The organism is Streptomyces sp. NPDC048514, assembly GCF_043199955.1.
Classification (GTDB): Bacteria; Actinomycetota; Actinomycetes; order Streptomycetales; family Streptomycetaceae; genus Streptomyces.
Map to the genome: position 1 here is coordinate 569,173 of NZ_JBICWT010000003.1, position 99,179 is coordinate 668,351.

Annotated in this window: 78 protein-coding genes and 2 pseudogenes (1 of these 80 running past the window's edge); 39 read left to right on the top strand and 41 right to left on the bottom strand. The window is 73.1% G+C overall.

What is annotated here, in order from left to right; genetic code table 11:
• Positions 1–531: the 5' end (the start) of an FAD-dependent oxidoreductase gene (locus ACGFT2_RS08425; protein ID WP_393274788.1), read on the bottom strand. The gene continues 711 nt to the left of window position 1, outside the view; 531 of the gene's 1,242 nt are visible here — the first part of the coding sequence; the start codon lies at positions 529–531; its stop codon lies beyond the left edge, outside the window.
• 372 nt (positions 532–903) lie between these two features.
• On the opposite strand from ACGFT2_RS08425, the gene ACGFT2_RS08430 reads away from it, so the two are divergent.
• Positions 904–1,911, top strand: coding sequence for a Ppx/GppA family phosphatase (locus ACGFT2_RS08430; RefSeq protein WP_393274789.1), 1,008 nt, complete (start codon positions 904–906; stop codon positions 1,909–1,911).
• Between the two features lie 168 nt (positions 1,912–2,079).
• On the opposite strand, the gene ACGFT2_RS08435 is transcribed toward ACGFT2_RS08430, so the two are convergent.
• Positions 2,080–3,186 carry a GNAT family N-acetyltransferase gene (locus tag ACGFT2_RS08435; protein ID WP_393274791.1) on the bottom strand — a complete coding sequence of 369 codons (1,107 nt, stop codon included), beginning with the start codon at positions 3,184–3,186 and terminating at the stop codon, positions 2,080–2,082.
• Positions 3,187–4,130: 944 nt separating this feature from the next.
• Between ACGFT2_RS08435 and ACGFT2_RS08440 the strand changes: the two genes are divergently transcribed.
• The 4 genes from ACGFT2_RS08440 to ACGFT2_RS08455 all read left to right on the top strand — a co-directional run bounded on the left by ACGFT2_RS08440 (position 4,131) and on the right by ACGFT2_RS08455 (position 9,081).
• A complete protein-coding gene (locus tag ACGFT2_RS08440) occupies positions 4,131–6,302 on the top strand; it encodes a TIM-barrel domain-containing protein (RefSeq protein WP_393274954.1) in 2,172 nt (723 codons plus the stop codon).
• A 130-nt stretch (positions 6,303–6,432) separates the two neighbouring features.
• Complete coding sequence (locus ACGFT2_RS08445; RefSeq protein WP_393274793.1) at positions 6,433–7,647, top strand: carbohydrate-binding protein; 1,215 nt, start codon at positions 6,433–6,435, stop codon at positions 7,645–7,647.
• Between the two features lie 111 nt (positions 7,648–7,758).
• Positions 7,759–8,535: a polysaccharide lyase family 7 protein gene (locus ACGFT2_RS08450; RefSeq protein ID WP_393274795.1), complete on the top strand. Its 777-nt coding sequence runs from the start codon at positions 7,759–7,761 to the stop codon at positions 8,533–8,535.
• A gap of 93 nt (positions 8,536–8,628) precedes the next feature.
• Positions 8,629–9,081, top strand: coding sequence for a hypothetical protein (locus tag ACGFT2_RS08455; RefSeq protein ID WP_393274797.1), 453 nt, complete (start codon positions 8,629–8,631; stop codon positions 9,079–9,081).
• 126 nt (positions 9,082–9,207) lie between these two features.
• On the opposite strand, the gene ACGFT2_RS08460 is transcribed toward ACGFT2_RS08455, so the two are convergent.
• Both ACGFT2_RS08460 and ACGFT2_RS08465 read right to left on the bottom strand, forming a co-directional pair.
• The gene (locus tag ACGFT2_RS08460; RefSeq protein ID WP_393274798.1) at positions 9,208–12,582 is read right to left on the bottom strand and encodes a pyruvate carboxylase; all 3,375 of its coding nucleotides are present in this window, start codon (positions 12,580–12,582) and stop codon (positions 9,208–9,210) included.
• Between the two features lie 190 nt (positions 12,583–12,772).
• The gene (locus ACGFT2_RS08465) at positions 12,773–13,615 is read right to left on the bottom strand and encodes a hypothetical protein (protein ID WP_393274800.1); all 843 of its coding nucleotides are present in this window, start codon (positions 13,613–13,615) and stop codon (positions 12,773–12,775) included.
• A 479-nt stretch (positions 13,616–14,094) separates the two neighbouring features.
• Here ACGFT2_RS08465 and ACGFT2_RS08470 point away from each other — a divergent pair, with 479 nt between their 5' ends.
• The 8 genes from ACGFT2_RS08470 to ACGFT2_RS08505 all read left to right on the top strand — a co-directional run bounded on the left by ACGFT2_RS08470 (position 14,095) and on the right by ACGFT2_RS08505 (position 23,108).
• Positions 14,095–15,882, top strand: a complete 1,788-nt coding sequence (locus ACGFT2_RS08470) for an ATP-binding protein (RefSeq protein ID WP_393274802.1) — start codon at positions 14,095–14,097, stop codon at positions 15,880–15,882.
• The gene (locus ACGFT2_RS08475) at positions 15,879–16,286 is read left to right on the top strand and encodes a roadblock/LC7 domain-containing protein (protein WP_393274804.1); all 408 of its coding nucleotides are present in this window, start codon (positions 15,879–15,881) and stop codon (positions 16,284–16,286) included. Before ACGFT2_RS08470 ends, ACGFT2_RS08475 begins: the two co-directional genes overlap by 4 nt.
• On the top strand, positions 16,283–16,660 hold the full coding sequence (locus tag ACGFT2_RS08480) for a DUF742 domain-containing protein (RefSeq protein ID WP_393274806.1): 378 nt from the start codon (positions 16,283–16,285) through the stop codon (positions 16,658–16,660). The genes ACGFT2_RS08475 and ACGFT2_RS08480 overlap by 4 nt, the downstream gene beginning before the upstream one ends.
• Positions 16,641–17,267 carry an ATP/GTP-binding protein gene (locus ACGFT2_RS08485; protein ID WP_393274808.1) on the top strand — a complete coding sequence of 209 codons (627 nt, stop codon included), beginning with the start codon at positions 16,641–16,643 and terminating at the stop codon, positions 17,265–17,267. Before ACGFT2_RS08480 ends, ACGFT2_RS08485 begins: the two co-directional genes overlap by 20 nt.
• Positions 17,264–18,475, top strand: a complete 1,212-nt coding sequence (locus ACGFT2_RS08490; protein ID WP_393274810.1) for a cytochrome P450 — start codon at positions 17,264–17,266, stop codon at positions 18,473–18,475. The genes ACGFT2_RS08485 and ACGFT2_RS08490 overlap by 4 nt, the downstream gene beginning before the upstream one ends.
• A 103-nt stretch (positions 18,476–18,578) precedes the next feature.
• Positions 18,579–19,805 carry a cytochrome P450 gene (locus ACGFT2_RS08495; RefSeq protein WP_393274812.1) on the top strand — a complete coding sequence of 409 codons (1,227 nt, stop codon included), beginning with the start codon at positions 18,579–18,581 and terminating at the stop codon, positions 19,803–19,805.
• A 179-nt stretch (positions 19,806–19,984) separates the two neighbouring features.
• The gene (locus ACGFT2_RS08500; RefSeq protein WP_393274814.1) at positions 19,985–20,974 is read left to right on the top strand and encodes an aldo/keto reductase; all 990 of its coding nucleotides are present in this window, start codon (positions 19,985–19,987) and stop codon (positions 20,972–20,974) included.
• An 886-nt stretch (positions 20,975–21,860) separates the two neighbouring features.
• Positions 21,861–23,108 carry an MFS transporter gene (locus ACGFT2_RS08505; RefSeq protein ID WP_393274956.1) on the top strand — a complete coding sequence of 416 codons (1,248 nt, stop codon included), beginning with the start codon at positions 21,861–21,863 and terminating at the stop codon, positions 23,106–23,108.
• Positions 23,109–23,164: 56 nt separating this feature from the next.
• On the opposite strand, the gene ACGFT2_RS08510 is transcribed toward ACGFT2_RS08505, so the two are convergent.
• From ACGFT2_RS08510 to ACGFT2_RS08525, 4 genes are all read right to left on the bottom strand, one after another.
• Positions 23,165–23,896, bottom strand: coding sequence for a metallophosphoesterase (locus ACGFT2_RS08510; RefSeq protein WP_393274816.1), 732 nt, complete (start codon positions 23,894–23,896; stop codon positions 23,165–23,167).
• Entirely contained in the window at positions 23,893–24,171 is a 279-nt protein-coding gene (locus ACGFT2_RS08515) for a hypothetical protein (RefSeq protein ID WP_393274818.1), read from the bottom strand. The genes ACGFT2_RS08510 and ACGFT2_RS08515 overlap by 4 nt, the downstream gene beginning before the upstream one ends.
• On the bottom strand, positions 24,168–24,854 hold the full coding sequence (locus ACGFT2_RS08520) for a hypothetical protein (protein WP_393274819.1): 687 nt from the start codon (positions 24,852–24,854) through the stop codon (positions 24,168–24,170). Before ACGFT2_RS08520 ends, ACGFT2_RS08515 begins: the two co-directional genes overlap by 4 nt.
• A gap of 108 nt (positions 24,855–24,962) precedes the next feature.
• A complete protein-coding gene (locus ACGFT2_RS08525) occupies positions 24,963–26,513 on the bottom strand; it encodes an APC family permease (protein ID WP_393274820.1) in 1,551 nt (516 codons plus the stop codon).
• A 286-nt stretch (positions 26,514–26,799) separates the two neighbouring features.
• Between ACGFT2_RS08525 and ACGFT2_RS08530 the strand changes: the two genes are divergently transcribed.
• Positions 26,800–27,978: a PP2C family protein-serine/threonine phosphatase gene (locus ACGFT2_RS08530; RefSeq protein ID WP_393274822.1), complete on the top strand. Its 1,179-nt coding sequence runs from the start codon at positions 26,800–26,802 to the stop codon at positions 27,976–27,978.
• A 252-nt stretch (positions 27,979–28,230) separates the two neighbouring features.
• Here the strand turns inward: ACGFT2_RS08530 and ACGFT2_RS08535 are convergent, their stop codons facing one another.
• From ACGFT2_RS08535 to ACGFT2_RS08550, 4 genes are all read right to left on the bottom strand, one after another.
• Positions 28,231–28,731: a hypothetical protein gene (locus tag ACGFT2_RS08535; protein ID WP_393274824.1), complete on the bottom strand. Its 501-nt coding sequence runs from the start codon at positions 28,729–28,731 to the stop codon at positions 28,231–28,233.
• 178 nt (positions 28,732–28,909) lie between these two features.
• Positions 28,910–29,386, bottom strand: coding sequence for an SRPBCC domain-containing protein (locus ACGFT2_RS08540; protein WP_393274826.1), 477 nt, complete (start codon positions 29,384–29,386; stop codon positions 28,910–28,912).
• 96 nt (positions 29,387–29,482) lie between these two features.
• Entirely contained in the window at positions 29,483–30,298 is an 816-nt protein-coding gene (locus ACGFT2_RS08545) for an SAM-dependent methyltransferase (protein ID WP_393274828.1), read from the bottom strand.
• 69 nt (positions 30,299–30,367) lie between these two features.
• Positions 30,368–31,243: a helix-turn-helix domain-containing protein gene (locus ACGFT2_RS08550; RefSeq protein WP_393274829.1), complete on the bottom strand. Its 876-nt coding sequence runs from the start codon at positions 31,241–31,243 to the stop codon at positions 30,368–30,370.
• Positions 31,244–32,288: 1,045 nt separating this feature from the next.
• On the opposite strand from ACGFT2_RS08550, the gene ACGFT2_RS08555 reads away from it, so the two are divergent.
• Positions 32,289–32,432, top strand: coding sequence for a hypothetical protein (locus tag ACGFT2_RS08555; RefSeq protein WP_393274831.1), 144 nt, complete (start codon positions 32,289–32,291; stop codon positions 32,430–32,432).
• Positions 32,433–32,534: 102 nt separating this feature from the next.
• Entirely contained in the window at positions 32,535–33,191 is a 657-nt protein-coding gene (locus ACGFT2_RS08560) for a GNAT family N-acetyltransferase (protein ID WP_393274832.1), read from the top strand.
• Positions 33,192–33,309: 118 nt separating this feature from the next.
• On the opposite strand, the gene htpG is transcribed toward ACGFT2_RS08560, so the two are convergent.
• Together htpG and ACGFT2_RS08570 are read right to left on the bottom strand one after the other, a co-directional pair.
• Positions 33,310–35,154: a molecular chaperone HtpG gene (htpG, locus tag ACGFT2_RS08565; RefSeq protein WP_393274834.1), complete on the bottom strand. Its 1,845-nt coding sequence runs from the start codon at positions 35,152–35,154 to the stop codon at positions 33,310–33,312.
• A 163-nt stretch (positions 35,155–35,317) separates the two neighbouring features.
• A complete protein-coding gene (locus tag ACGFT2_RS08570; protein ID WP_393274836.1) occupies positions 35,318–35,776 on the bottom strand; it encodes a flavodoxin family protein in 459 nt (152 codons plus the stop codon).
• Positions 35,777–36,047: 271 nt separating this feature from the next.
• On the opposite strand from ACGFT2_RS08570, the gene ACGFT2_RS08575 reads away from it, so the two are divergent.
• Both ACGFT2_RS08575 and ACGFT2_RS08580 read left to right on the top strand, forming a co-directional pair.
• Positions 36,048–36,689, top strand: a complete 642-nt coding sequence (locus ACGFT2_RS08575; RefSeq protein ID WP_393274838.1) for a class I SAM-dependent methyltransferase — start codon at positions 36,048–36,050, stop codon at positions 36,687–36,689.
• Between the two features lie 170 nt (positions 36,690–36,859).
• Positions 36,860–37,549 carry a lipoprotein gene (locus ACGFT2_RS08580; protein WP_393274840.1) on the top strand — a complete coding sequence of 230 codons (690 nt, stop codon included), beginning with the start codon at positions 36,860–36,862 and terminating at the stop codon, positions 37,547–37,549.
• Between the two features lie 442 nt (positions 37,550–37,991).
• Here the strand turns inward: ACGFT2_RS08580 and ACGFT2_RS08585 are convergent, their stop codons facing one another.
• A complete protein-coding gene (locus tag ACGFT2_RS08585) occupies positions 37,992–40,091 on the bottom strand; it encodes a DUF1996 domain-containing protein (protein ID WP_393274842.1) in 2,100 nt (699 codons plus the stop codon).
• A gap of 403 nt (positions 40,092–40,494) precedes the next feature.
• On the opposite strand from ACGFT2_RS08585, the gene ACGFT2_RS08590 reads away from it, so the two are divergent.
• The 4 genes from ACGFT2_RS08590 to ACGFT2_RS08605 all read left to right on the top strand — a co-directional run bounded on the left by ACGFT2_RS08590 (position 40,495) and on the right by ACGFT2_RS08605 (position 46,155).
• Positions 40,495–42,270, top strand: a complete 1,776-nt coding sequence (locus ACGFT2_RS08590; RefSeq protein WP_393274844.1) for an NlpC/P60 family protein — start codon at positions 40,495–40,497, stop codon at positions 42,268–42,270.
• A 185-nt stretch (positions 42,271–42,455) separates the two neighbouring features.
• On the top strand, positions 42,456–43,820 hold the full coding sequence (locus ACGFT2_RS08595) for an FAD-dependent oxidoreductase (protein WP_393274846.1): 1,365 nt from the start codon (positions 42,456–42,458) through the stop codon (positions 43,818–43,820).
• 724 nt (positions 43,821–44,544) lie between these two features.
• Complete coding sequence (locus ACGFT2_RS08600) at positions 44,545–45,819, top strand: hypothetical protein (RefSeq protein WP_393274847.1); 1,275 nt, start codon at positions 44,545–44,547, stop codon at positions 45,817–45,819.
• Positions 45,820–45,867: 48 nt separating this feature from the next.
• Positions 45,868–46,155 (top strand): DUF1232 domain-containing protein, encoded by a 288-nt coding sequence (locus tag ACGFT2_RS08605; RefSeq protein ID WP_393274848.1) that lies wholly within the window; start codon positions 45,868–45,870, stop codon positions 46,153–46,155.
• A 79-nt stretch (positions 46,156–46,234) separates the two neighbouring features.
• Here the strand turns inward: ACGFT2_RS08605 and ACGFT2_RS08610 are convergent, their stop codons facing one another.
• Positions 46,235–47,620, bottom strand: coding sequence for a hypothetical protein (locus ACGFT2_RS08610; RefSeq protein WP_393274849.1), 1,386 nt, complete (start codon positions 47,618–47,620; stop codon positions 46,235–46,237).
• Between the two features lie 647 nt (positions 47,621–48,267).
• On the opposite strand from ACGFT2_RS08610, the gene ACGFT2_RS08615 reads away from it, so the two are divergent.
• Positions 48,268–50,850 carry a SpoIIE family protein phosphatase gene (locus tag ACGFT2_RS08615; RefSeq protein ID WP_393274851.1) on the top strand — a complete coding sequence of 861 codons (2,583 nt, stop codon included), beginning with the start codon at positions 48,268–48,270 and terminating at the stop codon, positions 50,848–50,850.
• A 237-nt stretch (positions 50,851–51,087) separates the two neighbouring features.
• Positions 51,088–53,712: a SpoIIE family protein phosphatase gene (locus tag ACGFT2_RS08620; protein ID WP_393274853.1), complete on the top strand. Its 2,625-nt coding sequence runs from the start codon at positions 51,088–51,090 to the stop codon at positions 53,710–53,712.
• Positions 53,713–53,985: 273 nt separating this feature from the next.
• On the opposite strand, the gene ACGFT2_RS08625 is transcribed toward ACGFT2_RS08620, so the two are convergent.
• Together ACGFT2_RS08625 and ACGFT2_RS08630 are read right to left on the bottom strand one after the other, a co-directional pair.
• The gene (locus ACGFT2_RS08625) at positions 53,986–54,273 is read right to left on the bottom strand and encodes a hypothetical protein (RefSeq protein ID WP_393274854.1); all 288 of its coding nucleotides are present in this window, start codon (positions 54,271–54,273) and stop codon (positions 53,986–53,988) included.
• A complete protein-coding gene (locus ACGFT2_RS08630; protein ID WP_393274855.1) occupies positions 54,239–56,077 on the bottom strand; it encodes a glycoside hydrolase family 15 protein in 1,839 nt (612 codons plus the stop codon). Before ACGFT2_RS08630 ends, ACGFT2_RS08625 begins: the two co-directional genes overlap by 35 nt.
• 197 nt (positions 56,078–56,274) lie before the next feature.
• Between ACGFT2_RS08630 and ACGFT2_RS08635 the strand changes: the two genes are divergently transcribed.
• Positions 56,275–56,481, top strand: coding sequence for a hypothetical protein (locus ACGFT2_RS08635; RefSeq protein WP_393274856.1), 207 nt, complete (start codon positions 56,275–56,277; stop codon positions 56,479–56,481).
• Positions 56,482–56,641: 160 nt separating this feature from the next.
• Here the strand turns inward: ACGFT2_RS08635 and ACGFT2_RS08640 are convergent, their stop codons facing one another.
• Complete coding sequence (locus ACGFT2_RS08640; protein ID WP_393274858.1) at positions 56,642–57,130, bottom strand: DUF5709 domain-containing protein; 489 nt, start codon at positions 57,128–57,130, stop codon at positions 56,642–56,644.
• Between the two features lie 532 nt (positions 57,131–57,662).
• On the opposite strand from ACGFT2_RS08640, the gene ACGFT2_RS08645 reads away from it, so the two are divergent.
• A complete protein-coding gene (locus tag ACGFT2_RS08645) occupies positions 57,663–58,046 on the top strand; it encodes a BlaI/MecI/CopY family transcriptional regulator (RefSeq protein WP_393274860.1) in 384 nt (127 codons plus the stop codon).
• Between the two features lie 95 nt (positions 58,047–58,141).
• Here the strand turns inward: ACGFT2_RS08645 and ACGFT2_RS08650 are convergent, their stop codons facing one another.
• Together ACGFT2_RS08650 and ACGFT2_RS08655 are read right to left on the bottom strand one after the other, a co-directional pair.
• Positions 58,142–60,484, bottom strand: a complete 2,343-nt coding sequence (locus tag ACGFT2_RS08650) for a glycoside hydrolase family 65 protein (protein WP_393274862.1) — start codon at positions 60,482–60,484, stop codon at positions 58,142–58,144.
• On the bottom strand, positions 60,481–61,221 hold the full coding sequence (locus ACGFT2_RS08655) for a beta-phosphoglucomutase family hydrolase (RefSeq protein ID WP_393274864.1): 741 nt from the start codon (positions 61,219–61,221) through the stop codon (positions 60,481–60,483). The genes ACGFT2_RS08650 and ACGFT2_RS08655 overlap by 4 nt, the downstream gene beginning before the upstream one ends.
• A gap of 127 nt (positions 61,222–61,348) precedes the next feature.
• On the opposite strand from ACGFT2_RS08655, the gene ACGFT2_RS08660 reads away from it, so the two are divergent.
• The 5 genes from ACGFT2_RS08660 (at position 61,349) to ACGFT2_RS08680 (ending at position 68,655) form a co-directional block, all read left to right on the top strand.
• Entirely contained in the window at positions 61,349–62,044 is a 696-nt protein-coding gene (locus ACGFT2_RS08660) for a nucleoside/nucleotide kinase family protein (protein ID WP_393274865.1), read from the top strand.
• 475 nt (positions 62,045–62,519) lie between these two features.
• Positions 62,520–64,190, top strand: coding sequence for a phospholipid carrier-dependent glycosyltransferase (locus tag ACGFT2_RS08665; protein WP_393274958.1), 1,671 nt, complete (start codon positions 62,520–62,522; stop codon positions 64,188–64,190).
• Between the two features lie 78 nt (positions 64,191–64,268).
• Positions 64,269–65,186: a MurR/RpiR family transcriptional regulator gene (locus ACGFT2_RS08670; protein WP_393274867.1), complete on the top strand. Its 918-nt coding sequence runs from the start codon at positions 64,269–64,271 to the stop codon at positions 65,184–65,186.
• A gap of 459 nt (positions 65,187–65,645) precedes the next feature.
• A complete protein-coding gene (locus tag ACGFT2_RS08675) occupies positions 65,646–66,026 on the top strand; it encodes a hypothetical protein (protein ID WP_393274869.1) in 381 nt (126 codons plus the stop codon).
• A 238-nt stretch (positions 66,027–66,264) separates the two neighbouring features.
• Positions 66,265–68,655: a SpoIIE family protein phosphatase gene (locus ACGFT2_RS08680; protein ID WP_393274960.1), complete on the top strand. Its 2,391-nt coding sequence runs from the start codon at positions 66,265–66,267 to the stop codon at positions 68,653–68,655.
• Between the two features lie 51 nt (positions 68,656–68,706).
• Here the strand turns inward: ACGFT2_RS08680 and ACGFT2_RS08685 are convergent, their stop codons facing one another.
• Positions 68,707–69,189, bottom strand: coding sequence for a flavin reductase family protein (locus ACGFT2_RS08685; protein ID WP_393274870.1), 483 nt, complete (start codon positions 69,187–69,189; stop codon positions 68,707–68,709).
• Between the two features lie 109 nt (positions 69,190–69,298).
• Positions 69,299–70,303 carry a peptidoglycan-binding protein gene (locus ACGFT2_RS08690; RefSeq protein ID WP_393274872.1) on the bottom strand — a complete coding sequence of 335 codons (1,005 nt, stop codon included), beginning with the start codon at positions 70,301–70,303 and terminating at the stop codon, positions 69,299–69,301.
• A 198-nt stretch (positions 70,304–70,501) separates the two neighbouring features.
• On the opposite strand from ACGFT2_RS08690, the gene ACGFT2_RS08695 reads away from it, so the two are divergent.
• A complete protein-coding gene (locus ACGFT2_RS08695) occupies positions 70,502–72,916 on the top strand; it encodes a polysaccharide lyase 8 family protein (protein ID WP_393274874.1) in 2,415 nt (804 codons plus the stop codon).
• Here ACGFT2_RS08695 and ACGFT2_RS08700 read toward each other — a convergent pair.
• The 7 genes from ACGFT2_RS08700 to ACGFT2_RS08730 form a co-directional block, all read right to left on the bottom strand.
• Positions 72,903–73,745, bottom strand: coding sequence for a hypothetical protein (locus ACGFT2_RS08700; protein ID WP_393274875.1), 843 nt, complete (start codon positions 73,743–73,745; stop codon positions 72,903–72,905). The genes ACGFT2_RS08695 and ACGFT2_RS08700 overlap by 14 nt on opposite strands.
• A 124-nt stretch (positions 73,746–73,869) precedes the next feature.
• Positions 73,870–75,336 (bottom strand): HAD-IA family hydrolase, encoded by a 1,467-nt coding sequence (locus ACGFT2_RS08705; protein ID WP_393274877.1) that lies wholly within the window; start codon positions 75,334–75,336, stop codon positions 73,870–73,872.
• A gap of 39 nt (positions 75,337–75,375) precedes the next feature.
• Positions 75,376–76,362 (bottom strand): hydroxyacid dehydrogenase, encoded by a 987-nt coding sequence (locus tag ACGFT2_RS08710; protein WP_393274962.1) that lies wholly within the window; start codon positions 76,360–76,362, stop codon positions 75,376–75,378.
• A 47-nt stretch (positions 76,363–76,409) separates the two neighbouring features.
• A complete protein-coding gene (locus ACGFT2_RS08715) occupies positions 76,410–77,336 on the bottom strand; it encodes a carbohydrate ABC transporter permease (protein ID WP_393274879.1) in 927 nt (308 codons plus the stop codon).
• Entirely contained in the window at positions 77,333–78,346 is a 1,014-nt protein-coding gene (locus ACGFT2_RS08720) for an ABC transporter permease subunit (RefSeq protein WP_393274881.1), read from the bottom strand. The genes ACGFT2_RS08715 and ACGFT2_RS08720 overlap by 4 nt, the downstream gene beginning before the upstream one ends.
• A gap of 409 nt (positions 78,347–78,755) precedes the next feature.
• Positions 78,756–80,072 carry an ABC transporter substrate-binding protein gene (locus ACGFT2_RS08725; protein ID WP_393274883.1) on the bottom strand — a complete coding sequence of 439 codons (1,317 nt, stop codon included), beginning with the start codon at positions 80,070–80,072 and terminating at the stop codon, positions 78,756–78,758.
• A 146-nt stretch (positions 80,073–80,218) separates the two neighbouring features.
• The gene (locus ACGFT2_RS08730; protein ID WP_393274886.1) at positions 80,219–81,313 is read right to left on the bottom strand and encodes a substrate-binding domain-containing protein; all 1,095 of its coding nucleotides are present in this window, start codon (positions 81,311–81,313) and stop codon (positions 80,219–80,221) included.
• 188 nt (positions 81,314–81,501) lie between these two features.
• Between ACGFT2_RS08730 and ACGFT2_RS08735 the strand changes: the two genes are divergently transcribed.
• From ACGFT2_RS08735 to ACGFT2_RS08745, 3 genes are all read left to right on the top strand, one after another.
• Positions 81,502–82,248, top strand: a complete 747-nt coding sequence (locus tag ACGFT2_RS08735; protein WP_393274888.1) for a TetR family transcriptional regulator — start codon at positions 81,502–81,504, stop codon at positions 82,246–82,248.
• A gap of 160 nt (positions 82,249–82,408) precedes the next feature.
• Positions 82,409–82,825, top strand: a complete 417-nt coding sequence (locus tag ACGFT2_RS08740) for a Zn-ribbon domain-containing OB-fold protein (protein ID WP_393274890.1) — start codon at positions 82,409–82,411, stop codon at positions 82,823–82,825.
• Positions 82,826–83,147: 322 nt separating this feature from the next.
• The gene (locus ACGFT2_RS08745) at positions 83,148–85,901 is read left to right on the top strand and encodes an alpha/beta hydrolase family protein (protein WP_393274892.1); all 2,754 of its coding nucleotides are present in this window, start codon (positions 83,148–83,150) and stop codon (positions 85,899–85,901) included.
• Between the two features lie 21 nt (positions 85,902–85,922).
• Here the strand turns inward: ACGFT2_RS08745 and ACGFT2_RS08750 are convergent, their stop codons facing one another.
• Both ACGFT2_RS08750 and ACGFT2_RS08755 read right to left on the bottom strand, forming a co-directional pair.
• The gene (locus ACGFT2_RS08750; protein WP_393274894.1) at positions 85,923–86,309 is read right to left on the bottom strand and encodes a PPOX class F420-dependent oxidoreductase; all 387 of its coding nucleotides are present in this window, start codon (positions 86,307–86,309) and stop codon (positions 85,923–85,925) included.
• A 26-nt stretch (positions 86,310–86,335) separates the two neighbouring features.
• The gene (locus tag ACGFT2_RS08755) at positions 86,336–87,514 is read right to left on the bottom strand and encodes a MalY/PatB family protein (RefSeq protein ID WP_393274896.1); all 1,179 of its coding nucleotides are present in this window, start codon (positions 87,512–87,514) and stop codon (positions 86,336–86,338) included.
• 270 nt (positions 87,515–87,784) lie between these two features.
• Between ACGFT2_RS08755 and ACGFT2_RS08760 the strand changes: the two genes are divergently transcribed.
• Together ACGFT2_RS08760 and ACGFT2_RS08765 are read left to right on the top strand one after the other, a co-directional pair.
• A complete protein-coding gene (locus ACGFT2_RS08760) occupies positions 87,785–88,615 on the top strand; it encodes an SAM-dependent methyltransferase (RefSeq protein ID WP_393274964.1) in 831 nt (276 codons plus the stop codon).
• Positions 88,616–88,922: 307 nt separating this feature from the next.
• Positions 88,923–90,299 carry a S1 family peptidase gene (locus ACGFT2_RS08765; protein WP_393274898.1) on the top strand — a complete coding sequence of 459 codons (1,377 nt, stop codon included), beginning with the start codon at positions 88,923–88,925 and terminating at the stop codon, positions 90,297–90,299.
• Positions 90,300–90,440: 141 nt separating this feature from the next.
• Here the strand turns inward: ACGFT2_RS08765 and ACGFT2_RS08770 are convergent, their stop codons facing one another.
• From ACGFT2_RS08770 to ACGFT2_RS08800, 7 genes are all read right to left on the bottom strand, one after another.
• Complete coding sequence (locus ACGFT2_RS08770) at positions 90,441–90,632, bottom strand: hypothetical protein (RefSeq protein ID WP_353602310.1); 192 nt, start codon at positions 90,630–90,632, stop codon at positions 90,441–90,443.
• Positions 90,633–90,984: 352 nt separating this feature from the next.
• On the bottom strand, positions 90,985–91,680 hold the full coding sequence (locus ACGFT2_RS08775; protein ID WP_393274900.1) for a L,D-transpeptidase family protein: 696 nt from the start codon (positions 91,678–91,680) through the stop codon (positions 90,985–90,987).
• A gap of 211 nt (positions 91,681–91,891) precedes the next feature.
• A complete protein-coding gene (locus ACGFT2_RS08780) occupies positions 91,892–92,683 on the bottom strand; it encodes an SDR family NAD(P)-dependent oxidoreductase (RefSeq protein ID WP_393274902.1) in 792 nt (263 codons plus the stop codon).
• Positions 92,684–92,741: 58 nt separating this feature from the next.
• On the bottom strand, positions 92,742–93,656 hold the full coding sequence (locus tag ACGFT2_RS08785; RefSeq protein WP_393274904.1) for an SDR family oxidoreductase: 915 nt from the start codon (positions 93,654–93,656) through the stop codon (positions 92,742–92,744).
• A gap of 185 nt (positions 93,657–93,841) precedes the next feature.
• Positions 93,842–94,471, bottom strand: a complete 630-nt coding sequence (locus ACGFT2_RS08790; protein ID WP_393274906.1) for an MBL fold metallo-hydrolase — start codon at positions 94,469–94,471, stop codon at positions 93,842–93,844.
• Positions 94,471–95,559, bottom strand: coding sequence for an S-(hydroxymethyl)mycothiol dehydrogenase (locus ACGFT2_RS08795; protein WP_393274908.1), 1,089 nt, complete (start codon positions 95,557–95,559; stop codon positions 94,471–94,473). Before ACGFT2_RS08795 ends, ACGFT2_RS08790 begins: the two co-directional genes overlap by 1 nt.
• A 370-nt stretch (positions 95,560–95,929) precedes the next feature.
• Complete coding sequence (locus tag ACGFT2_RS08800; RefSeq protein WP_393274910.1) at positions 95,930–96,232, bottom strand: hypothetical protein; 303 nt, start codon at positions 96,230–96,232, stop codon at positions 95,930–95,932.
• Positions 96,233–96,404: 172 nt separating this feature from the next.
• On the opposite strand from ACGFT2_RS08800, the gene ACGFT2_RS08805 reads away from it, so the two are divergent.
• Positions 96,405–96,770: a nuclear transport factor 2 family protein gene (locus ACGFT2_RS08805; protein ID WP_393274912.1), complete on the top strand. Its 366-nt coding sequence runs from the start codon at positions 96,405–96,407 to the stop codon at positions 96,768–96,770.
• 323 nt (positions 96,771–97,093) lie between these two features.
• Here the strand turns inward: ACGFT2_RS08805 and ACGFT2_RS08810 are convergent, their stop codons facing one another.
• Both ACGFT2_RS08810 and ACGFT2_RS08815 read right to left on the bottom strand, forming a co-directional pair.
• Positions 97,094–98,188 carry a CU044_5270 family protein gene (locus ACGFT2_RS08810; RefSeq protein ID WP_393274913.1) on the bottom strand — a complete coding sequence of 365 codons (1,095 nt, stop codon included), beginning with the start codon at positions 98,186–98,188 and terminating at the stop codon, positions 97,094–97,096.
• Positions 98,189–98,390: 202 nt separating this feature from the next.
• Positions 98,391–98,894, bottom strand: a pseudogene (locus ACGFT2_RS08815) (RNA polymerase sigma factor); the annotation flags it as partial.
• A gap of 106 nt (positions 98,895–99,000) precedes the next feature.
• Here ACGFT2_RS08815 and ACGFT2_RS08820 point away from each other — a divergent pair.
• Positions 99,001–99,179, top strand: a pseudogene (locus ACGFT2_RS08820) (cytochrome ubiquinol oxidase subunit I); the annotation flags it as partial.

The window sequence follows — 99,179 nt, forward strand, 5'->3', positions numbered from 1 at the left end:
GGGCCGGACTCCGGGGGTGATGAGCCGGCGCACCGTCGAGTTCAGCCCGTCGGCGCCGATGAGCAGGTCCCCGGTGGCGGTGGTGCCGTCGGCGAAGCGGGCGGTGACGCCGTCGGGGCCGTCCGTCACGGACTCCAGCCGGGCACCGTGCCGCAGCGGGATGCCGCGCCGGAGCGCCTCGCCCTGCAGGGCCGCGTTCAGCTCGCCGCGGCACAGGCAGCGGTAGCGCAGGGCGGGGTCGGCGGCCTCGCCGAGCGGTGCCCGCCCCTGCTCGGTGCCCCGGCTGTCCAGCAGCCGCAGGGAAGTCAGCGGAAAACCGACGGCCGTGACGGCGTCGGTGGCGTCGAGCTGCGCCAGTGCGCGCATGCCGTTGCTCGCGAGGGTCAGGAAGGCGCCGATGTCCTCGGCCTTGTCGGGGTGCGCCTCGCACACGGTGACGTCGTGTCCGGCCTTGTACAGGCCCAGCGCGGTCGCGGTACCCGCGATGCCGCCGCCGATCACCAGCACCCTCGTCGCATCCGTTCTGGTCAAGAGCCGCTCCCCGGGCCGAATGTGGTCACGGCCATCTAACGGCAGCGCAGGCCGTACGGGGCTCCGGTGGGGCCGGGATCCGGACAGAGCGGACCCCGCGGGGCACTCGCCCGGACCACGCCCGCCGTCTCGGGCCGTCGCACGGCGGCAGCGGTCGCGGCACGGCGGCGACAACGCTCCGGGCCCCGGCACGGCGGAGACAACGCTCCAGGCCCCGGCACGGCGGAGACAACGCTCCAGGCCCCGGCACGGCGGCGGCCGCACCCCCACACGCGGCACGCCCGCGCAGCGGACGCGGGGCGGCGACCCGGTGTGCACCGGCGCGCCCCTCGTGTGAAGGGTGGTCACCGGTGAAGTGGGTAGTTGCGGGCCATGCGGGTGAGTGTGGTGGATGCGGGGTCGAACACGGTCCGACTGGTGATCGCGGATGTGGAGGGTGGCGTTCCGCTGCCGGTCCACACCGTCAAATGGAAGCTGCGCCTGTCCGAACATGTCGGTCCGGACGGCACGATCGCCGATGAGGCGGTGGAGCGGTTGGTCAAGGCGGTGGCCGCGGCGGGTGAAACGGCCCGCAGCTGGCATGCCGCGGGCCCGCTGGCCTTCGCGACCACGGTGGTTCGCAGCGCCCCCAACCGCCAGGACGTGCTGCACCGGGTGGCATCCGGAACCGGTATCCGGATGTGCACCCTGCCGGGTGAGACCGAGGCCGAGCTGACCTTCCTGGCCGCCCGCCGGTGGCTGGGCTGGAGCGCGGGGCCTCTCGCGCTGCTCGACATCGGCGGCGGCTCGCTGGAGGTGGCCTTCGGCAGGGGCCGGCTGCCCGACTTCGCCGCCTCCCTGCCACTCGGTGCGAACCGGCTGACCCGGGAGTACCTGGGCGTCCAGGACCCGCCCGGCCCGGCCGAGTTGAAGGAGCTGCGCCGCCGGATCCGCCATGAGCTGCGGGACGTGGCCTCACGGATCCGCTGGGAGAGGCCGCGCACCGCCGTCGTCACCTCCCGTACGTTCCAGCAGCTGGCGCGGCTGTGCGGGTCCGCGCCCGGACGCCACGGCCCGTTCGTGAAACGCGAGTTGGTCTGCCGGGAGCTGCGCAAGGCGGTGCACGACCTGGCTTCGCTGCCCGTCGCCGAGCGGTCCCGGCTGCCCGGGATCTCCGCGCCGCGGGCGGCCCAGAGCCTGGCCGGTGCCGTCGTCGGGCACACGGCGCTCAAGCTGATGAGCCTGCGCCGGGCGGTGGTCTGCCCGTGGGCGATCCGTGAGGGGGTCATGCTCCGCTACATCGAGGACGGCGCCGACTGGTGGACGGACGCCGCGCAGAGCGCCGATCCGGCGGCCCCGGCCCCGTCGGCCACGCTGCGCATCGCGAGCCCGCCCGGGTAGCCGGCCCGACGCCGGTGGCGACCGCGACGCCGGTCCGGCGCACCACGCGCCCAGGCCACCACCGGCCCTCTCCTTCGCCTCCCGGACGGCCGCCACCGGTGAGGCCCGTCCGGCTCGCACGCACGAGCGGTCCGCCGAGCCGGAGACCACCGGTCAGGCCCGTCCGGCTCAGGCGCCGCGCGTACGGGCGGCCTCCTGGGCGCGCGTGCGCAGGGCGCCCATCGTCCTCAGCAGCCGGTCGGCGGGCCGGCGCAGCCGCGGGTGGGCCAGCACCGTGTTCCGCAGGCCGCGTACCGGTCTGCGCCACAGCCGCTGGGCCAGGGCCACCGGGTGCGTACGGTCGGCGAAGCCTTCGGCGACCCGCAGTTCGCGGGTCTTCAGCCAGTCCTTGTACTCCTTGTCGCCGCGCCCGAGGTCGACGAGGGTCACCCCGTGCCGGGCGGCAGCCTCGGCGGTCCTCAGGTGCATCATCAATCCGGGCGAGTAGTAACGGAGTTCGGGATCGTACGCGGTGAACCAGGCCGCCAGCACCGTGCTGGACCGGGGCCCGAAGTGGGCGGCGACCGGGCGCTCGCCCGCGTACAGCACGGACAGCACCCCGGTGAAGTGCTCCTCGCGGACCTGGAAGAGGTGGTCGGCCAGACCGACGATCCACGGCCGGGAGAACCGGTCCATACGGCCGGTCCTGCGGTACTGCGCGGACTTCCACCGCATGAGGGTGCGCAGCATCGCGGGATCGCGCTCGTCGAAGACGAACCGCACGTCGCCGATGTCCCGGCCCAGCCGGCGTTCCTTCTTCAGGGTCGTCTTGGCCAGCCCCGGATAGGCGCCGCGCAGCCACTCCGGATAGCCGCCGTCACCCGGTTTCACATCGATCACCGGTGAGGCGAAGGTGCCGGTGACGTGGGGCGCGAACGGCCGCTGCTCCTGGACGAGATGGTCGAACTCGAAGATGCTGAGCCCGCAGGCGCGCAGCAGTTCCCCCGGGTGCCAGGTGACCCCGGGCCGGTGGACGAGGGCCTGGCAGTCGGACAGTCCGAGCCCGATCGCCCGGCCGGTGCCGAACGGGCCCCGTTCGTACGGGAGGAAGCCGGCCGGCTCCCCGTCCTCGTGCAGCACCGCGACCCGGGCGCCGCGCCGGAAGCGGCCGACCCCGATCGCGAACTCCGGTGCCAGAAAGGGGTTGGCGTACTCGGGCGACTCGTCCATCGCGCGGTGCCAGGCCGCGCGCAGCTCGGACGTCAGCTCGCCGGGTCTGTGCACGGTGATCCGCACGTCAGCTCCACCGCCCTTCCGCCCGCTCCCGGGGCGGTCTGCCGCCGGGGCCGGCGGGTGACGTGTGTGGTGCATGGCTTCTGGATCGCATGGGCGATCGCTCCCCCCACGACGCGCCGGGCGCGTCATGCCATCGGTTCCGGTGTCCGCGATCCCCGCCGCGCGTGTCCGTTCCGCGATCGGCGGCCGGGATCCCGAACCGTGGTACAAGGATCAAACCTCGCGAAACAGTACGCACGCTGTCAAGGGTGCCGCACACGGCGGAACGTCCGCCCAGGCATGCGGCCAGCGGGGGCGGGCGCGGATGCGCCGCCCACTTGGGCCGGCGGTCGCGGTATTGACATGAACCTGCGCCAACCACGAGGCTTCGTGCGTGAAGTTGCTCGATTGCTGCTCGTTTCGAGCGTCTCCGAGCATTCTCAGCTAGGACAGTCAATCCGCAAGGGTGCGAGGGGAGCTGTTCCGCCGTGCAAAGACCACGCAGACTGCGACATCGTGTGCCGTGGCCGGCCTGGGTTCCGCTGGGGCTGGCGACCGCCCTGGCCGCGACCGTGCTGGCCGGGCCGGTGCCCGCCGAAGCCTCCACCGCCTCCGGCGCCGTGCTGGACGCCGCTCACAGCAGCCTCAGCTGGCAGAGCCCGGTCTACGCCAAGGGCACCGGCGGCGGCGTCGAGAGCTGTCCCGCCGCCGGCGCCGATCCCGACGGCAAGGTCTGCGGCCGCTTCGACCTGACCGTCTCGGTACCGGACGGCTATTGGGACGACAACCCCGAGGGCGGGGTCCCGCTGTCGATCAAGTGGGAGCACCCCTCGGACGACTTCGATCTGTACGTCTACGACGACCACGGCAAGCAGGTGGCCTCCAGCGCCGGCACCGCCGACCCCGAGGCCACGGTGATCCCGCGGGCGTCGGGGACGTACCACGTCCTCGTAGTGCCGTACGACGTGCACGACGGCTCCTTCACCGGCACCGCCTATCTGCCCGCGACCACCGACGCCGGTGACCTCACGTCCTTCTCGGGCCGCGACGGCAGTTACACCATAGGGGCCGGACCGCTCACCGCCCGCGCCGACTTCCTGAAGGGAGGTCGGCTGCGCATCCAGGCCGACCCGTCGGGCTCGCTGAGCGATCCGGCCGGTACCGCCATCGTGCGTGAGCGGCCGGCCGCGCAGCGGCACACCTCGTCCTTCGACGCGGGCGACTACTACGGCATCCGCTCCCCCGAGGCCGTACTGCGCGTGTACAAACAGCCGCTGCGGTTCGGCCTCTACAAGCCCGACAACCGCACCCGGATCTGGCAGGAGGACAAGCCGCTGCGCTGGTCGACCGGGGGCATGCGGCAGAGCCTGACGCGCGGCACGGACGAGCAGTTCTTCGGCGGAGGCGAGCAGAACGGCAGCCTCTCGCACCGCGGTCGGACGATGTACGTGGCCAACAGCTTCGACTGGAACGAGGGCGGCTACAACAACTCCCAGCCCTTCTACCTCTCCAGCGCGGGCTACGGCGTCTTCCGGAACACCTTCGCGCCGGGCGTGTACACCTTCGGCTCACCGGTCACCACCGGGCAGCAGGAACGGCGCCTGGACGCGTACTACTTCCTGGGTGACGCCAAGCAAGTGATCGGGAAGTACACGGCATTGACGGGCAGACCGTTCATGCCGCCGGTCTACGGCCTCGAACCGGGCGACTCCGACTGCTATCTGCACAACGCCAACCGGGGGGAGCGGCACACCCTGGACGCGCTGAAGGTCGCCGACGGCTACACCGAACACCGGATGCCGCTCGGCTGGATGCTGGTCAACGACGGCTACGGCTGCGGGTCCGAGAACCTGGAGCAGACCGCCGAGGGGCTGCAGGACCACAACGCCCAGCTCGGCCTGTGGACCCAGGACGGCATCGACAAGCTGGCCGACCAGGTCAAGGCGGGCCAGCGGGTGGCCAAGCTGGACGTGGCCTGGGTCGGCAACGGCTACAAGTTCGCGCTGGACGCCTGCGACGCCGCGAAGAAGGGCATCGAGGACAACAGCGACGCACGCGGTTTCGTCTGGCTGCCGGTGTCCTGGGCGGGCGCCCAGCGGTGCGGGGTGCTGTGGAGCGGCGACCAGCAGCTGTCCTGGGACTACATCCGCTGGCAGATCCCGACCTACGCCGGCGCGACCATGTCCGGCATCGCCTACAACACCGGCGACGTCGGCAGCATCTACCGCCACGACGCCAAGATGTACGCCCGTGACCTGCAGTGGAAGGCATTCCTGCCGACCATCATGACCATGGACGGCTGGGCCACCGACGTCACCACCAAGATGCCCGCCGACCAGCAGCCCTGGCTCGACGGCGAGCCGTACACCTCCATCAACCGCAAGTACCTGCAGCTGAAGGAGCGGCTGCTGCCGTACATGTACACCCTGTCGGCCGAGGCGGCGAAGACGGGCGTGGGCGCGGTGCGTCCGCTGTGGCTGGAGTACCCGGACGACCCCGACACGCTCGGGGACCGGGCCAAGTACGAGTTCCTGTCGGGCCGCGACCTCCTCGTCGCCCCGGTCTACCAGGACTCCGACACCCGCGACGGGATCTACCTGCCCAAGGGCACCTGGACCGACTACTGGACCGGCCGCACCTACCGGGGGCCGACCACCCTGAACGGCTACCACGCGCCGCTGGACACGCTCCCGCTGTTCGTGCGCGAGGGCGCGATCGTGCCCATGTGGCCCAAGGGGACGACGAGTTGGCAGACCCGCGACCGGCACGAGCTGGACTGGGACCTGTACCCCGCAGCCCACGGCACGAGCCGCTACACGCTGTACGAGGACGACGGTGTGACCCGTGACTTCGCCCGGGGTTCCGCCGCCACGCAGCGGGTGTCGATGCGCGCCGACCGCACGGGGACGACCGTGGCGATCGGGGCGAGCAGGGGCGACTACGCGGGGAAGGTGGACGCGCGGACGTACCGGCTCACCGTGCACGGTGGCACCGCGCCCGGCCGAGTCCTCCTCGACGGACGCCGACTGCCCCGATCGGCCTGGTCCTACGACGCGGACACCCATGTCACGACGGTCTCGACGCCCGGCCGGCCACTGGACCGGGCCTTCACCCTGCGCCTGGTCGACAGCAGGTAAAGAGATCGTATGGTCTAGTCCAAAGAGCAGGTTGGTCTAGTCCAACTCATTGACGTGACCGCAACACCTCCCAGAGGGTGGGGCTCCCCCGCTCCGGGGCTCTCCCCACCCCACCCTCTGGAGGCACGCAGTGAGACGTCTTCGGGCATGTCTGGGCGCGGCGGCCGCCGTCACGGCCGCCGCCGCCGGCACGACCGCGCTGGTCGCCGGCAGCGCCTCGGGCGCGGCCGGCGCGCTCGACAACCGCTGGTACGCCGCAGCCCCCTATCTGATGCCGCTGGACAACGACCCGCCGGACCCGGCCGCCATCATGGACGCCACCGGCCTCAAGGCCTTCCAGCTGGCCTTCGTCCTCGCTCCCGACGGCGGCGGCTGTTCCCCCACCTGGGGCGGCACGGCGCCGGTCTCCTCGGACACCGCCGTCCAGTCGGTGATCAACACCATCCGCGCCAAGGGCGGTGACGTCTCCGTCTCCATCGGCGGCTACGGCGGCACCAAGCTCGGCCAGGCCTGCGCGAACGCGGCGTCCACGGCGGCGGCCTACCAGCAGGTGATCACCAAGTACGGGCTGCACGCCATCGACTTCGACCTGGAGGAGCCGGAGTACGAGAACACGGCCGCCATCAAGAACGAGATCGGCGCCGCGAAGATCCTCCAGCAGAACAACCCGGGCCTGTACGTGTCGGTGACGACGGCGGGCACGGCGGACGGCACGGGCTGGTTCGGCAAGCAGATGCTGCTGGAGGCCAAGTCGCAGGGGTTCACCCCGAACAACTTCTCCATCATGCCGTTCGACGGCGGCTTCAACGGAGCCGCGAGCCAGACCGGCGCACTGACGAACTTCAACTCCGTCCTGCAGTCCACCTTCGGCTGGGACCAGGCGACCGCGTACGCCCATGAGGGCTTCTCCGGGATGAACGGCCGCAGCGACACGGGCGAGTACTTCACCCAGGCCGACTTCCAGACGGTGCTGGACTACGCCACGAGCCACCACATGGACCGGTTCACGTTCTGGTCGCTGAACCGGGACCGGCAGTGCACCCCGGCCGACAACGGGGGCCGCACCTCCGGCATCTGCTCCAGCGTGGCCCAGAACTCCTGGGACTTCGCCAAGTACTCGGTGAAGTTCGCCGGCGTCACCCCGCCCACCGGCACCCCCACCCCCACCCCCACTCCGACACCCACTCCGGCCTCCTGCAAGGCGGCCTGGTCCGGGGCGTCGGTGTACACGGCCGGCAACGAGGTCTCGTACGGCAAGCACAACTGGAAAGCCAAGTGGTGGACCCAGAACGAGACGCCCGGCGCGTCCGAATGGGGACCCTGGCAGGACGAGGGCGCCTGCTGACCCTCTTGACGTGTCTGGTTCAGACCTCTAGCTTCACGGGTCATCAGTGACCAAGGATGCGTTCAGCGTTCACAAGACTGAACGCATCCTTCTCGTGAAGGGACCCCCCACGTGAACCGCTCACGCCTACTCGCGGCACCGGCCGCCGCGGGCCTCGCCCTCGCCCTCACCGTGCTCACCGCCCACAGCGCGGGCGCGGCCGATCCCGGCAAGGCTCCCGGCGGCAACTTCGACCTCTCGGTCTGGCAGCTCCAGGAACCGGTCGGCTCACCAGGCTCCCCGACCACCATCCCGTCGTCCCGGCTGCAGGGTGCGAGCGGCTACCAGGACGCGTACTTCTACACCGACACCCGCGACGGCGCGATGACCTTCTGGGCGCCCGAGAAGGGTGTGACCACGCCGAACTCCAACTACGCGCGTTCCGAGCTGCGGGAGATGAACCGCAACGGCAGCGCGGCCGACTGGTCGCTCGACGGCTCCCACCGCCTCGGCGCCACCCTCCGGGTGGTCTCCGTGACCAAGAACGTGTGCGTCGGCCAGATCCACCTGGGCTCCGGCGGGTCCTCGACGAAGCCGCTGGTGGAGCTGTACTACCACGCGAACGGCGACATCGTGCTGGGCACCGAGGACTCGCCGTCCGGCGGTCAGACCCCGCACACCGTCGGGCATGTGTCCCTCGGCAAGACGTGGACCTACACGATCGCCGTCTCCGGCGGGAACACCATCGACCTGACCGTCAACGGCACCACCACGCACTACGCCATCCCGTCGTCCTTCAAGCCCTACAAGCAGTATTTCAAGGCCGGCTCCTACAACCAGTCCTCCTCGGACAGCACGGCCAAGGGCGCCCGGGTCGCGTTCTACGGGCTGACGGTCTCGCACGGCTGACACGTGCTCCGAACTGCGCGACTGGTGCATTCGGGCGAGCGGTCGTAGCGTCGATGTGCAGCCCTCGGGGACATTCGACGGGTGGGAGCGACCATGCGCGGATCTTTGACGGGTACGGCGGTCACGCTGGCGGCGGGAGCCCTGCTCACGGCGACCATGAGCACGGCGTCGGCCGGTACGGCGACCACGGCCGCGCAGGCCGATCCCCCGCCACCCGTGCTGGTCGACTGTCAGTGGCAGCGCGACATCCGCCCGACCGACTTCATCCTCGCCTGCGGTGACGGCAACAGCCGGCTCTCCGGGCTCGAGTGGAAGCAGTGGGGCCCGGAGTCGGCGACGGCCGTGGGCGTGAACCTGGTCAACGACTGCAAGCCGTACTGCGCGGCGGGCAAGTTCCGCTACTACCAGGTGACCGTGCGCCTGGACAGCCCGCAGGTGTGGAAGAAGGACCCGAACGTCCGGCACTTCACCCGGATGAGCCTCACGTACGCGGGAGCCCGCCCGGAGGGCTTCAAGCAGGTCATGACCTACCCGCTCTGGAACTGACGGCCGGCACCGGCTCCGGCCGGACGTGGATCGCGCTCGCCGGCCGGACGTGGATCGCTCACTCCGGCCGGACGTACCTTGCGCTCGCCGCGGCCGACGGAACACGGCCGCGGCGAGCGAGCGGGCTCAGGCCAGCTCGGCCAGCAGGTCGCCGCCCTCCACCTGCTGGATCCGGTTGATGGCGAGCCGGGACACCCGGCCGGCCTTCGGCGCCGTGATGGTCGCCTCCATCTTCATCGCCTCGATGGTGGCGATCGTGGCTCCGGCCGCCACCTCGTCGCCCTCGGTCACGGCCAGGGTCACCACGCCGGCGAAAGGTGCCGCGACATGGCCGGGGTCCGAGCGGTCGGCCTTCTCCGTCACCGGGATGTCGGAGGCCGCCGCCCGGTCACGTACCTGGATCGGGCGCAGCTGGCCGTTGAGGGTGGACATCACGGTACGCAGCCCGCGCTCGTCGGCCTCGCCGATCGCCTGCAGCTCGATGAGCAGCCGGACGCCGGGCTCCAGGTCGACGGCGTACTCCTTGGCCGGGCGCAGGCCGTAGAAGAACGCCTTGCTGTCCAGCACGCTGGTGTCGCCGAAGGACTGTCGCTGGGTCTCGAACTCGCGGGTCGGGCCGGGGAACAGCAGCCGGTTGAGGGTGGCCCGCCGGTCCTTGGCCAGCCCGTCACGGTCCTCGGCGGACAGCTCGGCGACGGGCTTGGCGGCGGCGCGGCCCTGGAGCGCCTTGGTACGGAAGGGCTCGGGCCAGCCACCGGGCGGGGTGCCCAGTTCACCGCGCAGGAAGCCGATGACCGAGTCGGGGATGTCGAACTTGTCGGGGGTCGCCTCGAAGTCGGCCGGGGCGACTCCGGCGCCGACCAGGTGCAGGGCGAGATCGCCGACCACCTTGGACGACGGCGTGACCTTGACCAGACGGCCGAGGATGCGGTCGGCCGCGGCGTACATCGCCTCGATGTCCTCGAAGCGGTCGCCGAGACCGAGGGCGACGGCCTGGGTGCGCAGGTTGGACAGCTGGCCACCGGGGATCTCGTGGTGGTAGACGCGGCCGGTCGGGGAGGCGAGGCCCGCCTCGAACGGGGCGTAGATCTTGCGGACGCTCTCCCAGTACGGCTCCAGGTCGCCGACGGCCTGCAGGTCGAGACCGGTGGGCCGCTCGGAGTGGTCGGTGGCGGCGACGATCGCCGACAGCGACGGCTGCGAGGTGGTACCGGCCATGGAGGCCACCGCGCCGTCGACCGCGTCCGCGCCCGCCTGGACCGCGGCCAGGTAGGTGGCGAGCTGGCCGCCGGCGGTGTCGTGCGTGTGCAGGTGCACCGGCAGGTCGAACTCCCGGCGCAGCGCGGAGACGAGCTTGGCCGCGGCCGGGGCGCGCAGCAGTCCGGCCATGTCCTTGATGGCGAGGACGTGGGCGCCGGCCTCGACGATCTGCTCCGCGAGGCGCAGGTAGTAGTCGAGGGTGTAGAGGCGCTCGGCGGGATCGTTGAGATCGGCGGTGTAGCAGAGGGCGACCTCGGCGACCGCGGTGCCGGTCTCGCGGACGGCCTCGATGGCGGGCCGCATCTGGCCGACGTCGTTGAGGGCGTCGAAGATGCGGAAGATGTCGATGCCGGTGGCGGCGGCCTCCTGTACGAAGGCGTCGGTGACCTCGGTCGGGTACGGGGTGTAGCCGACGGTGTTGCGGCCGCGCAGCAGCATCTGCAGGCAGATGTTGGGTACGGCCTCGCGCAGGGCGGCCAGCCGCTCCCAGGGGTCCTCGGCGAGGAAGCGCAGCGCCACGTCGTAGGTGGCGCCGCCCCAGCACTCGAGCGAGAGCAGCTGCGGCAGGGTGTGGGCGACCACCGGGGCGACGGCGAGGAGGTCCTTGGTACGCACGCGGGTGGCGAGCAGGGACTGGTGGGCGTCGCGGAAGGTGGTGTCGGTGACGCCGATCGTCGGGGACTGGCGCAGCCGGCGGGCGAAGCCCTCCGGGCCCAGTTCGACCAGCAGTTGACGCGAACCGGCGGGCGGCTCGCCCGCGCGCACCGCCGGCAGCTTGGTCAGCGGGTCGAGCACGTCGGGCCGCTCGCCGTGCGGCTTGTTCACCGTCACGTCGGCGAGGTAGGTGAGCAGCTTGGTGCCGCGGTCGGCGGAGGAGCGGGCGGTCAGCAGCTGGGGGCGCTGCTCGATGAACGACGTGGTGATCCGGCCCGCCTGGAAGTCCGGGTCGTCGAGGACCGCCTGCAGGAACGGGATGTTGGTGGCGACACCGCGGATGCGGAACTCGGCGACCGCGCGCCGGGCCCGGCCGATCGCGGCCTTGAAGTCCCGGCCCCGGCAGGTGAGCTTGACCAGCATCGAGTCGAAGTGGGCGCTGATCTCGGTACCCGCGTGGGTGGTGCCGCCGTCGAGCCGGATGCCGGAGCCGCCGGGCGAGCGGTAGGCGCTGATCCGGCCGGTGTCCGGGCGGAAGCCGTTGGCGGGGTCCTCGGTGGTGATACGGCACTGCAGGGCGGCGCCGCGCAGGGTGATGGTCTCCTGGGCGAGGCCGAGGTCGGCGAGGGTCTCGCCGCCCGCGATGCGCAGCTGGGCCTGGACCAGGTCGACGTCCGTGACCTCCTCGGTCACCGTGTGCTCGACCTGGATGCGCGGGTTCATCTCGATGAAGACGTGGTTGCCTTCGGGGTCGAGCAGGAACTCCACGGTGCCCGCGTTGCGGTAGCCGATCTCGCGGGCGAAGCGCACGGCGTCGGCGCAGATCCGGTCGCGCAGTTCGGGATCGAGATTGGGGGCCGGGGCCAGCTCGATGACCTTCTGGTGGCGGCGCTGCAACGAGCAGTCACGCTCGAACAGGTGGATCACGTTGCCCGCGCCGTCGGCGAGGATCTGCACCTCGATGTGGCGCGGGTCCACGACGGCCTTCTCCAGGAAGACGGTCGGGTCGCCGAACGCGGACGCGGCTTCGCGGGAGGCGGCCTCGATGGACTCGCGCAGCTGGGCCGGGTCCTCCACCCGGCGCATACCGCGCCCGCCGCCGCCCGCGACCGCCTTGACGAAGACGGGGAAGCCGATCTCCTCGGCGGCGCGGACCAGTTCGTCCACGTCGTTGGAGGGCTGGGACGAGCCGAGCACGGGCACGCCAGCCGCGCGGGCGGCGGCGACCGCGCGGGCCTTGTTGCCGGTCAGCTCCAGCGTCCGGGCGTCGGGGCCGACGAAGGTGATGCCCGCCTCCTCGCAGGCGCGGGCCAGTTCGGGGTTCTCGGACAGGAAGCCGTAGCCGGGGTAGACGGCGTCCGCCCCCGCCCGGCGGGCGGCGCCCACGATCTCCTCCACGGAGAGGTAGGCCCGTACCGGGTGCCCCGGCTCCCCGATCTCGTACGCCTCGTCGGCCTTGAGCCGGTGCAGCGAATTGCGGTCCTCGTGCGGGAACACGGCGACCGTGCGGGCGCCTAGTTCGTAACCCGCCCGGAACGCGCGGATCGCGATCTCTCCACGGTTGGCGACCAGCACCTTGCGGAACATCCTGGATTCCCTTCAGCTGCCTGCCGGCGACGAACACACTGGTGTCAGCCACGCCCTGCCCTGCCTCGCGGCCACCCTAGGGGGTGGCCGTACGGGTCGACGTGCGAAAACCATCACATCAACGGGGTGGGCGGCGCCACACAGGCGCGCCGGGCGGAGCGGGCCGGGCGCTCGGAGACGCCGTCGGGGCTCAGGTTCCGCAGTCGGCGGGCCCGTCGGCGCACGCCGCCGGGGCGGGGACCGTGCGCGGCTCGGCGGACGGCGCCGGGGCAGTGCCCATGGGCGCGGGAGCCGGGGCCGGGGCCGGCAGCAGGGGCCGTACGGCGGTGCGCAGCCGTCGTGTGCGGCCGTGCAGGAGCCCGAGGACGATCGCCGCTCCCACCGCGATGAGGTGCTCGCGCCCGGCCAGGTTGGGGACCGCGACGGACTCCCACACCATCGAGCCGCCGGTCAGCGCGAACACCACGGGGGCGCGCCGGACGACCGCGAGATAGGTGAACAGGCCCACCACGGCGGCCGAGGGCCCGGTGTCGAGCACATGCCCGCACTCGGACGGCAGTCCGAACCCCCACCAGCCGGGCCCCGCCGCGATCATCAGGCGGGCGGTGAGGGTGCCGGCCAGAGTGGTGACGTAGGCGATCACCAGGGTGCGGGCGCGGCCGAGGATCAGTTCGGCGAGCGCGAACGCGAGGAAGAGCTGGGTGATGCCGGCCCACACCGGCAGGTCGAGCGCGGGGACGTACAGCGACACGGGGGTACGCAGCAGGGACAGCCACAGCGGCAGGTCGGCCATGACGCCGCCGAGCCGCCGCACCCAGACGGCGCCGGTGGGGTGCTGGGCGATCCCGTGGAAGAAGATGACGCCGAACGCGGCGACGAACGCCAGCAGCAGCCCGGACAGCCCCCGCCGCGCGAGCCGCCGCACCGGATCGACGACGATGAGGTGGTACTCGGCTCGCAGCGTACGCCCGGTGAGCCGGCCGATTCGCGCGAGCGGGGACCCTAAGCGCGTAAGGCGCCCTTCAGCGCTCATGACCCACGGCAGCCCGTCGCCTGCGGTTCCCCCGTCACGTCCGTCGCCCCTCCCACCGGCCTGCCGGTCGGCACCCCTGACCGCGATCCCCGCCGCGGCGGCGAGCCCGGCGGGAGACAGTTCAGCGAGCCGGGAAGCGGGCGTCAAGATCCATTACGGGTGGGAATGCCCACAGCCGACATACAGCGGAGATCGGGCACCGAGAGGCAACCTTCTCCCCCTTCCGGCCGTCTTCCAGGACCGGCTTCCGGGCGCGGCCGGGAGGACACTCGGTCCCGCCCGTCCCACTCGCCCCGTTTGCGACCAACGCGCTTATTTGACCGTCCAGTTCATGGAACGGCCGCGGATCCGTTCTTTTTCGATCAAGAACTCTCGTATAGTGACCGCCAGTTCACGATCGAGCGTCACGTCTCACCATCCGACGCTCTTTCAGCAGACTGCCCCCCGCCCGTCTTTGCCGCGAGGACCAGACCGGACCGATGACCGCGCCCACCCACCCCGGAGACCGACCCTCCCCGCGTACGTTCGTCTCCGCGTTCGCCGTGACCGCAGTCCTGTCCGCGCTCGCGGTCTGCGCCGCCGTGCTCCTGGCACCGGACTCCGCGCGCACCGCGCTCGTTCGGGCCGGTGTCCCGGCGGCGATCGCCCTCAGCGCGGCGGTCGCCACCGCCGTACACGCACTGCGATCCGCACGCGGCACCCGGAGCCGGCTGGAGAGCGCCGGCCAGGAGATCGGACGGCTGCTGCATCAGCAAGTCCGTACGGCCGAGGACACGCGCCAGGAGCAGCAGCGGCTCATCGACCAGCTGGCCGAGCAGCGCGCCGAGCTCACGGAGTCGTTCACCACCGAACGCGACCGGCTGGCGGAGGAGAACGCGCGCGAGGCGGACCGGCTGGGCCGGGAGAACGCGCGTCTGGCGGGTGAGCTGGCGCGGGCCCGGCGGGAGCGGGACGCGGCGGTCTCCGCGACCTCCAACGCCGCGGCGCGGATGCAGGCCCTGGCCACGGCCACGCTCGCCGACCTGCGCACGATGGAGGACCGGCACGGCGACGAGGACGTCCTCGCCGATCTCCTCCATCTCGACCACCGCACCGCCCAGGCCGGCCGGCTCGCCGACTCCATCGCCGTGCTCACCGGGGCGCGTTCGGGACGCAGGTGGGCCCGGCCGATCGCCATGGAATCGATCCTGCGCGGCGCGATGGGCCGGATCGCCGGCTACCGCCGGGTGCGGGTGCACTCGGTCAGCGAGGCGGCCGTCTCCGGGCACGCCGCCGAGGGCGTGATGCACGCGCTCGCCGAACTCCTGGACAACGCCGCGAACTTCTCGCCGCCGACCGCAGAGGTCCACGTGTACGTGGAGGAGGTGCCGGCCGGGCTCATCGTCTCCGTGGAGGACAGCGGCCTGGTCATGGGTGAGGTGCAGCTGCGCCGCGCGGAACGCGCGGTCGCCGGGGACGTCACGGGGCTGGGCGGCCTGACCGGCACCCGGCTCGGCCTCGCCGTGGTCGGCCGGCTGGCCCGCAAGCACAACCTGACGGTGTCGTTCCGGCCGTCGGCGCGGGGCGGCACCGGCGTGCTGATGCTCATCCCGCAGGACATCCTCACCAGCGCCACGCCCGCCGAGCCGGTTGCCGAGGCCCCGGGCCCGGACCTGGTTCCGGGGCTGGTGCCGCATCCGCGCGCGGGCGCCGGCGCTGTCGCCGACACAGGCGCCGGCGCGGAGGAACCGGCACCGGCCGCTGCTCCGCACGCCGTCGCGGGACCGCGGGTCACCGAGTCCGCCGCGCCGGAACCGGGGCCGGCCGGGCTGCCCAAGCGGCGCCGGGGCCGCACTCTCGCCGATGCCGAACGGCACTCCCGTGCGCCTCGCGCCGGCGGCACGCCCCCGGCCTCGGGCGCCGATGGGGTCAAGGCCCGAACGGCCCGCTTCAGCAGCTTCCGCGAGGCCGTCCGCCCCCACACCCGGCCGACCGCTTCCGCCCCGGCCGGCACCGAGCGGGACTCGGCCACGGACACCCCGCAGCCGACACCACCCCAGAGCCACAGCACCAGCACCAGCGCTGCCCCGGCCGGCGCACCGCAGAGCCACGGCACCGGCACCCCGCAGCCGACACCACCCCACAGCCACACCGCCGACGCCCCCCAGGGCACGCCACCGCGCGGCCGTGGCGCCGGCGTTCCGCAGGGTGCCGCCGACACCGGCGAGCGCTCCCCCGCTTCCTCCTCCGATCCGCACGCGCACCCGGAAGGCGACACCACCTCATGACCGGCCCGACCACCGCCGACGACAAGCTCACCTGGCTCCTGGAGGGCCTGCTGGAGAGGACCCCGGGCACCCGGCACGCCCTCGTGCTCTCGCGCGACGGCCTGAAGCTGTGCCGTACCCCGGAGCTGAGCGTGGACCAGGCCGACCAGCTGGCGGCGATCGCGGCCGGCATCCAGTCGCTGTCGCACGGGGCGTCCGCGGAGTTCGGCGACGGCAGCGGCGGCGTGCGCTCGGCGATGACGGAGTTCTACGGCGGCGTGCTGTTCATCGTGGAGGCGGGCGCGGGCGCCCACCTGGCCGTCGTCACCGCCGAGGACGCCGACGCCGGTGTCGTGGGGCACAACATGAGCGAGCTGGTGGAGCAGCTCGGGGAGCACCTGACCGCTCCGCCGCGCGCCTCATGAGCCGTCCCGGGCCGAACCCTACCGGCGTAGGCCGTCCGGGCAGGGACGATGCCCCCGACCGTCTCTACACCATCACCCAGGGACGCAGCAGGACCGACCCGGACAACCCCTTCGACCTGGTCACCCTGGTGGTCGCCGAGTCCGAGCCGGTGGCCGGCATGCAGTCGGAGCACGTGGCCATCCTCGAGACGGCCCGGTTCCCCACCTCGGTGGTGGAGATCGCCGCCGAGCTGGGGCTGCCCGTGAGCATCGCCAAGGTGCTGCTGTGCGACCTGCTCGCGACGGGCCGCGTCAGTGCCCGCCATCCGCGCAGGCCGGCCGTAACCGACCCCGACATCCTGGAGCAGGTGCTCGTTGGACTCCGCAACCTCTGACGCCCGCACCCCGTTGGGTGCCTCCGCCGACAACGGTCTCAAGATCGTGGTCGTGGGCGGCTTCGGCGTCGGCAAGACCACCCTGGTCCGTTCCGTCAGCGAGATCCGTCCCCTCAACACGGAGGAGACGATGACCCGGGCCGGCGAGAAGGTCGACGACACCGGCCAGGTGCGCGGCAAGACCGCCACCACGGTCGCCTTCGACTTCGGCCGGATCACCCTGGACGCGCACAACGTGCTGTACCTGTTCGGCGCGCCGGGCCAGGAGCGGTTCTGGTTCCTGTGGGACCGGCTGTTCTCCGGCACGCTCGGCGCCGTCGTCCTGGTGGACACCCGCCGGATCGACGACTCCTGGTACGCCATCGACCGTCTGGAGCACCACGGCACGCCGTTCATCGTGGCCTGCAACGACTTCGGCGGACCGGTCCACGCCGGCGCGGACGTCCGTGAGGCCCTCGACCTGGACCCGCACGTGCCGCTGCTCGACTGCGACGCCCGCTCCCGCACCTCCGCCAAGCAGGTCCTGATCTCACTGGTCCAGCACGTGCAGGACCGGTACGCCGACCCGTCCGCGCGGGCGGGCCTGCCCCGACAGGAGTTCGTGTGACCACCTCCGACGCCGTCCCGCTCAGCGGCGCACGGTTCCAGACCGAACCCGCCCGTCTGTACCGGGAGATGCGACGCGACCACGGCGCCGTGGTACCGGTGCTGCTCGACGGTGACGTGCCGGCCTGGCTGGTGCTCGGCTACCGTGAACTGCACCAGGTCACCGGGGATCCCGTGCTCTTCAGCCGGGACTCCGGGCTGTGGAACCAGTGGGAGAACGTCCCCGCCGACTGGCCGCTGCTGCCCATGATCGGCCGCAGGCAGCCGTCGATCCTCTACACGGTCGGTGAACGGCACCGGCAGCGCGCCGCGATGGTCGGCGACGCGCTGGAAGCGGTGGACCCCTTCGAACTCCGGCGGCACGCGGAGCGGTTCGCGGACGAGTTGATCGACGCGTTGTGCACGGCGGGCGAAGCCGACCTGATCGCGCAGTACGCGATGCTGCTGCCGGTGCGGGTCCTGGCCCGGCTCTACGGCTTCGCGGACGAGGACGGCCCGGGGCTGGTCACCGCCCTCAACGACATGATCGACGGCCGGGAGCGGGCGCTGGCCGGACAGGCCCATCTGGCCTCGTCCATGGTGCAGTTGCTGGCCGACCGGCGGGAGGAGGCCGCCGAGGACGTGGTCTCCCGGATGCTCGCCGACGACAGCGGCTTCAGCGACGAGGAGATCACCCAGGACCTGATGGTGATGCTGGCGGCCGGGCACCAGCCGACCGCCGACTGGATCGGCAATTCACTCAGGCTGATGCTCACCGACGACCGGTTCGCCGCCTCGCTGTTCGGCGGGCGCCACAGCGTAGCCGAGGCGATGAACGAGGTGCTGTGGGAGGACACGCCCACGCAGAACGTGGCGGGCCGCTGGGCCGCCCGGGACACCCACCTCGGCGGCCGCCGCGTCCGCTCCGGTGATCTGCTGCTGCTCGGGCTGCAGGGCGCCAACTCCGATCCGCAGGTGCGCACCGACGCCTCCGCGTTGACCGGCGGCAACAACGCGCACTTCTCCTTCGGTCACGGCGAGCACCGCTGCCCGTTCCCCGCGCAGGAGATCGCCGAGGTGATCGCGCGGACCGGCATCGAGGTCGTCCTGGACCGGCTGCCCGACATCGACCTGGCGGTGCCCGCCGGGTCGCTCGGCCGCCGGCCCTCGCCCTGGCTGCGGGGGCTCACCGCGCTGCCCGTGCGGTTCACGCCCGTACCCGTCCTCTGATCCCGCGTCGCCTCGGCCGGCCCGCGTCGCGCCGGGGGCCCGGGGGGCGCCGTCCCCCGGACGCGCGCCGTACTCCGACCCCTGCCCTGGGAGGCACGTCACGATGACGACCGGTACCGAAGCATCCCGGATCGCCCTCGACCCCTTCGTCACCGACCTGGACGGCGAGAGCGCGGCGCTGCGCGCGGCCGGCCCGCTCGCCGCCGTCGAACTGCCGGGCGGTGTCCCGGTGTGGGCCGTCACCCACCACGCGGAGGCCAGGGCGCTGCTCACCGACCCGCGCCTGGTGAAGGACATCGAGGTGTGGGGCGCCTGGCGGCGCGGCGAGATACCCGCGGACTGGCCGCTGATCGGTCTGGCCAATCCGGGCCGCTCCATGCTCACCGTGGACGGCGCCGACCACCGCAGGCTGCGCACGCTGGTCGCGCAGGCGCTCACCCCGCGCCGGGTGGAGCGGATGCGCGAGCGGATCGAGAAACTCACCCAGGACCTGCTGGACGCCCTGCCGACCGATGCGGAGAGCGTCGACCTGAAGGCGACTTTCGCCTACCCCCTGCCCATGTACGTCATCGCCGACCTCATGGGCATCGAGGAGGCGCGGCTGCCCCGGCTGAAGGTGCTGTTCGAGAGGTTCTTCTCCACGCAGACACCGCCGGAGGAGGTCATCGCGACCCTCACCGAGCTGGCGCAGATCATGGGCGAGACGGTGGCGGCCAAGCGGGCCACGCCCGGGGACGACCTGACCAGCGCGCTGATCCTCGCCTCGGAGGGCGGCGACCGGCTCACCGACGCGGAGATCGTCTCCACGCTCCAGCTGATGGTGGCCGCGGGCCACGAGACGACGATCTCGCTGATCGTCAACGCCGTCGTCAACCTCTCCGCCCACCCCGAGCAGCGCGCGCTGGTGCTCTCCGGCGCGGCGGACTGGTCGGCGGTCGTCGAGGAGACCCTGCGCTTCTCCACGCCCACCTCACACGTCCTGATCCGGTTCGCGACCGAGGACGTGCCGGTCGGCGACAAGGTGATCCCGGCCGGGGACGCGCTGATCGTGTCGTACGGCGCCATCGGCCGGGACGAGAACGCGCACGGGCCGAGCGCCGGGGAGTTCGACATCACCCGCGGGACGAAGAGCCGTCACATCTCCTTCGGTCACGGCCCGCACGTGTGCCCGGGTGCCGCCCTGTCCCGGCTGGAGGCGGGGGTCGCGCTGCCCGCCCTGTACGCCCGCTTCCCCGCCCTGGACCTGGCGGTACCCGCGAGCGAGCTGCGCAACAAGCCGGTGGTCACCCAGAACGACCTGTTCGAACTGCCGGTGCGGCTGAACCCGTAGGCCGGTGCACAGCCCGCCTTGACTTGGAGCGCGCTTCAACTCGTAGCGTCGCGGACAGCGCACAGGCCACCGCGCCCGGCGTCCCCCACGGGATGCCGGGTGCCGGATTCCGTCGCTAGATGGAAGAAGGCCCCCGCGCCCCGGAGAACGACGAACGAGCATGCATGAAAGGACCCCCCATGCAGAAGCGCAGTCTGCGGGACCTCCAGGTATCGGCCATCGGCCTCGGATGCATGGGGATGTCCGCCTTCTACGGCTCCGCCGACCAGGAGGAGGGCATCGCCACCATCCGGCGGGCCCTGGAGCTGGGGATCGACTTCCTCGACACCGCGCAGGTCTACGGCCCGCTCACCAACGAGTCGCTCGTCGGTGAGGCGATACGCGGGCATCGCGACGAGTATGTGATCGCCACGAAGTTCAACTACCGGATGGACGACGCCGTACCCGGCGACATGAGCACGGTCGGCCGGCAGGACGGTTCGGCCGCGCACGTGCGCAGCTCGGTCCACGGCTCGCTGGAGCGGCTCGGCACCGACCACATCGACCTGTACTACCAGCACCGGGTGGATCCGGACGTGCCCATCGAGGAGACGGTGGGCGCGCTGGGCGAGCTGGTGGCCGAGGGCAAGGTGCGTCACATCGGGCTGAGCGAGGCCGGCGCTGAGACCATCCGGCGCGCGAACGCCGTCCACCCCATCACCGCCGTGCAGAGCGAGTACTCGCTGTGGACGCGGGACGTGGAGGCCGAGGTGCTGCCCGCCTGCCGGGAGCTCGGCATCGGCTTCGTGCCGTACTCGCCGCTCGGCCGCGGCTTCCTGGCGGGCCGCTTCAGCTCCCCCGAGGAGCTGGACGACAACGACTTCCGCCGCAGCAACCCGCGCTTCACGGACACCAACCTGGAGGCGAACCTGCGGCTGGCGGCGAAGGTCAAGGAGATCGCCGCCGAGAAGGACGTGACCCCGGCCCAGCTGGCCATCGCCTGGGTGCTGGCGCAGGGCGAGGACCTGGTGCCGATCCCGGGCACCAAGCGCCGCACCTACCTGGAGCAGAACGCCGGCTCGGTCGGCATCGAGCTGACCGGTGAGGACCTGGCCCGGATCGACGCCGAGCTGCCCAAGGCGTCGGGTGAGCGGTACGACGAGGCGGGCATGCGGGCGGTCGATCGCTAGCCGCCCCGCCCGGCGCACCGAGGAGGGCACCGAGCGCCGGGGCGGGCGAAGCCCTTCGGGGGACGAGGCCGGCGCCGGTGGCGGGCGGGGAGGTCGGGCGCTCCGTGGGGGACGGCGGCGAGCGACGGTGCAGCGGCCGCGGGTCACCGTCTTACGCCCTGAAGGCGGGAGCCGGGCGTACCGTCGTACGCCCGGCCGCCGCCTTCTGCGTGCCGACATCACCACAAGGTCCGGCCCGGCACCCAGCGCGAGGATGCCGCAGGCCGCCGCGAGGGTGGCCGGCGGTGCGGTGCCCGGGCTTCGCCGGGGCCCCAGCGCGCCGCCCCGACGGCGCACGCGGCCGTCGCCACGGTGATCAGCGGCAGGAAGCCGGCGGCTGCCGCAGCCGCAGGGCGCTGCGCGCGGTGCCCGGTTCGCCACCGGTGTACACGCGGCGGCCGTCGATCGCTCCAAAGCGTGAGCGGCGGGCCGGCGCCCGGGTCCGTCCCGTGTGATTCGTCGCGCATCACCCGTCTGCTTCGGCGGGGCCGTCCGGGGTGCCGTGGCTCTCCGGGTGGCCAGGTCCGGCGCCCGGCAGACGGGCTCCTGTGAGGAAGCCCACGCGGGGGTCCAAGTGACCTGGCCCCAGGGTCGATTGAGCGTTCGGGCGGGCGTGGCGCCGGGGGTGACGGCGGCGGCTCACCGACCCCGTCTGCCACCATGGTCGACGCCCTGACCGAGCGGCCCGGCCATGCGACGCAGCCGGCCCGAGGGATTCCGCCGGTCCGTCTCCGCCTCGTCTGCCGAGTACCCCCCTGTGCCTGCTGCCGCTCCCGACCTGTCCGCGCCCGTGTCCCGTACCGCCACCGCCTCCCGTTCGCCGTGGCGGTCCCTGCGCCACCGCGGGATGCGCTGGTGGTCGGCCGCGAACTTCGTGTCGAACGCCGGCACCTGGATGCAGCTCACGGTGCAGAACCTGCTGGTGCTGCACATCACGGGCTCGGCCGCGGCGACCGGTCTGTCGATGTCCGTACAGGCGGCGCCCGCGCTGTTCGTGAGCCTGCTGGGTGGCGCGGCCGTGGACCGCTGGCCCCGGAAGCCGACCGTCGCCGTCAGCCAGGCCCTGCTCGGTGCGGTGGCGTTCACCACCGCGCTGCTCGTGGCGCTGGACCGGATCGACATGACGGCGCTGCTGGTGCTGGCCGCCGTGACCGGGGTCGTCGCCACCGTCGACGGACCGGCGTGCGCGCTGCTCGGCAACGATCTCGTGCCCGTCGAGGACGTGCCGTCGGCGATCGGCGTCGGCTCGCTCGTGCACAGCGCGGGCCGGCTGGCCGGCACGGCCCTGGCCGGCGTGGCCGTCGGCTTCCTCGGCACGTCGGCCGCGTACGCCGCCAACGGGCTGTCGTTCCTGTTCGTCGCCTCGGTCGTGCCGTTCCTGCGGCCCGCTCCCGCTACCGGCCGGGAGCGGGTGGCGGAGGCGGGGGCCGGCGCGTCGGGTGCGGAGATGACCGTGCGGGAGGGGCTGGCGTTCTTCGCGCGCCGCCCCCGTCTGGTCGCGCTCGCGGGCATCACGGGGATCAGTTCCGTCTTCGGCCGCAACTACGGCCTCACGCTCGCCGTGCTGGTCACCGGCCCGCTCGCGGGCGGTGCCGGGGCGTTCGGCACGGTCTCCACGGTGCTGGCCGCCGGCGGCATCCTCGGCGCGGTACTCGGCGCCCGGCTGCGCAGGCCGTCGGTACGGACCGTGGGTCTGCTCGCGGCGGCCGGCGCGCTGCTCCAGGTCGTGGCCGGACTGTCGCCGTCGCTGGCCGTCCTGCTGGTGCTGGTGCTGCCCATGGCCGTCGTGGAGTCCGTCTCCGACACCGCGGGCACGTCCGTGCTGCAGACCGATCCGCCCGCTCACCTGCGGGGCCGCGTGCTCGGGGTGTGGAACAGCATCGGCACGGTGTGGGGTCTGGGCGGGCCGCCGCTGCTGGGGCTGCTGATGGAGTGTGCCGGGGCGCGCGGCGCCCTGGTCGCCGGCGGGCTGCTCATCGCCGGCTCGATCGGCGCGGGCCTGCTGGTGCGCCGGCGCGGTGTCCCGGTGCGGGTGAGGCTGACCGCGAGGGGCGGCGACGTCACCGGCCGGGAGGCACTGGGCACGGCGGCCTGACACGCTGGGCCGCTACCCCGGCCCCCGGGTGGGCGGCCCCGGGCTCGCAGCCGCCCTCACGCGTCCCCGGTGGGCAGGTGGTACACGTGGAACGCCTGGCCGATCACCGGCTGGGCGACGTTGCGGACGCGGACGCCTCCGCTGGTCATGCCGTGTTCGGTGCCGGCGTGGGCGTGGCCGTGCACGGCGAGGTCCGCTCCGCCGGTGTCGATGGCCTCCGCCAGGAGATAGCTGCCGAGGAACGGATAGATCTCCGGCGGCTCCCCGGCCAGCGTGTCCGGCACGGGTGAGAAGTGGGTCAGCGCGATCCGCACGTCGCAGTTCCGCTCGCCCAGTTCCTTCAGGGCGGCGTGCAGACCGTCGGCGCACCGGCGGGTGTAGCGGACGAACTCCTTCATGAGCGGCTCGCCGAACTCCCCGGCGCAGCGGCCGACGAACCCGCCGCCGAATCCCTTGGTCCCGGCCACCCCTATGCGTGCCCCGTCGCAGGTGACGACGGCCGCCTGGCCTTCCAGGACGTGCGCGCCCGCGTCCCGGAGGATCGCGGTGACCTCCTCGGGCCGTTCGTCGTGGTGGTCGTGGTTGCCCAGGACGGCGACGACCGGCACCGCGAGGTCCTTGATCTCGCGGGCGACGACCGCGGCCTCCTCCGGTGTGCCGTGGCGGGTGAGGTCGCCGGCGAGCAGCAGAATGTCGGCGCAGTCCGGCAGCGTCTCGAAGGAGGGGCGCAGCGTTCCCTGGCTCTCAGGGCCCATGTGGATGTCCCCGACCGCCGCGATGCGGATCATGTCAGGTCCTCCCCGTGGTCGGGCGAGGAGGTCCCGGCGACGAGGAGGTCGCAGTGGACCGGGTGGCCCACCAGTTCCTCGCGGACCGTGCGCAGGATGTCGTCCCGGCACTGGGTGCTCGGCACGGTCCCGGTGAGCAGGACGGCGTCGCCGTGCGGTTCCAGCCGTACGCCGAGCTCGCCCAGGTGTCCCGAGGCCAGGCGCTCGGCGAGATGGGCGACGCGGTAGTCCAGGTTCCCCGCCACCGACGGTGTCGGCGGGCTTGCGTCGGTCATGGCTGCTCCTGCCGGGGGTCGATCACGTTCAGCCGTTCGAGGAGGAAGAGGAAGGCGGCCGGCATGGGCTGGTCGCTGCAGGCCGCCCGCACGGCGTCCCAGTCGACCTTCTCGCGGACCGCGCGGGCCACCGGCAGCACCGACCCGAAGTCGCAGTAGTGCTCCGAGAAGGCGCTGATCAGGCTGCGGATGAGGTCGGTCGGGGACAGCACCGGCATGATCACGGAGTCGACCGGCAGGAACTGCGCCCGGTCGAGCATGTCCTGGGTGACGGGCTGGTGCGCGAGGGCGAAGATGATGTCGATGTTCTGCCCGTGGCAGGTGGTCTTCAGCAGCCAGTCCTCCGGCGGCGTCCGGACGGCGAGCCCCGCCTCGCGCAGTGAGCCGGCCACCGCCTCGGCGTCCTCCTGCAGGATGCAGAAGTCGGCGTCGTGCTGGAGGTAGCGGCTGCCGCCGTGCGCGTAGACGGCCACGCTCCCGGCCAGGGCGAAGGGGTGACCCGCTCGCTTCAGGAGGGCGCCGATCTGCTTGGTGGCCTCCAGGATCGCCTGGCTGCGGTCCTGGGGCAGGTCCGGCGGGTCCGGCGCCGGGCCGTCCTGCTGGCCGACTCCGTCCGTGGCCAGGTGTAGTCCGCCGGTCTCCGGCCGCCGGGCACGCGTGGCGTCCTCCCTGTCCTGCGTCATGGCCTCTCCATTCACGGCACCCTCCATCCCGGGTTCGGCCCCGGGGGAGCTACGGGTACCCGGAGTGTCCGCGGCGACACGGATCACCACGAAAGGGTTCGCCGCGCGTCAGTCCTCCACGATCAGTGCCGGGGTGCCGGCGGTGAGGACCTGTCCACGGAAGAACTCAGGGCTGCGGCGCCGCATCACCAGCATGATCACCCCGCCGACGAGCAGCAGCCCGATGCCGATCACGAAGACGGAGCCGACCCCGAGGACCGCGGAACCGCTGCCGTAGGCCGGGTTCCACATGTCGTGGAGCGTCTTGCCGAACACGCCGGTGAGCAGCAGGCCGCCGAGGACCGGGAAGAGGCCCTTGAAGAGGGCGTCGCGGGCGGAGCGGGTGAGGTCGCGGCGGAAGTACCAGGCGCAGGCGAAGGCGGTCAGCGCGTAGTAGAAGCAGATCATCAGGCCGAGGGCGTAGATGGTGTCGACCAGGACGTGCTCGCTCAGCAGCGACATCACGGCGTAGAAGACTCCGGTGGCGACGCCCGCGGTGACCGTGGCCCGGCCGGGTGTGCGGAACCGCTCGTGGACGCGGGAGTAGGAGGCGGGCAGGGCCCGGTACGCCGACATGGCGAGGACCGTGCGGGCGACCGGGATGAAGGTGGTCTGGAGGCTGGCGGCGGCCGAGGCGAGGACGGCGACGAAGAGCAGGATGCCGAGGGCGTGGCCCATCACGGGACCGGCCAAGGCGGCGAAGACGTTGTCGGAGGTGTCCGGGTTGGCCAGGCCCAGCCCGGACGTGCCGGAGCCGACGGCCGTCTGGGCCGCGACGGCGGTGGTCAGGTACGAGCCGACCAGGACGACCATGGCGATCAGAGCGGCCCGGCCGGGCGTCTTCTCGCTGCCGACGGTCTCCTCGTTGGCGGTCAGGCAGGTGTCCCAGCCCCAGTACATGAAGATCGACAGGGAGAGTCCGGCACTGAAGGAGGCGAAGGACTTCACCGCGAAGGGGTTCAGCCAGGACCAGGAGAAGTCGGCGTGACCGGCGAAGCTGCCGGTGTGCGCCTTGTGCAGGGCCAGGGCGATGAAGAGGGCGAGCACCACGAGCTGGAGTCCCACCAGCGCGTACTGCACGCCCTTCGTCGTCGTCATGCCGCGGTAGCTGATCGCGGTGGCGGCCGCGATCAGCGCCAGACAGGTGAGGATGTGGACGGCCTTGTTGCCGTCGAGGTCCGCGACCGTGCCGTTGCCGGTGATCTCGCCGGCCAGCAGCCAGAAGTAGGACGTGGCGACCCCGGCCAGGTTGGACAGCACGATCACGGTGGCGATGACCAGGCCCCAGCCGCACATCCAGCCGACGTGCGGCCCGAAGGCCTTCACGGTCCAGGTGAAGGAGGTGCCGCAGTCGGGGACGGCCTTGTTCAGCTCGCGGTAGGCGAAGGCGACCAGCAGCATCGGCAGGAATCCGGCGAGGAAGACGGCGGGCATGTGCAGGCCGGCCTCGCCCGCGGTGGAGCCGAGCGTGGACGTGAGGCAGTAGACCGGAGCCACGGTGGAGACGCCGATGACGGCACTGCCGAGCAGGCCGATGGAATTCCCGCCGAGGCCCTTGCCGCGTACTCCGTCACCGGGTTCCGTGTCGTCGGCCCGCGGCCGCACCGCCGTCTGTGTCATGACACAGGACGCTAAACGCTGCGAATTCGGTTGAAGGATGCATACGACATCTATCGAGAGCCTTTATTTCACAGGCGTTGAACGCAATGCAGCCACTGATTGCACGGGGACCGACGTTACTTGGGCGCTGAATTGAAGGCAAAGTGACGAGAGCTTGCGGTCACCGGAACCGAAGAGGCGCCTGGAATGCCCGATTCCATTTCTTCCCGTGTGACGTGCGTCGCGTCCGGTGGCTCCCACGGGCGGCGAGTGGCCGCCGGACCGGGCCGGGAGCACGCTGGTACTCATGAGATCCCCCAGGGTCGCGGGCGAGCGGCCGTGGCAGTCGGCGCACGCGCTGCTGCTGCTTCCGATCACGCTCATCGCGGTCATCACGGTGGTGGACGTGCAGGCGCCGACCGACGTACACCTCGGACCGACCCTGGTGATCGCGCCCGCGATCACACCGTCCTTCGCCGGCCCGCTGACCACGGCGGCCATCGGAGCGCTGGCGACGGGCGCGCAGATCCTCATCGGCGCCACCCACGGCGGGATCGCCACCACGAACCACGTCGTGCAGATCATCACCCTCTTCGTGCTCTCGGTCCTCTGCGTCCTGTACAGCGCGCTGCGCAAGCGCCGGCAGGCCCAGCTGGCCCAGGTCCGCACGGTCGCCGAGGCCGCGCAGCACGTCCTGATGTGGCCGCTGCCCGAGCACATCGGCCCGCTGCGCATCGCCTCCCTCTATCTGGCCGCCGAGGACGAGGCGCAGATCGGCGGCGACCTGTACGCGGCGACCCGCGGCGAGGGCGCCGTGCGCGTCCTGATCGGGGACGTACGCGGCAAGGGACTGCCCGCCATCGGCGAGGCCGCTCTGCTGCTGAGCGCCTTCCGGGAGAGCGCCCACCGGAACATCCCCCTGGCGGAACTGGCGGGCACGCTGGACCAGAGCGTCAGCCGCTACGCGGCGGACCTGGAACCACCGGAGGAGGCGGGCGAGCGCTTCGCCACCGCGCTGGTGGTGGAGATCCCGGACCGTGACCCGGTCACCCGGATGACGAGCTGCGGTCATCCCCCGCCCCTGTTGCTGAGCCCGGGCCACGTCGTCACGGTGCCGAGCCTGCATCCGTCACCGCCGCTCGGCGTGCACGCGGGGGCCGAGCACACCCTGGACGTGTTCTCCTTCGAGCCCGGCGACACGCTGCTGCTGTACACGGACGGTGTCGTGGAGGCCCGGGACGCCCGCGGCCGGTTCTACCCGCTCGCCGACCGGGTGGCGCGCTGGACCGAGGACAGCCCCGAGGCGCTCATGCACCACCTGCGACGCGACCTGCTGGCCCACGCCGGCGGCCGGCTGGACGACGACGCCGCGCTGATCGCGCTGCACCGCACGCCCGTCGACCGGCGCCGCCACCACGGCCGCGGCGCCACCGTCGGCACTCTCCGGCACGGCCCCGACACGCAGGCCGGGCAGCGGACCGGCTGACTCCCCCCGCAGGCGGCGCGCGGTCTCCCCCGAGGCCCGAGCGGCCGCGCGTACGTGCGGCTCTCCCTGCACCAGGTCAAGTTCACGAGGTGGCCCGCCACCGACCACCCCGACCAGGTGCGGCAGCTGACGGCCGACCGCTCGCCGCCCCGGCCCCGGCGCTACCACCCCGCGCCGCCGTCACCGACGCCGCGGCAGGTGTGAGCCCCGCCCCGAATGGGGCGGGGCGGGGCCCACGCCCGGTGCCCCCGGTCAGCCGGCCGGCTTCAGGTCGGTGATCTTCAGGGTCTTCAGGTCGGACTGTACGTCGATCCGGCTGACCTGTGCGTCCGGTCCGTCGCCCCAGGTGAGCGTGACCCGGCTGGTGGCGTGGCCCATGCCGGAGCCGGTGTAGGCCACCGTCCACTTCACGGGCACGTTCTGCGCGAACAGGATGCCGTCGGCGTGCTCCTTGTTCTCATATGCGGCGACCTTCTTCCGGGCGGCGGCGGAGAGGTAGAAGCCGCGCAGGGCCTTGGCGCTCGCCGCGGCGGTGGAGTCGTCGGCGGCCCAGACGGCGTCGGTGTAGGCGCCGTAGAAGTCGGCCACGTGCTGGGTGACGTTGCGCGGATCGCCCTGGGCGGACGACACGGCGGCGGCGCGGGGGGTGTGGCCGGCGGAGGCCCCCGCGAGGGCGGGCGTGACGGCGGCCAGGGAGAGGCCGGCGGTCAGGGCCGCGGCGGTCACAAGGGTCTTGCGGTGACGGACGGACATCTGTCTCATTCCCCCGGGTTCTTCGCGACCGGGCTGATCCCGGCCTTCGACGGACCTTAAGACCCCATTTCCCGCGGACCGGTTCCGCTTCTCTTCTTTTTCTTCCCCGGGAATGTGCGGCACATGAAATTCGGAAAAGGTTGCGCCGGATTCCGGACGAGCTGCCTCTCCCTTCCGGTCATTCCGGTTCGGGCGGCCGCCGGCCCTCGGCCAGCCGGGCGAGGTTGTCCAGGGCCGTGCGGGTGCCCAGTTCGTTGTCCCGCCGGGGGATCGCGTCGGGGACGCCGTCGTGCCGGATCTCCACGTCCGTGCCGCCGTCGGCCGCGGTGAGCGTCGTCGTCAGGGTCATGGTGGAGCGCAGGACGTCGTCGCCGGTCTCGAAGGCGAGCACCTCGACGACCAGCTCGCCGGGCACCAGCCGGGCGAAGTGGCCCCGGTAGGTGTCGTCGCGTCCGCCCGACTTGCCGGCCCCGCCCGGGTCGTCGTAGGTGAGGGAGACCCGGAACGTGCCGCCCTCGCGGGCGTCGAACGTGTGCACGCGGGCGGTCATGCCGGCCGGCGCACGCCAGGCCGCGACCGCTTCGGGGTCGGTCAGCAGCCGGTAGACGGCCTGCGGGGACGCCTGTACGTGCCGGACCGCACGGGTGGTGTACACGGGGCTCACGGTATCGGCCGGGCCCGCCCGGTGCGTCGTACGGCAGGGGCGGGGCCGGGGTCCGGGAGGTGGGTGCGGACCCCGGCCCCGGGTCTGTCAGGGCTTGCGGGCGACAGCGCCGTACATGGCGATGTCCGCGTCGCGGATGCCCTTCTCGCCGGTGCCGTCGGGGTGCCACTTGTGCACCTGGACGATTCCCGGTCCGGCCAGTTCCAGGCCCTCGAAGAACTCGTGGGCCTCGTCGATGGTGCGCAGCCGCATCGGCATGTTGCGGGCCGCGTACTCGCGGGCGACCCGCCCGACCTCCTCGGGGGCGAACTCGGCGGTGCCGATGGACATGGCCAGATAGCTGCCCGAGGGCAGCGGCTCCAGCAGCCGGCGCACGACGCCGACCGCGTCGTCCTCGTCGAGCATGAAGTGGACGATGGCGATGACCGTGAGCGCGACCGGCCGGCTCAGATCCAGGGTCTCGCGCAGCTCGGGTGCGTCCAGGATGGCGGCCGGATCACGGAAGTCCGCCTCGATGTAGGAGGTGCGGCCTTCGGGGGCGCTGGCGAGCAGGCCCTGCGAGAGGGTGAGCACGATCGGGTCGTTGTCGACGTAGACGACCCGGGAGCCGGGCGCCACGGCCTGGGCGATCTCGTGCAGGTTCGGCGAGGTCGGGATGCCGGTGCCGACGTCCAGGAACTGGCGTACGCCCGCCTCCTCGGCGAGCCAGCGCACGGCGCGGTTCATGAAGTCGCGGTTGGCCCGCATGTGGACCGGGAGGGCGGGCCACTCCCGGGCCATGGCGTCACCCGCCTCCTGGTCGGCGGGGTAGTAGTCCTTGCCGCCCAGGATGTAGTCGTAGATGCGGGCGGAGTGTGCGTTCTCGGTGTCGATACGGTCGGCCGGCCATCCGTTGTCGGGCAACGCCGTGTCTCCCATTCACGTCGAGGTGGACTTGCGCAACGAGGTGTCGGTGTCGGGGGGGGGGGTCGCTCACCACTCCTTGCGGATCTCGCCGAGCAGGGTCTCCGTCCTGCGGGCGGGCGCGGCCTGGGCGCCCACCCGGTCGAGGGCCTCGCGGTACACCACGACGTCCTCGGTCTTGTCGAGGTAGACGGCTCCGACCAGGCCGTTGAGGTAGACGATGTCGGGCAGTTCGGGGGCCCGGAACCGGAAGAGGTGGAAGGCACCGGCCCGCATCGCGGGGTGCGGGCCGTTGGCGAACGGCATGAGCTGCACGGTCACCTGGGGCAGCCGGTTGATCTCGATGAGCCGGTCGATCTGCGCACGCATCACCTGGGGGCCGCCGACCGGCCATCGCAGCACGGTCTCGTCCATCACCACCCACAGCCGCGGCGGCGTCTTCCTGGCCAGCAGCTTCTGGCGGCGCATGCGCAGCGCGACCCGGCGTTCGGTGGCCTCGGCTGAGGCGTGCGGATTGGCCGCGGCGAGCAGGGCGCGCGCGTACTCCTCGGTCTGCAGCAGGCCGTGCACGAACTGGTTGTCGTACACGCGGATCTGTGACGCCGCCTGTTCCAGACTGAGGTAGGCGGCGAACCAGTCGGGCATGACATCGCGGTAGGTGTGCCACCAGCCGCGCTTGTTGGCCTCGCGTACGGACTGCAGGAAGGTGTCGATCTCCTGCTGGTCGGTGACGCCGTAGACCTGGAGCAGTTTCTCGGCGTCCGTGAGGCGCAGCCGGGCGACCTTGGCGGCCTCCATGCGGCGGATCGTGGAGTGGCTCACGCCGATGGCGGCGCCCGCCTCGGCGTACCCCAGACCTGCCCGGGTCCGCAGTTCCTCCAGCTGCCGGCCGAGGATCATGCGCAGGACGGCGGGGGCGCCGCCCCAGTCGGTCTCCGCGGTCACGCCCCACCCCCTCAGCGATTCTCGGACCGGCCTCACGAACGGTCCCTTGCCGTCGGCCATTCGATCACGTTCCGGCGGAAGCAGCATGCACCTGATTACTTGCAAATTTCAACTTGCAGGTTGCGGGGTGTTGTTGGCAGGTGCCACAGTGGGGGCACCGCTCCGGCCGGTCCAAGGAGCGGACGGCGCGACCGGGTTGGGCAGACCGGTCCGCACCAGAGCCTCGTGGGGGCGGTCCGCCGTCTGCCCGGCGAGCGGCCGGCCGATCGACACCCCCCACGCACGAGGCCGGACGAAAGGCGCACGGCGATGGCTCCGCCCCCTCTCCCCCGACCGCTCCACCCACCGGCCGAGGGCCGAAGAGCACACCGATCACCCTCGGGAGAAGCCCTCGTCCGCCTGCCCGCGGTGTCCCGCCCACCCCGGCGCCCGGACACCGCAGCCCCCCGGCTCCCCGGCGCCACGGCCCGCCACCACCGGACCGCGCCCACCGCACCCCGTCCCCACGGGATCACGCACACCAGGCCCCGTCCCCACGAGGCCGCGCACACCGGTCCCCGTCCCCACCGGACCACGGGCGCCACGGACCACTCCCCCCGGGCCGTGGGCGCCTCGGACCACTCCCCCCGGGCCATGGGCGCCTCGGTCCGGGGCCGCCCGGCGGCGGACCCCGCCGGGCGGTCGTACCCGTGGCCGGTCACGGCCGGCGTGCGCAGACCACCCGGAGGCGAGCGCCTCGGTCGACTCCCCGGGCCCCACGGCCCCGACCGGCTCGCCTCCGGGACCCCGCTGCCCGCTCCCGCCGGCGCCCTCCGCCCCTGAGGCCGAGGCCTGGACGGCGGCTCCGCACTCCAGGCCGCGGTCCCCGGCCGCCCCCGTCCGGTGCGCTCACGGGCCCCTCCGGGCCGGCCACCGCGCCACAGGCCGGGCCGGACGCCTCCGACCACCGGCCGCCCCACCCGGGTCGTCCGGGCCGAGCCGCTCAGCGACCGTCCTCGGCACCGCCGTCCCACGGACCATCCCCCACCACGTCCGAAGGATTCCCATGCACCGCACCGTCTTCAGCCCCACCCCGGCCGCCGATCCGTCCTGGACCCGCACCCGGCCCAAGCCCGGTTCGCAGGAGCAGGCCGCCCGAATCGCCCCCCACGCCCCCCAGGGGCACGACGCCGGGCCCGTCACCCGCTAGATTCACCGCTGGTGCGGGCCGTCCGCATCCGTCGGCGGCCGCCTCCTCCCACGGGCCACGGGTCCGCCGCGCGAGCCGTTCCGTCGGGGCTGCGAGGGCTGCATGGTCTGGTCGCTCATCCGCCGGCGCCGCGCCGCGCCCGGCCTGCCCGCGCCCGGGCGGTGCGCGTCGGACCGGCACGTCCTCGCCACGCAACGGCTGCTGCTGTTCACACCGCGCACCCGGCTCGACGTGGCGGCGGCACTCGCCGCCTGCGCGGACGCCGAGGCGCAACGCTGGCTGGGCACCCAGGCCGACCGGGTGCTGCCCGATCCGGGGGTCCGGAGGGCCTTGTTGCGCCGGCGGCCCGCCGGTGACGACGGCCGCCGGGTCCCGCGGCAGCTGGCCGAGCCGTTCGTGCCCGGGGCCGGCGACCCGATGATCCTGGTCTGCGTGCGCAGGTCCGACGTCAGCTACGCCGGAGCACTCGAACTGGAGCCGGGGTCAGGCGAGATGGGCGGCTGGCTGGCGCCCGCCTGCCGGGGCCAGGGGCTGGGTGCGGAGCTGTTCCGTGCCGGGCTCACGCTCGCTCACACCCACGTCGGGCTGGCAACGGTCCGGGCGGCCGCCGAGCCCGGGAACGCCGCGAGCCGCCGGGCCCTGGCGCGTGCGGGTTTCGTCCCGGACGCGGGACCGCGCCGGCACACCCTGCCCGACGGCAGGGTGGTCGACGCGGTCTGGCACCGGCACGACACCACGGCGGTCTCTCGCTGCCGCTGATCCCGCACGGCGGCGAGCGTGCCTCCCCGCGGGCCTGCGGGCCCGCGCGGACGGGACGCTCGTCGTGCGCCGGCCGCTGCGTCCGGCCGGCTCAGCGGACGTCTTGGCCGGGCTTCGGTCACACGGTCCGGGCGAGCCGGTCGGCGAGCAGCTTGGCGAAGCGGGCCGGGTCGGCCAGGTCGCCGCCCTCCGCGAGCAGGGCGGTGCCGTACAGCAGCTCGGCCGTCTCGGTCAGGCCCGGGGGCGCGGCATCCGGGACCGTGGCACTCCGCTCGTGCGCCGCCCTGAGGCCGCTGACCAGCGGGTGCTCCGGGTTCAGCTCCAGGATGCGCTTGACCGGCGGGACCTCCTGGCCCATCGCCCGGTACATCCTCTCCAGCGCCGGCGTGAGCCCGTCGGCGTCGCTGACCAGGCAGGCCGGGGAGCTGGTCAGCCGGGTCGTCAGCCGTACGGCCTTCACGTCCTCGAGCGTCTCGTCGAGCCAGGCCAGCAGCGGCGCGTACGACCCGGACTCCTCCTCCGACAGTTCCGCGTCGGCGGGCAGGTCGACCGCACCGCGCGCCACGGACCGGAACTCGTGGCCGTCGTACTCCCGCACCGCCTCGACCCAGATCTCGTCCACCGGGTCGGTGAGCAGCAGCACCTCGTACTCCTTGGCCCGGAACGCCTCCATGTGGGGGGAGTTCTCGACCTGGGCACGGCTCTCGCCGGTCATGAAGTAGATCTTGTCCTGGCCGTCCTTCATCCGGGCGACGTAGTCGGCCAGGGTGGTGGGCTCGTCGCCGGCGCTGGAGGCGAAGGACGCGACGTCGAGGATCGCCTTGTGGTCCTCGTTGCCGTCGAGCAGGCCCTCCTTGACCGCGGAGCCGAACTCGCGCCAGAACGTGCGGTACTTCTCGGCGTCGTTCCGCATCAGGTCCTTGATGGTGGACAGGACCTTCTTCGCCAGGCGGCGGCGGATCAGCTGGATGTGCCGGTCCTGCTGGAGGATCTCGCGGGAGATGTTCAGCGACAGGTCGGCCGCGTCCACGACGCCCTTGACGAAACGCAGGTGGGGCGGCAGGAGTTCGCGGCTGTCGTCCATGATGAACACGCGCTTGACGTAGAGCTGGATGCCGTGGCGGGCGTCCCGCTGGAAGAGGTCGTGCGGGGCACGTGCCGGGAGGAAGAGCAGCGCCTCGTACTCGAAGGTGCCCTCCGCCCTCATCTGGATGATCTCGAGCGGCTCCGACCAGTCATGGCTGATGTGCCGGTAGAACTCCCGGTACTCCTCGTCCTTGACGTCGGACCGGGGCCGGGCCCACAGCGCCTTCATCGAGTTGAGGGTGTCGTCCCCCATCCGGATGGGGAACGAGATGAAGTCCGAGTACCGCTTGACGATCTCCCGGATCTTCCATTCCTCCGCGTAGTCGTGGAGTGCGTCCTCCTCGTCCGCGGGGCGCAGGTGGAGGGTGACCGACGTGCCCTCGGGCAGGTCGTCGACGGTCTCGATCGTGTAGGTGCCGTCGCCGTCCGACTCCCAGCGCACGCCGGTCTCCTCGCCGGCCTTGCGCGTGAGCAGGGCGACCCGGTCGGCGACCATGAAGACGGAGTAGAAGCCGACGCCGAACTGACCGATCAGTTCGGCCGATTCCTTGCTCTCCCGCAGCCTGCGCAGCGTCTCGGCCGTACCGGACCTGGCGATGGTGCCGATGAGGCCCACCACGTCGTCGCGGGACATGCCGATGCCGTTGTCCCGCACGGTCAGCGTGCGGGCCTCCGTGTCGACCTCGATGCCGATGTGCAGGTCGTCGGCCTTGAGGCCGTCGTCCGTCAGTCCGACGAGGCGCCGCTTGTCGAGGGCGTCGGAGGCGTTAGAGATCAGCTCACGCAGGAAGATGTCCTTGTTCGAGTAGATCGAGTGGACCATCAGCTGCAGGAGTTGCCGTGCCTCGGCCTGGAACTCCAGCGTCTCGGTGCTCATTGCTTCCCTTCTGGTCAGACCGTGTGTGAGCGCATGTCGTCGAAATCTGGCACATCGGCAACTGCGCGCACAAGCGCTCCCGGTGTGGGCGGTCACCGCGGGGCCGCCTTCCGGGCATATGCCGCGAAACATCGCATCTAAGGGGGCACCGGGGCCGTGGCTCTCAGCCGTCGGTCATGAGCCCCGCCGCGACCGTGGCGCCCAGCTCCCAGCACGCCTCGGTGCCGGGTTTGCCGGGATCACCGGTGACGGTCACCGGCTCGGCCGCGCGGCGCCAGCCGAGCCCGGTGGTGATGGCCTCGATGGCCCGGACGGCTCCGGTGACGTCGTTGCCGCCGTGGACGTAGTAGCCGAACGGGCGGCCCCGCGTCTCGTCCAGACAGGGGTAGTAGATCTGGTCGAGGAAATGCTTCAGCGCACCGGACATGTAACCGAGGTTCGCGGGGGTGCCGAGCAGATAACCGTCGGCTTCCAGGACGTCGGAGGCGGTGGCGGACAGCGCCGCCCGCCGTACGACACGGACGCCCTCGATCTCCGGTGCCGTGGCGCCGGACACGACGGCCTCGAACAGGGCCTGGCAGTGCGGCGAGGGGGTGTGATGGACGATCAGCAGAGTAGGCACGTGCCGCACCCTGCCGTGCGGCGGGCGTCTGCCGCAAACGACGGCGCGGTTGGCGCGGGCGGCGCGGTTGGCGCGGGCGGCGCGGGCGGCGACCACCCGAGGACGTCGTGAGCGTAGCTCCGGTCGTGGGCGTCGTGGCCGTCGTGCGCGTCGTCGCCGTGGCCGGTGCCGTACGCGGCGTGGCCATGGTGGGTGCCGTGGGCGTCGTGGGTGTCCGCCCGGGGTAGGACGATGCCCGGCAGGGTGCGCCGAACGACACGGAGGAGACAGAGTGCACGAGGACGATCGCCGGGCGCCGGCCGCCGAGGTGTTCGACGCGCTGGGTCCCGACTACGAGAAGGCGTTCGCCGCGTCCGAGCCGCACCGGGCGTCACTGCGATGGCTGCTGGAACGGCTGGCGCCGGGCAGCAGGGTGCTGGACGTGGGCAGCGGCACGGGACGGCCGACCGCGCAGACCCTCACCGAGGCAGGGCACCGGGTGCTGGGCGTCGATGTCTCCCCGGTCATGGTGGACCTGGCCGGCAGGCAGGTGCCCGAGGCCGTCTTCCGGCTCGCCGACATCCGTGGGCTTGCCCTGGAGGACGCCTCGTTCGACGCGGCGTGCGTCTATTTCTCGCTGCTGCAGATGTCCCGCGCCGAGCAGTCGGCCGTCGTGGCGAAGCTCGGGCGAGCGGTACGGCCGGGCGGTCCGGTCGTGCTGGCCACCGTGCCCCTCGACGTGGAGGGCGCGGAGGGGCTGTTCATGGGACAGCCGGTGCGGGTGACCAGTTTCGGCGCCGAGGCCTTCACGGAGCTGGTGACGGAGGCGGGCCTGTCCGTACTGGCCGAGGAGCAGGCCGTGTTCACACCGGCCCACCCCGAGGCCGTACCGGAGCCTCATCTGTTCCTGCACTGCCGGCGCGACGCGGGATGAGGTGAGAGCCGCCGGATGAGGGCCGCAGTCGGTGCGGTCAGTGCGGTCAGTGCGGTCAGTGCAGTGGGTGCCGTAGGTGCAGTAGGTCGAGTCGTAAGGGGGGTAATCGCGTTCGGCGGTGTCGATGCGCTCGGCTACAGTGGCCGCCTCGAACCGGAGGGGAGACAACAGTGCAGGTCAGGGTGGGGGCTGTCGGTGGCCGGGTGATCGCGGCGTTGGCACTTGCGGCCGTGCTGGGCGGCTGTGCGGAATCCGCGGACGATGACGGGAAGAAGGGCGCGAGCGCTTCGCCGGCCACGAAGGACGGCGCCGCGGGGGCCGCGAGCGGCGGCACGATCGGCGCGGCCGGTTCCGCCTGCGAGCTGCCCGTCAGCTTCACCGTCGCCAAGGACTGGAAGGCCAAGGCCGTCGACGGTGACGCGGAACTGTCGAAGTCGTCGCCGGGTTCCGACGACGACCTGAGCGGAGCGGTCGCCGAGGCGCTCCTGCGCCAGGGGCCGGTCACGGCCGCCTGTGAGATCGATGCCAAGCCGGCCGGCAACATCGGCTTCCTGCGCGTGTGGACCGGCAGGACGGGCGACGCCGACGCCGGTGGCGTATTGCGGCAGTTCGTCGCCGCCGAGGACAACACCAGTAAGGCGAAGTACCGCTCCTTCAAGACGGGCGGCGGTGTCTCCGGGGTGGAGGTCGAGTACCTCTACACGAGCAAGCTCCTGGAGGAGACCAAGAAGGAGAGCGCCTTCGCGGTCAGCACTCCCGACGGCCCGGTCGTCCTCCACCTCGGCGGCATGGACACCGAGGAGCACGAGGCGATGCGGCCCGCCTACGACCTCGCCAAGCGCACGCTCAAGCTCGCCTGAGGTGCGCCGCCCTCGCCCGGTCGGCACATGGTCCGGGCGCGGCCCGGGCGGATGAGGGGGCCGGCTTCGGCGACCGCGATCGCGTGGAAGCCGGGCCGGTCGAAGATCCGCGTCGCTCGGGGAGGGCCGGGCCGGGCGGGCCTGGGCTTGTACCGGCGGCCGGCCCAGGCGCGGCGAGGTACGGCCTTGCAGGGGGAAGCCGCGGGGTACGGCCTTGCGGGGCGAAGCCGGAGATGCGCGGCGGCCCACCTCGTGAGAGGCGGGCCGCCGCGCGGGAGCCGGGTACGGATGGTCGGACCGACCGAGCCGCCCCAGCCCCTCGCGAGGGACCGGCCACGGCGGATGGATCGCGGTGAGTCGGTCGTGGCCCGCCGGGTCGGTCTCGGTGAGTCGGTCTCGGTGAGTCGGTCGAGGCGGGCCAGGTCGGTCCCGGTCGGGTCGGTCAGTAGCGCAGGCGCCTGGCCCGGAGGAGCATCAGCAGGCCCGACAGCGCGAGCAGCGTGCCGATGGCCGCGGGCCAGAGGTGGGCACCCGTCTCCGCCAGCCCGCCCCGTGTCGCCTGGGGCTGAGTCTGTGCGGAGGCGGGCGGGACGTATCCGGCGGGAGCGGTGGAGGCCGGTGCGGAGGCGGCGGGCGCCGACCGGGCCGGTGCCGCCGAACTGTCCGGCGTGGAAGCCGTCCCGGCGGACTCGCCCGGCGCGGCCTTCCCGCCGCCGTCGCGCTTGGTCGTACGGACCGGCTCCGTCGTAGTGTCGGTCCTGGGCGCGTCGCCCCGACTGGAGAGCGACGGCGCGGGGGCGGAGGTGGCGTTCGCTCCGGTACCGGCCGCGGCACCGTCGCCCGGGGCCCCCGTCGCACCGTCGCCGGAACCGGCCGGGGGCTCGGCACCCGTCCCCGGTGCGGAACTCTGCGTCGGCGCCGCGGTCGCCTCGTCGCCACTGCCGTTGCCGTTGCCTCCGTTGCCGTCGCCGGCGCTACCGTTCCCGTCGCCGTTTCCGGTGTTCCCACCGCCGTTGTCGTCACCGCCACCGGCGCTACCGTCGTCGCCGCCGTTTCCGCCGTCACCGTCGCCGCCGCCGTCGTCGCCCTTGCCGTCCGGTCCGCACGTGCGGCCGGAGTTGATGCAGTCGACCATCTTCCGCATCAGGCCCTCGTCGAAGACGTTGATGAAGTCGCCGTGGTCGGTCACGGGCTTGTGCAGCTGTTCGGGGAAGGAGTCCACCGCGAACAGCGGGACCGTACGGCCACCGTCCTGCAGGCTCGGCGCCTTGACGTCGTAGACGATGCGCTGCACGAGCTGCGGAACCGGGCTGAAGCCCGCCGGGCAGGAGCCGTCCGGGGCGGTGAACGCCACGTGGGTGCGGTGGTTGGCGCTGTCGATGTTGCGGCCGTCCCAGCAGCTCTGGAACCGGAAGGTGCGTACGACGTCGCTGCCCTGCGGGCACAACGGGTACTTGTCCTTCAGCTGGCGGTCCTCGAACCCGGTGCAGCTCCAGGACGCGTTGGCGTTGCCGGGGCCGTTGACGAAGGCCTTGGCGTCGCCGGTGATGATGCGCAGCAGCCGGGGCATGGCGATGACCTTCGCGCGCGGGTTGCCCTCGAACGTCAGCGTCACCTGCGCGGGCGTGACGATCTGGCCCGCGTTGCCCTCCGTACCGCCTCCGGGAGAGCCCGCGTCCCGCTCCTGCTTGCCGTTCTGCAGGCGCAGCACCGGCCAGTAGTACGTGGACCTGTCGCCCTGGTCCACACAGCTCGTGCCGGCGTTCGCCAGGTCGTCGTCGCTCGCGAAGGCGCTGTTGCCCTGGTTGCCGACGTAGTCGTGGAAGTGGTGGGCGCCGTTGGAGACTCCGGGGGCGACGATGACGTTGTCCGAGTTGAACAAGCCGTTGGCGTTGACGCCGCAGTCGGAGGCGAAGGTGCCGCGCGAGGCGCCGGACTGCCGGGGTGGGTTCGGCACGCCGGGCTGTACGGAGGTGATGTCCGCGTAGTCCGATACGACGGGTCCGTTGCCGCCCTGGCCGGCACCGCCCGGTGCCTGGCCCGCACCGCCCTGCTGGGCCCCGTCGCCCGGGGCAGCCGTGGCCTGGCCGGCGCCCTCACCGCCGCCGTCACCCGCGTCGCCGCCGCCCCCTTCACCGGGACGCAGGTTGCACCCGGCGAGGTCCTCGAGGCCCCCGGGGCGCTCCCCCGTCCGGTCGATGGCGTCGGCGATCCGGTCGATCGTCTCGGCCCGCTTCTCCTTCAGCGGGTTCATGATCGCGTCGTCGACGGAGTCACCGGACCGGCCGCCGGCCCGCATCGAGGCCTGGAGCTGCTGGTACGCCGTCGTCGTCTGCCCGTCGAGCGCGGCGAGTTCACGGTCGACGTCCGGCCGGGCCCCGTCCGGGACCGCCGTCAGCCGGCTGCCGACGTCGGGACAGTCGATCGTCGCCATGCCCGCGGACAGGACCCGTCCGTGGGCGCTCGTGCCGGAACCGTCGCCCCAGCTCTCGGTGGCCGAGGCGTAGACGTTCGCCGCGACCAGGCCACCTCCGCCCAGCATCAAGGCGACTGCTGCGTAGGTCGCGCGTCGTGCGCCGGTCGGGCGTCTGCGCCTGTTGCGTACCAAGGTCGTCCCCTGTGTGTCATCGCCGGTCGGACATGGAGTCCCCCGCCTCATACGGAGGACGGTGTCACGGCGTTCAACCGGATCGTCAATTCATCGGGTTCTCACAGGGAATCGTGAGCGCCATCCTTTCCCCGCCGAACAACGCTGCGAACATCACAAATACGTATCGGACATTTAACACCTCAACCTTCACACGAGGCACACACGTTGGCTAGGTTGACGCGAGGCCGCCGGCTCAGCCCCGGCCGGTCGCCGTGTGATCCGGTACCCGGGTGGTCGACCCGGCCGGACGAAACGGCCCAACTGCCCCGTGGGGCGAGGAAGGAGCACGTCTTCCATGGCGCCGGAGAGCCGCGACGAGGTACGGCAGCGGATCGATTCCCTTTACCACCAGGCCGAGACCGCGACCGGGACCTTCAACGCCACCCGGGCGCTGGCGGCCAACTCGCGTGCACGGGGGGTCCCGCTGGCCAAGCGGCGGGGCCGGCGCCCGGATCCCGAGCTCGACGAGGTGGCCCGGCAGTGGTTCGACGCGGCACGCGCCAAACTCGGCCCCACCGTCCCGGCCGCGCTGCCCGCCGACCGGCTGCCCGAAGCGCCGGCTCGTTCCCGGGGCCCCGCGCCGGACGGTTTTCCGCCGGGCAGTGCCCTTGAACCATGGGGAGGCGGGCGGCCCGGCACCGGCCTTCCGAGCGGTGAGCGGCCGGCCCTCGACCCCGGGCCGGCCGGCCGGCTGCCCGAGTTGGAGCGGGGGGCCGACCGTGCGACGGCCGCGCTGGAGCCGGGTGCCGGCCCGGCAGTGGCCGCACTGGAGCCCGGCACCGGCCCTGCGATGGCCGCACTGGCGCCGGGTGCCGGCCCCGCGGCCGCCGAGCCGACCGCCGGCACGTCGGGCCTGGTGGCGAACCGGCCCTTCGCGGCCCTGGAGACCGGACGCCCGGCGCCGGTCGCCGCGCCGCGCACCGCACGCGGGACGTCGGCCCAGCCCCAGCCGCTCGGACCGCATCCCGGCTCCGGCGCGGCACCCGGTGCGGCCGCATCTCGCTCCCGTGCCGCTCTGTCCAAGTCCGGGAGCCGGCGCAAGCTCGCCGAAGCGCGGGCGCTGCTGGCCGGGTACACCGGCCGAGGCGCCGTGTCCGGCAGCGGCGTTCAGGCCGCCCCCGCGGCGAACGCCTGGGACACCGGGGCACAGCCGGTGGTGGCCGGGCCCGCCAGGGTCCAGGAGGCGGCCCGGATACCGGAGCAGTGGCAGCAGCCTCGGTGGACGGCACCCGGCGAGCCTGCCGTGACGACGGCCCAGCCCGTCACGGACGTCGCCACCACCGGCGGCTCCCCCACCTACCCGGCCGGCCCGGCGCCCACCACCGGCATCGGATCCTTCTCCTACCCGGGCACCACCGACACCGGCTCCCTCTCCGCACTCACCGACACCGGAGCCTTCACCGCACCCGGCACCGGAGCCTTCCCCAACTGGAACACCGCCGACACCGGCCCCCTCTTCCCGCTCACCGACACCGGAGCCTTCACCGCACCCGGCACCGGAGCCTTCCCCAACTGGAACACCGCCGACACCGGCCCCCTCTCCCCGCTCACCGACACCGGAGCCTTCGCCGCGCCGGTCATCGACACCGCGGCACTCCCCGACTGGGGCGCCGACACCGGCTCCCTCTCCGGGTACACCGACACCGGCTCCTACGCCCACCTGGGCGCCGCGGCGAGCCCCCTGCCCGCTCCGGTCCCCGAGTCGCCGCGCGCCCTGCGGGCCGCCAAGGCGATCGCGTTCGCGCGGGCGCAGCTCGGCAAGCCGTGCGTGTGGGGCGCGACCGGGCCGGACTCCTACGACTGCTCCAGCCTCACTCAGGCCGCGTGGAAGGCGGCCGGCGTCACGCTGCCGCGCGCCGCGCACCGGCAGGCGCTCGCCGGCACCCCGGTCACCCTCGCCGGCCTCGAGCCCGGCGATCTCGTCCTCTTCTTCGACGACGACCGGCACGTGGGGCTGCATGTCGGCGACGGCATGATGGTCCACGCCCCGGGGCCCGGCTCGACCATCACCGAGGAGTCGATCTACGGCGCCGGTGAAGCGGCGATCCACCGGATCACCAGGCCCGCCTGAGGTCGCGGTGAGCCGGGTCCCCCCGCTCGGGTCCCGGCCCACCGCGGGGCCGGGCATAAGCAACCCCTGGGCAAGGCATAAGATCACCTTATGAGGTCATAGACCGGACCCGCGTACCAACTTAGGTCTGCCTTAGTTTAGGCTTCCCAGTCGAGTCGCCATCCTCGCTCGAAGGGAACCTGATCATGCCGCGCCCCCTGCGGGTAGCCATCGTCGGAGCCGGCCCCGCCGGGATCTACGCCGCCGACGCCCTGCTCAAGTCCGAGGTGGCCGCCGACCCAGGTGTGTCCATCGACCTCTTCGAGCGGATGCCCGCCCCGTTCGGCCTGATCCGGTACGGCGTCGCGCCCGACCACCCGCGCATCAAGGGCATCATCACCGCCCTGCACCAGGTGCTGGACAAGCCGCAGATACGCCTCTTCGGCAACGTCGACTACCCGGCCGACATCAGCCTGGACGACCTGCGCGCCTTCTACGACGCGGTGATCTTCTCCACGGGCGCGATGGCCGACCGCGAACTGTCCGTGCCGGGCATCGACCTCGACGGCTCCTACGGCGCCGCCGACTTCGTCTCCTGGTACGACGGCCACCCGGACGTGCCGCGCACGTGGCCGCTGGAGGCCGAGAAGGTCGCCGTGCTCGGCGTCGGCAACGTGGCGCTCGACGTGGCCCGCATCCTCGCCAAGACCGCCGACGAACTGCTGCCCACCGAGATCCCGGCGAACGTGTACGACGGGCTGAAGGCCAACAAGGCCGTCGAGATCCACGTCTTCGGCCGCCGCGGCCCGGCGCAGGCCAAGTTCAGCCCGATGGAGCTGCGCGAGCTGGACCACTCCCCGAACATCGAGGTCATCGTCGACCCCGAGGACATCGACTACGACGCGGGCTCGATCGAGACCCGGCGCGGCAACAAGCAGGCCGACATGGTCGCCAAGACCCTGGAGAACTGGGCGATCCGGGACGTCGGGGACCGCCCGCACAAGCTGTTCCTGCACTTCTTCGAGGCCCCCACGGAGATCCTCGGCGAGGACGGACGGGTCGTCGGCCTGCGCACCGAGCGCACCGCCCTCGACGGCACCGGCAACGTCAAGGGCACCGGCGAGTTCAAGGACTGGGACCTCACCGCCGTCTACCGCGCGGTGGGCTACCTCTCGGAGAAGCTGCCCAAGCTCCCCTGGGACATCGACTCCGGCACCGTCCCGGACGAGGGCGGCCGGGTGATCGAGGAGGGCGGCGCCCACCTGCAGTCGACGTACGTCACCGGCTGGATCCGGCGCGGCCCCGTCGGCCTGATCGGCCACACCAAGGGTGACGCCAACGAAACCGTGGCCAACCTCCTGGACGACCACGCCAACGGCCGTCTGCACACGCCCGCTTCGCCCGCGCCGGAGGCCGTGGACGCCTTCCTCGCGGAGCGCAACGTCCGCTTCACCACGTGGGAGGGCTGGTACAAGCTGGACGCCGCCGAGCGCGCCCTGGGCGAGCCGCAGGGCCGCCAGCGGGTGAAGCTCGTCGAGCGCGAGGACATGCTGCGGGAGAGCGGGGCGTAAGAACCACGGCCGGCGGTTCCGCGGACGGACACCGGTCCCGGATCCGAGGGCTCCAGGGGGCCGGCGCCCAGGCGCCGGCCACACCGGCCGGCCGCTGTGCACGCGGCCTCGGACACGCGAGCCGGCCGATACGGCCGGGAGAGCCGGGCAGGCGCCCGACCGTCGCGAGAACGGGGTCCGCCCCTGGGCGGATGGGTGGACGGGCCCCGCTCGCCGGACCATTGTGGGCGGCGCCGGAGGACTCGGCCACGGGTGAACGGGGCCCCTCCGACGCGTTCCGCGCACACCCCGGGCGCGCGGAACACTCCCCGGGGGTGCGGTGCGCCGCCCATGTCCGCGGTGCGCTTCCCGCGTGCGGTGCGCCTCCCCCCGCTGCGATGCGGTTCCCGGGTGCGGTGCGCCTCCCCTGTCCGCGGTGCGCTTCCTGTGTGCGGTCGCCTCCCCCAGCTGCGATGCGGCTCCCGCCTCCCCTGTCTGCGGTTCGCTTCCCGGGTGCGGTGCGCCTCCCCTGTCTGCGGTGCCTTTTTTCGGGTGTGGTGTGTTTCCCGGGTATGCAGCGCACGCCTGCGCACAGGACGCGCGCGCCCGGAGTGCGCGGTGCGCCCGTCTCGTGCGCGGGGCGTGCGTCCGACGCCACGCGCCGGTCTCCGGCCCCCGGCGGACATGCCCGGCCGCCGAGCGGTGATACTGATAGGCGCACCTGCCCCCATCAGCAGATTGGCTCATGTCGAACTCCGCCACGGACCGCGCCGTCATCCCGCCAACCCTCTGGGCGGCCCGCGGCCGTCACACCGGTCCCGCTCCCGAGGACGTCGTCCGGCGCACGCTGCGCCGGCGCAAGGACAGCGGCGACATCGACGACTTCGCCGAACCTCCCGCACCCGAGGACACCGCCCACCGCGTGTTCGAGGCGCGCTGGCGGCCGGACGGGGCGGTGACCGTGCGGGCCCGGCTGACCCTCGTGCCCCTTGCCGCCCGGCCGCAGGGGCACGAATGGCGGCTCGTCGCCGAGGCGGAGCGCGCGTGGGACGAGGCGTGGCCCTCGCCGGCGACCCTGTTCTGGCCCGAGGACGGGTCGAGCGAGCAGGACGACGGCTCCTGGGACCACCACGCCACCGTCGCGGGTGTGCATCTGCGGCAGGTCAACGCGCTGCCCTCGGACGACAAGGAGATGCGGCGCCGGCTGCGGGACGCGGCGCGCGAGTCCTGGTGCGTCAACATCGTCGTGCACGAGGCGATGACCCCGGACGAGCGGGGCCGGCTGCCGCTGGCGCGGCTGCTGCCGCCCGGTCTGCGGCACCGCGTGGTGGAGCACCGGGCCGCCCCTCACCAGTTCCGGGCCGTGAACTGGGCGCTGAAGGTTCTCGGTGCCGAGGTGCCGCGCGGCGGCGCCGGACTGCTCCCTCCGGACCCGGCACCGAAGGACTACGACGGCGGTCCGCACACCGTGCGCAACGTCTTCCTGGACGGTTCCGAGCCGGCCGAACTCCTCACCGCCCTGCGGCACTTCGTCGCCCTGCCCCGGCCTCTGCCGCTGGCAGCCGAGGAGGCGCTGACGGACCTGCGGGACAACTGGACCCTGATGACCCTGCGGGAGGAACTGGAGCACGAACGGCGGCTGGTCGCCATGTACGCCGAGGCGCTCGAGGCGATGACGAACTCCCGGGACCTGTACAAACAGGCCGCCGAACAGGCTCTGGAGGCCCTGTCCGCCTACCGCGACGTCCCCGCGCCCGCCCTGCCCCAGCAGCAACAGCGGCCCGCGTCCCGGGGACCCGGCGCACTGCAGCAGTTGACACGGACGTTCGAACGGCTGAAGTTCACCACCAAGGCCCAGCGGCCCGCGGCGCCGTCCCCCGACGGCACGGACCGCGCCGACCGCACGGACGGCATGGAGGGGGCGGAGGGCACGGAGGGCACGGACTCCGTGGAGGGCGGCGGCCATGCGGAGGGCCTGAAGGGGGCAGAGGGTGTGGGTGGCTCGGACCGGTCGTCGTAGCGCGGCCGCCCGTACCGTCGTACCCCTCGTGCCGGAGAAGGAGGCCGGATGGATTCCACCACGACCCTGTTGGTGATCGCCGTCGTCGTCGCGGCGGTGCTCCTCGGCGTGGCCGTCGCCCTGCTGGTCAGGCTGGTACGCGCCCGGCGCACCCTGCGCCGGGCCGGGCTGCCGACGGGCCCGCGCTGGGTGTTCTGGGGCGCGGTCGCCTACCTGCTGCTGCCCACCGACCTGCTGCCCGACCCCGTATACCTGGACGACATCGGCGTGCTGTTCCTCGCGCTGCGCAGCCTGCGTGGCGCCCGCCCGTTGCCGCCCGGGCCGACCGAACCCTGAACGCCGGCCGGGTGCCGCGCCAGAAGGCGACCGAGCCCGGCTTCGCCGGCACGGACCGGCCGGACACGGGCGGCCTGAATCAATGTCCGCCCTGGGCAGCGGAGTTGCCCGTGACGAGGGTGGCCGTCAGTGCCGCCAGAGCCGTGAGGGCGGCCACCGTCGCCGCCGTACCGGCGAGCCAGGGCGGGGCCACGGTCGCGTCCCACACCCGGGCCAGTCCGGGCGGGCTGAACCGGCCGAGCATCCGTCCCGCGGCGAGCACCGCCGTGACCCCGACGGCGGCCGTGGCGGCGACGAGGCGGGCCTGCGCGGCGCGGGCGGGGAGGGCGAGAGCCAGCAGCATGCACAGCCCCGCCTCGACGACCGTGGCCCCGAGGACATCCTGGGACAGGCCGGTCCAGTAGCGCGGGAAGTGGGCGATCCCGCACAGCAGCACCAGCACCGAGGCGGTGCGGGCGCTCCACAGGGAGACGGCGTGGCTCCGGCCGCGCCGGCGATCGTTGCGCACCGGCCCGTCCTCCGCGTGCCGGTCCTTCGCCGACCGGCCCGTCACCGGCCGGCCCGTCGCCGGCCGGCCCGGCCCCGGCTGGTTCTCCCCCCGGCGCTCGTTCTCCGCCCGGTCGTCCACCGGCCGGTCGTTCTCCGCCTCGTCCCCCGCCACCCGCTCGCTCGCCGGCCGGGCGTTCCGCGTCCGGTCGTGCCACGTCCGGTCCGTCAAGCCGGGCACGGCCCCGACCGCCGACGCGGAGATCGCGACCGCCGACGCGGCGGGGGCGGCCGGTGACGCGGTGGGGCCGGCCGGTGACGCGGTGGCCGACGTACCCCCGGCGGGCCTGGGCCGGCGGGCGAGCGACTCCGGCAGCCTGTCGGCCGGCTCGGAGGGCGCCGGCTCGGAGGGCGGGTCCTGGTGGACGGACCGGTCCGCGGCCAGCAGGCCGATCAGCTCGGCGAGTTCCTCGACGGGGCGGCCGACGGCCGCGGCCTGTACGGCCGCCTGCCCACAGCGGGGTCCCACCGGCGTGCGGTGCAGCAGTCGCATCAGCCGGGTGACGTCGTCCAGGGGCCGGTGCTCGGCGGCGGTGCGGATCGCCTCGTCCGCGCTGTCGAAGCCCTGGGGCAGCTCGGTGAGCAGGGTGACCAGGTGAGTGACGTCCTCCACGGACCGGCCGACCGCGGCAGCGCGCAGCGCGTCCGCGGTGGTCCGCGCGTGTTCGGGCGAGCGTTCCAGCAGCGTGATGAGCCGGACGACGTCCTCCACGGGGCGGTCGGCGACGGCGGCGCGGACCAGATCGTCCAGCGGATCGCCGTACGTCGTCTCGTCCTGGACGGGGAGGTCGGGCAAGTGCTCCAGACGGGGTGCGGAACGCATCGGGAGGTGCGCGGACAGGCTGGGGACGCCGGGATCGGCCGCTGCGGGCGCTATGCGGGAGTCGTCGGGACGGGAGGACGAAGAGCTGATGGTCATCTCGGCTCCAGGGGAGTGGTGCGGCCGCACCGGCGCCCCCGCGTGCGGCGCGCGGCGTTACGCAGTCCATTACTAGGAGTGGGCGGGCGGCCCCGCCACCGGGGTGAGGCACTGGTGTGAGCCGGCGGCCCGCGCCGCCGACCGGGTGAGCGAGCGGGTACACCGGCCGGCCACGTGAGCGAGCGGGCACTCGATCCGACAGCCACTACGACCGCTACGCGACGCCCCACCACCAGAGCCGGCGGGCACTGCCGCGCACCGCGCGACGGCCGGCCACCAGAGCCTGCAGCCACCGCGACCGACCGCACGCGACGCCCGATCACCAGACCCCGCAGCCACCACGACCGACCGCACGACTCCCCACCACCAGAGCCGGCGGGCACTGCCGCCCACCGCGCGACGGCCGGCCACCTGAGCCGGCGGGCACTGGGGCTGACCGCGCGGTGGCCGGCCCGTGCGGTGGCCCGGCCCGTGCGGTGGCGGCCTGTCTCGGGCGATCCACCGGTCGCCGGGCCGTCGCCGCCGTTCCCTGGACGCCGTCCGCCTCCCCGCGGCTCTGGCGCGTCCGCCCAGGTGCACCTTGTGCTCCTTTTGGCGCATTCTTGCTGTGTCATCCTCCCGACGGCGCACGGGACGAGGTAGGGCCGATGGCCGGCAGTGGTGAGCAGGTGGTCCGCACGCGGGCCCGGCTGGCCACGCTGCTGGCCGACGCCTCGGCCGGCGCGCTCGGCGCGGCCGGCGGCCGGGTGGCGGGCGTCTACCTGCGCTCCAGTGTCCCGGGACTGCTGCGTCTTGCGGTGCTCACGGGACTGCCGGGGCCGCTGTTCGAGCCCTGGTGGCGGCTCCATGTGGGCCGGCCCTTCCCGGTCGCCGACGCCTACCGGCTGGGTGTGCAGGTCGTGCTGCCGAACGCCACGGAGACGGTGCGCAGGTACCCGCAGTTCGCGGCGGGGCTGCCGTTCCCGTTCGGGTCGGTGCACGTGCCGGTGCCGGGCGGGGCCGAACCGCTGGGGGTGCTGACGGTGCTGCGGCCGGCGGTCGCCGAGTCCGTGGACGAGCCGCTGGACGGGGAACCGCTCGCCGGGCTGGCAGAACGGCTCGGCGCTGACCTGCTCGGGCTGGCCGACGGCGACCTGGGCACGGTCGTCTGGGACGAGGAGCCGCTGTGCGTGCGGCCGCCCGCGCCCCCACCCACCGGTACCGCGGTGGGGCGCTTCAGCTGGGATCCGGCGACCTCCTCGGTCCGCGCGGACGACCGGCTGCACGCCCTGCTCGGGTTCCGCCCCGGCGAGTTCGAGGGGACGGACGCGGCGCTCGCGGACGCCGTGGCCCCGGCCGACGCGCAGCGGATCCTGGCCGCGCTGCGCGACACGGCCGCAGGCAGACCGCCGGCCGCGCCACTCAGCCTGCGCTCGCCGGACGGCACCCGGCGGCTGCTGGATCTGTGGCCGGCCGCCGACCCCGCCGGTACCGCGAGCGTCGGCGGATTGGTCCTGGAGCCCGGCCGCGCCGCCTTCGCCGACGGCGCGGCCGATCTGCTTCCGCAGGGCGTGTTCTGCCTCGACCGGCTGGGGCTGATCGTGTACGTCAACCCGGCCGCGGCCTGGCTGGCGGGCCGGGACGCGCAGGGGTTGCTCGGGCGGGAGCTGCATGAGGTCCTGCCGTGGCTGACCGGGCCACCGTGCGACGACCATCTGCGCGGCGCCCTGCTCTCCGCGGACCCGGCGCATTTCCATGTGCTGCGGCCCGCCGGGGACCGTGCGGCCCGTGGAGAGCTGCCGCTGCCCGCCGAGAACCGTGCGGCCCGTGGAGAGCTGCCGCTGCCCGGCGGGGACCGTGCGGCGGGCGCGGAGGGCGACTGGCTCGCCGTGTCGGTGCACCCCGGTGAGGAGCTGCTGACCTGCACGCTCGTTCCCGCCAGCCGTATGGACACGCCGATCGGGGCGGTGCCCGAGGTCCATGTACCGCCGGACGCGGTGCCGGGCGGGCACTCGCTGAAACCGCTGTACCGGCCGATCGCGCTGGCCATCGCCCTGACGGACGCGGTGACCGCCCGGCAGGTGTCGGCGGTGGTCATGCAGGAGCTGCTGCCGGCGTTCGGGGGCCGCCGCCTGGCGATCTACCTGCTCCAGGACCGCCACCTGTACCTGGCCTGGGAGACCGGCTTCCCGCACGGCTTCCTGGCCCCGTTCGAGGGAATCGGTCTGGACGCGCACCTGCCGGGTGTGGAGACCCTCACCACCGGGCGGCCGCTGTTCTTCGAGTCGATGCAGCAGCTGGCGGCCGCCTATCCGGGCATCCCGCTGGACGCCGACGTGGGCGCCCGCGCCTTCCTGCCGCTGATCGCCTCGGGCCGGCCGGTCGGCTCCTGCATCCTCGGCTTCGAGGGTCCGCGGGGCTTCAGCACGGAGGAGAGCACGGTGCTGACCGCGCTGGCCGGCCTGATCGCGCACGCCATGGAGCGGGCGCAGCGCTACGACAGCGAGGCGGCGCTCGCCCGCGGTCTGCAGCAGGCCCTGCTGCCGCGCCGGCTGTCGGCGCATCCGCGCGTGGAGACCGCGGGCCGCTATCTGCCGGGTTCGCAGGGCATGGACGTGGGCGGCGACTGGTACGACGTGGTCGGCGCCGGGGACGGGCTCGCGCTGGTCATCGGCGACGTACAGGGGCACGGGGTGCAGGCGGCGGCCACCATGGGCCAACTGCGGAGCGCCGTCCGCGCGTTCGCGCTCGGCGACCGGCCGCCGGACGAGGTGCTGAGCGGTACGAACCATCTGCTGATCGACCTCGATCCGGGCCAGTTCGCCAGCTGCTGCTATGTGCGGCTGGATCCGGTCACCGGCCGTGCCCGGGTGGCCCGCGCGGGTCATCCGCCGCCCGTGCTGCGCTGCCCCGACGGGCGGACCCGGCTGCTGGACATTCCCGGCGGGGTGGTTCTCGGGGTCGATCCGCAGGCCCGGTACCCGGTGACGGAACTGCTGCTGGAGCCGGACGCGATCCTCGCCCTGTACACCGACGGCCTGGTGGAACGGCCGGGCGCCGACATCGACGAAGGCATCACGGCGTTGCGGCTGGCGCTCTCCAGGGCCGGCGCCGGGACCGGGCGGCGGGGCGGGCGGTCGCTGGCCGGTGTCGCCGACCGGCTCACCTCCACCGCCCGGCAGGCCCCGGACCGCCCCGACGACATCGCCCTGCTCCTGGCCGTACGCCCAGCGACGGAAACCAGCCGGTGATCCGGGACGTCACGCGCTCTGCCCACCTCCCCGCGGGCGACCGGCCGGTGCCGTTGTGATGCGGCCGGTGCCGCCTGTGGTCACGCTCTCGCCTGACGGCGCCGCGCAGTGTAGACATGGCACATGGTGCGACTGCCCGGCCGGCCACCGACTCGGCCGCCCCGTTCTTCCGGGCAGTCACGCGCACGACATGACCCGCTGCGGGAGGACGAAGCGGCGAAGGGCGAGCGGGCGGGGATGCTGCGATCGGCGGTCACCGGACGCAGCGTGGCCGGACAGGTGTTCGTGCTCCAGGTGGTGATCGTGCTGCTGCTGGTCGTCTCGGCCGTGGTGGCGCAGGTGCTGCAGGTGCGTCATGACAGCGACGTCGAGGCCGGAAACCGTTCCCTCGCGGTCGCCGAGACCTTCGCCAACGCGCCCGGTACGGCGGCCGCGCTGCGCTCCCCGGACCCGACGGCGCTGCTGCAGCCGAGGGCCGAGGCCACCCGTCGGGCGACCGGAGTGGACTTCGTCGTCGTGATGGACACCGACGGCGTCCGCTACACGCATCCGAAGACCGACCGCATCGGCAAGAAGTTCGTCGGCTCGATCGGCCCCGCCCTGGCCGGAGGCACGGTCACCGAGCACGTCGACGGCACGATCGGCCCGCTCGTGCAGGTCGTGGTGCCGGTGAAGGACGCCGGCGGCAAGGTGGTGGGACTGGTGTCGGCCGGGATCACCACCGCCCACGTGGGCGGGGCGGCCGACCGGCAGTTGCCGCTCCTGCTCGCCGCGGCCGCGGTGGCGATGGCGCTGGCCACCGCGGGCACCGCCCTGGTCAGCAGGCGCCTGCTGCGTCAGACGCACGGGCTCGGCCCGTACGAGATGACCCGGATGTACGAGCACCACGACGCGGTGCTGCACGCGGTCCGTGAAGGTGTGCTGATCGTCGGCGGCGACGGGCGGCTGCTGCTCGCCAACGACGAGGCGCACCGCCTGCTGGGCCTGCCCGAGGACGCCGAGCGGCGCAGTGTGCTGGAACTGGGCCTGGACGAGGAGACGGCGTCCCTGCTGGCCTCGGGGCGGGTCGCCACGGACGAGGTGCATCTGGTCAAGGACCGGCTGCTGGCGATGAACCAGCGGCCCACCGATCTGCGCGGCGGCCCGGCCGGCAGCGTCACGACGCTGCGCGACTCCACCGAACTGCGGGCCCTGTCCGGTCGTGCGGAGGTGGCGCGGGAACGGCTGAACATGCTCTACGACGCCGGGGTGGGCATCGGCACCAGCCTGGACGTGACCCGCACCGCCGAGGAGCTGGCCCGGCTGGCGGTGCCCCGGTTCGCGGACTTCGCGACGGTGGACCTGTTCGAGGCGGTGCTCGTCGGGGACGAGCCGAGGCCCGGCACCGCGCTGCTGCGCGCGGCCCGCGCCGGGATCGGTGAGGACGCTCCGCTGTACCCGGTCGGCGAGCGCATCCGGTTCGTGGCCACCTCGCCGCAGGCCCGCAGTCTGACGACGGGACAGTCGGTGGTGGCGCCCCGGCTGCGCGGGGCGTCGGGCTGGCGGGCGCAGGATCTGGAGCGCACCGGCCAGGTGCTGGAGTACGGCATCCATTCGCTGATCACGGTGCCGTTGCGGGCGGGCAGTCTGGTGCTGGGCGTGGCGAACTTCTGGCGGTCGCAGAAGCCGCAGCCGTTCGACTCCGAGGAACTGACCCTCGCCGAGGAGCTGGTGGCGCGGGCGGCGGTGTCCATCGACAACGCCCGCCGGTACACGCGCGAGCACAGCCTGGCGGTCACCCTCCAGCGCAGTCTGCTGCCGCGGTCGCTGCCCGAGCAGGGCGCCCTGGACATCGCCTACCGCTATCTTCCGGCGCAGTCCGGGGTGGGCGGTGACTGGTTCGACGTGCTGCCGCTGTCCGGGGCCCGGGTGGCGCTCGTGGTCGGCGATGTCGTGGGGCACGGGCTGCACGCGGCGGCGACCATGGGCCGGCTGCGGACGGCCGTGCACAACTTCGCGTCGCTGGACCTGCCGCCCGACGAACTCCTGGGTCTACTGGACGAGTTGGTCGGCCGGATCGACCAGGACGAGACGCCGCCGGAGGGCAGCGCCGTGGTCACGGGGGCGACGTGTCTCTACGCGGTCTACGACCCGGTGTCCCGGCTGTGCACCATGGCCCGGGCCGGTCACCCGCCGCCCGCGCTGGTGCTTCCCGACGGCGGTGCGGAGTTCCTCGACCTGCCCGCGGGTCCGCCGTTGGGCCTGGGCGGGCTGCCGTTCGAGACGGCCGAGCTGGAGCTGCCGGAGGGCAGCCGGCTGGTGCTGTACACGGACGGGCTGGTGGAGGACCGGGAGCGGGACATCGACGAGGGGCTGGAGATGCTGCGCGACGCCTTGCACCGCACGCCGGGAGCCTCCCCGGAGGACACCTGCCGCGCGGTGCTGGACCGGCTGCCGAACCGGCCGAGTGACGACGTGGCACTGATCGTGGCCCGCACCCGGGTGCTGGGCGCGGATCGGGTGGCCGAGTGGCAGGTGCCGTCCGATCCGGCGGCCGTGTCGCAGGTGCGGGCCTCGGTGACCCGGCAGCTGGCCGACTGGGGTCTGGACGAGCAGGCCTTCACCACGGAACTGATCCTGAGCGAGCTGGTGACCAACGCCATCCGCTACGGGCGCGGTCCGATCGGCGTACGGCTGCTGCGTGAACGCACGCTGATCTGCGAGGTGTCCGACCGCAGCACGACCTCGCCGCATCTGCGGTACGCGGCGAGCACCGACGAGGGCGGCCGGGGGCTGTTCCTGGTCGCGCAGCTGGCCGAGCGGTGGGGCACCCGTTACACCCGCGAGGGCAAGATCATCTGGGCGGAGCAGCCGCTGCCCTGAACAGCCGGCGTCCGGGGTGCCGGCCCCCGGCACGGGTGTGCCGGGGGGGGACGGCAGGTGGCGGGCGACGATCTCCGGCACGGTCGGGCTCGCCGCCCACGACGGCGGTCCCGCGCCGGATCCCGGGGAGGGTGAGGGCCCGGCGGATCCCGACGCGGAGCCCGCGGCGTTCGCCACGGTCGTCAGGGGCACCTGGCCGCGCGGCGGCCGGGCGCCTGCGCGGTCGGCCGGACCCGTCCCGTGTCCCCGGGTTTACCTGAGCGTGGGCGGTGGTCAGCCGCCGGCCAGGCGTGCGCGCAGCAGCTGCTTGCCGAGTTCGGCGCCCTTGCGGCTGTCCGCCTGGGCCTTGCGGAACAGGTCCGCGACCTCGGTGTCCTCCTCCCCCGTGGGTGGTTGACGCTGCGTGAGTCGATCGGTCGGTGTCGACGCAGGGTTCGACCGGGCAGCGGCGGGGGTGGTTGTGGCGCCCGCGGCGGCTGTGACGATGCGATGACAGCCGCCGCGGGACCAGGACGCTCCGGACGGTTCAGCCCAGGGCGCGGTCCAGGTTGAACGCGGCACTGATCAACGACAGATGGGTGAACGCCTGCGGGAAGTTCCCCTGTTGCTCACCGGTGCGGCCGATCTCCTCGGCGTACAGGCCGAGATGGTTGGCGTAGGTGAGCATCTTCTCGAAGGCCAGCCGGGCCTCGTCGATCCGGCCGGCCCGGACCAGTGCCTCGACGTACCAGAACGAGCAGATGGAGAAGGTGCCTTCGTCGCCGCGCAGTCCGTCGGGGCTGGCCTGCGGGTCGTAGCGGTAGACGAGGGAGTCGGAGACCAGGTCCTCGGTGAGGGCGTCCAGGGTGGACAGCCACTTGGGGTCGGTGGGGGCGATGAACTTGGCGAGCGGCATCATCAGCAGCGAGGCGTCGAGAACGTCCGCGCCCTCGCTCTGCACGAAGGCGCCCCGGCGCTCGGACCAGCCGCGGTCCATGATCCGCCGGTAGATGGTGTCGCGGGCCCGCTGCCAGCGGATCAGGTCGGCGGGCAGTCCGCGCCGGTTGGCGAGCCGGATGGCCCGCTCGACGGCCACCCAGCACATCAGGCGGGAGTACAGGAAGTTCTTGCGGCCGCCACGGGTCTCCCAGACGCCCTCGTCGGGCTGGTCCCAGTGGTCGCACACCCAGTCGACGAGCCGGCACACGTCGTCCCACTGGCCGCTGGAGATGGGCTGGGCCCACTTGTCGTAGAGGTAGATGGAGTCGATCAGGGCGCCGTAGATGTCCAGCTGGAGCTGGCCGACGGCGGCGTTGCCGACCCGCACGGGCGCGGAGCCACGGTAGCCCTCCAGGTGCGCCAGCTCCCGTTCGGGCAGGTCGGCGCGGCCGTCGATGCCGTACATGATCTGCAGCGGGCCGGAGCCGTCGCCCCAGCCCGGGCTGATGTGCAGGGTGAGGAACCGCATGAACGCCTCGGCCTCGCCGCTGAAGCCGAGCCGCAGCAGCGCGTAGACGGCGAAGGCGGCGTCGCGCACCCACACGTACCGGTAGTCCCAGTTGCGCTCGCCGCCCAGCTGTTCGGGCAGGCTGGTGGTGGGCGCGGCGACGATCGCGCCGGTGGGGGCGTAGGTGAGGAGTTTCAGGGTGAGGGCGGAGCGGTGCACCATCTCGCGCCAGCGGCCCCGGTAGCGGGACTGGTGCAGCCAGCGCCGCCAGTAGGCGACCGTGGCGTTGAACTGGTGCTCGGCCTCGGCGTGGGCGCAGCCGCGCGGGGCCACCTCGCCGTCGACCTGGTCGAGGGCGAACACCGCGGACTCGCCCTCGCCGAGCTTGAAGTCGGCGCGCGCGTCACGGGTGTCGCACTCCAGGGCGACGGTCGAGGTGAGCGCGAGTGCCCGGTGGGGCGACTCGAACACGACCATGCCGTCCACGGTGCGCAGAACGTGCTCGTCGGCGCCGTAGGCGAAGCGCGGTGCGACCAGTACCCGGAAGGGGACGGTGCCGCGTACGCACACCACGCGCCGGATCAGCCGGTGCCGGCCCCCGTCGCCGCGCGCCTCACCGCCGACCGGCATGAAGTCCTGCACCTCGCCGACACCGTCCTCGGTGAAGAACCGGGTGATCAGCACGTTGGTGTCGGGAAAGTAGAACTGTTTGGTGCGGGCCCGCACGGAGGCGGCCAGCTCGAAGCGGCCGCCGCGCTCGGCGTCCAGGATCGCGGCGAAGACGCTCGGCGCGTCGAAGGACGGGCAGCAGTACCAGTCGATCGTGCCGTTGCTGCCGACCAGGGCGACACTGCGCAGGTCACCGATGAGTCCGTGTTCGGCGATGGGCAGGTAGCGGGGGCTGTGCGGCGGGTCCTCGGGGAACGGCGTCTCGGCCATGGGCGGCCTCCCGGTCCGTGGTGCGGGTGCTCTCCAGCTTAGGAGCGAGTGCTTTCGCGTGGCATGGGCAGGCGCACTGCACCTGCCGGGAAGTCGCCTGAAGATGCAGGGCGCGTCGAGGCGGGCAATGGTGAGAGGGTGCTCTGTTCGAAGGGCACCGGCACGGATGCGGTCATCCGGACCGAGGAGGAGGCATCATGTCGACATCCACACCCGAAGGATCCCGGTCGCCCGACGACCACTGCACCCCGGACGCTCTGCTCCACTCCGCTCCCTCGAGGGACGTCACCCCCGAGGACCTGGTGATGGCGGCGGGCAGGGACGTCACCCCCAAGACCCTCGAGTGGGCGCGCCACAAGCTGGAGACCGAGGGCCCGGCAGCCATCGAGAAGCTGCTTCCCTAGGGCGGTCCGGGGACATCGAGGAGACGAACGGGGGGATCCGGCCGGGCGAGCGCGCACCGCCCGGCCGGGCATGCACGGGCCCACCCCGGCTGGCGCGGCCGGCTCACCCCGGCTGGGGCGGCCGGCTCACCCCGGCTGGGGCGGCCGGCTCACCCCCTGCTCACTCGGGTAGGCCCGGTTCGTCCGGCACCACGTGCATGGCCGCTTCCTCCGCCCCCGCCGCTCCCCCGTCGATCCCGACGTCCCGGGCCACCTCCTCCTTGACGGTGTCGGGGTGAGCGCCCTCGTCCGGGGCGACCAGGCGGCCCGCCCGGGCCTCGCCGGCCTCGGGGTCCACCGGCTCTCCCTCGCCGCCGGGCAGGTCGCCGATCTCGTCACCGGCCGGTGCGCCCGTCTCGGGCACCTCCTGGCGGAGCCGCTCGTCCAGGGTCTCCCCCTCGTGCTGCTCGCCAGCGGTGGTGCCGTGCCGGGTGACGCCCAGCGGTCGTTCGGGCGGCGAGTAACCCTCGTCGAGGATGTCGTCGTAGTCGCGCTCGTCGACCGCGTCCTGCAGGTCCAGGGGCGCGGCGTCCTGCTGTTCCTCGTTGGTACCGGTGGGCTGATACGCGTCGTCCGCCATCGGGGTCTGCTCGGCCTGCGGGTCGCTCATCGTCGCCTCCTCGTTCGGCTCGCGTGCGGTCCCGGTCCGCGTTTCCCGCAGAGGGATCATTAACCCCGTGGGCACCCGGCCGGTCGGATCACCAACCCCGTGGGCACCCGGCCGGTCGGATCACCAACCCCGTGGGCACCCGGCCGGTCGGATCATCAACCCCGTGGGCACCGCGCCGGTCGTCGGCCGCCCGCTCGGCCCGGCCGCCGTCGCGGCGGCCCTGATTCCGCTCCTGCCGCGTCGGCCACGGACACGGTGCCGGTCCGGGTGTGGACCCGGACCGAGCGGGGAGGTACGGAGCGGAATCAGGGACGGCCCTCCCTCGGGCGACGGCCGCTTCCCATCGCGGTGCGGACGCGGCCGCGCTCCACCCTTGCGCCCTCCCGACCGCACTTGCAACTCATATGCAGTAAAGGCCGCGGCAGGCCTTCCCCATGGGGACGGAAAGTTCGCCGTGGCGGCCCGGTACGGCCTCCCACCCCACGGGCCCCGGCCCTCCGGCCGCCGGCACTACACGCTGTAAGGTTGAGGCATGGCTGGCACCGGGTCCCGTGGCAGAGCGGAGCGGCGCAGCGCAGGGGAGCTGGAGGGCGCGGTACTGGCCGCCCTCTGGGCCACCGAGCGGCCGATGACCCCGGCGGAGGTCCAGGCCGGGATCGGTGGCGGGCTCGCGTACAACACGGTGCACACGATCCTCACCCGGCTGTACGGCAAAGGACTGGTGCTCCGGGACGCCGACGGCCGGCGCGGCGCGTACCGGCCGGCCAGGAACGCGGCCGAGCTGACCGCCCAGGCGATGCGCGAGGCCCTGGACCGGGGCCCCGACCCGATCGCCACGCTCCGGCAGTTCGTGACCGGCCTGAGTGCCGAGGAGGAGCGGGCGCTGCGCGAACTGCTCACGGAGAACGGCGCCTGACGGCCGGCGGCGCACGACCCCACACACCTGCACGCACGCCGCACGTGCGCCCGGCGGGCCTGTTCTCGCCCGCCGGGCCGCCGCGGGCCGTGCGCTCAGCCGCCGTTGGGCGCGCGGTGTGGTGGTTGCTGCGGGGTGGGGCGGCGCTGGACGGGGGGTACCGGCCGTACGGCCGGGTCGTCGGGGCTCACCGTCAGTGGTTCGCCGTGGTGGTGCAGGGTCAGCGGAGGCCCGTCCAGCAGGGCGTAGGTGACCTTGTCGGCGCCGATGTCCACCCGCAGCCGGCGCCCGCGGAACTGGACGTTGAAGGCCAGCCGGCTGAGCCGCTCGGGCAGCCGGGGCGCGAACCGCAGCCGCTCGCCGTCGCGGCGCATACCGCCGAAGCCCGCCACCAGCGCCATCCAGGTACCGGCCAGCGAGGCGATGTGCAGTCCGTCCCGGGTGTTGTGCTCCAGGTCGTGCAGGTCCATCAGCGCCGCCTCCGTCGTGTAGGCGTAGGCGAGCCCGAGATGGCCCGTCTGCGCGGCGATGACGGCCTGGCAACAGGCGGACAGGGAGGAGTCGCGTACGGTCAGCGGCTCGTAGTAGGCGAAGTTGCGGGCGACCTGCTCCTCGTCGAAGTGACCGGCGCAGGTGTACATGGCCAGCACCAGGTCGGCCTGCTTGACGACCTGCTTGCGGTAGAGGTCGAAGTAGGGGAAGTGCAGCAGCAGCGGGTACTGGTCGGGGCGGGTGCCGGCGAAGTCCCAGCGCTGATAGCGGGTGAACCCGGCATGCTGTTCGTGGACGCCGAGTTCGTCGTTGTAGGGGATGTGCATGGCCTCGGCGGCGTCCCGCCAGACCGCGCTCTCCTCCTCGTCCACGCCGAGCCGCTCCGCCTCACGGGGATGGCGTTCGGCGGCGTCGGCGGCGGCGAGCAGGTTCTGCCGGGCCATGAGGTTGGTGTACGTGTTGTCGTCGGCGACGGCGCTGTACTCGTCGGGGCCGGTGACGCCGTCCAGATGGAAGACGCCGTGGCTGTCGTGGTGGCCCAGCGAGCGCCACAGCCGGGCCGTCTCCACCAGCAGCTCCACCCCGGCCGTCCGCTCGAAGTCGGTGTCGCCGGTGGCCGCCACGTACCGCACGACGGCGTCGGCTATGCCGGCGTTCACGTGGAAGGCGGCGGTGCCGGCCGGCCAGTACGCCGACCCCTCCGAGCCGCCGATGGTCCGCCAGGGGAACGCGGCCCCGGCGAGCCCCAGCTGGGCGGCGCGCTCGCGGGCCTCGTCCAGGGTGTTGTGCCGCCAGCGCAGCGCCTCCGCGACGGCCCCGGGCGCGGTGTGCGTGAGCAGGGGGAGCACGAACATCTCGGTGTCCCAGAAGGCGTGCCCGTCGTAGCCGGAGCCGGTCAGCCCCTTGGCGGGGATCGCGCGCTGCTCGGCCCGGGCACCGGCCTGCAGGACGTGGAAGAGGGCGAACCGTACGGCCTGCTGGATCTCCTCGTCGCCCTCCACCTCGACGTCCGCACGGGCCCAGAAGTCGTCCAGACAGGCCCGCTGGTCCGCCAGCAGGCCCTCCCAGCCGTCGTGCGCGGCGGCCGCCAGCGCGGCGTCGACCTGATCGGCCATCGCGGGCAGCGAGCGGGTGCCGGACCAGCCGTGGGCGACCAGTTTCTCCATCCTGAGCTTCTGCCCGGGCTGCAGTACGGAGGTGACGGTCAGCCGGGCCACGTCGATGCCGCTCTCGCTGCGGGTGGTGGTGCGCTCGGGGCCGGTGACGACGTGGTCGGCGGCGACGGCCACCCGCAGGCCGCTGCGCCGGGTCCGGTGCACCAGCCGCAGCCGGTTGCCCGAGGCGAACTGGTCCTCCTGCTCCAGGGGCGACTTCAGCGCGATCGCGGCCCGCGGGTCGCCGTCAGGCCCCGGAATGCTCTCGTTGGCGACCAGCTCCGACTGGATCACCACCCGGCTGCGGCTGCCGACCGCCTCCACCTCGTACGCCACGGCGGCCACCGCACGCTGGGTGAGCGACACCAGCCGGGTCGAGCGGACCCGGACGGTCGACCCGGCCGGTGAGGTCCACTCACAGGTCCGCTCCAGCACGCCGCGCCGCATGTCCAGCACCCGCTCGTGGGCGACGAGCCGGCCGTAGCGCAGGTCGAACGGCTCGTCGTCCACCAGCAGTCGGACGATCTTGCCGTTGGTCACGTTGATGACCGTCTGGCCGGACTCCGGATAGCCGTACCCGGCCTCCGCGTACGGCAGCGAGTGCACCTCGTGCACCCCGTTGAGATAGCTGCCGGGCAGGCCGTGCGGTTCGCCCTCGTCGAGGTTGCCGCGCCAGCCGACATGGCCGTTGGACAGGGCGAACACCGACTCGCTCTGGGCGAGGACGTCCAGGTCGAGGGCGGTCTCCCGCACGGTCCAGGGCTCCACGGCGTACGACCGCTCGGTGATCACTGCTCGCCTCCCAGCTCGGCGAGGTCCTTGACGACGATGTTCGCACCGTGGGCGTACAGCGCGTCGGTCTGTCCCACGCGGTCCAGGCCGACGACGTACCCGAAGGAGCCCGCGCGGCCCGCGTCCATGCCGGCCAGCGCGTCCTCGAACACGGCCGCCCGGGCCGCCTCGACGCCCAGGTCGCGGGCGGCGGCGAGGAAGGTGTCCGGGTGCGGTTTGCCCGGCAGCCGCCGCTCGGCGGCCACCACACCGTCGACGCGGACGTCGAAGAAGTGCTCGGCGCCGACGGAGCGCAGTACGTCCCGGCAGTTGGCGCTGGAGGAGACGATCGCCGTGCGCAGCCCCGCGGCACGGACCGCCTCCAGATAGCGCAGGGTGCCTTCGTAGGCCTCCACGCCACCGGTGCGGATCTTCGCCAGGAGCAGGTCGTTCTTGCGGTTGCCGAGGCCGTGCACGGTGCGGGCGTCCGGTGGATCGTCCGGGGTGCCTTCCGGAAGGCGGATGCCGCGCGATTCGAGGAAGGCCCGGACGCCGTCGGCGCGTGGGCGCCCGTCGACGTACTCGTCGTAGTCTGCGGCCGTGTCGAACGGCCGCCCCTGCTCCCCCTCGTAGTCGCGCAGGAACGCGTCGAAGGTCTCCTTCCAGGCGGCCGCGTGCACGACGGCCGTCTTGGTGACGACACCGTCGAGGTCGAAGAGACAGGCCTGGATTCCGTCGGGCAGACCGAGCTGAGTCATACCCAGCACTGTTCCCCACCAGGAGCGGTCCACCGGGTGGCGCACAGCACACCGGCGCTTTTCTCGGCAAAGCTTCGGGTACGGGCCACGGCCCCCGGCCCGGGCCCTCGGTGCCACACTGGCTCCTGTGCCGCCGACCTTCGACGATCTCCTCACCCGTGCCCGTGCCCTGACCCGGGACGGCCGGCGGGCGGTTCTGGGTGTCGCGGGCAGCCCGGGTTCGGGCAAGACGACGCTCGCCGAACATCTGGTGCGTGCCCTCGGCGACGGCGATCCGGCCCGGGTGGCGCACGTGCCCATGGACGGCTTCCATCTGGCCGACGCCGAGCTGGACCGGCTGGGCCGCCGGGACCGCAAGGGCGCCCCGGACACCTTCGACGCGGCAGGCTACGCGGCGCTGCTGCGGCGGCTGCACGAGGACACCGACGAGGTGGTGTACGCACCCGGGTTCGAGCGGGTGCTGGAACAGCCGATCGCGGGCGCCATCGCGGTGCCGCCGTCGGTGCGTCTGGTGGTGACGGAGGGCAACTACCTTCTGCTCCAGGAGGGTTCCTGGGGGCGGGTACGGCCGTTCCTGGACGAGGTGTGGTTCTGCGAGACGGCCGAGGACGAGCGGATCCGCCGGCTGGTGGCCCGGCACGAGGAGTTCGGCAAGGATCACGAGTCCGCCGTGGCCTGGGTGCTGGGCACCGATCAGCGCAACGCCGATCTGGTCGCGACGACACGGGAGCGAGCGGACCTGGTGGTACCGGCCGACGCGCTGCCGGCACCGCGCGGGGTGGGCTCGGCGCGCCCCCGGCGGCCGGACTCCGGGGCGAGGTGAACTCCGGCCGGGCGCGGGCCGTACCCGTGTGCACGGCAGAAGGTCTGCCGGTACGACTCGTGATGCGGTGACGCCTCCGCGGCGGGCGCGGTGGGACGGCAGGGCCATGATCCGGCCCGGCGCCCGCGCCGACGCCCGGCCGGGTGCCACCGCGGGGCGGACGATGGCACCCGAACACCACACGGTCCGGACCCGTGCGGCCCTCGCCGAAACGGTCACGGCTCTCGCCGGCAGGACCACGGCCCTCGCCGGAACGGTCACGGCCCTGGCCGGCAGGACCACGACCCTCGCCGGAACGGTCACGGCCCTGGCCGGCAGGACCACGACCCTCGCCGGAACGGTCACGGCCCTGGCCGGCAGGACCACGGCCCTCGCCCGCCGGACCACAGAGGTGCCCGCGGCCGGGCCGGCCGGCGGCCCGCGCCGCCGCCGGCGGTGGCCCGTGCCCCTGCTGGTGGCGCTGCTGCTGACGCAGATGGCGGTGGCGATGGTCACCACGGCCGTACAGCAGACGCCCACCATCGACGAACCGGTGTACGTGGCGACGGCGACCGACTACCTGCGCGAGCACCGGCTGCGCTACAACCCCGAGCACCCGCCGCTCGGCAAGCTGCTGATCGCGGCCGGTGTGGCGGTGGCCGGCCCGCACTACGACCCGTCGTACACCGGTACCCAGGGAGGCGTGGGCCGGCATCTGCTCTACGAGTCGGGCAACGATCCCGGGCGGCTGATGCTGTGGGCGCGGCTGCCGGTGATCACGCTGACCCTGCTCTTCGGGCTGGTCGTCCTCGCCTTCGCACGTGCGCTGACGAGTACGGCGGGCGGCCTGCTCGCGCTCGCGCTGTACGCCTTCTCGCCCGATGTGATCGCGCACGGTTCGCTGGCCACGCTGGACCTGCCGGCGGCCGGGTTCGTGCTGACGTCGGCCTGGCTGACGTGGCGGGCGCGCGAGCGGCCGGGGCTGTACCTGCCGCTCGCCGGCGCCGCCCTCGGGGCGGCCGTGGCGACCAAGATGAGTGCCCTGGCCGCGGTGCCGGTGCTGCTCGTGCCGGCGGTGCTGTCCGTACGGGCCGCGCGGCGGCGCGGAAAGGCGCTGCCCGGGTTCGCGGGCCTGCCCGAGGGCCGGGGGCGGACGGCGCTGGCGGCGGTCACGGGCGCCGCGGTCGTGGCGCTGGCGGCCGTGGCGGTCGTCTGGGCCACGTACCTCGCGGTCGATCCGCGGCTGCGCTTCGCCCCTGCCGAGCCGGTCCCGGCCGTCTCCGGGCTGCGCGGGCGGCTGGTGGACCTGCTGCCCGTCCCCGGCGCCTACCGGGCCGGGATGCGGGTGCAGTTCGGCCTGGAGGACTACCCGTGGCAGGGCTATCTCTTCGGGCACCTGTACACCGGCTCACGCTGGTACTACCTGCCCGTCGCCCTGCTGGTGAAGACGCCGCTGGGGCTGCTGGCCCTGGGTGCGGCCGGCGTGGTGGCGCTGGTGGCGGTACGGCGGCTGCGGGCCGCGGCGCCGTACCTGCTGCTGCCGCCGCTGGCCCTGCTGGCGGCGGCCATGACGGGGGCGCGGGACTTCGGGACCCGGTACGCGCTGTTCGTGCCGGTGTTCCTCGCGGTGGCGGCGGCCTGTGTGCTCGTGCCGCTTCGCCGGTGGGCTGATGAACCGGCGCCGCCACGGCGCTGCACCGGTGCGCCCGTGCCGCGACGGCGGTGGGCCGTGGTGCCCGTGCCGCGACGGCGGTGGGCCGTGGTGCCCGTCGGTGTTCTGCTGCTGTTCGCGGCGGTGAGTTCGCTGCGTACGTTCCCCTACTACCTGCCGTACGCCAACGAGGCGTTCGGCGGTCCCTCGCACACCCACCGCCTGCTGCACGACTCCAACGTGGACTGGGGGCAGGACCTGGGCCGGCTGGCGGACCGGCTGCGGGAGCGCTATCCGGGCGAGCGGGTGTGGCTGGTGTACAAGGGCGCCGGAGTCCCGTCGTACTACGGCATCCACGCCGCCGACCCGCGCGAGGTGCCCGCGGACCGGGTGCACGGGCTGCTGGTCGTGTCGGACTCGGCCGTCGCCAAGGCGCGCGGGCGGCTCGCCGCGCTGATCGCGAGCAGCCGGCCGGTCGGCGAGGTGGGCCATTCGATCAGCGTCTACCGGCGGTGAGCCCGGCGCCTCAACCCCCTGGTCACGGCGGCCGGTGAGCTATGTTGAGTGCTCGTGGGAGACAAAGGAGGCGGACCGGTGCCCTCGCCGCAGCAGGCCCGCGCACAGGCGTCAGCGATCACTTCGGGCAAGACGGTGCCCGAGGCCGAGGCCGCGCCGACCTCCCGGCTCAGGGAACTCTTCGACGGCCCCCGCCTGTCGCCGGGGCAGCGGCGCATCGCCCAGTACCTGATCGAGCACATCACCGAGGCCGCGTTCCTGTCGATCACGGAACTGGCGGACCGGGTCGGGGTCAGCCAGCCCTCCGTCACCCGTTTCGCGGCCGCCGTCGGCTTCAGCGGCTATCCCGCGCTGCGGGAGAGGCTCCAGTCGATCGCGCTGAGCACGCTCGCCGGCGGGCCCGGCGAGGAGGACCGCGCCAACGAACTCCAGGCGGCGGTGGACGCCGAGATCGAGAACCTGGAGAACCTGCGGCGCGACTTCGCCGACCCCGACCGGGTCATCCGGGTGGGCCGCGCGCTGTCCCGCTCCACCCCGCTGACCGTGCTGGGGCTGCGGATCTCGGAGTCGCTGGCCGAGTACTTCGGCTACGCCGCCCGCCGGATCCACCCGGACGTGCGGCTGGTCACCCGGGGCGGCAGCGTGGCCTACGACACGCTGCTGCAGGCCCGTGAGGCGGGCGGCAGCTGGGTGCTGGCGTTCGCCATGCCGCGGCACTCCCAGGAGACGCTGCAGGCGATCCGGGTGGCACGCGGGGCCGGTCTGAAGGTCGCCCTGGTGACCGATCTGGCGCTCGCGCCGCTGGCCGACGAGGCCGACGTCGCCTTCGCCACCGGCACCGGCTCACGGCTGGTCTTCGACTCCTACGCCGCTGCGGGCGTGCTGACCGCGGCACTGCTGCAGGCGATGACCGACGCCGATCCGGAACGTACCCAGGCGCGTCTGGAGAAGTACGAGCAGCTCTCGGACCAGCACCAGTTCTTCCTCAAGGACTGACCGGGACAGCCGGCGACCCGGGCGGCCGATCCTTCCGTCCACGCCGCGCGATCGTGAAGATCTTGCGGTCCTCCACCCCCTGGACGGGGATCATTCGACCCAAATCACGCATGAATGTTTTCATACCTCTTGCAAAGCGATCAGCATATATAAATACTGCTCACGGATCGCGCCCGACCACTCCGGGCACGTTCCGCACGTGTGGACTCATTGCTCGCACCGCCCCGAGAAAGCCGACGGACCGCCCATGCGCACGCACCACCGCACGCGGCACCGGTTCCCGGCCCCCGGGGGCCCCGAACGGACACCCTCAGCCGCCGTCCCCTACCCACGTCGGCGCCCGGGGTGTACCGGGGCGCATCGTCTGCGCGATGCGCCCGTGGCGGTCCCGGCCATCCCCTAGGCCGGGGCCGCCCCGAACTCGTCGGACCACCCTCACGACGCCGCACACCGGAAGCGATGATCATGCCCCTGACCAGCACGCGCATCAGCCCAGACTGGCCCTGCCAGGTCAAGACGCCGGGCAGCTACGACTGGGAGCGCTCGGCGGCCAAGTGGCTGCGTGAACTGATCCCCGCGCGCTACGCCAGCTATCCGGCGATGATCCGGCACCCCGTCCTGCTCGCCCGGCACGCGCAGATCCAGGTGCAGCAGGAGATCCGGGTGGCGCGCACCGCGCTGCAGACCGCACGGGCCGAACTGCCGGTGCTCGGAATGCCCGAGTCCGTCATCGAGCACACGATCAAGCTGTACGCGGCCGAGGTCCTCCAGCTGCAGCACATCGCGCGCAGCGTCCGCGCCGTCACCGAAGCTCTCGTCGGCCGCTCCACGGGCCGCTGACCCGGTCCTCGCGGCAGGACGGGCGCCGGCCGTCCACGCCCTCCCCACGGGCCGCCGGCCCGGTACTTCCGCCCGCTCGCGGAGGACCGGCCCCGGCCGCCCCCGCTCTTCCCGCGGTCCGCCCCCGGCCCGCCTCCCGCTCCCGCGCGGCGGTCGCGGAGTCCGGCCCGCCCGACGCGTGATCGAGGGGGCCAAGGTGTGCCATGCTCGTCGCGTGACGAGCGAGCCCGTGTCCCCGATGGAGCCCGGCACCGGCGCCGACCTGACGGCGCTGGTCAAGGTCGTTGCCCGGCAGCGCGCGGAGATGGAACGGCTGCGGGACCTGGCCGCCACGGCGGCTGTCCTGGAGCGGGCCAAGGGCGTGCTGATGGCGATCACCGGATGCTCCCCTGACGCCGCCCACGAGGAGCTGCAGCGCCGCGCGAAGGACGGCAACCGCACCCTCCTCGAACAGTGCTGGCTCACCCTGGGCGCCCTCCCGCCACCGATGCGGCAGCCCTCCGGCGCGGCCTCACCGTCGGCTCCGGGCCTGCCCGGCGCCGCCGGATCCTGGGAACCCGCCCCCGCCGGCACCGTGGACATGGCCGAGGTGCTCGGGCACATCGGACGGGACCTGGTCCGGGTCGGCTCGCCGCAGGAGCTGGCCGGGTGCCTGCTGGACCACCTCGCGCCCGAGGTCCGCGCCGACGCCGTGATGCTGTACGAGCGGCTGCCCGAGGGCGGTCTCGGACTGATCGGGCACGCGGGCATCGACGCCACCCTCGCCGCCCAGTGGCGGTACGTGCCCCCGCTGAGCGAAGTGTCCGCGGTCGACGCCCTGCAGGCGGGCGAGCCGCGCTGGCTGGAGGACCTCCCCTCGGACAGCACCCGCTACGTGCTGATCGGGAATCCGCCCGAGCGGTGGCCCACCCGCGCCTGGCTGCCCCTGCCGAGCGGAGACACCGCGAGCGTCGCCCTCGGCGTGCTGCGCCGGCACGACGGGCCGTTCGTGCCGCGCGAACGGAAGCTGCTGCGGGCCGTGGCCCGGCTGTGCGCGGGCCGGCTACGGGTCTTCGACGCCCCGCAGGAACGCCCCGACGAGGACGGCACCGCCCAGACCGTGCAGGCGGTGCTCGACGCGCTGCCGGGCGCCGCGATCGTCCTCACCCCACTGCGCTCCGCCTCCGGCGAGGTGGAGGACTACCGCATCGAGGCGGCCACCGCCGAAGCGGTCGACGTGTTCGGCCGCGCCGGCCGGGACATGGTCGGCAGCCACATCCTGGAGAGCTACCCGTCCGTGGCGGGTGAACCGCTGTGGCACGGCTATCTGCGGGCCCTGGAGACCGGCATGCCGTTCGACAGCGAGCCCTTCGTCTACCAGGACGTCTCCGACGGCGTCCCGGTGACCGCCACCTACTCGGTTCGCGCGGCCCCGCTGGGCGGCGGCCTGCTGGTGACCTGGCTGCGGCACGACCCCGCGGAGCGGCAGGAGCAGCGGCTCGCGGACGTGCAGCGGCTCGGCAACCTCGGCTGGGCGACCTGGAACCTGACCACGCAGGAGGTCTCCTGGTCCGCGCAGGCGTACGCCGTGCTCGGCCGGGGCCCGGTGCGGGAGCCGCTCGGGCTCGACGAGCTGCCGGACCTGGCCCTGCCGGAGGACGCGGCGAACCTGACCCACGTGATCGACGAACTCGTCCGCGAGGCCCGCTCGTTCGACGTGCCGTTCCGCGTGGAGACACCCCAGGGTGTCCGGCACCTGCGGATGGTCGCGGAGGCCGTCACGGAGCCGGACGGCACGCCCGTCGAGGTGCACGGCTTCGTCCAGGACCTCACCGCCCAGCGCAGCGCGGAGCTGGCGCTGGTGGAGAGCGAACGCGCGATGCTGCTGCAGCGCGGGGTCCTGCAGGCCGAGCGGGCGCTGGCGGCCCGGCTGCAGCACGCCCTGCTGCCACTGCCCAGCAAACCCGTCCGGCTCGCCGGACTGCGCGTAGAGGTCGCCTACCTGCCCGCCCAGGCCGGCACCCATGTGGGCGGCGACTGGTTCAGCGCCATCGAACTGCCCGACTGCGACGCGCTGTTCGTAGTCGGGGACGTGGCGGGCCACGGTATCGGCGCCGTCGCCACGATGGCCCAGCTGCGGTTCACCGCCAAGGGCATGGTCAGCACGGGTTCCTCGCTGACCGGGGCGCTGGCCCGGCTCAACCAGCTGCTGCTGCACTCCCGTGACAGCCAGACCACCGCCACCATGATCCTGGCCCGCTACGACCCCGACGAGCAGATCCTGGCCTGGGCCCAGGCCGGGCACCTCCCGCCCCTGCTGATGCGCGGCGGCGAGGCCCGCTACCTCGATCGCCCCGGCGGCATGCTGCTCGGCGCGAGCGCAGCCCCCGTCTACGAGTCGGCGGAACTGAGCCTCGAACCGGGCGACCGGCTGCTGCTGTACACCGACGGTCTGATCGAGCGCCTCGGCGAGAGCCTGGACGAGGGCTTCGCCCGGCTGGCAGAGGCGGTCCGCGTCCACGGCTGCGGCGAATCAGGCTCCCTGGACGCGCTGCTCAGCACGATGCTCTCGGACGAACGACGCGACGACGTGTGCGTGCTCGACATCAGAATGCCGCGGGAGGAGGACGCCCCCGACGCGGGAGCGTAGCCACCGAACCGGCTCGCCGTCGTGGCGGGGAGCAGCGGGGCCGGCCGCGGCTCAGTCCACCGGGTGGCCTGCGTCGATGTCGTAGGCGTCGGACAGCCGCAGCAGCGGCCCGGGCCGTCCCGAGCCCCACCGCACGGGGTCGAGCACGAAGCCGGCGTGGTCGCCGCCGTCGGTGCGGTGCAGGACGGTGCCGACGAACCAGGCCGCCGCGTCCGTCAGGACGATGGCTCCGCCGGGCCCCTCGCGCCGGGCCAGCCCCGCGAACTTGTCGACCTCGTCGCCCGTCTCGCCCCCGAAGAGTTCGGCGAGGTCCCGCTGGTCCCGGGTGAGCAGATGGACGGCGAGATACTGCGCCGCCCGGGCGACGCGGTACGTGCGGTTGACCTTGGACAGCCATACGGCGTACCGGAGCGGGTGGATGGAGCACTGCGAGGCGAAGCCGACCAGGCAGCCGGCGCGCTCGCCGCCGGCCACGGCCGTGACCAGGCACATGTCCGGGTCCAGCCGGTCGAAGAAGCCGTGTGGGTCCGTCATGCCGCTTCGCTCCCCTTCGCCGCCGGGGCCTCGGCCCGTCACCGTCCCGGCCCGTCCACGCGAGTGCGGTCGCGCCCGCGTCCCTGCATGGGTGTTCCCGGCGGGCCGCTCACGAATCGTCATCGGGGCCGGTCCGTGATTCGAGGGCGTGCCGAGTGTCGTCGCCGTAGACGCCGGTCTCGTCGCCGCTGATGCCGTACCAGAGCTGGAATCGGGCCACCGCTTCGGTGAGCGTGGCGTCGTAGGTGCCGCTGGTGGAGCCGTCACGGTAGACGTCCGGCACGCCCAGGAGGCGTTCCTGCAGGTCGGTGACCTCGGGACCGGTGTCGCCCCGGCGCAGCGTGCCGGGGCCGTCGGGGTCGGCCGCGTCGGCGGGCGGTGCGGTCGCGGTGACGGCGGGAGTGCCGGCGGGAGTGCCGGGCGCGGGTGCGGCGGGTGCCGGTGTGGCCGGATCGGCCGTGCGCGGTGCCGTGGCCGTGGGGTCGGCGTGGTGTGCGGTGCCGGTGGTCTGCTGACGGCCGCCGAGCAGCTGGGCGCAGCCGAACCCCGCGAGCCCGGCCACCAGCACGGCCGCGGCCACGGCCAGGGCGGCCCGGCGCGGTGCTGGGCCGACGGCACCGGTCATGGGGGCGAGGGTGCCGGTGACCGGGGCGGTCGGTGGGCCGGCCGACGGAGCAGGAGGCAGCGGAACTCGGGACGCCGGAGCACGAGGTGACGGAACACGGGGTGACGGAACGCGGGGTGACGGGACACGGGGTGACGGAGCACGGGACACGGGCGGAACGGTCGGTAGTTCCTGGGTGTCCTCCTCCTCTGCCTCCGGTGTGCGGTCCGGAGCCGGCGGCGTCCGGTCCGGGGCGGAGGGCGGCGCGGGCTGCACCCCGCCGGGCCCGTCCGTGACGGGCTCGTAGGGGACGGGCGAGTAGGTGACGGGCTCGTAGGGGACGGGCTCGTACGTGACCGGCTCGGGGCGCAGCTCGCGCATCAGGTCCGCGAGGGCGTCGAAGTGGCGGAGCCGCAGCACCCGGACGGGTTCCAGGTCGCCGTCGTGCTGTGGAGGTTCGGGGCGCGGTGGTTCGGGGCGCGGTGGTTCGGGGTCGGGTGGTGTCGGCACCTGGTTCTCCTTCCGTCCCGTGCGGGCGGCTGCGTACGCCTGCACGCGGGATTCCGGGCTCCCCCGCCCTCAGATACGCCCCCCGCGACCACCCCGTTCAGTGACCCCCCGCCCCCGCTCGGGAGGCATTCGATCGAAATGGTCAACACGGAAAGATGTATTGAGCGTTTATCCAACCGCATGCTAGAAAGCGCCGTCATGACGACTTCTTGGTCACGTCGCGGATTTCTGGCCGCCTGCTCGGGCACCGCCGTCGCCGTGGGACTCGGCACCCGGGAGTCCGCGGCATCGGACGAGTTCCCGGCACTCCGGGCGAAGTGGCGCACCCTGATCCTCGGCGAGGGCTTCGGCCCCACGACCGAACCGTTCAAGTCCCGGCTGGCCGGTCTGGGGGGCACGGCGACCCGGTACCTCAGCGCCATGGCCCCGGCCTCCGGCTCCCTGTGGCCCGACCTGGTCTACACGGATCCCGGCCCGGGCACCGACCAGGAGTCGTACGTCCGTTCGGGCAATCTGAACACCAGTTATCTGCGTCTGAGCACGCTCGCGCAGGCCTTCTGCCAGCCGGGCACCGGATTCACCGGGGACAGGGCGCTGCGGGACGCGGTCGTCACCGGCCTGGACCACCTCCACGACGACGTCTACAACGCGGACCAGGTCCGCTACGGCAACTGGTACAGCTGGCAGATCGGCGCCCCGCAGGCGCTGCTGGACGTGTGCGTGCTGATGTACGACGCCCTGTCCGCCGGGCAGCTCGCCGGTCATCTCGCCGCGGTGGACCACTTCGTGCCCGACTCGGCGGTGGCGAGCTACTCGGGGACGAGTACCGGCGCCAACCGGGTCGACCTCTGCCGGGTGCTCGCGCTGCGCGGAGTCGTCGGGAGCAGCCCGGCCAAGGTGGCGCTGGCCCGGGACGCCCTCTCCCCCGTCTTCCCGTACGTCACCTCGGGCGACGGGCTGTACGCCGACGGCTCGTTCATCCAGCACACGTCGGTGCCGTACACCGGCTCGTACGGCTCGGTGCTGCTCGGCGGGCTGGGTCTGCTCTTCGCGCTGCTGGCCGGTTCCAGCTGGGAGGTGACGGACGCCGGCCGGCAGATCGTGTTCGACGCGGTGGAGCACGCGTGGGCGCCGTTCCTCTACAACGGCCTGGTGATGGACGGCGTGTCGGGCCGGGCGATCAGCCGGGGACTCACGACGGACGCCGGGACGATCCAGCAGGACGACCATCTGCGCGGGCATGCCATCCTCGCCTCGATCGTGCTGCTCGGGCAGGGTGCGAGCGAGGCGGAGAACGCCCGCTGGCGCGCCCTGGTCAAGGGGTGGACGGAGCGCGACTACTACAGCCCGCCGCTCGCCGACCCGGTACTGGCCCTGCCGCAACTGGCCCGGCTGCAGGGCGTCCACGACGACGCCTCGGTCACCGCGGCCCCCGAGCCCGGCGGGCACCGGTTGTTCCCGTGCATGGCGCGCGCCACGCACCGCCGGCCCGGCTGGGCCGCCTCGCTCTCCATGGCGGACCGCAGGAGCACCTACTACGAGACCGGAAACGGCGAGAACCTGCGCGGCTGGCACACCGGTGCGGGGATGCTCTACTGGTGGGGCGACACCTTCGCCAACGGCCAGTACAGCGACGCGTTCTGGCCCACCGTGGACCCCTACCGGCTGCCCGGCACGACCGTCTCGCGCAAGGTGCTGGCCGACGCCGCCGGCGGTGACTGGGGAGCGGCGAAGCCGGACGTGAACTGGGTGGGCGGGGCGACGGACGGGCGGCGGGCCGCCGTCGGGCAGTACCTCAAGGGTCTGCAGTCGACGCTCGTGGCGAAGAAGTCCTGGTTCTTCCTCGACGACACGATCGTGTGCCTCGGCGCCGGCATCTCCTGCACCGACGGCACCGCCGTGGAGACGACCGTCGAGAACCGGAACCTCGGCCCCACCGGGAACTCGCCGCTCCTCGTGGACGGCAGGGTGCAGCCCGTCGGCCGGCCCTGGTCGGCGACGCTCGGCGGGGCGCGGTGGGCGCACATCGGCGGTCACGGCGGTTACGTCTTCCCGGGCGGCGCGACGCTTCGGGCGCTGCGCGAGGCCCGCGACGGCAGCTGGAGCACCATCAACAAGAGCGGCTCGACGGAGGTCCTGAACCGCAAGTACCTGACGCTGTACGTCGATCACGGCACCGATCCGGTGAACGCGTCGTACGCCTACCAGCTCCTGCCGGGCGCGAACACCGCTCACACGCTGGCGCGCGCCACCGACACCGGCTGGCTGGCCGTGCTCGCCAACAGCGACCGGCAGCAGGGGGTCGCGGTGCCCTCGCTCGGCTTCACCGGCGTCAACTTCTGGTTCGGCGGAACGGTCGGAACGCTCACCGCGAGCGATCCGTGCTGCGTGATGATCAGTGAGGGGGACGACGGTACCGCTGTGATCGCGGTGAGCGATCCGATGCGGATGCGGACCGGGCTCACGCTGACCTGGCGGCGGGCGGTCGCGGCGGTGACGTCCGCACCGGCCACGCTCGCCTCGTCGGACACCGGTTCCTCGCTGACGCTGGTGTTCGGGGATTTGACCGGGACGGCGGGGGCCACCCAGCCGATCGCCGTCAGGCTGCGCTGAGGGGGGAGCGTACGAACCGGCTCAGGGAGGCCGTGAACGCGGTGCCGAAGGCGTCCCTGGCCTCCTCCGGGAGCGCCTGGAGGGACAGGTAGGGGTTCAGGTCCTCCAGTTCGACCAGCAGCAGGCCCCCGTCCGGGGCGCGGCAGGCGTCGACGCGCTGGATGCCGTGTCCGAGGTCGTTCCAGTCGATGAACCGCCGGGCGAACTCCAGATCGGCGGCGGTCGCCGCATAGGGCCGCAGTTCCCAGCGGCGCCGTGGATCGGGGGCGTAGAGGGCGTACTGGAAGTCGTCGTCCACGAAGTAGAAGGACACCTCGTAGGCGAAGTCGACGCGGGGCTGGATCAGGACGTCGCCGGTCGCGAGCGGGGCGACCTGGCCGGCGGGGACGATCCGCATGCCGAGCGAGTCCGCGCCGAGCCTGGGCTTGACCACGTAGCGCTCGGCGGACGGCAGCCGGTGCAGGTCCTCGGCGCGGCCGACGGTCGGTATGACGGGGAAGCCGGCGGCGCTCAGCTCGAGCAGATACCCCTTGCCGGCCATGTCCGCCTTGCCGGTGAGCGGGTTGTACACCAGGGCGCCGGTGGCCAGCGCCTTGGCGCGGAAGTCCGCGTACTCCCGCGGGTAGCCGAGCACGGGGCCGCTGTTGCGGACGACCACGGCGTCGAAGGCGTCCATCAGCGCGGCCGCGTCCCGCGGATGGCACAGGGCCAGGTCGAAGTGGGAGCGCAGCCGGGACGCGAGGTGGATGTCCTCGTCGCAGTAGCGGCGCCCGCGGGCCTGGTACGCCAGGTCCGTGACGTAGAGCAGGCGGGGGCGGGCGGCGGGCATGCGGCAGCTCCTCGGCGGACCGGTGTCGGCGTGGGTGAGGAAAGGTTACGTCGCAGGGTGCGGGCCGTTCGGACCGCCCCCGGGGCCGGCCGTGGCCGCCCGCCCGCGCACCGCGGCCGCGGGGCTAGAGGCCGGCCGCCCACAGGTCTTCGACGGTCAGGTCCGGCAGACCGTGGCGGACGGTGCGGCGGGCGGCCGGGCCGATCGGCGCGTACGACGGCACGGCGAGGACCCGGCAGCCCGCCGCCTCGGCCGCGGCCACGCCGGTGGGCGAGTCCTCCACGGCGAGGCAGGCCGCGGGATCGGCGCCGAGGGCCCGGGCCGCGGCCAGGTAGGGATCGGCGGCGGGTTTGGTCCGGCGGGTCTCGCCCGCGGCCACGGTGGTGCCGAAGGCGGGGGCGCCCTGCGCCGCGAGCGTCTTCAGCACGGCGTCCACGACCGGCCGTGCGGACGCGGACACCAGGGCGGTGGCAAGGCCGGCTTCCCCCAGCAGGTCGAGGAGTTCCAGCGCGCCGGGCAGCGGGCCGGCCTCCCGCCGGACGGCGTCGAGGAACCGGGACTCCAGCTCCGCGGCGAGGGCTCCGGGGCCGGTGCCGGTGAGCGGGTGCAGGAAGGCGGCGGTGTCGGCGGTGGAGCGGCCGAGCACCGAAGCAAGGTCGTCCGTCCCGATCGCGGGGGCCGTCTCGCGGACGGTGCGCAGCCACAGGGACTCGGTGTCGACGAGGGTGCCGTCCATGTCGAGCAGGACGGCGTCCGGCCGGGCGGCGAACGGGCGGCCGTCCAGGGTCCAGTGCCGGTCCGGGTGCCGGCCGAGCGCGGCGTACACCTGGGCGGCGACGTCGGCGTGCCGGACCCGCGCCGGGGCGGGTCCGATGCCGGGGCCCGCGGCGGCCAGCCATGCGGTGCGCTCGGCCGCGGAACGGCCGCCGTGGCCGCCCGCGTCGGTGTGCCCGTGGTCGGTGACGACGAGGTACGTCCACTCCTCGCCGGTGAAGGACGGCCGGGAGCGTACGGCGGCGAGCAGCCGGCCGAGGCGGGCGTCGGCGCGCCGCACCGCGTCCTCGTAGGCCTCCGCGCAGCCGTGGAAGTGGGCGGTCTCGTCGGGTGCGCCGAGGTAGACGAAGGACGCCTCGGCGTCGTCCTCGGCGAGGACGCGCGCGGCGGCCTCGGTGATCCGTTCGTCGCACTCCTCCCAGGCCTCGGGGGTGTCGGCGCGCGGGGCGATGTACACCGTGCCGGACGGGGCCCGGAACAGGGGGCCGCCGTCGCGGGCCTGCATCAGAGGTCGCCAGCCGGCGGCGACGAAGGTGCGGCGGTGGTCGTGGTGGTCGAGACGGGTGGCGAAGTCGGGGAAGACGTCGAGACGGTGACCGGAGAAGTCGTTGCTCCACACCCCGTGCTTGGCGACCTCCACTCCGGTGACGACGGTCGCCCAGCACGGTCCGGACATGGTGGGGGTGCTCTCGTCGACCTCGACGGGGGTGAGGAATCCGCCGGCCGCGAGGGCGTCGAGGTGCGGGGTGGTCAGGCGGCGCAGGGTGTCGAGGCGTACGCCGTCGACGCCGACGACGAGGACGCGGCGGGCGGGCATGAAGATCCCTTCGCTGGACGGGGTCGGTGCGGCGGCGGGTCAGGCGGAGCGCGTGAGCTCCTCGGGCCCGACCGCGTGGGCGAAGGGCAGTCCGCGGGCGTAGCGGGCGACCTCGTCGACGGCCCAGTCGGTCATGCGGCCCAGTTCGTTGCCGAGGGAGCCCGCGATGTGCGGGGTGAGCAGCACGTTCGGCAGGGTGTAGAGGGGTGAGCCGGCGGGGGGTACGTCGGGGTCGGTGACGTCGAGGACGGCGTTCAGACGGCCGGTGAGCAGGTGCCGGGTGAGGGCGTCGGTGTCCACCAGGGAGCCGCGGGCGGTGTTGACGAGTGTCGCCCCGTCCTTGAGGAGGGCGATTCTGCGGCCGTCGAACATGTGCCGGGTCTCGGGGAGTTGGGGTGCGTGGATGGTCACCACGTCGCTGCGTGCGGCGAGTTCGTCCAGGGTGACGGGTTCGGCACCGAGTGCGCGGGCTTCGGCGGGGTCGACGTAGGGGTCGTGCAGGAGGACGTCCAGGTCGAAGGGGCGCAGCAGGTCCAGGACCCGGCGGCCGACGCGGGAGGCGCCGACGACCCCGACGGTGCGCCGGTAGTTGCCGTGGCCGCCGTAGTACGGCAGGAGAGCGGGCCGGCAGCGGGTGCGGGCGTAGACGCGGGCGATGTCGAAGACCCGCTTTCCGGCGAACAGGACGGCGGCGAGGGTGAATTCGGCGACCGGGACGGCATTGGCCTCGGCCGCGGAGGAGACGCAGATGCCGCGCTTCCAGACGGCGTCGGTGGTGTGGTGCTTGACGGAGCCGGCGGCGTGGACGACGGCCCGGAGCCGGGGCATGCGGTGCAGGGCGTCCTCGCCCAGTGGGGGCGCGCCCCAGTGGGTGAAGAGGACTTCGGCGTGCGCGAGGCGGACGGCAGCCGCGGGGTCGGCACCGGTGATCGTCGTGACCGGGCAGGCCGTGTCGACCCGGGCGACGGTGTGCAGCCGGTCGAGGTGGCCGTCGGCGAGCAGGGCCCGGTGGATGTCGGCACCCATGGCGAGGACGGTCCGCGGACGGGGTGGGGTGGGGGTCACGGTCACCTTCACTTCACCGCGCCCGCGGTCAGGCCGGAGCGCCAGAAGCGCTGCAGGCAGACGAAGGCGGCGATCAGCGGGAGGACGGCCACGAGCGAGCCGGTGATCACGAGCGCGTAGTACTCGGGCTGCTGCTGGGTGACGCTGTTCCACATGAACAGCCCCAGGTTGACCGGGTAGAGGTGGTCGTCGTTGAGCATGACGAGCGCGCCGAAGAAATTGTTCCAGCTGGCGGTGAAGGAGAACAGGAAGATGGTCATGAAGCCGGGCGCGAGCAGGGGCAGCCCGATGCGGGTGAAGGTGCGCAGTTCGCCGGCGCCGTCGATGCGGGCGGCCTCCAGGACCTCGCCGGGCACATGGCCTTCGGAGAAGACCCGGGCCAGGTAGACGCCGAACGGGTTGACCAGGGCGGGCAGCAACAGCGCCCAGTAGGTGTTGACGATGCCGGCCTCGGTGGCGAGCAGGTACATGGGCAGCTGGATGACGGTGCTGGGGACGAGGACGCCGCCGAGAACGAGCCCGAAGAGTCTCTCCTTGCCCTTGAAGTCGTACTTGTCGAAGGCGTATCCGGTGGCGACGCAGATGAGACTGGAGACGGCGGAGCCGACGACGGAGTACAGCATGCTGTTGCCGAACCAGCGCAGGTAGATGCCGTCGTCGAAGGTGAACAGGTGCCGCAGGTTGGCCCACAGGTTGAGGTCGCCCAGGGCGAAGCCGGAGGTGGCGAAGAGGTCGCGGTGGTTCTTGGTGGCGGCGATGAGCAGCCAGCTGACGGGCAGCAGGGTGTAGCAGGCGGCGAGGACGAGCAGTCCGTTGACGACGCCCTTGGCCAGCAGGGCGCTCGCCGGGGCGCGGCCGCGGCCGGCGGGGCGGGAGCGGGGGCCGGTGGCGGGCTCCCGGCCGGGTGCGGAGGTGCCGTGGGTGAGGGTGGTCATGCCGCCGCCTTCCAGCGGTTGCCGAGTCGGGTGACGACGAAGGAGAGCACGATGCCGAGTGCGGCGAGCAGCAGGGAGGCCGCGGCCGCGAGACCGTAGTCGTGGCGCACGAATCCCGCCTTCCAGATGAACAGGGTGGGCGACCACTCGGTGTCGATCGAGGGCGCTCCGCGCTGGCCCAGCAGCTTCGGTTCGGTGAAGATCTGGATCGCGCCGACGCAGGTGAACAGGACGGTCATGACGATCGCCGAGGCGATCATCGGGATCTTGATCTGCAGCGCGGTGCGCAGTCCACCGGCGCCGTCCACGACGGCCGCTTCGATCACTTCCCGCGGTACGGCCTGGAGGGCGGCGTAGAAGATGACCGTGTTGTAGCCGGTCCACTGCCAGGCGGACAGGTTGACCATCGAGAGCAGCACGTGGTCGTCGGCGTAGAAGTCCCAGTGGCCACCGGCCGCTTGGATCCAGTCGAGCACGGGGCTCAGGCCCGGCGTGTAGAGGTAGATCCAGATGATCGAGGCGATCAGGCCGGGGATCGCGTGGGGCAGGAACAGGGCCAGCTGGAAGAAGCGTCGGGCGCGGGCGAGGGCGGAGTCGACGAGCAGCGCGAGGGCGAGCGAGCCGCCGGTCAGTACGGGGATGTACAGGACGCAGTAGAGCGCGATGTGCGTGAACGAGGCGCGGAATCCGGCGTCGGAGAGGGCGGCGGTGTAGTTGCCGAGTCCGGCGAACACGCGCCGGGTGCCGCCGAAGCCGAGTCCGGAGGAACGTTCCCGGAAGAGGCTCATCCAGAGCGCGTAGCCAATCGGCGCGACCATGACGGCGGCGAACAGCACGAAGAACGGGGTGATGAGCAGGGCTGCGGTACGGCGCTGGCTGCGCCTGAGCCGCCCGGCGCCGGTCGGCCCGGCCGAGGACGGCCCGGCCGAGGACGGGCCGGCCGAGGACGGGCCGGCCGGGCGCCGCTCTGCGGCCGGCGGTCCTGCGGTTCGGGCCGGGGGTGCTGCCACGGCGGCTCCTTCGGGGTCGGGGCGGATGGGGAGAGGGGCGCTAGGGAGGAGAGGGGGCCCGGGAGGCGCGGGCACGGTCAGGCACCGGGCCGTGGTCCCGCGCGGGTGCGGTCGGGAGCCGGCCTGTGGTGCCGCGCGGGTGCGGCCGGGGACCGAGCCGTCGTGCGCCGTGAATGCGGTCGGGCGCCGCCTCCGTCTCCGTACCGCGCGGGTGCGGTCAGGAGGGGTCCGGGGCGAGGGCGGCGGGGGTGCGGCGAGGGGCCGTTCGGGGTGAGGGCCGCGGGGGTGCGGTCAGGAGGGGTCCGGGGCGAGGGCCGCGGGGGTGCGGTCAGGGGCCGTTCGGTGCGGGTGCCGCGTTCCCCCTCGGCGTGCCGCACCCGCACCGCTCCCCTCCTGAGCCCCGTGGGGGTCACTCGGCGAGCTTCAGGCCCCGGTCGGTGATGCCGGACTCGGCCTTCCGCTCGCCCGCCTCGATTCCCGCGGTGAAGCCCGACTTGGCGGTGGCGTCCTGGATGGCGGTGTAGACGTCCATCTGGTCGGGTCCCCAGGTCCAGCCGGGGACGATGGTGTCGGCCTGCTGCGAGGCGAGCCCGTACACGTCCTGCCCGGCGAAGTAGGAGGTGTCGAACGCGGCCGCGGCGACCTCGCGCATGTCCGGGTCGGCGGGCAGGGCGCTGCTCGGCGACTCGAGGTCGGCGAGCCGGGCCTTGACACCCGCCTTGTTCGTGGTGAGCCAGGTGATGAACTCGGCCGCGGCTCTGACGTGTTCACTGCCCTTGAGGACGCCGTAGGAGGTGCCGCCGTAGTTGCCGGCGGCGGGGGTGCCCCAGTCGGGCATGGGCGCGGCGGCCCACTTGCCCTTGAGGTCGGGCAGGGCGGTCTTCATGCCGCCGGCGGACCAGGAGGCGCCGAGGAAGGACAGCGTCCTGCCCTGGGCGCGGGCCTTGGTCTCCTCCGGGCTGTAGCTGGTGAAGGTCTGCACGAGGCCGTCCTCGACCAGTCGGTCCCAGTAGGCGGTGACCTTCCTGGTGGCGGCGTCGTTCACGCCGGTCTTCCAGGCGTCGCCCTCGGTGCCGAACCATCTGCCGCCCGCCTGCCAGGCGAGCGCGGCCAGCAGGGCGGGGTCGTTCTTCGGGACGGAGGCCAGGCGGACGTTCTTGTCCCGGTGCTTGACCTTCTCGGCGGCCTTCTCGAAGTCGTCCCAGGTTCGGGGGACGGTGATGCCGTACTTCTTGAACAGGTCGGTGCGGTAGTAGAGCAGTTGGGGTGCCACGTCGTAGGGGACGGTCCAGGTGCGGCCGCCGAAGGTGACCAGGGACCGGACCGGCTTGGGGAACTCGGACCTGACCGTTTCACCGGCGTACTCGGTCAGGTCGACCAGATTGCCCTGGCTGGCGAACTCGGGGACCATCTGGTACTCGATCGTGGCCACGTCGGGTGCGTTGCCCGCCTTCACGGCGTTGGCCAGCTTGCCGTAGCCCTCGGTGCCGCTCGGGATCTCGGTGAACCTCACCTTGACGTCCTTGTGCGTCTTGTTGAAGGCGTCCACGGTCGACTTGGCGCCGAGGGTCCAGGTCCAGTACTCGATGGTCACCGGCTTGCCGTCGGAGGCGGCGTCCGACGAACCGTCACCGTCCCCGCCGCCGCAGGCGGTGGCGAGCAGCCCCAGCGCGGCGACGGCCGCGGTGGCGGTGAGTGCGCGGAACGAGCGTGGCGTACGCGTCATGGCACGGCTCCTGTGAGACCTCGTACGGGAAGAGGCGGTCGCAGGACATCCTTTGTGCGCGCACGATCAACGTCAAGAGCGTTCGACCAAGATAATCAAAATGATCGCTAGACGATCGTTTCGCTGAGCGCCCGCCCCTGGATCGGTCAGGAGGCCTCGGTGGCGGTCCGGCCGCCGCAGGAGGAACGGATCCGCAACTCCGGGAGCAGGTCGAGGTGTTGCCGGGGTCCCGGGCGCCGCCCGGCCGTCTTCTCGGCGAGACGCTGCAGCACGAGCCCGGCCGCCAGTTCGCCGACCGAGTGCGTGGGCGGGGCGACGGCGGTCAGGGGCACGTCCGCGAGAGCGGCGACCTGGTCGTCGTAGGCGATGAGCGCGAGGTCGCCGGGCACACGCAGACCGTGCGCCCGGAGCCGGGGCACGAGCACGATGGCGTCCTCGTCACTGTGCACGAGGGCGGCGGTGACGCCGCGTTCACGGACGGCCCGGACGAGGTAGTCGACGCCGGCGTCGTAGTCGCCGTGCTCCCGCACGCTGGGGGCTCCCTGGTCCACGTCGACGCCCCGGGCGCGCACGGCGGCCTGGAAACCGGCGCTGATCCGGGCGGCGTGCGGGCCCTCCTGGAGGAGGGCGGTGATCCGGCGGTGGCCGAGGGCGGCCAGGTGCCCCACGGCGAGGACCGCGCCGTGGGCCCGGTCGGTGCGGACCCGGTCCAGGTCGGCGGCCGGGTTGCCGGGCGGCGCCGAACGCTCCACCAGGACGGTGGGCACCGGGCACTCCACGAGCCACTTCTCCTGCCCGGCCTCGGGCACGCCGCCGAACCAGCTGGGCGCCACCAGCAGCCCCTGGGCGCCACCGGCCACCAGGTGCCGCGCCTGCACGGAGTCCTCGGTGTCGACATAGCCGGTGACGCCGAGGACGAGGCGGCCGCCCTGGGCACCGACGGCTTCGCGGGCGCCGCGCACGATGTCGGCGAAGATGCTGACCGTCGTCGGCACGATCATTCCGATCACGGCTCCCCCGGCGGACGGCGGACGCCGCTCGGGGGCGGCGGCGTCGCCCGGCCAGACCACCGCTCCGTGCAGCCGCTGCACCCGGCCCTGGGCCGCGAGCGCCTCCACGTCGCGCCTCAAGGTCACCGCGGAGACACCGAGTTCGGCCGCCAGCTCGGCCACGCGGATGCTGCCCCGCTCGCGGACGAGTTCGAGCACCCGCTCGTGGCGCTGGTCGACGTGCAGTCGCATGGGGCTCCCCCTGGCACAGTGATCCCGAGTCGCTCACTCTACGCCCCACAATCATGTCGATCGATTCCAATCAATTCGATCGCTCCGGTGTTCGGACGAACCCCCCTGACAGCACTAAGTTCCCCCATAAAGGCGTCCGCACTGCACTGAGTGCCAGCAAACGCCCCGTAGGTGCTACGTTCCCGTCCATGAGCTCCAGCAGCGCGGCGCCGGCCGCGAAGCCGCCGATGCGGGACGCCCTGGTCGCGGCGGCCTTCCGGCTCTTCCTGGACCGCGGGTACGAGCAGACCACGGTGGACGACATCGTCGCGCTGGCCGGGGTCGGCCGGCGTTCGTTCTTCCGCTACTTCCCCTCCAAGGAGGACGTGGTCTTCCCCGACCACGAGCGCTGCCTGGCCGACATGACCGCGTTCCTCGCGGCGGGCGACGAGGAGCACGAGCCGGTGCGACGGGTGTGCGACGCGGCCCGGATGGTGCTGGGGATGTACGCGGAGAATCCGGCCTTCTCGGTGCAGCGCTACCGGCTCACCAGGAAGGTGCCGGGCCTGCGCGCCTACGAGCTGTCGGTGGTGTGGCGCTACGAGCGCGCCCTCGCCGAGTATCTGCGCGGGCGGTTCGCCGGGCGGCCCGACGGGACGCTGCGGGCGGACGTGATCGCGGCCGCGGTCGTCGCCGCGCACAACAACGCCCTGCGCTCCTGGCTGCGGTCGGACGGGACGGGGGACGCGGGCGCGGCGGTGGACCACGCGCTGGGGTGCGTGCAGCGGGCGTTCGGGCACGCGGCGGACGCTTCCGCCGAGGCCGTGCCCGGCGGACCGGTGCCGGCCGGCGAACGGACCGCGCATCCGGACGACGTGGTGGTGCTCGTCTCCCGCCGCGACTCCCCCGTGTGGCGCGTGGTGCAGGAGTGGGAATCGGCGCTCGGCCGCCCCTGACGTGCGGCTCCCCGCGAAATTAGGGGTACGGAGTGCCTTTACGAGTGACACTCAGTGCCATACGCTGTGCGGCGTGCACGGTGGCACGGCTGCCGGGCACGCGTGTGTCCGGTTCGCGCCGGGCACGCGGGTTTCCGGCCGAGCGCAGGGAGTTGACCACGTGTACCACCACTCAGCAAGCGTCTCGTATCCGGCGGCCGGTTCCGCGACGGGTGTCCTCGACCCCGCCGCCGCGGACTCCAGGGACGCCATCCTCTTCCAGCGCTGCACCTGGTGCGCCACCGCGATGTACCACCGGCTGCTGTGTCCGGTGTGCCAGGGCAGTGACCTGCGCACGGAGCGCAGCGAGGGGATGGGCACGGTCCGCCACTCCACCGTGGTGCACCGCAACACACCGGCGGCGCGCAATGTTTCGCTCGTGGAGATGGCCGAGGGCTTCGTCGTCCGCGGCCGGGTCATGGGCCCCCCGATCGGCATCCACAGCGGCGACCGGGTCCGGCTGTCGACCGCGAAGGACCCGGTGCGCGGCGAGCCGGTCTTCCAGCTGACGGACGAACCGTTCCGGGCCTGGACCTGAGGACGGAGTCCGCCTGACGGCCGCGTGCGGCAGGGCGGACCACACGGACCACGCGGAGCGTACGGCGCCGACGCCCTTACGCCGGCGAGGCGGACGGCCCCACTGCCGGCGAGGCGGACGCCCACACCGCCGGTGAGGCGGACGCCCGCACCGCGGTCGAGGCGGCGCGGAACCGCATACGTCAGGTGGCCTGTCGGGCCCGGCGCGGGTGTGATCCATCACTTCTGCCGCACAGGCAACCCACAGTCTCCACTCTCCATCCTCCGGCGCGAGGGGCTCCCGGTACGGACGGGACGCCCGTGCTCCGTTTCGAGGAGGATCAGTGGTCCGTGCCCGGTTCGCAGGAGTGACCGCCGTCGCGTTGCTCGCGGTGGCGGGAGCAACCCCGGGAGCGGCAGTCGCCGCGCAGGATCGACCACCCGCACACGCAAGGACGTCGACGGATCCGGACGGAGGGGCGCTGCCACCCGGGTGGCGGATCACCGACGGGCGTTCGGCACCGCAGCTGGAATGGCGGTCGCGCCGGCCGGTGCCGATGGGCGACGCCCGTGTCGAATTCCGCTCCGGTGGACGCCTGTTGGGCCTGCCGAAGCCGGGTGCCGACGGGCACACCCTCCGGCTTCCGCTCGACGCGCTGCGAACGGCGGGGTGGAGTGGTCTGCAGGTCTGGTCCGGAGGGCGCCGTCTGGACGCGCCGGACGCCTCCGGGGCCGCGCCTGCGGTCCGGCCGCCCGCCCCGCTGCCCGCGAACGCCGTCGATCCGGGCAAGCCCGGTTCGTACCGCACCAGGACGGGCGAGTATCACCTGAAGTCGGTTCGGCTGCCTGGCTTCCCGGCGCCGGTGGAGATGGGCGCGGTGGTCGTCGCCCCGGTCGGCGCGTCCGGGAGGCGTCCGCTCGCGCTGTTCCTGCACGGCCGCCACTACACCTGCTACAAGGGTGACGGCATCACCGGCGACTGGCCCTGTAAGGGCGGCACGAAGCCGGTGCCGAGCCACCGCGGCTATCTGAGCGACCAGAAACTGCTGGCCTCGCAGGGCTACGTGACCGTGTCGATCTCCGCGAACGGCGTCAACGGCCAGGACGGGGCCGCCGAGGACGGCGGCGCGCAGGCCCGCTCCTCGCTGGTGCGGCTGCACCTGGCCCGGTGGGCCGACTGGGCCGCACACCCCGAGAAGGCGCCGGCGGTCGTACGGCAGGCGCCCCGCGCCGATCTGTCCCGGGTGCTGCTGGTGGGTCACTCGCGCGGTGGCGAGGGCGTGAACCGGGCCGCGCTGGACAGCCTCTACCCGCCGCCCGCCGGCCAGGACGGCTACCAAGGACCGGTCCGCTGGCACATCCGCGGCACGGTCCTGATCGGCCCCACCGTCTTCGGCCAGAACCCGGTGCCCGACGTGCCGTCCGTGACGATCCTGCCGGGCTGCGACGGTGACGTCTCGGATCTGCAGGGCGAGGTGTACGTCGACGGCACGCGCGCGGTCGGCAACGGCACCGCGCTGCACAGCGCCGTGTACGTCGTCGGCGCGAACCACAACTACTTCAACTCCGAGTGGACTCCAGGCCGGTCGGCGGCGCCCTCCGAGGACGACTTCTTCGGCGACGGCGACCCCGTGTGCGGCAAGCGTGCCGCGACCCGGCTGACGGCCGGCCAGCAGCACCGGGCGGGCTCCACCTACATAGCCGCCGCGGCGCGGCTGTTCCTGGCCGGCGACGACCGGGTGCGGCCGCTGCTGGACGGATCCGGGAAGCGGGCGCCGTCGGCGGACCCGGCCCGGGTGCTCAGTCACGCGGTGGGTGCGCGCCGGGGTGCCGGTTTCCTGCCGGACGGCGGGGTGTCGGTTGCCGGCGGCAGGCTGTGCGACGCGGTGGACCCGAGCCCGGCCAAGGCGTGCCTGGGCGACGGGGCCAAGGGTTCCTCGCCGCATTTCGCGCAGTGGGAGACCGGCCGGGAGGCCGGCCGGCATGCGATCGCGCTGCGCTGGACCCGCGCCGGCGGGCCGGTGCGGGTGAGCGCCCGAAAGCCGCTGTCGCTGTCCGGTGCCACGTCGCTGGCGCTGCGGCTGTTCGTGCCGCCGAACTCCCGGGGCACCCAGCTGGACGTGTCCCTGACCGACGCGGCCGGCCGGAAGGCGACGCTCGGCCGGGTGCGTGCCGACGGCCTGCCGGGAAGTGAGCGGACCGCCTCCTACTGGGCCCGCGAGATCCGGGTGCCGCTGACCGCGGCCACCCGCGCGGGACTCGACCTGAAGTCGGTCAAGTCCCTTGTGCTCACTCCGCGTTCGGGCGCCGGCAAGGCCTGGCTGATGGACGCCTGGGGCTGGCGGGCGGGCACCCCTGCGGTGCGTACGGGCGCGGTGCCGCGCGTGGACGTGGGCCGCGCCACCGTGGACGAGGGCGATTCGGGCGTGCGCACCCATCACGTTCCGGTCCGGGTGACGGGCCGGGGCAGCGGTCAGGTCCGGGTGTACGTACTCGACCCGGCGACCGGCCGGGCCGCGGACCGGCTGGTCACGGTGCGTGCGGGCGGTCACGGCATCGACGTGCCGGTCACGGTGAAGGGCAATACGCGGTACGGCGCCGACGTGTCGTACGACGTTCTGGTCAAGGCGGTCCACGGCGCGGTCGTGGGCTCCTACCGGGGCGGGATCACCGTCCGCAACGACGATCCGGCGCCCAGGATGACCGTCTCCCCGGTCGCCGGCCGGGTGCCGGAGGGGAAGCCGCTGAAGTGGCGGGTGTCGCTGTCCGAGGCGGTCGACGTCGACATGTCCACGATGTTCGCGGTCGCGCCGGCCGGCGCGAAGGAGCTGTCCACCAAGGACGTGCCGGCGAACTGGCTGCGGGACACCGCCGGGGCGAAGGCGGACCCGGAGCGCCGGCTGTCCGAGGTGGACGGCCTCTACCTGTGGGTGAACGTGCCACCGGGGCAGACCGGTGCCGACATCACCGTGCCCACGGTGAAGGACCGGGTGACCGAGCCGGCGGAGTCGGTCCGGTTCCGGCAGCTCGACCCCGAGACCGGTGAGCCGCAGTCGGGCGGCCTGGTGCTGACCGGGACGGTGGTGGACGCGTCGTAGGGCGTGCTCCCCGGGTGGCCCTCAGTTCGTGAGGGTCACCCGGATGCCGACCGTGCCGTCCAGGCCGCGGCGCAGCCGGCTGCCCAGCAGGGTGAGGCGGCCCACGAGGCCGTACTTGCGGGCGATGAGGTCGCGGTAGCGGGCGGTCGTGACCGCGTCGGTGATCCGGGCGGTGGCCGGCACCTGGTCGCCGGTCGGGTTGCCGCGCAGGTCGCAGGGGCCGACGAGGACGTCGGAGCGGCGCCGGATCCGCTTGACCTTGTAGCTGTCGGCGGTCGTCCAGACCCCGAGGGCGTCCCCGTCGCGGACCACCCACACGGGGGTGGCGACCGAGGTGCCGTTCCTGCGATAGCTGGTCACCAGCAGGTACTTGCCGGAGCCGAGCCGGTCCAACGCGGTGTCGTCCATGACCGGCAGTCTAGGAGGCCGCCGGATCAGCGCAGTGCGGCTGCCATGCGCCGTACGCCCTCGGTGAGGATCTCGGGGGACGTCGCGAGGTTCAGCCGTACGTGCCCCGCGCCGCCGGTGCCGAAGGGCAGGCCGGAGCTGAGGGCGACCCGGCCGCGGTCGAGGAGGATACGGGCGGGGTCGTCGCCGAGGCCGAGGGCCCGGCAGTCGAGCCAGGCGAGGTAGGTGGCCTCGCCCGGGTGGAGGCGGACGGCCGGCAGGTGCTCGGCGAGCAGGCCGGCGAGCAGCCGGCGGTTGGCCTGGATTCCGGGCAGCAGCGCGTCGAGCCAGCCGGTGGCGTGGCGCAGCGCCGCGGTGTGCGCGATGACGCCCAGGTGGCTGGCTCCGTGGCCGACCTCTTCGGGGAGGCGGTCGAGGTCGGCTTCGGCGCCGGGCCCGGCGATGACGAGGGCGGCCTTGATCCCGGCCAGGTTCCAGCCCTTGCTGGCGGACATCAGGGACAGGCCGCGTTCGGCGCCCGGCACGCTCAGGTACGGCACGAAGGCGGCGCCGGGGGCGACGACCGGGGCGTGGATCTCGTCCGCGACGACCCGGACGCCGTACCGTTCGGCGAGACCGGCGATGGTGGCCAGTTCGGTGGCGGTGTGCAGGGTGCCGGTGGGGTTGTGCGGGCTGCACAGCAGGTAGGCGGCGCGCCCGCCGCCCGCCGTCACCCGCTTGAAGGTTTCTTCCAGCGAGGCCGGGTCGATGCGCATACCGGCATCGAGCGGGTCCTCGACCACCCGGCGGTCCATGTGGGTGATGAACTGGTAGAACGGCGGATACACAGGTGAGTTGACGACGACCGGATCGCCGGGCCCGGTGACGAGTCCGAGCATCTCGACCGCTCCGAGCATCACGTCCGGCACGATCGCGGTGCGCTCGGCGGCGATCCCGGGCCAGTCCCAGCGGGCGGCGGCGAACGCGGCGAGTGCCTCGGCGTAGCCGGTGCCGGCGGGGTAGCCGGTGTCGCCGAGGGCGAGCGCGTCGGTGACGGCGCGGACGACGGGTTCGGCGAGCGGCACGTCCATCTCGGCCACCCACAGCGGCAGTACGTCCTCGGGGTGGGTGCGCCATTTCATGCTCGTACGGCGTCGCAGCCGTGTCAGGTCGAGGGCACGCAGCGGGTCCGGTTCGCCGGGGTTCTCGTGCGGGATGCTGGTCATGGCCTCAAGATAGGCGGCTGCCGTGCGGCCGGAAACACGGACACGAAGGACGCACCGGGCCGGGCGGGCGATGCCGGGGGGAGGCCGGTCCGGTCCCGCGGACCACGGCAGGGTTCGGGCGCCTTCGGGCCGGCCCCCCGGGAGCCCGCGGACAGCGTGGGCGTCGGGGCGGCACCGGAAATCCCCGGTCGGGCGGCAGAGATCAACTCGGACGTCTAGATTGCACCTTGAACGGTGAATCCGCCCACTGGCATCCAGGAGCTGACCCACGTGACCGACAACCCGGCAGCCACCAACGACGTGGCCGTCTCGCTGCGCGCGCGCATCAACACCGGGCAGCCGCACACCGCCCGGATCTGGAACTACTGGCTCGGCGGCAAGGACAACTACGAGGTCGACCGTGCGGCCGGTGACCAGATCCGCCAACTGCACCCGGGCATCGGCGAGTACGCGCGAGCCGACCGGCTGTTCCTCGGCCGCGCCGTGCGGCACCTGGCCGGCGAGGTGGGCATCCGGCAGTTCCTGGACATCGGCACCGGGCTGCCCACCGCCGACAACACGCACGAGGTCGCGCAGCGGGTCGCGCCGGATTCGCGGATCGTGTACGTCGACAACGATCCGCTCGTCCTCGCCCACGCCCGGGCCCTGCTGACCAGCACGCCCGAGGGCCGTACCGACTATCTGGACGAGGACCTGCGCAACGTCGACGCGATCCTCGAACACGCGGCGGGGTCCCTGGACTTCGCCCAGCCGGTGGCGCTGATACTGCTCGGCGTGGTCATCTTCATCGGCGACGAGGAGGACCCGTACGCCCTGGTGCGGCAGTTGATGGACCGGCTTCCCCCGGGCAGCCACCTGGTGCTGTCGCACACCGTCACCAGCCCGTCGATGCCGGACGTGGACGAGGCGGTGAAGTTCTGGAACGAGCACGGCACCCCGAAGCTGACCCAGCGGACTCCCGAGGACGTGGTCCGGTTCTTCGACGGTCTGGAGCTGCTGGAGCCGGGTGTGGTGTCCTGCTCCCGCTGGCGCCCGGAGCACGCTCACGGGGCCGCGCCGGAGGAGGTCGCCATGTTCGGCGGGGTGGCCCGCAAGAACTGAGCGCCGCGCAGGGCCGTCACCGGGTCACCGGGTCACCGGGTCACCGGGTCACCGGGTCACCGGGTCACCGGTGATGGTGATGGTGAGGTACCGGGCTGGTGAGGTGCGGTGCCGGTGAGGCTAGGTGCCGATGCCGGTGACGGTGACGGTGACGGTGACGGTGACGGTGACGCCCCGAGAGGATCGGCGTCTTGGGTGAACGCCGTGGCCGTGGCCTGCGTATGGAGGATCGGGCCCTCGACCACCCGGGGGCCCGGCGATGCCGAGGCGGGCATCGCGCATCCGGGTTCGGCTTCGGGAGCCATGCATGCGGCACGCACGACGACGGGTCGTCCGGCGAGTGACACGGCTGGCGGCGGTCGGCGGACTCCTCCTGGGAGGGGCGATGGTCACCCAGGCGGCCATGGCGAGCGAGACACCAGGGGCCGCGGCCAGACCGCTCAGCTCGGCCGGCGATGCCGGGGACACCGGCGCCGCACTGGTGGCGCGGCTGGGCACCGCTCGGACGGCGGGCAGCTGGATCGGCGCCGACGGGCGGCCGGTCGTCGCGGTCACCGACGACGCGGCGGCCCGGACGGTCCGGCGGGCGGGGGCCGAGGCGAAGGTCGTCTCCCACAGCATGAACGAACTGAAGTCGGCCACCGCGACGCTGCGTTCGGCGCCGCGCGTGGCGGGCACGGCCTGGGCGGTGGACTACCGCACCAACCGGGTCACCGTGCGGGCCGACAGCACGGTGTCCGCCGGTGACTGGTCACGCATGACCCGAGTGGCGGCGCGCATCGGCGCTTTCGTGCAGATGGAGCGCATGAAGGGCACCTTCACCACACGGCTGAACGGTGCCCAGCCGATCCTGTCGACCGGTGGCCGCTGCTCGGCCGGGTTCAACGTCACCAACGGGCAGAGCGACTTCATCCTCACCGCCGGCCACTGCGGTCCCGCCGGGTCCACCTGGTTCGCCGACAACCAGGGCGACCGGCAGCTCGGCAACACGGTCAACAGCGCCTTCCCCGGAAACGACTTCTCCCTCGTCCAGTACGCCTCCGGGAAGGCCGGCGCGGGGGCCGACGTGGTAGCGGTCGGCGGCGGCAAGGGTGTGCGCATCACCGGGGCCGCCGATCCCACGGTGGGGCAGCGGGTGTTCCGCAGCGGCAGCACCAGCGGGCTGCGCGACGGCCAGGTCACGGCGCTGAACGCGACCGTCAACTATCCGGAGGGCGCGGTCACCGGGCTCATCGAGACCAATGTCTGCGCCGAGCCGGGCGACAGCGGCGGTCCGTTGTTCTCCGAGGGCATCGCGCTGGGCATCACCTCGGGCGGCAACGGTGACTGCACGACGGGCGGCACGACCTTCTTCCAGCCGGTGACCAAGGCGATGTCGGCCCTCGGGGTCCGGCTGATCGCGTCGGCGCAGAACGCGGGCGGCGCCCAGGGCTCCCCCGCACCGCCGGCGTCCGGGGCGCAGGGCGCGATGGCCCCCAGCGCGGCCTCACCCGGCTCCTCGGCGCCGGTCACGGGCGCGTCGGAGGCCGGCACCCTGCTGGCGCGGCTGACGGACACCCGGAACGTGGGCCCGGGCCTGCTGGTGATCGCGGGAAGTCTGATCGCTCTGGTCGCGACCCGGTACATCCGGGCAGAGCAGGACCGCAAGGCCTATCAGCGGTACTACTCGGCGACGTGGGGCTGACCGGCCGGCTCCGGCTCTGTGAGCCGGGGGTCGGGCCGGAGGTGACGGGGGCCGGGTCGGGGCCGGCCGGAGGTGTACGAGAAGGGCACCCGTTCGCTCACGGGTGCCCGGGACGGTCAGGCGCGCTGCGCGCCGGGTGGTTCAGGCCGCCCGGTGCGGCTGCGACTGCGGGGCCGCTGCGGCCCACTCCAGCACGAGGCGCTGGTACTCCTCGCGCTGCTCGGTCGTCAGTGTCCCGCCCGACCGGAGCCACAGGGCCCGGATCTCCTCGTTGACCTCCGCGGCCGATCGCTCGGAGACGGCTTCAACAGTGGTGGACATGCTGTGAAGCATATGCCGAGCGACGTGAAGGCGCCGTGAGCAAGCACCCTCGATACGGACATTTCGGACCGTGTTACTCATCACGTCAATGAGGCGAGCGCCAGCGGGAGTTCACTCCTCCGCAGGGCCCGGCGCCGGCGACCGGAGCGGTGACACGGCGGTTCCGGCCGGTCTCGCGGTCCGTGTTCCATGCCACACCCGTGGGGACCGGGCCCCCTCCAGGCGCGCGGGATCCTCGGCGGTGTCGCGAAGCCGGTGATCCGGGTCACGCCTTCACCCTGCCGGACGTCGTCGCGTACGCGTCGGTACGGCAGGGTGAGGGCGGCCACCCCGGGTGCCGGGGAACGCACCCGGCATGCGGGGCTCAGGTGCCCGGCTTGCGGCCGTAGACGAAGACGTCGTCGCCGTTCTTCAGCAGTGACCAGTACTTCTTCGCGTCCTTGCCGGTCATGTTGACGCAGCCGTGCGAGCCCGGCGGGTTCCACATGCTCAGGCCCACCGAGTGGAAGGCCTGGCCGCCGTCGAAGAACTGGCTGTAGGGCATCGACACGTCGTAGAGGTTCGAGACGTGGTCGATGTCCCGCCAGTAGATCTTCTTCAGGCCGGTGCGGGTCTCGTAGCCGTCCCGCCCGGTACGCACCGGTACGGGCCCGTAGACGAGCTTCTTGCCGTCCTGGATCCAGCTCAGCTGGAGCGTGAGGTTCACGCAGGCGATCCGGCCCTTGTTCACCGGGCACTTGCCGTCCTTGTTCGGCTTGTTCCCGACGGCCTTCTGCTTGTTGATGAGATCCATCACACCCCAGGTGACGGGTCCCGCGTACCCGATGTCGGGCGTGATGCCGTGCTTGCGCTGGAAGGCCTGGGTCGCCTTGCAGTCGGCGGCGGACTGCTTGCCGTCGACCGGGCGGCCGAGGAACTTCTCCACCTGCTTCTGGTACGGCCCCTTCTGCGTGGTGCAGCTCGCCGCCTGCGCCGGTGCCGCGGTGAGGGCGAGCGCGAGCGGCGCCACCAGTCCCGTGACGCCGAGTGCGACAACACCTCGTCTGCGTATGTCCCCCATGCTGGACACTTCTCCTTCTGCCCTTTCCCAGGGCCTCCCCCGGGTGTTTCCCTGCGCGATTCCCGCGGTTCCGCACTGCTAGACCTGTCCGGGGGCGGCAGGGTTGCCGTTCCGGTCAGGCTGTGACGAAACGGTTAACTTCGCGCACGGCACGACCGAGGCCGACACCGACCGGGTGCTGGCGGCACCGGCGGCGGTCTCGGGCCGAGGTTCAGCGGGAGTGCCGTACGGCCTCGTGGAAGCCGGTGTTCACGGCGGTGAGGCCGCCGTCGACCACGAGGGTGGTGCCGGTGATCCAGGCGGCGTCGCGGGAGGCGAGGAAGGCGACCGCGGCGGCGATGTCCTCGGGCTCGCCGACCCGGCCGAGCGGATACAGGGCCCGCACGGCGCCGAGGTCGTCGTCCCGGCCCTCCCATGCGGAGGTGCGGACCGTCCCCGGCAGCACGAGGTTCACCCGGACACCGCGGGCCGCCGCGTGCCCGGCGAGGGTCCGGGTGAGGGAGCCGAGGGCCGCCTTGGCGGCGCTGTAGGCGTGATTGCCGAAGTCCTGCAGGCCGTTGACGGACCCGATGCTCACGATCGCCCCGCGTCCGCGGGCGGCGAGGTGCGGCAGCGCGGCGCGGCAGCAGCGGTAGGCGCCGGTGAGGGTGACGTCGAGGTCGAGCGACCAGGAGTCGTCGGGTCCGTCCTCGAAGAGCGGGGTGTCCGGTGTGCAGTGGGCGGCGCAGTTGACGAGCACGTCGAGCGAGCCGAAGGCGGCCACCGTACGGTCGACGGCCCGCTCGACGCCGGCGCGGTCGGCGACGTCGCACGCGAACGCCTCGGCGGCCAGGCCCCGCCGGCGCAGGCCGGCCGCGGTCCGCTCGGCCTCGGGCAGGTCCCGGTCGGTGACCAGGACCCGGCCGCCCTCCTCGGCGAGCCGCCGGGCGACTGCGGCACCGATGCCACGGGCCGCGCCCGTGACGAGAACTCCGTGTCCCGCGAAGCGGGTGTGATCGGTCATGGGCCGACCGTACGGCGCCCGGGTGCGCCCTTTCACCGGAACGGACGGACCCCGCCGGTCACCGGTAACCGGTGACGTCCGCCGGCCTGCCCGCGTCCTGCACCTCGACCAGGTACCGCCAGGCGTCGGGGCGGCTTCCGTCGACGTCGGTGAAGCCGTACTCGCGGGCCAGGCCACCGCTGGAGAGGGACTGCCCGTTGAACCGCGTCACGTTCTCGTCGGCAGCCAGGGCGGCGACGGCGCGGCCGGGGTACCGGGGTGTCTCGGAGATGGCGAAGTGCGGTTCCCGGCCGAGGGCGTCGCGCCAGTTGTCCTCGCGGACGCCGAACTCCTCGAGCATGATCTCCGAGCGCAGCCAGCCGGGAGTCAGTGCCACGGCCGTGGCGCCGCGCGGGCCCAGCTCGTGGCCGAGGGCGAAGGCCATGCGCAGCACGGAGGTCTTGGCGAGGTCGTAGAAGAAGTTCACGCGGTAGGTGTCGCGGTTGTAGTCGGCGGTGCCGTCGGTGACCTCCACGACCAGCCCGCCGGGGTGGCGCAGCAGCAGGGGCAGCGCGTAGTGGCTGGTGACGGCGTGGGTCTCGACGGCGAGCCGGAGCAGTCTGAGCCCGTCGTCGAGGTCGTGCTCCCAGACGGGGGTGTCCCAGGCGAAGAGTTTCTCGGCTCCCCAGATGTCGTTGACGAGGACGTCGAGACGGCCGTGCTCGTCCGCGATGCGGTCGACCAGGGCCCGTACGGCGGTGTGGTCCAGGTGGTCGGCCGGTACGGCGATGCCGCGCCCGCCGGCCGCGGTGACGAGGTCGGCGGTGTCCTCGATCGTCTCGGGGCGGTCGTACTCCGAGCGGTGGGCGCGGGTGCTGCGGCCGCTGACGTAGACGGTGGCGCCGGCCGCGCCGAGTTCCACGGCGATGCCGCGTCCGGCGCCCCGGGTCGCCCCGGCGACCAGCGCCACCTTGTCCTGCAGCGGTCCTGACATGTTCGGCCTCCCGGGTGGTGCGAGTGCGGTCGTCCTCCACTCTCACGGGAAAGCCGGACATCTTCTGTCGTGTTTACCGGCGTCCGTGTGTACCGGTGTCCGTGTGTACCGGCGTCCGTGTGTACCGGCGTCCGTGTCCACCGGCATCGTGGCACTCGGTCCACCGGCGTCGTGGCACTCGCCCGTCAGTGCCCCCGCTCGATCCATTCCTGCAGGTGGGGGGCCTCGGCGCCGATGGTGGTGGGGTCGCCGTGACCGGTGAGGACCTTGGTCTCGGACGGGAGGCCGAGCAGCCGGTCGCGGATGGAGTCGATGATCGTCGGGAAGTGGGAGTAGGAGCGTCCGGTGGCGCCGGGGCCGCCCTGGAAGAGGGTGTCTCCGGTGAAGACGGCGCCGAGGCCGGGGTCGTACAGGCAGACGGCGCCGGGGGCGTGGCCCGGGGTGTGCAGGACGGTCAGATCGGCGCCGGCGGCCTCGATGACCTGGCCGTCGACGAGGTGCCGGTCGGGGTCGCGGTCCGGGTGGGTGAGTCTCCACAGCGGCAGGTCGTCCGGGTGCAGCCAGATGAGGGCGCCGGTGAGGTCGGCGAGCGCGGGGGCGGCGTCGATGTGGTCGTTGTGGGCGTGGGTGCACACGATGGCGGTCAGCCGGCGGTCGGCCACGGCCTCGGCGATGGCCTCGGCGTCGTGGGCGGCGTCGATGACGATCACTTCGCGTTCGTCGCCGACGATCCACACGTTGTTGTCGACGTCCCAGGTGCCGCCGTCGAGGCTGAACTGGCCGGAGGTGACGAGGCGTTCGATGCGCGTGGTCATCAGAGCACCACCACCGAGCGCAGGACGTCACCCTGGTGCATCCGCTCGAAGGCCTTCTCCACCTCGTCGAGCTGGATGGTCTCGGTGACGAAGGCGTCCAGCGGCAGGCGGCCCTGCAGATGCAGGTCGATGAGCATCGGGAAGTCGCGGCTGGGCAGGCAGTCGCCGTACCAGGAGGACTTCAGGGCGCCGCCGCGGCCGAAGACGTCCAGCAGGGGCAGTTCGAGCTTCATCTCGGGGGTGGGGACGCCGACGAGGACGACGGTGCCGGCGAGGTCGCGGGCGTAGAAGGCCTGCTTGTACGTCTCGGGGTGGCCGACGGCCTCGATGACGACGTCGGCGCCGAAGCCGCCGGTCAGCTCGCGGATCGCCTCGACCGGGTCGGTCTGCCGGGAGTCGACGGTGTGGGTGGCGCCCAGGGTGCGGGCCTTGTCCAGCTTGCGGTCGTCGATGTCCACGGCGATGATCTTCGCCGCGCCGGCCAGACGGGAGCCGGCGACGGCCGCGTCACCGACGCCGCCGCATCCGATGACGGCGACCGTGTCTCCCCGGCCGACGTTTCCCGTGTTGATCGCGGCGCCGATGCCGGCCATGACCCCGCAGCCCAGCAGTCCGGCGACCGCCGGGGAGACGGCCGGGTCGACCTTGGTGCACTGCCCCGCGGCGACCAGCGTCTTCTCGGCGAACGCGCCGATGCCGAGCGCCGGGGAGAGTTCCTGCCCGGTGGCGGCGAGGGTCATCTTCTGCCCGGCGTTGTGGGTGTCGAAGCAGTACCAGGGCCGGCCACGCAGACAGGCCCGGCAGTTGCCGCACACGGCACGCCAGTTGAGGACGACGAAGTCACCGGGTGCCACGTCGGTGACGCCGGCGCCGACCGACTCCACCACACCGGCGGCCTCGTGGCCGAGGAGGAAGGGGAAGTCGTCGGAGATGCCTCCCTGCTTGTAGTGCAGGTCGGTGTGGCAGACGCCGCAGGCCTGGATCTGCACGACGGCCTCACCGGGCCCGGGGTCCGGCACCACGATCGTCTCGACCCGTACGGGTTCGTCCTTCCCCGGTGCGATCACGCCGCGTACTTCCTGCGCCATGGCCTGGCCCCTTCCTTCGATTGCCGTCCCTGCCGACCCTACGCGGGACCGATCGGTAGCGGGGACGGACCACGAGGGTGATCGTGGATCTTTCGGCCACCGGCGGCGTGCGAGACACCGGCCGCCGCGGCTCTGCCGGTTCGGGCTCGCCGCCCCGGCGTGACCGGACAGACGCGATCGGACGGGAACGCGACCGAACATGGCCATTTCGTCGCGGCAATACCCGTACGGCTCGCGGGAGTTCACGGCGGGTGTTCCGCGTGCCCCGGCGGCGGCGATGGCCGAACCGTCAGGACACGGTGCGCCGCTCGCGCCCGGACAGCGGTGAGGGCCGCCTCTGACGGGGGCGGCCCTCACGTCTGCTGTGCGGTCAGTGGATGCCGGACGCCAGGCCGAGCAGGGGCGCGGCGGGGGCGAGGACCTGCTCCACCTGGTTCAGCTGGTTCAGGTCGCGCAGATGCTCCAGCGACTGCAACTGCTCTGAGACCCGCGGGACCCGGTCCCTCTCCGGCGCCGGGATGTCGCTGACGGCGAGCGTGTCCAGCGTGGTCACCGCGCCGAGCTTCCCGACGAGAGGTGCGCCGGCGTCGGCCGCGTTCGCCGTCGGTGCGGCGAGGCCGGCGACCCCGGCGGCCAGACCGACGGCGGCGGCGATACGTCGTGTTGAGATCATGCCCTCAGCAACGGCGGTGGGCCCCGGCCGGACACGGCCGGCGGCCCGCACTCACCCGTGAGGCGGAGCACGGCGCCTGCGCTTGCCGAGGCCGCCGGGCCGGAGGACGCTCGGAGGTGGGGCCCGAGCGGCCTGCCCCTCGTCGGGCCGCGGGCACCTGAGGGAGATCATCATGGGCACCTCGACAGGTTCCGCCTTCGACACCGAGACACTGCGCCGGGCCATAGAAGGGAACACCGGGAACAACCTTCTGTCGCTCTACGCCGACGACGCGGAGATCCGCATCGTCGACCACGCCAACCAGCCCAGCCATCCCACCGTCCTCCACGGCCGGGGCCGGATCGCCGAGTTGCTGGACGACATCTACAGCCGCGACATGACGCACAAGCTGGAGGAGTGCGTCGTGCAGGGCGACCGCGCCGCCTTCAGCGAGTCCTGCGAGTACGCGGACGGCACCCGGGTCCTGGCCGAATCGATGGTCACCTTGCGCGACGGCAAGATCACCGACCAGCTGATCGTCCAGGCCTGGGACGAGTAGGCACGCCCCGGCATGGCGGGCGGCTCGAGAAGGATCGCGCGGGTCCAGGTCAGCACCCGGCTGACCTGGACCTTCTCCGCCCGTGCGGCCCTGGGCCGGGCCCGCCGGGCGCATCCGCGGCGGCGGGCGGCCGCCTCCGGGGCAGGTCCGCCGGTGTCCGTCGCCGTGCTCCGGTCGGTGCTGAGAACGGCGCGACGGCGTCGCGTGCTGCCGCCGGTCGCGCGGACCCGGCACGGCCGCCCACGGTGAACACCACGCGCCCGGCACGGGAGTTGCCGGTCGACGCGACGGCGGTCCGCGGCGGCGCGCGGCCCCCTGGCGGCTCAGCGCATCCAGGCGACGTACGACATGACGTCCCCGGCCTTCAGGCGGAACCGGGGGTCGGCCTTGGCGGCGGTCGACTCCAGGCCCAGGACGGCCCCGGTTGACGGGTCCATGATGAGCATGCGCCGAGCACCGGACGGGTCGTCGTGCACATAGGCCTGGCCGGTGCGCCCCAGCCGGTCGGTCACCCGGCCGACGGGGTGCAATCCGGGGGTGCGGGCCAGGAGACGGGCGAGTGCCTCGGTCTCCCGGGCGCCGAGGGTCCAGTGGTCCAGCAGCGAGTCGACACCGTCGAGGAGTTCGCCGGTGGTCATCGTGCCGTGGACGTACGCGGCCTCCCGCAGGTAGCCGCGCAGCCCTTCGACGTCGTGCGGCGGCGGTGCCTCGGGCGGGGCGTCGCTCCAGCTCGGCGGATAGGTCTGCCGGCTGATCACGTGGCCGTCCGCGACCAGTCCGGGGTGCTCGCCCTCGTCGCTGAGGACGGGCCGGCCGGGGTGGCGCGGATCGGTCGCCACGACGAGCTCCGTGTGAGTGCCGTCCGGCTTCCAGCGCACGATGGTCTCCTGGGGCAGGGTGATCGGCGGCGCCTGGTCGCTCATGCCCATGCTCCACGACTGGGCGTGCGTGCCCTTGCGCAGGCCGGCCGAGCCGTCCGCCGCGGCCGCCCCGGCCCGGTCGGCCAGCAGCGCCAGGGGTACGGGGGTGGAGTCGGCCTGTACGACCAGCGGGCGGGGCGCCGCGGCGGCGGGCGGGGTGTCCGGGCCGCCGAGCAGCGTGGCGAGGGTGACGCTCAGGACGACGCCGGCGGCGGCGAGCCCCCACCGCAGCCGGCCGCGCTGAACGCGGAGCAGGGAGGGCGGAACGCGGAGCAGGGAGGGCGGAACCCGGAGCCGGGAGGGCGGAACCCGGAGCCGGGAGTGCAGGCCGCGGAGCCGACCGGGCAGGCCGCGGAGCCGGGAGGGGCTGGACGGACGCTCGCTCAGCAGCAGCTCCAGCCGTCGCTCGGCACCGTGGTCCAGTGGGCCGTCCCCGAAGTGCGGGCCGTGCGCGGGGGCCGGGTCGACGTGGCGGAGGAGATCGAGTTCGTCAGGCATGGCGGGGTTCCTTGTGCAGCGGTACGCCGATCGGAACGGCGGTGCGCCGCTCGGGGTGCGGGGCGTCCGTCGGCGGCCCCGCAGGTGTGCGGTGGCCGGGCGGCGGCGCGTCCGGCAGCTCACCCGGACGCGCGCGAGGGCCGGCCGGCGCGGCGGGCGCCGGGGACGCAGCGGGCGGCGGGCACGCGGCGCGCGACGGTGCGGACGGGCGCAGGCGGTCGATCTCGGCCCTGAGCCGGCGGCGGGCGCGGTGCAGGCGCATCGCGGCCGCGCGTCTGCCACAACCCAGCGCGACCGCGATCTGCTCGGCCTCGAGATCCTCCCAGGCGGCGAGGCGGAGCACCTCCCGGTCCGCCGGGGAGAGGCGGTCCAGCGCCTCGTGCACCCAGGCGCCCGGAGACTCGGCGTCGGGGCTGTCCACGATGTGCCGGGCGTGCGCCGCCTCGTCGTTGCCCAGCCGGTCCACCAGCCGGCGCCTGCGCCCGTAGCCGCGTACCGCGTTCGCCAGGCAGTTCCGGGCCACCCCGTACAGCCAGGGCAGCGGCGCGTCCGGCAGGTCGTCCCGTCGTCGCCAGGCGACCGTGAAAACCTCCGCCACCACTTCCTCCACTTCGCCGGCCCGCCCCTGTAGCCGCCTCGCGACATAGCGGCTGACCGCCCAGTAGTGCTCGCGATAGGCAGCGGCGAAGATCTCGTCGTTGCTCATGTTCCGTTCGTGTCCGGCACTCCCCGGATCGTCACACCCTTCTTCCGTGACGCTTGTCGCGCCGCCGAGTGTGAACCACGGGAGGGGGAGCGGACACAGGCGGGGCGTGAAGAGGATCAGAGACACCAGGGCCGTGCAATGGCTCACCACGACCGATCACAAGACGATCGGCACGCTGTATCTGACGACGTCGTTCGCGTTCTTCCTGATCGGTGGCGTGATGGCGCTGCTGATGCGCGCCGAGCTGGCCCGGCCGGGTCTGCAGTTCATGTCGAACGAGCAGTT

Coding starts and splice junctions, on each gene's coding strand:
- ACGFT2_RS08430 (WP_393274789.1), top strand. CDS start 904: ATGCGGGTGAGTGTGGTGGATGCGGGGTCGAACACGGTCCGACTGGTG.
- ACGFT2_RS08455 (WP_393274797.1), top strand. CDS start 8,629: ATGCGCGGATCTTTGACGGGTACGGCGGTCACGCTGGCGGCGGGAGCC.
- ACGFT2_RS08460 (WP_393274798.1), bottom strand. CDS start 12,582: ATGTTCCGCAAGGTGCTGGTCGCCAACCGTGGAGAGATCGCGATCCGC.
- ACGFT2_RS08465 (WP_393274800.1), bottom strand. CDS start 13,615: ATGAGCGCTGAAGGGCGCCTTACGCGCTTAGGGTCCCCGCTCGCGCGA.
- ACGFT2_RS08470 (WP_393274802.1), top strand. CDS start 14,095: ATGACCGCGCCCACCCACCCCGGAGACCGACCCTCCCCGCGTACGTTC.
- ACGFT2_RS08475 (WP_393274804.1), top strand. CDS start 15,879: ATGACCGGCCCGACCACCGCCGACGACAAGCTCACCTGGCTCCTGGAG.
- ACGFT2_RS08480 (WP_393274806.1), top strand. CDS start 16,283: ATGAGCCGTCCCGGGCCGAACCCTACCGGCGTAGGCCGTCCGGGCAGG.
- ACGFT2_RS08495 (WP_393274812.1), top strand. CDS start 18,579: ATGACGACCGGTACCGAAGCATCCCGGATCGCCCTCGACCCCTTCGTC.
- ACGFT2_RS08500 (WP_393274814.1), top strand. CDS start 19,985: ATGCAGAAGCGCAGTCTGCGGGACCTCCAGGTATCGGCCATCGGCCTC.
- ACGFT2_RS08505 (WP_393274956.1), top strand. CDS start 21,861: ATGCGCTGGTGGTCGGCCGCGAACTTCGTGTCGAACGCCGGCACCTGG.
- ACGFT2_RS08510 (WP_393274816.1), bottom strand. CDS start 23,896: ATGATCCGCATCGCGGCGGTCGGGGACATCCACATGGGCCCTGAGAGC.
- ACGFT2_RS08515 (WP_393274818.1), bottom strand. CDS start 24,171: ATGACCGACGCAAGCCCGCCGACACCGTCGGTGGCGGGGAACCTGGAC.
- ACGFT2_RS08520 (WP_393274819.1), bottom strand. CDS start 24,854: ATGACGCAGGACAGGGAGGACGCCACGCGTGCCCGGCGGCCGGAGACC.
- ACGFT2_RS08525 (WP_393274820.1), bottom strand. CDS start 26,513: ATGACACAGACGGCGGTGCGGCCGCGGGCCGACGACACGGAACCCGGT.
- ACGFT2_RS08530 (WP_393274822.1), top strand. CDS start 26,800: ATGAGATCCCCCAGGGTCGCGGGCGAGCGGCCGTGGCAGTCGGCGCAC.
- ACGFT2_RS08535 (WP_393274824.1), bottom strand. CDS start 28,731: ATGTCCGTCCGTCACCGCAAGACCCTTGTGACCGCCGCGGCCCTGACC.
- ACGFT2_RS08555 (WP_393274831.1), top strand. CDS start 32,289: ATGCACCGCACCGTCTTCAGCCCCACCCCGGCCGCCGATCCGTCCTGG.
- ACGFT2_RS08560 (WP_393274832.1), top strand. CDS start 32,535: ATGGTCTGGTCGCTCATCCGCCGGCGCCGCGCCGCGCCCGGCCTGCCC.
- htpG (WP_393274834.1), bottom strand. CDS start 35,154: ATGAGCACCGAGACGCTGGAGTTCCAGGCCGAGGCACGGCAACTCCTG.
- ACGFT2_RS08585 (WP_393274842.1), bottom strand. CDS start 40,091: ATGCTGGGCGGAGGTGGCCTGGTCGCGGCGAACGTCTACGCCTCGGCC.
- ACGFT2_RS08590 (WP_393274844.1), top strand. CDS start 40,495: ATGGCGCCGGAGAGCCGCGACGAGGTACGGCAGCGGATCGATTCCCTT.
- ACGFT2_RS08595 (WP_393274846.1), top strand. CDS start 42,456: ATGCCGCGCCCCCTGCGGGTAGCCATCGTCGGAGCCGGCCCCGCCGGG.
- ACGFT2_RS08600 (WP_393274847.1), top strand. CDS start 44,545: ATGTCGAACTCCGCCACGGACCGCGCCGTCATCCCGCCAACCCTCTGG.
- ACGFT2_RS08605 (WP_393274848.1), top strand. CDS start 45,868: ATGGATTCCACCACGACCCTGTTGGTGATCGCCGTCGTCGTCGCGGCG.
- ACGFT2_RS08610 (WP_393274849.1), bottom strand. CDS start 47,620: ATGACCATCAGCTCTTCGTCCTCCCGTCCCGACGACTCCCGCATAGCG.
- ACGFT2_RS08615 (WP_393274851.1), top strand. CDS start 48,268: ATGGCCGGCAGTGGTGAGCAGGTGGTCCGCACGCGGGCCCGGCTGGCC.
- ACGFT2_RS08620 (WP_393274853.1), top strand. CDS start 51,088: ATGCTGCGATCGGCGGTCACCGGACGCAGCGTGGCCGGACAGGTGTTC.
- ACGFT2_RS08630 (WP_393274855.1), bottom strand. CDS start 56,077: ATGGCCGAGACGCCGTTCCCCGAGGACCCGCCGCACAGCCCCCGCTAC.
- ACGFT2_RS08635 (WP_393274856.1), top strand. CDS start 56,275: ATGTCGACATCCACACCCGAAGGATCCCGGTCGCCCGACGACCACTGC.
- ACGFT2_RS08640 (WP_393274858.1), bottom strand. CDS start 57,130: ATGAGCGACCCGCAGGCCGAGCAGACCCCGATGGCGGACGACGCGTAT.
- ACGFT2_RS08645 (WP_393274860.1), top strand. CDS start 57,663: ATGGCTGGCACCGGGTCCCGTGGCAGAGCGGAGCGGCGCAGCGCAGGG.
- ACGFT2_RS08655 (WP_393274864.1), bottom strand. CDS start 61,221: ATGACTCAGCTCGGTCTGCCCGACGGAATCCAGGCCTGTCTCTTCGAC.
- ACGFT2_RS08665 (WP_393274958.1), top strand. CDS start 62,520: ATGGCGGTGGCGATGGTCACCACGGCCGTACAGCAGACGCCCACCATC.
- ACGFT2_RS08675 (WP_393274869.1), top strand. CDS start 65,646: ATGATCATGCCCCTGACCAGCACGCGCATCAGCCCAGACTGGCCCTGC.
- ACGFT2_RS08680 (WP_393274960.1), top strand. CDS start 66,265: ATGGAGCCCGGCACCGGCGCCGACCTGACGGCGCTGGTCAAGGTCGTT.
- ACGFT2_RS08685 (WP_393274870.1), bottom strand. CDS start 69,189: ATGACGGACCCACACGGCTTCTTCGACCGGCTGGACCCGGACATGTGC.
- ACGFT2_RS08695 (WP_393274874.1), top strand. CDS start 70,502: ATGACGACTTCTTGGTCACGTCGCGGATTTCTGGCCGCCTGCTCGGGC.
- ACGFT2_RS08700 (WP_393274875.1), bottom strand. CDS start 73,745: ATGCCCGCCGCCCGCCCCCGCCTGCTCTACGTCACGGACCTGGCGTAC.
- ACGFT2_RS08705 (WP_393274877.1), bottom strand. CDS start 75,336: ATGCCCGCCCGCCGCGTCCTCGTCGTCGGCGTCGACGGCGTACGCCTC.
- ACGFT2_RS08710 (WP_393274962.1), bottom strand. CDS start 76,362: ATGGGTGCCGACATCCACCGGGCCCTGCTCGCCGACGGCCACCTCGAC.
- ACGFT2_RS08715 (WP_393274879.1), bottom strand. CDS start 77,336: ATGACCACCCTCACCCACGGCACCTCCGCACCCGGCCGGGAGCCCGCC.
- ACGFT2_RS08725 (WP_393274883.1), bottom strand. CDS start 80,072: ATGACGCGTACGCCACGCTCGTTCCGCGCACTCACCGCCACCGCGGCC.
- ACGFT2_RS08730 (WP_393274886.1), bottom strand. CDS start 81,313: ATGCGACTGCACGTCGACCAGCGCCACGAGCGGGTGCTCGAACTCGTC.
- ACGFT2_RS08735 (WP_393274888.1), top strand. CDS start 81,502: ATGAGCTCCAGCAGCGCGGCGCCGGCCGCGAAGCCGCCGATGCGGGAC.
- ACGFT2_RS08750 (WP_393274894.1), bottom strand. CDS start 86,309: ATGGACGACACCGCGTTGGACCGGCTCGGCTCCGGCAAGTACCTGCTG.
- ACGFT2_RS08755 (WP_393274896.1), bottom strand. CDS start 87,514: ATGACCAGCATCCCGCACGAGAACCCCGGCGAACCGGACCCGCTGCGT.
- ACGFT2_RS08765 (WP_393274898.1), top strand. CDS start 88,923: ATGCGGCACGCACGACGACGGGTCGTCCGGCGAGTGACACGGCTGGCG.
- ACGFT2_RS08770 (WP_353602310.1), bottom strand. CDS start 90,632: ATGCTTCACAGCATGTCCACCACTGTTGAAGCCGTCTCCGAGCGATCG.
- ACGFT2_RS08775 (WP_393274900.1), bottom strand. CDS start 91,680: ATGGGGGACATACGCAGACGAGGTGTTGTCGCACTCGGCGTCACGGGA.
- ACGFT2_RS08780 (WP_393274902.1), bottom strand. CDS start 92,683: ATGACCGATCACACCCGCTTCGCGGGACACGGAGTTCTCGTCACGGGC.
- ACGFT2_RS08785 (WP_393274904.1), bottom strand. CDS start 93,656: ATGTCAGGACCGCTGCAGGACAAGGTGGCGCTGGTCGCCGGGGCGACC.
- ACGFT2_RS08790 (WP_393274906.1), bottom strand. CDS start 94,471: ATGACCACGCGCATCGAACGCCTCGTCACCTCCGGCCAGTTCAGCCTC.
- ACGFT2_RS08795 (WP_393274908.1), bottom strand. CDS start 95,559: ATGGCGCAGGAAGTACGCGGCGTGATCGCACCGGGGAAGGACGAACCC.
- ACGFT2_RS08800 (WP_393274910.1), bottom strand. CDS start 96,232: ATGATCTCAACACGACGTATCGCCGCCGCCGTCGGTCTGGCCGCCGGG.
- ACGFT2_RS08805 (WP_393274912.1), top strand. CDS start 96,405: ATGGGCACCTCGACAGGTTCCGCCTTCGACACCGAGACACTGCGCCGG.
- ACGFT2_RS08810 (WP_393274913.1), bottom strand. CDS start 98,188: ATGCCTGACGAACTCGATCTCCTCCGCCACGTCGACCCGGCCCCCGCG.